The sequence below is a fragment of the Pantoea sp. YR525 genome (genome assembly GCF_900116775.1).
Classification (GTDB): Bacteria; Pseudomonadota; Gammaproteobacteria; order Enterobacterales; family Enterobacteriaceae; genus Pantoea; species Pantoea symbiotica.
The window spans coordinates 115,344-230,686 of the sequence record NZ_FPBU01000009.1; the positions used below are offsets into that span (position 1 = coordinate 115,344).

Here is a 115,343-nt window from a genome sequence, read left to right on the forward strand (position 1 = left end):
TTATCACGCAGCTGATCGAGCACGCTGTCCAGCATGGTATCCACGTACAAAATCGAGTTGTCATAGGCATTAATCAACTGCGCTTTACTGCACTTCTCATCAACGCCCATGCATTCCGGCTTATAGCGCGCGAAATCACGCGGGTAACGCTGAGAATAAAGGTAGTGCGAGCCTTTGGTGTGCAGAATCACCACATGCTTGCCTTTCGGGAAGCGTTGTAACGATGCCTGTAACTCCGGCACTAACAGCATGTCATCGACCGCTTTGCCCTGATTACGCTTCTCTGAACCAATCTGCTCGCGGAACGAAAAGTTATTGGTGTCAGCGTTATCGTAGAACCACACTTCGCTCTGCATCGCGAACAACTCAGACGTAAAGCCCAGCTCTTTCAATACAGCGAAAACGTTTTGTTCTTTCAGCGTGCGACCCGGATTATCCATGGTGCCGCCTTCGCGCACGAACATGCAACGCAGCGACAGCTTGGTGGCGGTATCACAAGATTCACCACGGAACGCGACCAGATTCTTCTCTTTCGACAGCTTCGGCGTGGTATCACGATCGTAGCCAAGCATCCCCATGTGATCCCAGCGCGTAGTTTCGCCAATCACAAACACCATATAGGTATCATCGATGCCCGCAGGCGCGACGTAGGTAAATTTCTTCGCCGGATCGAGCAACTCCTGGCCATCCCACTCTTCATCGACTTTAGTCCAGGCAAACAGGCCAAGCGCGGCGATCCAGTTGGATGGCAGATAGGAGTGCGCCACCACGCCGCCATAACTCGGTAAATCGATGTTGGTGATCTCTTCATTCACCTTTTGCAGCTTGTCGAAATAGCGAATTGGCAGCCACACCAGCGCGACGCTCAGCAGCATAACGGCTATCGGCTTCAGACGTTGCCCAGGCGTTTTGAGTTGTTCAATCAGCGTTTGGCTAAGATTATTGCGCCAGATCAGCAGCAGCGGCAGCGCGCTCACCAGCACCATCCACAACACGAAATGCAGGCCAATCACTTCTTTAGAGAGATCGATATCGGTGGTCATCACCGAGGCGATAATGCCGTAACCAATCACCACGTTGAAAAACGCCATGTAATAGGCGGCAGCAACAGAAATGATCACGGTAAGTGTGGCGAGTATGCGATAGGCCCATTTTCCGCCCAGCGACAGCAGGCGCATCAGGAAAAAGGTAAGAAGTACGGCGGCCATGACTTCTGCGGCAGCAGAGAGCCAGTTAGAGATATTGGATTTTGTTAAAAAGCCGTCAAAGCGGCGATAAAATATTGGCAAATTCAATAATATGCCCAGATATAGGGCAAGCAGCAGAGACAGCTTTTGCTGCGTTAAACTTTTAATATAATTCATGAAAATATCTATTCCCGACCTGGTGTCGTTGTATCAACCGTTATGTGACTGTTTAAAGACAGCAGAGTTCGCTAAACCGCGGAAAAAGCGTGACGCAAGATGCAGGATCGGGACGATTCCGACTGGCGAAGAGGCGATGGCGCGAAGCCGAGCAGTAGAACATTTAACCAATGGTAAGACCAGACAATTTTTCTAATTGAAGCAGTTCGAATTTAATTCAGATGTAAAAAAGGCTCCCGCAGGAGCCTTGTATCGCTAGCCACATCAATTAGTTGATGATGTTCAGCGTCACATCGATGTTGCCACGCGTTGCGTTTGAGTATGGGCAAACGATGTGTGCCGCATCCACCAGCTTCTGCGCTTCAGCAGCGTCCATCTCTGGCAGATGGATATTCAGCTTGGCTTCAATTCCGAAACCGTTCGGGATTGGGCCAATACCCACTTCGCCTTCAATCCACGCATCTTTCGGCATCGCAATCTTGTCGCGGCCAGCCACAAACTTCATCGCGCCGAGGAAACAGGCTGAATAACCCGCAGCAAACAGCTGCTCTGGGTTAGTCACTTCGCCGCCTGCGCCGCCCATCTCTTTTGGCACGCCCAGTTTTACATCCAGCACGTTGTCAGAAGAAGTCGCACGACCATCACGACCGCCGGTGGCTTTTGCTTTTGCAGTATAAACAACTTGTTCTAAAGACATAATAACCTCGTTAATTCGCTATATAATCGCGCACTACTTATTATGCGCAAACCTGAACGTCATCTTTTGGGATGTCGGGACAGCGACTTCCCTTTCTCAACATCAATTGGCGCGGTAAAGGCTATCGCGCAACTCGTCTAACTGACCTTTCAGTGATGCCATTGCCTGATCATCGCAGGCCGTTGCACACTGAATGGCTTCCGGAATACTTTCCGCTTTTTCACGCAACGCACGACCTTCATCAGTCAGCGTCACCACAACCTGACGCTCATCCTGACGTGAACGCTGGCGTCGCAGTAATCCCGCGCTCTCCAGACGTTTCAGCAGCGGCGTCAGCGTTGCTGAATCAAGAAACAGCTGCTCGCCAATCTCGGAAACCGTCACATCGTCCTGATTCCACAGCACCAGCATCACCAGATATTGTGGATAGGTAATCTCCAGCCTGGATAGCAGCTGGCGATAGACTTTGTGCATCGCGAGATTCGCCGAATACAGCGCAAAGCAGAGCTGCTGATCTAACTGAAGTGGCGCCTGCTTCACTTTTTTGTCATCTTGATTACTGTTCATGGGTTTGAATATAAATAGCGCGCTAGATAATTGCAAGCGATTTTTCTCTGGGAGAGTGAAATATGCGAGATTCACTGGAAGAGCAAGCGCGCCGTTATGCCACTGAAGCGCATGCTGCTGCGGGTCAACGCCGCAAATACACTGACGAGCCTTATATTGTGCATCCGGCTGCCGTCGCCGAGTTAGTGCGTAGCGTTACCGATGATGAACAGATGATTGCCGCCGCCTGGCTGCATGACACGGTCGAAGACACGCCCAGCACTCTGGATGATATCGAACGCCATTTCGGCCCGCGCGTGGCGGAACTGGTGGACCAACTCACCGATAGCGCGCAGCCTGCGGCGAAAAACCGCGCCGCACGTAAGCTGGCGCATTTCCGTCACACCGCCGATGCCTCACCCGAGGCGCAAACCATCAAGCTGGCCGACATCATCGACAACACTCGCGCCATCGTGCAGTACGATGCCGACTTTGCACGCGTCTATCTGGTGGAAAAGCAGATCCAGATCCAGCTACTGCGCGAGGGCGATAGCCATTTGTGGCAGCAAGCCGAACAAACTATCAAAAAGGGATTAGCGCAGTTAGCGCAGCCGCCGCACAGCGTGCCAGAGAGCTGGTTTGTTAAACAGGCGGAAAAGTACGGCGCCATAAATTAAAAAACCCGCCATTTAGGCGGGTTAGAGCATCCTAAAAAAGGATTACTCCAGCAGCTGACGCCCCAAATACGGGTTAGCCTGTAACAGCTTCATCAGTTTGCGCGCCGTAGCGGAAGGACGCGTACGTTGCGCCTCCCAGCTTTTAACTGACGAAACGCTGACACCCATCACGCGGGCAAATTCGTCAACCTGCATGCCGGTCATCTCGCGTAAACGCTGCGGCTCGGGAACTGTAGTCTGATTGATAGAAATTTCTGATACGGATGGCTTAGCGTCACGTGTCAAAACAATCTGCTCAAGGCTGCTGAGCAACTCGACCATTGGATCTTTTAATTCCATAGAGAACTCCTTAAAAACTCACTATGAAGCACGTGAAAGTAGAGAGGTAAGCGCCACCAGGCGCTGAAACCGGACGATCAGGCTGTATCCCGTAGCGGTTTCGCATAGTTATTATCAAACCGATGCGGGACACAGCCTGTTGTGCACTGCAAAAGATGTCAGGGCAATGCAACAATAGTTCGGGTTTCTAAGTATGGGACAGATCCCCGACTTTGCTGCCAGATTCCTGATTATTTTTTATTCTTTCTTATGCCACTTTTGGGTCGATCACCATAAGCAATTGACCCGCCTGCACTTGCTGCCCAGACTGCCGCGTCAGACTATGGATTTTTCCACTGACGGGAGCGACGATCGGGATTTCCATCTTCATTGATTCGAGTATGCCGACCGTGGCACCCGCACGAATTTCACTGCCTTCCTCCACCAGCCATTGCCACACGCTGCCCGCCACCTGACTCTCAACCGGATGACATCCGGCTGGCACCACAATCTCTTCACTGCTCTGCGCTTGCAGCTGGCTATCGAAGGTAAACTGCCCTTCCGCACGCCAGCGCGCCAACTCCTCATCAAATGCCTGCTGGCGCTGCCGCTGGAAGGCATCAATCTCCTGCGCTTGCTGCGTCAGCATCGCCTGATAGTCGGCGAGGCGGAATTCGCCCTGTTCCACGCGCAGCGGATAATCGCCCCACGGAAAACGCTCACGAATCTGCAGCAACTCGTCGGCCTCTACCGGATAAAAACGAATTTGATCGAAGAAGCGCAGTAACCAGGGCTGGGTAAACGCGGCTGTTGGGCGATCGCGGTTCCACATCTGCATGGTGCGTCCAACAAACTGATAGCCGCCCGGCCCTTCCATGCCGTACACGCACATATAAGCGCCGCCGATACCGACCGAATTCTCCGCCGTCCAGGTGCGCGCCGGATTGTATTTGGTGGTCACCAGCCGATGACGTGGATCGAGTGGCGTCGCCACCGGCGCACCGAGATAGACATCGCCCAATCCCATCACCAGATAAGAGGCGCTAAATACAATCTCTTTTACCGCCTCAATGCTATCCAGCCCATTGATACGGCGAATAAATTCAATATTGCTTGGGCACCAGGGCGCATTCGGTCTGACGGATTGGTCGTAGCGCACAATCGCTTCACGGCAGGCTGCATCATCCCAGCTGAGCGGCAGCCATACGGTGCGCGAAGGCACGGCTGCATCGGCCAGGCTACCCAATGCTAAATCAGCGTGCAATATTTGCGCCAATAGCTCACTTCTTGCACACAACTGCGCATCATAATGGATTTGTAGCGAGCGGATGCCAGGCGTCAATTCCAGTTGCCCCGGCAGCGGATGCGCTTCCAGCCATTGCATCAGCGCATGCACGCGAAAACGCAGCGCGATATCCAGCTGCAAATCGCCATATTCCACCAGCAGGAAACGGTCGCCCGCCGCACGAATAGAGAGTGAAGGACGTTGATCCGCTGCCGCATGTTGGTGCAGCACAGGATCAATCAAGGGCAGCGCCGCGTTCACTGTAATCGGTTGAGATTGCAGTTTGATGATCTCGTCCCGCTGCGCCTGCGCCAGTTGATCGGCGGTGACAAGATCGATCGGCTGGAACTGCACGCGATCGCCGGCTTTCAACTGCCCCAGCTTCCACAGATCCGCTTCGATCACCGTTGCCGGACAAACAAATCCTCCCAGCGATGGGCCATCCGGGCCAAGGATCACCGGCATATCGCCGGTAAAATCCACCGTGCCGAAGGCGTATGCATTGTCATGAATATTCGAGGGATGCATGCCCGCTTGGCCGCCGTCGCTGCGCGCCCAGGTCGGTTTGGGGCCGATCAGGCGAATGCCGGTGCGGCTGGAGTTGTAGTGCACTTGCCACTCAGCGGCAAAAAATGCCGCGATGTCGTCATCGGTGAAGAAGGTGGGCGCGCCATGCGGGCCGTAAATCACCCGTAACTGCCAGCAACCGTTAAGTTGCGGCAGCAGTTCGTCAGGCAATGTTGCGGCACTCAGCACCTGCGGCGCGGCGAGATGCAGTACATCACCGGCGCGCAGCGCGCGTCCGGCATGACCACCAAATTTGCCGAGGGTGAAAGTGCTGCGGCTGCCCAGATAGCGCGGCGTGTCGAGGCCACCGGCCAGCAGCAGATAGCTGCGGCTGCCGTCGCGCACCTCGCCAAGCGTCAGCGTTTGCCCGGCCTGCGCCGTTAGCCGCTGGTTCATCGGTAACCTTTGTTGATCAAGCTGAGCAGCAATCGGCGCACCGGTCAGTACAAAACTGCAGGCCTGATTGAAGCGCAGCGTCGGGCCACGCAAAGTGATCTCCAGCCCGGCGGCCTGAGCATCGTTGTCTAACAGGCGATTCCCGAGCTGGAACGCGCGGCTGTCGAACGGACCGGAAGCCGGCACGCCAACATGCCAATAGCCGATGCGGCCCGGCGCGTCCTGCACCGTGGTTAAGGTGCCGCCGCTGAGAATATCCAGCGTCGGCGGCTGCCACTGCATGGTGCCGAGCGTGGCGGTGATGATGCGTCCCTGCTGCACGTCCGGCAGCGTGCACAGCTGGCGCAGCCACAGCAAATTGGTTTCGATGCCGTACAGTTCGGTTGCGGATAGCGCCTGCGCCATGCTGTCGAGCGCGCTGGCGCGATCGGCGGCATGCACAATCACTTTCGCCAGCATCGGATCGTAAAACGGCGAAACCTCCATGCCGCTCTCAACGCTGCTGTCGATGCGCAGCGTAGCGCCCTCAATTTCAGTCGGGAACTGCACATGGCTGAGCAATCCAGCGCTGGGCTGGAATTGCTTAGCGGGATCTTCGGCGTAAAGCCGTACCTGAATGGCGTGACCTTGCGCGACCGGCTGCAAATCTGCCAGCGGCGGCAATTTTTGCTGCGCCAGTTCCACCATCCAGCGCACCAAATCAACGCCATACACCATTTCGGTGACGCCATGTTCCACCTGCAAACGCGTGTTCACTTCAAGGAACCAGAACTGCTGGCTGGCATCGTCATACACATATTCCACCGTGCCCGCGCTGCGATAGTTCACCGCCCGCGCCAGCCGCACGGCGGTGGCCTGCAACTGCGCGCGTACGGCAGCGCTCAAGCCCGGTGCAGGCGTCTCTTCCAGCACCTTTTGATTGCGGCGCTGAGCAGAGCAATCACGCTCACCAATCGCGATCACTTCACCTGCGCCGTCGCCAAAAATCTGCACTTCGATATGGCGCGCACGCGCAATAAACTTCTCTAAAAATACGCCATCGTCGGCGAAGTTATTGCCTGCCAGGCGTTTCACGCGGGTAAATGCCGCGTCGAGCTGTTCAGCATCGTCACAGCGCTGCATGCCAATCCCGCCGCCGCCTGCGGTGCTTTTCAACATCACCGGATAGCCAATCTGCGCCGCCATCTGCTGCGCTTCAGCCAGCGAAGCCAGTAAGTCGCTGCCCGGCAGCAGCGGCACATGGTTCTGTTCGGCCAGTGCACGCGCGCTGTGTTTCAGACCAAAGGCCGCCATCTGCTCGGCACTCGGCCCAAGAAAATGCACGTCCGCCGCTGCGCAGCGCGTGACGAATTCTGGATTCTCACTGAGAAAACCGTAGCCCGGATGCAGCGCCTGCGCGCCACTCTGCGCGGCTATCGCCAGCAATTTATCCTGATTGAGATAAGTGTCTCGCACCTGACCTTCGCCGAGCGACCAGGCTTCATCCGCCAGACGCACATGGCGCGCATGACGATCGGCTTCGGCATACACGGCAATCGCCCGGATATTCATGGCTTGCAGGGTTCGAATAATGCGCACGGCAATCGCGCCACGGTTGGCAATTAATACGCGATCAATCATGACTGAATACTCTCGTTGCGGCAGGTCGTCCTGCATGGCATTGACGGCAGAAAACGGGTCGTCCCGTTGCGTCAGAGAATCACCACACGCTGACTAAAATCGGCGTTGGGTTGTAACCGTTGCAGGGATTATTGAGCTGCGGGCAGTTGGAGATCAGCACCAGCACGTTGATCTGCGCCACCATCTCGACATATTTTCCCGGCGCAGAAATGCCGTCGGCAAAGGTTAATCCGCCGTCATGCGTCACCGGCACGTTCATGAAAAAATTGATGTTATGGGTGATGTCGCGGCGCGTCAGGCCAAACTCCGGCTTCTCCGCCACCGCCAGCATCCAGCTATCGCGGCACGAATGCATATGGCGCTTTTCCAGGTCATAACGCACCGTGTTGCTCTCGCACGAGCAGGCGCCGCCGAGCGTGTCGTGACGGCCGCAGGTATCGGCGGTAATGGTCAACATTGGGCGATCAAGGTTGGAGCGCAGTACGCTGCCCGCAGTCAGAAACACGTTGTTCTGCCCGCACAGCGTGTCGCTCATGCTGTAACGCTCAGCGATGTCATCAGCATTGAAAAACAGCGTATCGGCGGCCTGATTGCCTTCCAGATCGGTGATGCGTAGCGTCTGACCGGCTTCGATGCGATGTAGCCAGTAATCGCCGGCATCAATTTTTTGCTGTAAGCGCGCTTCGGCTGGATTGAGCAGACTTTCAGTGATCATCACATTTCTCCTTGCAGTTGATACAGCGCGTTATTACGCAAGCCGCGTTGATTTTCAGCACGTTGCAGACAGATTTCGGGCATCGGCGCGTGCTGCGCATCCAGTTCGATCTGCACCGGCTGGCGCGGATAATCCTGCGATGCGCTCAGCGGATGCGGGCAAGTGTGCAGCAGCACCAGCGTGTCCATCGCGAAACGTAAACGCACGCTGGCACCCGCCGCGCCCTGACGTTCCAGCTTTAAAATGCCGTTATCGTCAGCGCGCACCTGCGCAAACAGGTTGAGGCAGGACGCCATATCGCGCTGACCGAGCCCATATTTCGCCAGCTCGACGAGAAAGCTGTCATAGCCGTTTTGATGGCGCAGGTTGCGCACCTGCTGATACGTGCTGTCACCAAAACGCGCAGCGGTTTGTTCGGCATTCAGCGTGCCGCACACGCTTTCGTGCCAGCCGAAGCTGTCGTACTCGATGCCGCAGAAAATGCGCCCCATATCTGAATAGAGACAATGGCCAGCGGTGAGGCGGAAAGTGTGCTGGCACTTCAAGGTATCGGGCGCGTTGTAGCGCTCCAGCAGGTTTTCCGGGTTATAAAACAGCAGGCCGACGTTGGCGCCACCTTCCACATCGGTGAGGGTCAGCGCGCTGCCGCTGCGCATCACCAGTGACCAGTGCGCACCGCTCGGCAACGAGGTTTGATAAGGCTTCATGGTTTTCTCCTTTAAGCGACCAGCGGCTCGGATGGCTGTGTGCGATCCAGCGGCAGGTCGTAAGTGATGGTCGCGCCCCAGGCTTCAGGCGCGTGTGGATCGTGGCGCAACTTGTCGAACACCAGCAGACGCGATGCGAGGCTAAATCCCTCTTTCAGGTCATGGGTGATCATGAAAATGGTCAGGTTGTGCTGCTGCCACAAGCGGGTGATCAGTTGGTGCATCTCGCTGCGGATGCCGGGATCGAGCGCGCCGAAAGGTTCATCGAGCAGCAAAATGCGCGGCTGCTTCATCAGCGCCTGCGCCAGCGCCAGACGCTGCTGCATGCCGCCCGACAGCTGATGCGGATATTTATTCTGCGCATGTTCAAGGCCGACCTGCGCCAGCATGTCCTGCGCGCGCTGGCGGATCGCCTGACGCTTCTTGCCCCACACGCGGCCCAGCCAACGCGCGCTGCTGAACTCGTCGCCCAGCATCACGTTGCCCAGCACCGTCAGATGCGGAAACACCGAATAGCGCTGAAACACCACGCCGCGATGCGCATCCGGTTCGTCGGGGATCGGTTCACCATCCAGTAACAGCTGGCCTTTGCTGGGCGCTTCAGTGCCGAGCAGCATATTCAGGAAGGTGGTTTTGCCGCAGCCGGACGCGCCGACAATCGCCACAAACTCGCCCTCTTCGACCTCGATATTGAGGCGCTCCAGCACCACTTGCTGGCCGTAATGTTTCTCAAGGTTTTTCAGTTGCAGTAACGGCATCGCTCGCCCCTTATTTCGCGTGATACCACGGCCAGCAGCGACGGCTAATCAGCCGCAGCAACAGGTCGAGCAGGAAGGCCAGCAGCGCGATCCACGCCACGTACGGCAAAATCACATCCATTGCCAGATAACGGCGCATCAGGAAGATGCGATAACCCAAACCTTCCGTGGCGGCGATGGCTTCGGCAGCAATCAGAAACAGCCACGCCGACGCCAGCGACAGCCGTACCGCATCCAACAGGCGCGGCATCAGCTGCGGCAGGATCACGCGCCACAAAATCTGCGCGCTGTGCGCGCCGAGCGTCTGCGCTTTCACCAGCTGCTCGCGCGGGATCTTCTGCACCTGCAGCTGCAAATCCCGCGTAATCAACGGCGTGATACCAATGACAATCAGCACCACTTTTGACACTTCGCCGAGGCCAAAACAGATAAACAGAATCGGCAGAATCGCCAGCGGCGGCACCAGCGCAAACAGCGTCACCAACGGCGCCAGCACCGCCCGCACCACCGGCAGCGCGCCGGTAAACAGACCCAGCGCCAGCGCTAGTAGCGCGCTGATCGCCACGCCGCACAGCAAACGCAGCAGACTGGCGGCGGTATCGCTCCACAGCAGATATTCACCGGTGCGCGGGCTGGGCTGAAACGCCATGCGGCTGATGGCGTCGCCCATGGCGTTAAAGCCCGGCAACAGCTTGTCTGCCGCATTCAGACTGAGACGCGCATCCGACGCGAACAGATACACCAGCAGCAGCGCCAGAAGCGGCAAAATGCCCAGCAGCAAGCGCCCCAGCGGCAGCGGTTGGTAGTTGATCAACTTACGCATCGGCATCGCCTCGCTTACAGCTGCCCGGCGGCGGCCATTTTGGTGTACTCATCGGTGAAACGCAGTTTGAGGTTACTCGCATCGCCCCAATTGCCCGCAGGCGTTGCCACGCCAACAACATCCGCGCTCGGCGCGCCCTCGCCCAGCAAGCCGTGCTTGAACGAGAACTCGGCGACCATCTGCATGGTGGCTTTGAGCTGTGGGCTTTGGACGAAATCGAGGGTGGTTTTGGCATCGCTAAACAGATGCGTGGCGGCCAGCTGCTGATCAAAGCCCGCCAGATCGGTGCCGGAAGCCTGCGCCATTTGTGTGCGTGCCGCTTTGGCGCTGTCGGTTGGGCCGGACATGGTTTTCAGCGTTTCATACCATGCGCCGGTCAGCGCTTTGCCGAGCTGCGGATACTTCTGCAGCGTGGCGCTGTTGACCACCAGCAGATCGAGGATTTCGCCCGGAATTTGAGCGGAAGAGAAAATCAGATGGCTGTTCGGCTGCTTCTCCGCTTCGGCGAGCAGCGGATTCCAGGTCACGATAGCGTTGACATCGGCGGTGCCAAACGCCGCCACCAAATCGGCATCGGCGGTGTTCACCACTTTGACGTCTTTCTCGCTCATGCCGGATTTCTCCAGCGCCCGCGCCAGCAGGTAATGCGAAACCGAGAGCTCGACCAGATTGATCGGCTTGCCTTTCAGCGCCGAGAGGTTGCCCGCGCCTTTCAGCAGAATACCGTCGTTACCGTTGGAGTAATCGCCGACGATCAGCGCTGTGCTATCTACGCCGCCGGTAGCGGGAATGGTTAGCGCATCCATGTTGGTCATGGTGCAACCAGCAAAACCACCTGCGGTGTATTGGTTCACCGACTCGATGTAGTCATTAACCTGCACAAACTGGATATCGATGCCGTATTTGTCGGCCCATTTTTTGACAATGCCGCTCTGCTGCGCGTAATCCCACGGCATCCAGCCCGCGTAGATCGACCAGCAAATCTTGAAGGAGGGTTTATCAGCGGCCAGCGTATTGATGCTGAACAGCGTGATGGTGCAAAGCAACAGCAGGCGAAGGCAGGCTTTGATCATGATGGTTCCTCTGACGTTAACGGGCGAAAAAAAAGCAGGAGGCGGCGAGCAACGTTCTCGCTTTCCTCCCGGGCTTTTTTCCCGCCGTGTAACCGTCAGAGGACGGTCGGTCACTCTCGGACCAGCATCTTTCGACCGGAACCCTAGTGACCCATTGCAAATTGTCTGGCGACGTCGGTTGCCCGCTATCGCTCCTGCATCTGCGTTAACACATACAAAATAGATGCCAAGGTTCTATCCAGCTGAAAAATATCAGTTATTAACTAATCGCGCGTTGCCGCATGGCTGGCATTGCACAGATAAGCAGCGTGCGCGCACCAACGTGAAGCAGCCCAGCGGTGGAAAAGTTGATGCTTCTCGCAATTCTGAACGGGCACTGAAAAAACTTTTACTTTGCGATCATGTGGTTATTACACATTCATGACACACCAATCCGAACCAATTAAATATTGGTTCACTTCTTGCCTACGCTAAGAAAGCTGCCGAATTCGCCTTTCATCAGGAAAAGTGCTGGATACACGGCGTTTACCGATCTTTTTCTGATGCATAAACAGGCGAACCAATCATGAATGACACGCCAGAAACCAGCCGCAACTCCAGCACCGCACTTGAGCAACTGCGCCAGCTGATTCAGCAACAGGAGCACACGCCGGATCGCGCGCTGCCCACCGAACGTGAGTTAGCGGAGCGCTTTGGCGTGGGACGTCGTGAAATTCGCCGGGCATTGGACGTGCTGGAGGAAGAGGGCCGCATCTGGCGTAAACAGGGCAAAGGCACCTTTGTTGGCCCTTCCGCGCCGGTGCAGCCGCTGGTGTTACAGGACCTGCCGCATCAATCGAATCTGCTTGAAGTGATGGAAGCGCGTTTGCAGCTGGAGCCGGGGCTGGCAAGTCTTGCCGCCCTGCGAGCCACCAAAGAGCAAATCGCCTTGATGAAACGCCTGCTGGAGCGCATGCACGCCATCACGCCGCCAGAAGATGGCGATCAGCATGAACTGTGGGACAGCGCCTTCCATCGCGCCATCGCCGAAGCGGCAGGCAATCGCCTGATGCTCGGGCTGTTCGACGCCGTTGATGCGGTGCGCCGCGATCCCGGCTGGCAGCATTTGCGGGTGCAGGCGCGCACTCCGGCGCGCCTGGATAACTATGACAACCATCATCAGCGGCTGGTGATGCACATCGCCCAGCGCCAGCCTCATGAAGCGGCAGCAGCGATGCGTGAGCATCTGCTTGCGCTGCAACAAGCGCTGATGGAAACGCTCTATTCCCGCCAGGAGGAGATGCCATGACCGCCCATCCCGTTTTATCGCTGCGCAATCTGCGCGTGCAGTTTCGCGGCTCGCCCGTCACGGTGCTGGATGATATTTCGCTGGTTCTTCAGGCGGGAGAGACGCTGGCGCTGGTCGGTGAATCGGGCTGCGGCAAAAGCATCACCTCACTGACGTTGATGGGTTTGCAGCCTGACAGCGCGCACATCTTGCAGGGCGACATGCTGTTTGATGGCCGCGATCTGCGCCAGCTCAGCAGCAGTGAATACGCCAGCCTGCGCGGTAACCAGCTGGCGATGATTTTTCAGGAGCCGATGACCTCACTTAATCCGGCCTTCACGCTTGGCGATCAGCTGAGTGAAGCGGTGATGCGCCATCGCAAAGTGAATAAGCGCCAGGCAATGGACGCGGCGCTGGCAATTCTGCAAAAAGTGCAAATCCCGGCAGCGGAACTGCGGCTGAAAGCCTATCCGCATCAACTTTCCGGCGGCATGCGCCAGCGCGTGATGATTGCCATGGCGCTGATCAACCAACCAAAACTGCTGATTGCCGATGAACCCACAACCGCGCTCGACGTCACCATTCAGGCACAAATTCTGGCGCTACTGAACACCCTAAAACAGGAAACCGGCACCGCAGTATTGATGATCACCCACGACCTCGGCGTGGTGGCGGAAGTGGCGCAGCGCGTGGCGGTGATGTATGCCGGTCAGGTGGTGGAGAGCGGCAGCGTGGAGCGTATTTTCAACGATCCGCAGCATCCTTACACCATTGGCCTGATGGGCTCGATTCCCAGCCTGAGCGCGCGCGAAGGTGCGCTGGCCACCATTCCCGGTCAGGTACCGCTACCGGAAAACATGCCAGCCGGCTGCCGCTTTGCCACGCGTTGTCCCTTCGCCGAAACACGCTGCCACCAGCATCGCCCAGCGTTGCGCGCACTGGCGAACGATCATCAGGTGGCCTGTTTCCGCGCCCCGTTAGAGCAATACGTCACGCTGGGAGAAAGTGCATGAAGCCGATTTTAGAGTGCCGCGATTTAAGCAAAACCTTCTCTGCGGGCAACCGGCTGTTTTCACGCAATCGCGGCGTGACGGCGGTCGATCGCGTTTCGCTGCAGGTGATGCCGGGCGAAACGCTGGCGATTGTCGGCGAATCCGGTTCCGGTAAATCGACGCTGGGACGTTTGCTGCTGCGGTTATTGGCCGCCAGCGCCGGCGACGTGTTCTATCAGGGCGAAAGCATCACCGATGCCAGCGGCGCGCGGCTCAATCAGCTGCGCCGCGAATTGCAGATTATCTTCCAGGATCCGTTTGCCTCGCTCAATCCGCGCATGACGGTGCAGCAGATTGTTGGCGAACCTTTGTGGCTGCACGAAAAGATGAGTCGCGATCAGCGCCACGCGCGCGTCGCCGAACTGCTGCGTACCGTTGGCCTGCCTGCGGCCTGGGCCGAGCGTTACCCGCACGAGTTTTCAGGTGGTCAGCGCCAGCGCATTGGTATTGCCCGCGCGCTGGCATCCCAACCGAAATTACTGCTCGGCGATGAGCCGGTTTCAGCGCTGGATGTGTCGGTGCAGGCGCAGGTGGTGAATCTGCTGGAGAGCCTGAAACAGCAGTTTGGTCTGACGATGGTGATCGTGGCGCACGGTTTGGCGGTGATCCGTCATATGAGCGATCGCGTGGCGGTGATGTATCTCGGTCAGATTGTCGAACTGGCCAGCGTCGATGAGATTTTTGATGCGCCGCTCCATCCTTACACGCAAGCGTTGATTGCCTCTGCGCCGCAAATGCAGCCGGGCGGCAACCGCACCATTCCGATGTTGCAAGGCGATCTGCCTAATCCCGCCAATCCGCCGAGCGGCTGCCGTTTTCATACCCGTTGTCCCTATGCCACGGCGGAATGTCGCCAGTTTGAACCGATTAATCAGGTGCTGAGCGGGGGCCGTCAAATTGCCTGTCATCGCTGGCAGGAGATTAATCGCGATCGCAGCGTCATCACCCTTGCGCCACCTTCCGCCGCTTTTTTACGTCGCCGCGCCCTGTTTGAGCAGGCGGTGAATCAGCAAGCCTAACCTCTGGAGATACACCGTGAAGCAAGCTCGTCATACGTTATTAACCGCCCTCAGCGGCCTGTTACTGCTCGGCGCTAGCGCCCACAGCCAGGCTGACAGTGTGATTCGCATCGGCCTGGGCGCCGATCCCGACATGCTCGATCCGCATCTGGCCCGCACCTATTACGGCCGTTTTGTCTTTGCGGCCATGTGCGATCGCCTGGTCGATGTCGATCAAAACCTCAAAGTGGTGCCGGGTCTGGCAACCGATTGGGCGTGGAGCGATGACGGCAAAACGCTGACCATGAATCTGCGCAGCGGCGTAACCTTCCACGATGGCGAAAAGTTTGATGCGCAGGCGGTGAAATTCAATATCGAACGTGCGCAGACGCTGCCAGGTTCTCTGCGAAAAAGTGAAATCTCCTCGATTGAAAGCGTGGAAGTGAGTGGCCCGATGCAGGTGAAATTCCACCTGAAAAATCCGGATGCGGCACTGCTGAGCCAGCTGACCGACCGCGCCGGAGCCATGCTGGCACCGGAAGCGGCGAAAAAGCCCGATTTCGCCGCTCATCCGGTCTGCTCCGGCCCGTATCAGTTCGACAGCCGCGTTCAGCAGGATCGCATTGTGCTGAAGCGCTATGACAATTACTGGAATAAAGGCGCGTATCACTTCGATAAGGTCATTTTCCTGCCGATCCCGGATGCTTCAGTGCGCCTCGCGAACCTGCGTGCGGGTGATTTGGATCTCACCGAAGGCGTGGCCGCCAGCGATGTGAAAACCGTTGAAGCCGATAGCAAACTGGCGCTGGCAAAAGTCACGGGCCTTGGTTATCAGGGCATCACTTTCAATATCAACAACGGCAAAGTCGATGCCAATAGTCCGCTGAAAGATGCGCGCGTGCGTGAAGCGTTCTCATTGGCGATTGACCGTGATGCGCTGAATCAGGTGGCGTTTGAAGGCTTGTATACGCCAGCCAATCAGGCGTTTTCACCGGTCAGCGCGTATCACGTCAAAACACCGATTGCCGCGCGCGATGTGGAAAAAGCGAAAGCCTTGCTCAAGGCCGCAGGCGTCACCACGCCGCTCAATCTAACGTTGCTGGTCAGCAATAACCCGACCGCGCAGCAAGTGGGCCAGGTGATTCAGGCGATGGTCGGCGAAGCCGGTTTTAACCTCAATCTGCAAATGAGTGAGTTCGCTACGCTGCTGGATCGTCAGCAACGCGGTGATTATCAGCTCAGCCTGTCGGGTTGGTCTGGGCGTCCGGATCCGGACGGCAGCATCTATTCGTTTATTAACAGCAAAGGCACGCTCAATGACGGACGCTACAGCAATGCGCAGGTCGATGAGTGGCTGAACGCCGCGCGTCTCACCAACGACCAGGCACAGCGTCAGGCGCTGTACACCCAGGTGGTGAACCAGCTGCAAACCGATATGCCGATTGCTTACCTCTACTTTGAGCCACGCATTTTTGGCATGTCGAAGAAATTGCAGGGCTTCAAAGCCTGGCCGGACGGATTGGTGCGTTTGGCTGGCGTAAGTCTGGCGCAGTAAACCGCTAAGGAGCGAGGATGCTGGAACTGATTGTAAAACGGCTATTGCTGGCCATTCCGACGCTGCTGCTGGTGAGCATTATGGTGTTCGCACTGCAAAAGCTGCTGCCGGGCGATCCGGTGCTGGCGATGGCGGGTGAAGAGCGCGATCCGGCGGTTATCGCCCAGCTGCGGGCGGAATATCATCTGGATGATCCGATTCCCACGCAATATTTCGCCTGGATTGGCAATGCGCTAACCGGCGATTTGGGCATGTCGCTGCGCACCAAAGAGCCGGTGACGGCGCTGATCGCCAGCAAATTGCCGGTCACGCTGGAATTGTCATTGCTGGCGATGATTATCGCGCTGGTGATAGGCATCAGCATGGGCATCATCGCCGCAGTGCGCAAAGACAGTTGGGTCGATCACACCACCAACTTTGTCGCGCTCTCCGGGATTTCAGTGCCTCACTTCTGGCTCGGTATTCTGCTGATTCTGCTGTTCTCCGTGCATCTGCAATGGCTACCGGCATCCGGCTTTGTGCCAGTTAGCGAAGATGTGGCGCAGAACCTGAAAACGCTGCTGCTGCCAGCGCTAGTGCTCGGCACCGGACTGGCCGCCACGTTAATGCGCCACACCCGCGCTTCAATGATCGCCGTGCTGAAAGCGGATTACATTCGCACCGCTCGCGCCAAAGGGCTGCTGGCAAAGAAAGTGGTGCTCAAGCATGCGTTGCGTAATGCGCTGATGCCGATCGTTACCCTCACCACGCTGCTGTTTGGCGAGTTACTGGGTGGCGCGGTGCTGACTGAACAGGTCTTCACGCTGCCCGGCTTTGGCAAGATGATTGTCGATGCGGTGTTTAACCGTGATTACGCGGTGGTGCAAGGCGTGGTGCTGGTGGTGGCGATTGGCTTCCTGCTGCTCAATCTGCTGGCCGATGTGCTCTATCTGATCATCAACCCGAAAATGCGAGGCTGACCATGAGCGAGGTATTAACCGCTGGAACACTGCCTGCAGTGGCAAAGCCCAATCGTCGGGTGCTGAAAAAGTTCCTGCGTAACAAAAGTGCGCTGATTGGTGCGGTGATTGTGCTGCTGTTTGTCGCCGTGGCGCTGCTGGCACCGTGGCTGGCTCCGTTTGATCCCATCAAAGCCAATTTCCTTGCGGTGCGTAAAGCGCCTACGGTGCTGCACTGGTTTGGCACTGATGAGCTGGGCCGCGATATTTTGTCGCGCCTGGTGTGGGGCGCGCGTACTTCGCTGCTGGCGGGCTGCATTTCAGTGCTGATCGCCATTCTGATTGGCGTGCCGCTGGGGCTGATCGCCGGTTACTGGCAAGGCTGGTGCGACGGCATTATTTCGCGCTTTATCGAAGCGCTGCTGGCGTGCCCGTTTCTGATTCTGGCGATTGCGCTGGGGGCGTTTCTTGGCCCGAGCTTGTCGAATGCGATGATTGCCATTGGTCTGTCTGCGATGCCGATTTTCGCCCGCTTGACGCGTGGCCAGGTGATTGCCATTCGGCACGAAGAGTACATCGATGGCGCGCGGGCGATTGGTTTGCCCGATCGCTGGATCATCCTGCGTTACGTGCTGCCCAATGTGCTGTCGCCGATTCTGGTGCAGGCCACGCTGGCAATTGCTTCGGCGATTATCACCGAAGCCAGCCTCTCTTTCCTTGGCCTCGGCCAGCAACCGCCCTCGCCTTCATGGGGTGCGATGCTGAATACCGCCAAGGGCTTTCTCGAACAGGCGCCGTGGATGTCGATTTCCCCCGGCCTGGCTATTTTTCTCACCGTGCAGGGCTTCAACCTGCTGGGCGACGGTTTGCGCGACGCGCTCGACCCACGCGATGACTCACACTAAGGAACGATCATGAGTGAACTGGATTTTAACGTCAGCTATGCCTCACACCGCGTACCGATGATGGGACGCAACGCGGTTGCCACTTCGCAGCCGCTGGCGGCACAGGCCGGGATGCGCATGCTGCAACAGGGCGGCAATGCGGTGGATGCGGCGATTGCCAGTGCAATGGCGTTAACCGTGCTGGAGCCCAGCGGCAACGGCCTCGGCAGTGACGCCTTTGCGATTATCTGGGATGGCAAAAAACTGCACGGTTTGAATGCCTCGGGCCGCTCGCCTGCGGCATGGAACCCGGAACGCTTTGCCGGACGCGATGCTATGCCGGAAATCGGCTGGGAAGCGGTCACCGTGCCGGGCGCGGTTTCGGCGTGGGTTGAGCTGGCCGAACGCTTTGGCACGCTGCCGCTTACCACGCTGGCGCAACCGGCCATTGAATACGCGCGTGACGGTTTCCCGGTTTCACCGCTGATTGGTCATCTGTGGCAGCGCGCCTACAACAAGCTCAAAGATCAGCCTGGTTTTGTCGAGTGCTTTGCACCTGAGGGTCGCCCGCCGCGTGCTGGAGAACTGTTCCGCAATCCGGCGCAAGCCGAAACGCTGCAAAAAATCGCCGAAACGCGCGGTGAAGCCTTCTATCGTGGTGAGCTGGCTGAAAAGATAGTGGCGTTTGCTGAGCAGCATGGCGCGGCGCTCAGCCTTGATGATCTGAAAAATCATCGCGCTGATTGGGTGGAATTGTTATCGCGCCCGTTTGCGGGCGGATCGGTGCAGGAGTTGCCGCCGAACGGTCAGGGCATCGCCACCTTGATTGCACTGGGCATTCTCGAACAGTGGGATATTGGCCGCTATCAACCGGATTCGGTGCCGTGGCTGCATCTGTCGATTGAAGCGATGAAACTGGCGCTAGCCGATCTGGATCGTTACGTCAGCGATTACGATCACCTCGAGTTCCCGGCGGAACTGCTGCTAAGCGATGAATATTTGAAACAGCGCGCGCAGCTGATTAATCCCGATCGGGCCGGGGATTTTACCTTTGGTTCCCCGCAGCAGAGCGGCACGGTGTATCTCTCTACCGCCGATGCCAGCGGCATGATGGTTTCCTTTATACAGTCAAACTACATGGGCTTCGGCTCTGGCGTGGTGGTGCCGGGCACCGGCATCAGCCTGCAAAATCGTGGCTGCGGTTTCTCACTCGATCCGCAGCATCCCAATGTGGTGGCCGGCGGCAAGCGTCCGTTCCACACCATCATTCCGGCGTTTGCCCTCGATGGTGACGGTCAGCCGCTGATGTCGTTTGGCGTGATGGGCGGCCCGATGCAGGCACAAGGTCATTTGCAGATGGCGCTGCGCATCATGCAGCACAAGCAAAACCCGCAGGCAGCGATTGATGCCCCGCGCTGGCGCGTTGAGCAAGGGCGTGCGGTGGTGGTTGAGCCGGGCATCGACCGTAACGTGCTGGCAAAGCTGCGCGAGATGGGGCATCAAATTACGCTGGAAGATCCGCTGCTCGGCTATAACTTCGGCGGTGCGCAGGCGATTGTGCGCGATCCGCAAGGCTTCTACATCGCCGCCACTGAAAGCCGTAAGGATGGGCAGGCGCTGGTGTTCTGATTTGCTGTTTTAAAAAAGGTCACCATAAATGGTGACCCTACGAATTCCGCTATTTCCTTGTCGGGTGTGCATTTATGCGCACCTGGCAAACGCCGCCCGTTGTACCCGCCAGGCCATTGCACTATCCTTTAGGACCATTCCCACCGAATCGAATTTGCCATAACAGGAGTTAATCATGGCGTCAGGAATTTCCCGCATCTGGATGCGTACCGGCATGCTGATGGTCAGTGCCTTAGTCGTGCTGCAACTTACGGCCTGTGGCGACAAAGAGGGCGATCAGCGTAAAGCGTTCAGCGATTTCCTTCAGAACACAGTGATGCGCAGCGGCGAGCATCTGCCAAGCCTGAGTGAAAACCAGAAGCAGACCTTCGGTAACTACGCCAGCGATTACGCCATCCTGTATGGTTTCTCGCAGCAGACCAATCAGGCGATTGAGCAAGGTATGCGTCCGGTGGTTGATGAGTTAGCGGCGATTCGTGTACCGCAGGATTACCTGACGCGCCGCGATAGCCTGCGCCAGGCCAGCGGTAATCTGAGCGTGCTGACCCAGCAGATTCAGAGCGCCAAAATGCAGGCGGACAGCAGCAAAGCCACGCTGAAACAGCCGGATGATCTGAAGAAAGTCTACGACGCCGCGTTTACCAAAGTGGTAACGCAACCAGCCAGCACGCTGATTCCGCTGCTGCCACAGCTGCAGGCGCTGAGCCAGGCGGCGGTGCAAACCGGCGACTATCTGCAATCGCAAGGCACACGCGTAACCTTCAACGACGGCGGCGTGCAGTTCCCAACGCAGGATCAGGCAACGCAGTACAACACGCTGATGAGCAATCTCTCCAGCAATGCGCAGGCGCTGACGCAAGCGCAAAATGCGGTGCAAGGCGGGTTATAACAGCCGATATATTTTAGTGGTCGCCAATAATGGCGACCCTACAAGCCATTCGTTTCTTTTCAGAATTTCGTCACTTCCTTACAGCTCACTTTTCTGCTGAAGCATATTGTGATCTGGCGCATTTTCGACCAAAAATAGTTTGTGACATTGATCACATTTACACAACAAAGCACCCAGCGAAAAAGGTGACTTAAGTCACATTCATCATCTTGTTTTGCTTAATTTTTCGGCATCGTTGCTTTCTTACAGCGTCTTTTTGTGATCAGTATCACCTTATTGCACCCCAACCACCCCAACTTAGCGTGATCTGCATCACACTTAGGTACTGCTCTACGCAGCGTAATAAACTAGTGCTAGAGTCCGCGTGCATACAGTAATGCCACGGCCCCCGCCGTAACGTTCAAACAAAAACAAACGCGCTCTCTTATTGCAGCGCGTCTCAATAAGGGGTGGGTTTATGTCCTCATCAGTAAAGGTCAAGGTTCAGAGCTTTGGTCGCTTTCTGAGTAATATGGTGATGCCTAACATCGGTGCGTTTATCGCATGGGGTATCATCACTGCGCTGTTCATCCCAACCGGATGGATTCCAAACGAAACGCTGGCGAAACTCGTCGGCCCAATGATCACCTACCTGCTGCCGCTGCTGATTGGTTTCACCGGTGGACGTCTGGTTGGCGGCGATCGCGGTGGCGTGGTCGGTGCCATCACCACCATGGGCGTGATCGTCGGTGCCGATATGCCGATGTTCCTCGGCTCGATGATTGCCGGTCCGCTGGGCGGCTGGGCGATCAAATCCTTTGACCGCGCCGTTGATGGCAAGATCAAAAGCGGCTTCGAGATGCTGGTTAACAACTTCTCGGCCGGTATCATCGGTATGCTGCTGGCGCTGTTAGCGTTCCTGGCAATCGGTCCACTGGTTGAAGGCCTGTCACACATTCTCGCCGCTGGCGTGAATCTGATGGTGCAGAACAACCTGCTGCCACTGACGTCGATCTTTGTTGAACCGGCGAAAATCCTGTTCCTCAATAACGCCATCAACCACGGTATCTTCTCTCCGCTGGGTATCCAGCAGGCGAGCGAGGCCGGCAAATCAATCTTCTTCCTGATTGAAGCTAACCCAGGTCCGGGTATGGGCGTGCTGGTTGCCTACATGATGTTTGGTCGCGGTAGCGCTAAACAATCTGCAGGCGGTGCAGCGATCATCCACTTCCTGGGTGGTATCCACGAAATTTACTTCCCATACGTGCTGATGGCGCCGCGTCTGTTGCTGGCAGTTATCCTTGGCGGTATGACTGGCGTGTTCACCTTGACGCTGCTGAACGGCGGCCTGGTTTCTCCGGCTTCTCCAGGCTCTATCCTGGCCGTGCTGGCGATGACGCCAAAAGGCGCTTACTTCGCGAATATCGCGGCCATCATCGCTGCATTTGCCGTCTCCTTCGTGGTCTCTTCAATCCTGCTGAAAACCAGCAAAGTGAAAGAAGATGACGATATCGAAGCGGCGACACAGCGCATGCAGGATATGAAAGCGCAGTCGAAAGGTCAGGCCGTTGCCGGTTCACCGGTTGCTGGCGACGCGATGAGCGTTGACCTGAACCACGTACGCAAAATCATCGTAGCCTGTGACGCCGGTATGGGTTCAAGTGCGATGGGTGCAGGCGTGCTGCGTAAGAAAGTGCAGGACGCGGGTCTGAGCAATATCTCCGTCACCAACACGGCGATTAACTCGCTGCCGGGCGACGTCGATCTGGTGATTACCCACCGCGATCTGACCGAACGTGCGATGCGTCAGGCACCGCAAGCGCAGCATATTTCGCTGAACAACTTCCTCGATAGCGCGCTGTACAGCAATCTGACTGAACGTCTGGTTGCCGCTAACCGCAGTGAAGCGCGTCGCGAAACCGTGCAGACCACGCTGGCTGACAGCTACGACGAAGGCAACGCGCACCTGTTCAAACTGGGTGCAGACAACGTGTTCCTCGGCCTGAGCGCCACCCATAAAGAGCAGGCGATTCGCTTTGCGGGTGAGCAGCTGGTGAAAGGCGGCTACGTGCAGCCGGAATATGTTGAAGCGATGCTGGAACGTGAAAAGCTGACGCCAACTTACCTCGGTGAATCCATTGCTGTGCCACACGGTACCGTAGAAGCGAAAGACCGCGTGCTGAAAACCGGCGTGGTGTTCTGTCAGTATCCGGCAGGCGTGCAGTTTGGTGATGAGCCAGAAGACGTGGCGCGCTTGGTGATTGGTATCGCCGCTCGCAATAACGAGCACATTCAGGTGATTACCAGCCTCACCAACGCGCTGGATGATGACAGCGTGATTGAGAAGCTGGCGAATACCACCAGCGTGCAGGACGTGTTGGACCTGCTCTCAGGCAATACCGTCAAAGCGTAATACCACGTTTTACCTTCCCTGGGGCGGGTAAGCCCGTCCCACATTTCCGGGGCGGACTTGCCCGCCCTTTCGTCATTTGATATGGGTCAAATTTATGAAAGCGTTACATTTTGGAGCAGGTAACATTGGTCGCGGTTTTATCGGTAAGTTACTGGCGGATGCCGGCATCGAGCTGGTGTTTGCTGACGTCAATCAGGTGGTACTTGATGCCCTTAACGCCCGTCATGAGTATCCGGTTCATGTGGTTGGCGAGCAGGCAAAAGTCGAAATCGTAACAGGCGTGAGCGCCGTCAACAGCACCAGCGATGACATCGTTGCGCTGATTGCTGAGGTTGATATCGTGACCACGGCGGTGGGCCCGCAGATTCTGGAGCGAATCGCCGGTGGCGTTGCGAAAGGTCTGGCTAAACGCAGCGACAGCGGTAACGTCCGTCCACTCAACATCATCGCCTGTGAAAACATGGTGCGCGGCACCAGCCAGCTGAAACAGCACGTGCTGAAAGCGCTGCCAGAGCAGTATCACGCGTGGGTTGAAGCGCATGTTGGCTTCGTTGATTCCGCAGTAGATCGCATTGTGCCGCCGTCCGAAGCTGGCACCACCGATCCGCTGGAAGTCACCGTGGAAACCTTCAGCGAGTGGATTGTTGATAAAACTCAGTTCAAAGGTGAATTGCCAAACATTCCTGGCATGGAATTAACCGACAACCTGATGGCTTTCGTTGAGCGCAAGCTGTTCACCCTCAATACCGGTCACGCCATCACCGCATATCTCGGCCAGTTGGCCGGTCACGCCACCATTCGTGACGCGATTCTCGACGAGAAAGTGCGTGCGGTGGTGCAAGGTGCGATGCAGGAAAGCGGCGCAGTGCTGATCAAGCGTTATGGCTTTGAGGCCGATAAGCATGCTGCTTACATCCAGAAAATCCTCACCCGCTTCGAAAATCCTTACCTGAAAGATGACGTTGAGCGCGTAGGTCGTCAGCCGCTGCGTAAACTGAGCGCGGGCGATCGCCTGATCAAGCCAACGCTGGGCACCATTGAATACAATCTGCCGCATACCAATCTGGTGCAGGGCATTGCCGCCGCGATGCACTATCGCAGCGAAGCCGATCCGCAGGCGCAGGAACTGGTTGCCCTGCTGGCTGAAAAAGGCCCGCAAGCCACGCTGGCGGAAATTTCTGGCCTGGATGCCAACAGCGAAGTGGTCACCTCAGTGGTGAGCGCTTACAACGCTATGGCATAATGCGCGCCCTTTAGTGGTTAACTCGGGCGCGCTTGCGTGCCCGCTGGCGGTAGCTGAACGATGCAGGCAATGATGGAAGAGAAGCAGGCTTTTGAAAACCGGGTGCTTGAGCGCCTGAACGCCGGTCGTTCGGTGAGAAGCTTCCTGATCGCCGCCGTTGAGCTGCTGACCGAAGCAGTTAACCTGCTGGTGCTGCAAGTGTTTCGCAAGGACGATTACGCGGTCAAATACGCAGTAGAACCGCTGCTGCTGGGTAATGGTCCGCTGGGCGAACTCTCGGTTCGCCTCAAGCTGATTTACGGCCTGGGCGTGATCAACCGGCATGAGTACGAAGATTGCGAACTGCTGCTGGCGCTGCGTGAGGAGTTGAATCACGACATCAGCGATTATCGTTTTACCGATGATGAGATCCTCGGCCCGTTTGGTGAATTGCACTGCGTGGTCGCCTGGCCGCCGCAGCCGGACTTCAACCGCGACGACGAGCAACTGCGCTCAATGCAGCAGCAGCGCTATCTGCAGATGGTGCGTTCAACCATGGTGCTGTCGCTCACCGAGCTGATTTCACGCATTTCGCACAAGCAGGTGTTTAAAAAGCCGGCGTTGTAGGGTCGCCATTCATGGCGACCAGGCGAGCATGAATACGCGCCACGCTGCAAAACTGCGTAGATTTGTGTATCCTTTGCCTGTTTTCCTTAACGAGTTTTCCCCCAATGAAAGAACAAGAAAAAGCCGAGATTAAACTGCTGAGCGATCAGCTCGATGCGCTCAACCGCAAAGAAGCCCCGCTGTTAGCCTCTGGCGATGCCGAAAAGCTCGGTGAACTGCTGCGTGAAAAAGAGAAGCTGGAGCTGGAAATTGAGCGCCTGCGCAGTGTGCGCACCGAGAAGCTGAGTAAAGAAGCGCAACAGCTGCAGAAGCTGGGCTTTAGCCGCGAAATCACTAAGAAAGAACAGGCCAACATGGGCGCATTCAAGAAAAGCGTGCGCGGCCTGGTGGTGGTACACCCAATGACCGCGCTCGGACGTGAGATGGGACTGAAAGTGATGACCGGCTACGCGAAGCAGCCGTTCTAATCTTTACTTACGCGGCGTGTGAGACGTCGCGTAGGATGCCAGCCGCCTGATGAACTTGTTCATTCAGACTGTCCAGCAAGGCATAGCGACGGCGATACTCGGCGCGCTTCTTGCTGGCAATCTCTTCCAGATCTTTACGCTCCGCGCGTAACGGCAACGCAAACAGCTCATCAGCACGCGCCACGCCACCCAACGACAACCAAAACTCGCTGTAGCTGGCAAAGAACTTGTCGCCTTTACTGTGACGATAGCGCAGGCTACGGAACACGTGCGTGGTATCGCCAACGGCAGTGATCGCCTCAACGCCACACTGTTGCGCCAGATTAAATACCGCTTCCATCAGCAAACGTTTCGGGAATATGCCGTGTGCCGCTTTCGTGGCATCGCGAATCACGTCGTTGGAAATATGTTTACGCGGCCCCTGCAATCCACCAATTAATAAGGTGCGCTTGTTCTGTTCGCGAATAATAGAGAAAGAGAGCGAAGCAATTAATTGTGATTCATAACGCAGTTCCAGGGTAATTTCACCTTCGCGGTCAAAGCGCCCCGGACAGCAGTGAATCACAAATGCCTCGTCATTTTTGCCGCTCAACGTGGCCAGCAAATTATCGCCCGGACTCTGCAACAGCTGGCGCAGTGCCGCATTATCTAACTGCTCCATCAACGTGTAGTGATCGATGATCGCCTGCGCACGTTGCGCCACGCTGAATCCCGCACGCAGATAAGGACGATGTGGCTTTGCCGGCAGCAAACCCTGCATGGTCAACAGCTGCGGCAGCGCAGACAATTTCGCTAACTGGTGCAGATAATTAAAGGTCGTCACAGGAAAGACTAGCGACCTTAAGGCAAATTTCGCGCGAAAACTTCCGCTATTCCATAATTTATTCGGCCTGAACTTTCCGCTTATTAATGGCAAAAACAGCGGCGCTGACGAATCATTATTCGTCACAGAAGTTGTGATAGTAGACATGATTATTTAGGCTTAGCGAGACAAATTGTCGCTACTATATGCCCCAAATTATCAACGGCAGGTTAATAAGCTTTCGCAGCGCAATAATCGTACGCGTGAATATTCAGGTCGTTTAGAAAAGGTTTAAAAAGACGAAAAAAAACCGGTGAAATCATCACCGGTTTCGTGTTGCAGCTTTAGCCTGAACTTACTTAGCAGCAGCGAAAAGCGCTGCAGCTTCGTCCCAGTTCACAACGTTCCAGAATGCTTTGATGTAATCAGGACGTTTGTTCTGATACTTCAGGTAGTAAGCATGTTCCCAAACGTCCAGACCGATGATCGGAGTGCCTGAAACGCCAGCGACCGCTTCACCCATCAGTGGGCTGTCCTGGTTTGCGGTTGAAACCACAGCCAGTTTGTCGCCTTTTTTCACCAGCCACGCCCAGCCTGAACCGAAGCGAGTAGTAGCAGCTTTCTCAAACTCAGCCTGGAAAGCTTCAACGCTACCGAAATCTTTTTCGATGGCGGCTTTCAGGTCGCCCTGCAGCGAGGTACCCAGTTTCAGACCTTTCCAGAAGAAGCTGTGGTTAGCGTGGCCGCCTGCGTTATTACGCAGTGGACCTTTTTTGTCTGCTGGGAGCTGATCCAGTTTAGCGATCAGTTCTTCTACCGGCAGGTTAGCGAATTCGGTACCTTCCAGCGCAGCGTTAGCGTTGTTAACGTAGGCCTGGTGGTGTTTAGAGTGATGGATTTCCATCGTCTGCTTGTCGAAGTGCGGTTCCAGTGCGTCGTACGCATACGGCAGGGATGGCAGTGAATAACTCATGTTCTTCCTCTCCATTTTAGTGTTTTGCAGCACCACCTCATTGGGCGTGCCGCGTAAGCAGTCGGATCATTATAGTTAAAAACATGATCCGTAAAAGGGTTATCAATGCCTTAGAATTGATAAGGATTTGATGAATCTGGGAAAAGGTGCGCACGCACGGCTACACCTTGTGGCTGCTGGCGCGCAGTTTAAGCTGCACCGGCAGTTCATTGATGGCTGGCGGTTCATCGCCTTTGAGCGCCGCCAGCAGACGTTTACCTGCCGTGCGCCCCATCTCTTCATACGGCAAAACAATGCTGGTCAGCGGCGGCGAGCATACCGCCGCTAACGGGCCGCCGCCAATGCTGGCAATCGCCAACTGGCTGGGAATCGCAATCCCCGCCGCATGGCACGCCATGATGGCACCGCAGGCCACTTCATCGCTGGTGCAAATCAGCACATCCAGCTCTGGCCAGGTAAGGCGAATTTCTGCCAGCAAGCTGTGCCCGGCGGCAAAAGTAGGCATTTTCGGCGATGTCACCACGCGATGCGGCGCCTGATTCATCGCCAGCATGCCGCTGTGCCAGCCATTCAGCAGCTGGCGGAAGATGGTGTTATTACTCTGCGTGCACAACAAACCGAGATTGCGATAACCGCGATCGACCAGACTTTGCACCAGTTGGCGAATCGCTTTGGCGTAATCGACACCAATGCTGATCCCCGCCGAGTCCTGATGCACACCGCCAATATCCATCACCGGCAGCCCGGAATTGCTCAGCAGACGATGCGCTTCGGCGGCGTTATCGAAATTGAAATGCACCATCGCCGCCGGATTATAAGAGAGCAGCATTTCAATCAGTTCGCTCTCTTCCGCAGCTGAATGATTGGCTTCCGCCAGCATCATGTTGTAGCCCTGCGGCCGCAGCACTTCCTGCAGCGCTTCCGACACAATCGCACTGCCCGGCGTGGCAAACGACGGCACCACCATGGTGATCAGGCGTGATGTCGCCGAGGCGAGATTACTCGCCTGCACGTTCGGTACATAGGAGAGTTCAATCACCGCCGCATCGATTTTAGCGCGAATTTCAGGCGACACTTTTTCCGGCATGCGCAACGCACGCGATGCTGTCATGGTGCTTACACCTACCAAACGGGCAACATCGGCTAAAGTACTTTTGCCGGTACCGCGCCGCTTTTTTTCTGTCATGCGATCTCCTGCATTACTCGCTACTTTTTTGCCAGGACGCAGCTTAAAACCAAATCTGTTAACGCGCCATGTGAAAAACCACAGTTTCGGGCATCCCTCACCCCGCGATCTTTTCAGAATGCTGAGCATGTCAGGTGCTTGCAACGAAGACAAACGCGCAGCAAGGAAATGTTAGCGATAACACGTTTTTTAACAATAACGGTGTTAGCGCTAACTTTTGCGACAATCATCACAGAAAACCGCTGAGAAAATAACCTACATTGCACCCCATCGACGAATAAACAGGAATTACTGATGCTCACTCAATGGCTAACACCGCAACATATTCGTGTCGTAGAGCAGGTTAGCGACTGGCAGGAAGCGGTGCGTTTATCCGCCGAACCGCTGCTGGCAGCCGGTGCCATCAGCCCGGCTTATCTCGATGCCATCTTCACCTCGCATGCCGAGCTCGGCCCGTATTACGTGCTGGCACCGGGTCTGGCGATGCCACATGCCCGCCCGGAACAAGGCGCGCGCAAAAACGGCCTGTCGCTGCTGCATGTGAAGAATGGCGTGAGCTTTCAGGCCGATGAGAACGATCCGGTTTATGTGGTCATCATGCTGTGTGCGGTGTCTGGCGACGATCATATTCAGATGATCACCGCATTAGCCGACGTGTTCAGCGACGAATCCCGCCTGCAGCAGTTGCTGTCGGCTTCTACCCTGTCAGCGATTGAAGCTGTCATTGAAAATAAATAACCAGAGAACCCTATTATGAAAAAAGTGCTGATTGTGTGTGGAAATGGTTTAGGCAGCAGCTTCATTGTTGAAATGAACGTGAAGAAGATTGTGGCGGAATTGGGTAAAGAAGCCGAAGTGGGCCATACCGATTTAACCTCAGCGAAATCTGAACAGGCTGATTTAATTATTGCCGCGAAAGATATTGCCGATCAATTAGCCGGACACAGCGCGAAAGTCGTTGGCCTGACTAACCTGCTGGATAATGCAAAAATAAAAGAAATTATCGCTGAAAACATTTAATAACCTTGTAAGGCAAGTACACGCTACTTAATACGGAGTAGGTTATGCTGCAATTTATTATAAAGGATGTTCTTGGAACACCCGCAATACTTGTCGGCCTTTTTTCCCTGTTTGGTTTATTACTGCAAAAGAAACCGGTTTCTGATGTTATTTCCGGCACGCTTAAAACCATCATGGGTTTTGTTATTCTCATCGCCGGGGCCAATTTAATTGCGGCCACATTGACCATCTTCAGCCAGCTGTTTGAGCACTCGTTTAATATTCAGGGCGTGGTGCCAAATACCGATGCAATGGCCGCGCTGGCGCAGAAGAGTTACGGCACCGAAACCGCCATGATCATGGTGTTCGGTATGCTGGTGAACATCTTGCTGGCGCGTATTACACCGCTGAAATACATCTTCCTGACCGGTCACCACACGCTGTATATGTCGGCGATGCTGGCGGTGATTCTGTCGGTAGGCGGCATACACGGTTTCTGGCTGGTGCTGATTGGTTCGCTGATTCTCGGCACCATGATGGTGGTGTGCCCGGCGATTCTGCAGCCGTTCACCCGCAAAATCACCAACTCGGACGATCTGGCACTCGGCCACTTTGGCTCAACCGGTTATCTGCTCTCTGCGTTAGTCGGTAAAGTGGTCGGTAAAGGCAGCCCGTCGATTGAAGAGCTGAAGGTGCCGAAAACCCTCAACTTCCTGCGCGACTCATCGGTAGCGATTTCGCTGACCATGATGATTCTGTTTATCGCGTTGGTTCTGGTTGCGGGTAAAGAGTTCACCGAAAGCATCAGTGGCGGCCAGAACTACATTGTGTTCGCCATTATTCAGTCGATTACCTTTGCTGCTGGCGTCTACATCATCCTCGCCGGTGTGCGTATGGTGATTGCGGAGATCGTGCCGGCCTTTAAAGGCATCGCCGATAAGCTGGTACCCAACGCCAAACCGGCGCTGGATTGCCCAACCGTGTTCCCGTTCGCACCGAACGCGGTGATCATCGGCTTCCTGTCGAGTTTCTCCGCCGGGTTGATCAGCATGTTCCTGTGCCCGCTGTTTGGCCTAAGCGTCATCGTTCCGGGTCTGGTGCCGCACTTCTTCTGCGGTGCGACTGCTGGCGTCTACGGCAATATCACCGGCGGACGTCGTGGCGCAGTGATTGGCGCCTTTGTGCAAGGCCTGCTGATCTCCTTCCTGCCAGCGATTCTGCTGCCGCTGATGGGCGACCTCGGCTTTGCTTCTACCACCTTCGGCGATGCCGACTTCGGCATTGTCGGTATCGTGCTCGGCCACATTATTTCGTTCTTCCATTGATGTCATCAACAGCGCCTGCGGGCGCTGTTTTTGTAATGAGGAAATAAGTTATGCAAGCCAAATTTTCCCCCTCCTTAATGTGCATGGATCTCACGCGTTTTCGCGAGCAGGTCGAAGCGATGAATAGCACCGCCGCCTTTTATCATGTCGATATTATGGATGGCAGCTACGTGAAGAATATTACGCTGTCGCCATTCTTTATTGAGAACCTGCGTAAAATTACCGATGTGCCGATTGACGTGCATTTAATGGTGAATCATCCGGAAGACATTATTCCGATGTGCATTGAGGCAGGCGCAGATATTATTAGCTTCCACCCGGAAACCGCCAATAATAAAATCTTTCGCCTGCTGAAGCAGATTAAAGATGCGGGCCGTCGCTGCGGCGTGGTGTTAAACCCGGCCACACCGGCAGAAAGTATTCGTGAATATGCGCATCTGCTGGATAAAGTGACGGTGATGTCGGTGGATCCGGGTTTCGCCGGGCAGACGTTTATTCCGGAAACGCTGAATAAGATTCGCCAGCTGATCGCCATGCGCGAAGAGCACGGTTATCACTATCTGACTGAAATTGATGGTTCGTGCAACGCGCGCACCTTTAAACAAATCGCCGCTTCCGGCGTCGATGTGTTTATTGTCGGTACGTCAGGATTGTTTAATCTGGATGACGATGTGGCGCAGGCATGGCAGAAGATGGAGAGCATTTTCGCCGAGGAAACCGCAGCGTAATACCCCGTAGGGTCGCCATTCATGGCGACCTTATTCATTACCGCACCCTATCCACAGCGACCGCTTTACCGCCCCAACTCACTCAGCGACTTATCCAGCGCGCCCACCAGCCAGTCGATATCTGCTTCCTGGAACGCCAACGGCGGACGCAGTTTCAGCACGTTACCGTAAGGGCCCGCCACTGACGTCAGCACGCGGTGTTCGCGCAGTTTTTCGATCAAATCCAGCGCCAGCGCTTTATCCGGCGCTTTGCTGGCGCGGTCCTGCACCAGTTCGAAACCAATAAACAGCCCTGCACCGCGCACGTCGCCGATCGATTCATGGCGATCCATCAGTTTCTGCAACTCACCTAACAGTTTGGCGCCCACCACGCGGCTGTGCTCCTGCAAGCCCTCCTCCTTAATCACCGTCAACACCGCTTGCGCTGCGGCCATCGCCACCGGATTACCGCCAAAGGTGTTGAAGTAAGGAATCTCATCGCTGAACGCGGCCAGCACATCGCTTTTCGCCAGCAAACCTGAAACCGGAATGCCGTTGCCCATTGGTTTGCCGGTGGTGATGACATCGGGCACCACGCCGTGACGCGCAAAGCCCCAGAACGCATCGCCGGTACGACCAAAGCCCGGCTGCACTTCATCGGCGATGAAAATCCCGCCATTGGCATGCACCACATCGACCGCTTTTTGCAGGAAGCCGCGTGGGTTCGGTAATACGCCATCGGAAGAGAAGATGGAGTCAGCGAGAAAGCCGGCAAACTTAATGCCGTGCGCTTTCATATCGTCGATCTGCCTCTGGATTTCATTGGCAAACCACTCGCCGAGATCCGGCGCATTCACGCGATAAGCATCCGGCGGTGAAACCAAACGCGTGGTTGCCGCCAACGGCTGTCCGCTGCCGAGCGCGGGTGACACGCCCGACGTGAGATCGCTGGTGCCGTGATACGCCTCCTGCGACACAATAATGCCGGTGCCGCCGCTAAAAGCACGCGCCACGCGGATCGCCAAATCGTTGGCTTCCGAACCGGTACACATATACATGGCGCGATCGATGGCATCTGGCGTGGTCGCCAGCAGCTCTTCGGTGTAATCGAGAATGCGTTCGTGCAGATAGCGCGTGTGGGTGTTCAGCATCTTCATCTGCTGATTGACCGCCTCAATCACCGCCGGATGGCAGTGACCAATGCTCGCCACGTTGTTGTACACATCAAGATATTTATCACCGGCGGCATCCCACAAATACTGCCCTTCGCCGCGCACTAAGTGCACCGGCTTGCGGTAAAACAGGCGATACGACTCGCCCAACACTTTGCTGCGCTTGTCGGTGAGCTTGCGGGTTGCCGCATCCAGCCCGTCGGCGTGCTCAGCACGAAAACTGTTGGTATCCATGATGGTAGAACGTGTAGCCATGGTAACTCCCGTTGCGAAGGTGAAAGGGGTGCATGCGAAATCGCCGTTTGCCAATATCATGCCTGCTTTGGCGACAAATGCAACCAAATACACAAATACAACAAAATACACATGACGGCGTAATGACACTCAGGTAAGCTTAGGCCCAGGTTGAACACGCCACAGGGAAAAGTCATGCTGCAGGAAACCCGCTTACACCGCATTCGCGCGCTGCTGACCACGCAACATCAGCTCAGCACCGAACGTATCATCAACGAGCTTGGCATTTCGCGCGAAACCGCGCGGCGCGACATTATTGAACTGGAAGCGCAGGGATTGGCGCGGCGTGTACATGGCGGTTTGGTTGCCGTTGATAGCCAGCCGGAGCCGCCATTACAGGTGCGCCGTAACGCGCAGGCGAAAGAGAAACGCGCGATTGCGGTTGCTGCAGCGCAGCATCTTCAGCCCGGCCAAACGCTGTTCCTTGATGCCGGCACCACCACCACCATGCTGGCCGAACAGCTGCGCAGCATGTCGGGTTTAACCATCATTACCAACAGTTTGCAGGCCGCGCTGGCGCTGAGCGCAGCGGAAGAGCATGAGACGTTGAATAATCAGGTGATTTTGCTTGGCGGCATAATGATGGCAGGCGCGCAGCAAACGCGCGGTGAGATGACGATCGGCGAAATTTATCGTTATCGCGCCGATGTGGCGCTGCTTTCGCCGGTCGGCATCGATGCTAAAAACGGTGCCAGCAGCTTTCATACTCATGAAGCAGCGATTGCCCGCGCCATGGTGCAGCAGGCGAATCGCACCATTTTACTGGCAGACCACAGCAAACTCGGCGTGATCAGCCGCACCGTTTACGCACCAATTGCGGAAGTCGATCTGCTGATTTGCGACAGCGGCGCGGCCAAACCTGGCGCGCTGGCGGCGCTGCAACAGGCGTTGCCACAGGTGCAGGTGGTTTAACGCAGGCGCTGCGGATGGCTGTAAACCGTGGCGCGACCCGGTTTACTGAAACCGACCAGCGTGAGATTGCAGCGTTCAGCCACCTCAACGGCGAGCTGCGTTGCCGCCGAAACCGCAAACAGAATCTCCACGCCGCACATAGCGGATTTCTGCACCATCTCATAGCTGGCGCGGCTGGAAACCAGCACCGCGCCCTGCTGCCACGGCTGCTGGCTGCGATTCCCCAGCAATTTGTCCAGCGCCACATGGCGACCCACATCTTCATAGCCGCCCTGCAATTCGCCTTGCGGTGACATCCACGCCGCCGCGTGCGTGCAGCCGGTGAGATTGCCGATCGGCTGGTAATCGCGCAACTGCGCCAGGCCTCTATCAAGGTTAGCTAAATCAAAGGTTTGGCTGAATGGCAGCGGCTGTAGCGGCTTACCGATTTGATCGAGTTGCTCGACGCCACACACGCCGCAGCCGGTGCGTCCGGCCATCGCACGACGCTGCTCTTTCAGCGCCATAAAGCGGCGGCTGGAGAGCTCAATCTGCACTTCAACACCGTTACAGCCCGGCACCACATCAATGCCGAAGATTTCATCATGGCGCTCAATAATGCCTTCCGAGAGCGAGAAACCTAACGCAAAAGCTTCCAAATCATTGGGTGTCGCCATCATCACAACGTGCGAAATGCCGTTATACACCAGCGCCACCGGCACTTCCTCGGCCAGCCAGTCAGTTTCCGCAAGGCTGATATCACGCCGCTGATGGACCTGCGCCTGCACCGCGCCTGAGATCTTATTCACATTAATGTGACTTTCCTGCTCATTCTCTGTCACTTTTTTCGCCTCATACAACAACCTTACTAAAGTAGTGGTATTATTAGGTCGCTATTGCCGCAATATTCGTCGGGTTATTGTGACGCCCGATCCACTGCACCGCAAAAGTACAATCAATCATGTTGAAAGGATAATCCATGAACGTCAGCCGAAGAAAATTCTTCAAGGTGTGTGCTGGCGGTATGGCAGGGACAACGGCAGCGCTGCTCGGCTTTGCGCCAGAGGTAGCGCTGGCGGAAACGCGGCAGTACAAACTGCTGCGCGCGCGCGAAACCCGTAACACCTGCACTTACTGCTCAGTTGGCTGTGGCTTGTTAATGTACAGCCTCGGTGACGGCGCGAAAAACGCCAAAGAGACCATTTTCCACATCGAAGGGGATCCTGATCATCCGGTGAGCCGCGGCGCATTGTGCCCGAAAGGCGCAGGCCTGCTCGACTTCATCCACAGTGAAAGTCGCCTGCAATACCCGGAATACCGCGCGCCTGGCTCCAATAAATGGCAGCGCATTAGCTGGGACGATGCCTTTGATCGCATCGCGAAGCTGATGAAAGCCGACCGCGACGCTAACTTCGTGGCGCAGAACGCCGCTGGCGTGACGGTAAACCGTTGGCTCTCCACCGGCATGTTGTGTGCTTCGGCATCCAGCAACGAAACCGGCTACTTAACCCAGAAATTTACCCGATCGCTCGGCATGTTAGCGGTCGACAACCAGGCACGCGTTTGACACGGACCAACGGTAGCAAGTCTTGCTCCAACATTTGGTCGCGGTGCGATGACCAATCACTGGGTCGACATCCGTAATGCCAATCTGATCGTTGTGATGGGCGGTAACGCCGCTGAAGCGCATCCCGTGGGATTCCGCTGGGCGATGGAAGCCAAAATTCACAACAAAGCCAAAATTATTGTTATCGATCCGCGCTTCACACGAACCGCATCGGTAGCCGATTTCTATACGCCGATCCGCTCGGGCACCGATATCACTTTCCTGTCGGGCGTACTGCTGTGGCTGCTGCAAAACGAAAAAATCCAGCGCGAATATGTCGAGGCGTACACCAACGCCAGCCTGATTGTGCGTGAGGATTATCATTTTGAAGATGGCTTGTTCAGCGGATACGACGAAGCGAATCGCAAATACGACAAAACCAGCTGGAACTACGAGTTGGGCGATGACGGCTTCGCCAAACGCGACACCACGCTGACGCACCCGCGCTGCGTGTGGAACCTGCTTAAGCAACACGTTAGCCGCTACACGCCAGAAATCGTTGAGCGCATCTGCGGCACGCCAAAAGCTGACTTCCTGCATGTCTGCGAACTGCTGGGCGAAACCAGCGCACGCGATCGCACCACCTCGTTCCTGTATGCGCTCGGCTGGACGCAGCACTCGGTTGGCGCGCAGAACATCCGCACCATGGCGATGATTCAGCTGCTGTTGGGCAATATGGGCATGATTGGCGGCGGCATTAATGCGCTGCGCGGCCACTCGAATATTCAGGGCCTGACCGATCTCGGCCTGCTGTCGCAGAGTTTGCCGGGTTACATGACCTTGCCGTCGGAGAAACAAACCGATCTGCAGAGTTATCTCGCCGCCAACACGCCAAAAGCGCTGCTGCCGGGCCAGGTGAACTACTGGAGCAATTATCCAAAGTTCTTTGTCAGCCAAATGAAAGCCTTCTTCGGCGACAAAGCCCAGAAAGAGAACAACTGGGGTTTCGACTGGTTGCCGAAGTGGGATAAAGGCTACGACGTGCTGCAGTACTTCGAGATGATGTCGCAAGGTAAGGTCAACGGCTATCTGTGCCAGGGCTTTAACCCGGTGGCGTCGTTCCCGAACAAGCGCAAAGTGATTGATTCACTGTCGAAGCTGAAGTTCCTCGTCACCATCGACCCGCTCAACACCGAAACCGCTACCTTCTGGGAGAATCACGACGAGTTTAACGACGTTGATCCGTCAAAAATTCAGACCGAAGTGTTCCGTTTGCCCTCCACCTGCTTCGCTGAAGAGAACGGTTCGATCGTCAACTCGGGCCGCTGGCTGCAGTGGCACTGGAAAGGTCAGGATGCACCGGGCGAAGCGCTGAATGACGGTGAAATTCTTTCCGGCATCTATTCACGCCTGCGCAAAATGTACGCCAGTGAAGGCGGTGCGCTGCCTGAGCAAGTGCTGAATATGAGCTGGAACTACCTTACGCCAGAAAATCCAGCGCCGGAAGAAGTGGCGATGGAGAACAACGGTAAAGCACTGGCCGATGTGTTCGATGACAAAGGCACGCTGTTGGTGAAAAAAGGCCAACAGCTCAGCACCTTTGCCCATCTGAAAGATGACGGCAGCACCAGCAGCGGTTGCTGGATTTTCGCCGGCAGCTGGACGCCGGATGGCAATCAGATGGCCCGCCGCGATAACACCGATCCCACCGGTTTGGGCAACACGCTGAACTGGAGTTGGGCGTGGCCGCTGAACCGCCGCATCCTCTACAACCGCGCCTCGGCTGACCCGCAAGGCAATCCGTGGGATCCAAAACGCCAAATTCTGAAATGGGATGGCGCGAAATGGGGCGGCATGGATGTGCCAGATTACAGCGCCGCCGCGCCAGGCAGCGATGTTGGGCCGTTCATCATGCAGCCGGAAGGCATGGGCCGCCTGTTTGCGCTCGACAAAATGGCCGAAGGTCCGTTCCCGGAACACTACGAGCCGTTTGAAACACCTATCGGCACCAACCCGCTGCATCCGAACGTGGTATCCAACCCGGCGGCGCGCGTGTTCAAGGACGATTTGGCATCGATGGGCCAGGCGGAGCAGTTCCCGTATGTCGGCACGACTTATCGCCTCACCGAGCATTTCCATTACTGGACCAAACACGCGCGGCTCAATGCCATCGCGCAGCCGGAACAGTTTATTGAAATCGGCGAGAAGCTGGCCAACAAGCTCGGCATCGCGCAGGGCGATACGGTGAAAGTGAGCTCCAATCGCGGCTACATCAAAGCCAAAGCGGTGGTCACCAAGCGCATCCGTCCACTCAACGTCGACGGCAAAATCGTCGATACCATCGGCATTCCGATTCACTGGGGTTATCAGGGCGTGGCGAAAAAAGGCTTTATTGCCAACACCCTGACGCCGTTTGTCGGTGATGCCAACACGCAGACGCCAGAATTTAAGGCGTTCCTGGTCAACGTCGAGAAGGTGTAAGGAGAACGAATATGGCTTATCAATCTCAAGACATTATCCGCCGCTCCGCCACCAATGGACTCACGCCTGCCCCGCAGGCGCGTAACCATCAGCAGGAAGTGGCGAAACTGATCGACGTGACCACCTGCATCGGCTGCAAAGCTTGTCAGGTGGCGTGTTCGGAGTGGAACGATATCCGCGATGAAGTGGGACATAACGTTGGGGTGTACGACAATCCCGCCGATTTGACCGCCAAATCCTGGACGGTGATGCGCTTCTCAGAAGTGGAGGAGAACGGCAAGTTAGAGTGGCTGATCCGCAAGGATGGCTGCATGCACTGCGCCGATCCCGGCTGCCTGAAGGCGTGTCCGTCTGAAGGCGCGATTATTCAGTACGCCAACGGCATCGTCGATTTTCAGTCAGAACAGTGCATTGGCTGCGGCTACTGCATCGCTGGCTGTCCGTTCGATGTGCCGCGTATGAATAAAGAGGACAACCGCGTGTATAAATGCACGCTGTGCGTCGATCGTGTCAATGTTGGTCAGGAACCGGCGTGCGTGAAAACCTGTCCGACAGGCGCGATTCACTTCGGCAGCAAAAGCGATATGCAGGCGCTGGCGGGTGAACGTGTGGCCGAGCTGAATACGCGCGGCTATGCCAACGCGGGCTTGTACGATCCGGAAGGCGTCGGCGGCACGCACGTAATGTACGTGCTGCACCACGCCGACAAACCGCAGCTCTATCACGGTTTGCCGGCTAACCCGAGCATCAGCCCGGCGGTGACGTTCTGGAAAGGGATCTGGAAACCGCTGGCGGCGATTGGTTTTGCCGCCACCTTTGCTGCCTCAGTATTCCACTACGTTGGCGTAGGGCCGAACCGCGTGGAAAAGGATGAGGACGAGAATCTGCACGAAAAAGAGGAGCGCGAATAATGAAAAAACGCGATCGTCTGGTGCGCTACAGCGCACCGGAACGCATCAATCACTGGATTGTGGCGTTCTGTTTTGTGCTCGCCGCGCTAAGCGGACTGGGCTTCTTTTTCCCGTCGTTTAACTGGCTGATGCACGTGCTCGGCACACCGCAGTTGGCGCGTATCCTGCATCCTTTTATTGGCACGGTGATGTTTGCCGCCTTTATCATCATGTTCTTACGCTATTGGAAACATAATCTGATCAATCGCGAAGACCTGGTGTGGGCGAAAAACATCCACAAAATCGTGCAAAACGAAGAGGTCGGCGATACCGGCAAATACAACTTCGGGCAGAAGTGTGTGTTCTGGGCTGCTATCATCAGCTTAGTCTTGCTGCTGGTGAGCGGAATTGTTATCTGGCGCCCATACTTTGCCGGCGCCTTTACTATTCCGCTGATTCGCATCGCGCTAGTGGTGCATTCGGTCTCAGCTGTGGCGCTGATCATGGTGATTATGGTGCACATTTACGCCGCGTTGTGGGTAAAAGGCACCATTACCGCCATGGTTGAGGGCTGGGTTCCGGCCGCGTGGGCGAAGAAACATCACCCACGCTGGTATCGCGAGCAGCGCCAACGCCAAACACAACAGGAAAAACGTCCCTGATGAGTATTCGCATCATCCCGCAGGACCAGCTGGAGAAAGGTGCAAAACTGACGGCGGAGCAAGTTCCGCCGTTACTTTTCCCCCGGCTGAAAAATCTGTATAGCCGCCGTGCGGCACGTTTGCGCGACCTGGCCGCGAAGAATCCGCTCGGTGATTACCTGCGCTTTGCTGCGGTGATCGCCGAGGCGCAGGAGATCGTGCTGTATGACCATCCGCTGCAAATCGACCTGCAGCAGCGGCTGACGCAGAGCGCCGAGCAGGGCAAGCCGCCGCTCGATATCCACACCTACCCGCGCGATGCGCACTGGCAACGTCTGCTGCATTCGCTGATCGCCGAGCTGAAGCCGGAGATGAGCGGCCAGGCGCTGGCGGTGCTGGAGAATCTGGAAAAAGCCTCCACCACCGAACTGGAAAATCTGGCGCATGCGCTGCTGGAAGGCGATTTCGCGCAGGTGAGCAGCGATAAATCGCCGTTCATCTGGGCGGCGTTATCGATTTACTGGGCGCAAATGGCGGCGCTGATTCCCGGCAAAGCGCGCGCAGAATACGGTGAGCATCGCCAGTTCTGTCCGGTGTGCGCCAGCGTGCCGGTCACCAGCGTGGTGCACATGAGCGTGGGCCAGCAAGGACTGCGCTATCTGCACTGCAATCTGTGTGAAAGCGAGTGGTATGTGGTGCGCAGTAAGTGCTCCAACTGCGAACAAACCGGCGACCTGCATTACTGGTCGCTGGACAGCGAAAAAGCGGCGGTAAAAGCAGAGAGCTGTGGCGACTGCGGTACATATTTGAAGATGTTGTACCAGGAAAAAGATCCGGCGGTGGAACCGGTGGCAGATGACCTCGCTTCGCTGGTGCTGGATGCCCGCATGGAGCAAGAAGGATTCGCGCGCAGCAGTTTGAATCCGTTTATGTTCCCCGGCGATTAAGGATTCGCCCCGACGAAAATTCACAACTTTGTAGGGTCGCCATTTATGGCGACCTTCTCAATGAACGCACAAATCCACGCAGCTCAACACGGAGGCGACCGATGAAACTGATTGGCAGCTACACCAGCCCTTTTGTACGCAAAATTTCAGTCATTCTGTTGGAAAAAGGCCTGGTTTTCGAATTCGTTAATCAATCTCCGTGGACCGATGACAGCGATGTCCCGCAGTACAATCCGCTGGGCAAAGTGCCGGCGCTGATTGATGACAATCAGCTCACCTGGTTCGACTCCTCAATCATCGCGCAGGTGATTGAACTGCGCGGCGATGCGCCTGCGCTGTTGCCTGATGATGCGCTGCACGCATTGCAAATCCGTCAGCTGGAAAAACTCGCCGACGGCATCAATGACGCTGCGGTGATGATCGTGCGTGAGCAGATGCGTCCCGGCGATCAGCAATCCGAAGAGGTACTGGTGCGCAATCGCGACAAAATTCAGCGCGGCCTCGATGCGCTGGAAACCGCCGCCGCCCAAGGCGAATGGCTCAATAGCGGCACGCTGAATCTGGCTGATATCGCCACCGGCTGCATGATTGGTTACCTGAATTTCCGCCGCGTGCTGCCCAACTGGTGCGTGAATCGCCCGGCGCTGGTGAAGCTGGCCGAAAACCTGTTTGCGCGCGAAAGTTTTGCCCGCACCGTTCCGCCCACTCTCTAAGTCACCTGATGAAAACCCTTTACAGTCAATTGCCTGCGATCGACAGCCTGCTGCGCGATCCCGCGCTGCAGCCGCTGCTGGCGCATCACGGTACCGCCTTTGCCACGCGCCAGCTGCGTACTATGCAGCAGGAAGCGCGCGAGCACATTCAGCAGCATCAAACCTTGCCAGAGTGGCACCTGAACTGGCCGGATGAAGCGCTGCGCCGCAGCCAGCAACAGCAGCAAAGTGCGCTGCGTCCGGTGTTCAATCTTACCGGCACCGTGCTGCACACCAATCTCGGCCGCGCGCAGCTGAGCGATCGCGCCATCGACGCGGTGGTTAACTGCCTGCGTCAGCCGGTCACGCTGGAATACGCGCTGGATGATGCGGCACGTGGCCATCGCGACCGCGCCGTCAGCGCGCTGCTGTGCGAGTTAACCGGTGCGGAAGCGGCCTGTATCGTCAATAACAACGCCGCCGCCGTGTTACTGATGCTGGCTGCTTTAGCGCCGGGACGCGAAGTGATTGTCTCGCGTGGCGAGCTGGTGGAAATTGGCGGTGCCTTTCGCATTCCCGACGTGATGCGTCAGGCGGGCTGCAAACTGGTGGAAGTCGGCACCACCAATCGCACGCATCTGAAAGATTATCGCGCCGCGATCGCGGAAAACAGCGGCCTGCTGATGAAGGTGCACACCAGCAATTATCAGATTCAGGGCTTTACCCATGCGGTAACGGAAGCGGAATTGGTTGAGCTGGGTGACGCTTATCAACTGCCGGTGATCACCGATCTTGGCAGCGGTTCGCTGGTCGACATGACCGAATTTGATCTGCCCGCCGAACCGATGCCGCAGCAGCTGATCGCCGCTGGCGTCAGTCTGGTGAGCTTCTCCGGCGACAAACTGCTCGGCGGTCCGCAGGCCGGCATTATCGTCGGCAAGCAGGCGCTGATTGATCAACTGCAGTCGCATCCGCTGAAACGCGCGCTGCGCGTCGATAAAATGACGCTCGCGGCGCTGGAAGCCACCCTGCAACTCTATCGCCAGGCGGACACGCTGCGCGAAGCCCTGCCGACGCTGCGGCTGCTGACCCGTTCCTCGCACGATATTCTGCAGCAGGCCGAACGATTGATGCCCGCATTACAGCAGGCTTATGGTGAAGAATTTTCGCTAGCGATCGCGCCCTGTTCTTCGCAAATCGGCAGCGGATCGCTACCGGTTGAGCGTATTGCCAGTTTCGCCATCACCTTCATGCCACGCGATGGTCGCGGCAGCCAGCTTACCAATTTGTCACAGCGCTGGCGCAGCTTAGCGCGCCCGGTGATTGGCCGCATTCAGGAAGGCAAACTGTGGCTGGATTTACGCTGCCTTGATGATGAAAGCGCACTGATTCAGGCCATAGCGCCATGATTATTGCCACCGCTGGACACGTCGATCACGGCAAAACCGCGCTGCTACAGGCATTAACCGGCGTTGATGCCGATCGCCTGCCGGAAGAGAAACGGCGCGGCATGACCATCGATCTCGGCTACGCCTATTGGCCGCAGCCGGACGGGCGCGTGCTCGGCTTTATTGATGTGCCGGGCCACGAGAAATTTCTCGCCAATATGCTGGCGGGCATTGGCGGTATTCATCATGCGCTGCTGGTGGTGGCCTGCGACGATGGCGTAATGCCGCAAACCCGCGAACATCTGCAACTGCTGAGCCTGGCCGGACAGCCGCCGCTCAGCGTGGCGCTGACCAAAGCCGATCGCGTGGATGAGGCGCGCATCGCGGAAGTCCAGCTGCAGGTAGTGCAACTCACGCAGCAACTCGGCTGGCTGGCGGTACCGCAATTTGTTACCAGCAGCCACACGCAGCAAGGCATCGACGCGCTGCGCCAGCATCTCAGCACGCTGGCGGAACCGGCCTTCGACCCGCGTTACCGTTTTCGTCTCGCCATCGATCGCGCCTTCACGCTGAAAGGTACTGGATTGGTGGTCACCGGCACCGCGCTGACGGGTGAAGTGAACGTCGGTGATACCCTTTGGCTCAGCAGCCTGAATCAGCCGCTGCGCGTGCGTGCGCTGCATGCGCAGAACCAATCGGTGACCCGCGCGCAGGCCGGTGAACGTATCGCATTAAATATCGTTGGCGATGTGGAAAAAGCGCAGATCGCGCGCGGCGATTGGCTGCTGTCACAGGCAAAAGCGGAAGGCACCACGCGCTTAACCGTGGCGCTGCGCTTGCTGCAGCCGCTGAAAAGCGCATCGCAGCCGATTCATATCCACCACGCCGCCAGCCACGTCACCGGACGCATCACGCTGCTGGCGGATGATGTCGCGGAAATAGTCCTGAACGAGCCGCTGTGGCTGGCGGAGAACGATCGGCTGATTATCCGCGACAGCAATGCACAGCATACGCTGGGCGGCGCGCGCGTGCTGCTGCTCAACAGTAAAAAGCGCGGAAAACGTCAGGCGGAGTATCTTGCCTGGTTGCAGCAGTTGGCCGCCGCACAAGATGATGACGCCAGCCTGCAGGCGCATCTGGCGTATCAACCGACAGAATTACGTGATCTGGCGTGGGCGCGCCAGCTTACCGATCCCGCGCTGGATGCACTGCTTGAGAACACAGCACCGGTGCAGCTCGGTAACGCGCTGATGAGCGCTGCGCAGGCGGCACTTTGGCAGCAAAAGCTATTGGAATCGCTGGCGCATTTTCATCAGCAGCATCCGGAAGTGCCGGGCATCGGTCACGACCGTTTGCGTCGCGTGGCAATGCCGCATCAGCCTGCCGAATGGGTGCTAGCGCTGATTGATCAGCTGCTGGCGCAAGGCCAGCTGCAACAGCGTCAAGGCTGGCTGCATCTGCCCGATTTCGAACCGCGCTTTAATCCGCAGGAAGAAGTACTTTGGCAGCAGGTCGGCCCGCTGTTTGGCGACCAGCCGCTGTGGGTGCGCGATATCGCGCTGGCGCTACAGCAGGATGAACAGGCGATTCGATCGCTGCTGCTTACTGCCGCAAGGCTCGGACACATCACCGCGATCGTGCGCGATCGCTACTATCGCAGCGACCAGATCCAGATCTTCGCCGATCTGATTCGCCAACGCGCCGCGCAAGATGGCAGCACCAGCGCCGCCGACTTCCGCAACCAGCTGGGCACCGGGCGCAAAGTGGCGATACAGATTCTGGAATTCTTCGACCGCAGCGGCTTCACCCGCCGCCGTGGTAACGATCATCTGCTGCGTGACGCACGCCTGTTTCCCGCCTCATCTGCATAAAATCTCTCGCGTTGCCTCGCAGTTCGGCTTGTAACTGCGCTGCAACGCACATTCCCTGTTGTGCAAAAAAGTGCCAGAATGTAAGAAATACTCTTACATTGGATGGCAATGATGGCACGTACCATGACGATCGATTTAGGCGATGAACTGCGCGAGTTTGTTGAATCTCTGGTTGAGTCCGGCGACTACCGTACGCAAAGCGAAGTGGTGCGCGACTCGCTGCGCTTGCTGCGTGAGAAGCAGGCAGAATCAAAGCTGGAAAAGCTCAGAGAGTTGGTCAGGGAGGGCTTTGAAAGCGGCCCGGGAAAAGAGTGGGATCATGAAGAATTTCTAAGACGAGCAAAAGCCAGGGTAGGCATTTATGAAAAGGACCATCACGATAAAACCGGAAGCTGATGCAGATCTGATGAAGATCTGGATTTATGGCTACTGGAATTATGGAGAGCAGTTAGCTAATAACTACAGCGCCAGATTTGCTGAGCTCTTTGAAAAACTCGCCATGTTTGATTTAGGCCGCAAACGACCGGATTTAGGTAAACAGATTTATTCGCTGCCTTTAGGAAAGCATATTGTAATCTATCGCGCTGAAGTGGATGAAATCTTCATCGGGCGTATCTTGCACCACTCGCAAGACGTTAGCGCCGAGTTTTGAAAACAAAAAAGGGACGATTTCTCGTCCCTTTTTTGTTTCGCAGGGTCGCCATTCATGGCGACCAGGTAAACTACTGCAGCAGCGAAATATCCGCCACCTGCAGGAACAGCTGGCGTAGCTGTGCCAGCAGCGTCAGACGGTTAATACGCACCGCCTGATCGTCAGCGTTCACCATCACTTTATCGAAGAAGTTATCTACCGCTTCACGCAGCTGCGCCAGCTCAACCAGCGCATCCTGATAGCGACCTTCTGCAAAGTACGGCTGCAGCTTATCGCCCAACGCGGTCACGAAGGTCGCCAGTTGGATCTCTTCGTTCTCTTTCAGCAAGGAAGCCTGCACGCTGTCATTCAGGGTTTCAGTCGATTTCGCCAGGATGTTCGACACACGTTTGTTGGCAGCGGCCAATGTCGCGGCAGCTTCCAGCGTACGGAAGTGCGAAACCGCCTTCATGCGCGCATCGAAATCAGCCGGACGGGTTGGACGACGTGCCAGCACCGCCTGAATGGTGTCAACGCTGTGGCCCTCTTCCTGATACCAGGTACGGAAACGGCCCAGCATAAAGTCGATTACTTCATCGACCACTTTGCCGTTGCTCAGCTTGCTGCCGTAGAGGCGCACCGCTTCTTCGGTCAGCGTTTGCAGATCGAGCGGCAGGTTTTTCTCAACGATGATGCGCAGCACGCCCAGCGCGGCACGGCGCAGTGCGAACGGATCTTTGTCGCCTTTCGGATGCTGACCGATGCCAAAGATACCCGCAAGGGTGTCCATCTTGTCGGCAATCGCCACCGCACACGCCACAGGATTTGACGGCAGATCGTCACCGGCAAAGCGCGGCTGATACTGCTCGTTCAGCGCAACCGCCACATCTTCCGCTTCGCCATCGTGGCGCGCGTAGTGCATGCCCATCACGCCCTGGGTGTCAGTGAACTCGAACACCATGTTGGTCATCAGGTCACATTTCGACAGCAAACCAGCACGCGTTGCATGATTCACATCAGCGCCAATCTGCGCGGCAATCCAGCCAGCCAGCGCCTGAATACGATCGGTTTTATCACGCAGCGTACCCAGCTCTTTCTGGAACAGGACGGTTTCCAGACGCGGCAGATTATCTTCCAGACGTTTTTTACGGTCGGTGTTGAAGAAGAACTCGGCATCCGCCAGACGCGGGCGCACCACCTTCTCGTTACCGGAGATAATCTGCTGAGGATCTTTGGATTCGATGTTGGTGACGAAGATGAAATTCGGCAGCAGCTTGCCCGCCGCGTCGTACACCGGGAAGTACTTCTGGTCACCTTTCATGGTGTAAACCAGCGCTTCAGCTGGCACCGCGAGGAACTTCTCTTCGAATTTCGCCGTCAATACCACCGGCCATTCCACCAGCGAGGTCACTTCTTCCAGCAGGCTTTCGCTCAGATCGGCGATGCCGCCAATCTTCTGTGCCGCTGCTTCCGCGTCTGCTTTGATTTTGGCTTTACGCGCCGCGTAATCCGCCACCACTTTACCGCGCTCCAGCAGCAGCTGCGGATATTGATCGGCGTTGTCGATGGTGAATTCTGGCTCGCCCATAAAGCGATGGCCGCGAATCACGCGATCGGATTGAATGCCCAGAATCTTCGCGGGGATCAGCTCGTCACCCAGCAACAGCGTAACGGTGTGCACCGGACGCACAAACTGCACGTCGCTCGCCCCCCAGCGCATCAGCTTAGGAATCGGCAGCTTACTCAGCGCGGTAGCAACCATCGCTGGCAGCAGCGCCTGCGCGCTTTCGCCGGTGATGGCGGCGCGATGCACCAGCCATTCACCTTTATCCGTGCTCAGACGTTCCGCCTGAGCAACAGTGATGCCGTTACCACGCGCCCAACCTTCGGCCGCTTTGGTGGCGTTGCCATCGGCATCAAACGCGGCGGCGATTGCCGGGCCACGTTTTTCAACTTCGCGATCCGGCTGCGCAGCAGCCAGCTGGGCCACTTTCAGCGCCAGACGACGCGGAGCAGCAAACCAGCTCACTTCGCCGTGCGCCAGACCGGCGCTATCGAGTTCAGCGGTGAAGTGCGCAGCAAAGGCTTCTGCCAGGCTGCGCAGCGCTTTCGGAGGCAACTCTTCGGTGCCAATTTCCACCAGGAAAGTTTTATCGGTCATGGCTGCCTCTTACTTGTTTTTATTGCACATCGGGAAGCCAAGCGCCTCACGGGACGCATAATAGGCTTCCGCCACGGCTTTCGTCAGGGTGCGGATACGCAGGATATAGCGCTGGCGTTCGGTAACCGAAATCGCTTTGCGGGCGTCCAGCAGGTTAAAGCTGTGCGCCGCTTTCAGAATGCGCTCGTAAGCCGGCAGCGGCAGCGGTTTTTCCAGCGCCAGCAGCTGCTGCGCTTCTTTCTCATACTGCTCGAAGCAGGTGAAAAGGAAGTCAACGTCAGCGTATTCGAAGTTGTAGGTCGACTGCTCCACTTCGTTCTGATGGAACACTTCGCCGTAGGTGGTTTTGCCGAACGGACCGTCGCTCCACACCAGATCGTAAACGCTGTCTACGCCCTGAATGTACATCGCCAGGCGCTCTAAGCCGTAAGTGATCTCGCCGGTTACCGGCTTGCACTCCAGGCCGCCAACCTGCTGGAAGTAAGTGAACTGCGTCACTTCCATGCCGTTCAGCCACACTTCCCAACCGAGTCCCCACGCGCCGAGCGTTGGGTTTTCCCAGTTGTCTTCGACAAAGCGAATGTCGTGGATGGTGGGATCCATACCCAGCTCTTTCAGCGACCCAAGGTACAGCTCCTGAAGGTTGTCCGGGTTAGGCTTAATCACTACCTGGAACTGGTAATAGTGCTGTAAACGGTTCGGGTTTTCACCGTAACGTCCATCGGTCGGACGACGAGATGGCTGCACGTAAGCAGTCGCCATCGGCTCTGGGCCTAAGGCACGCAGACATGTCATCGGGTGTGAGGTGCCGGCGCCCACTTCCATGTCCAACGGTTGGACAATGGTGCAGCCTTGACGCGCCCAGTAATCCTGCAAGGTCAGGATCAGGCCCTGAAAGGTCTTGGTATCAAACTTTTGCATGTTGAATTCGCACGCGATACGGATCGGTTAAAAAAAGAGTGCGCCAGTATACCCTTTGACCGCGGATTGTGCAGCCGGAAATCCAGGCCAGCGGCCAGGTGATTGCAGCAGGGTTCAGCGGGCAAAAACAGAACAATAAGAAAATCGTATACGATTCACGCTCACCGCCATAACTCTCAACAAAAACCTCATTAAAACCTTAAATTTCATCATATTGATTGATATATCAGCAAATCCTATTACGTGATGTACATCACCTTTTTGACCCGATGGTTAAAAATCGCGCATTGACACTCGTATAATCGTATACGAAATTGCGGTGAAACAGTTTTGCTTGAGATTTCACCATGAAGATTGCGTTGAGTTATCCCGGAATGAACGCCAGCGACCGCCCAATGGGCCCTGCGCCGCTCTCCGCCGCCGTGCTGCACGAACCGATGTTGTTTATTTCCGGCCAGGTGGCGATTGATCCCTATAGCGGCGAGATTATTGGCAACGACATCGCCAGCCAGACGCGTCAGGTGCTGAAAAACGTCGGCGACCTGTTGAGCGAAGCGCAAATGACCTTCGACAACGTGGTTCGCGTCACCATTTATCTCATCGATCTCAGTACCTTCAGCGCGATGAATGCCGCTTACAGTGAATTCTTCCAGTTCCCGTATCCGGCGCGCGCCACCGTCGGCATTCAACTCAACCATCCTGACCTGCTGGTCGAGATGGAAGTGACGGCGATGCGCTGATGCATATTCATATCGAGAACGACGCCAGCGCGCCGCGCGCACTCCATCTCTCTGCTGAGCAGCTGCAACTGCAGCTCGACGCGCATCCACCGTTGCGCAGCCACTTCACGCTGAGCGAAAACAGCGATGCGGCGCAGACCGCCGACTTCCTCGCCCGCTGCGACATTCTGTGGAGCGGCCGCAAGCTGGCGCTCGATCAGTTCAGCACGCCACGCTTGAGCTGGGTGCAGGTGATGTCGGCGGGTGTTGAGCAGTGGCTGGCGCACTGGCCGCAAGGCGTGACGCTCACCAATGCTTCTGGCGTGCACGGCGATAAAGGGGCCGAGTTTATTTTGATGGCGGCACTGATGTTCAACTTCGGCATTCCCGGTTTTCTGCAGGATCAGGCGCAGCGTGTCTGGCGTCCGACCTTTGGCGGCTGCGCACGCGGCAAAACCGTGCTGCTGCTGGGCGTTGGCGGCATTGGCGCCGCAGCGGCAAAACTGCTGACGGCACAAGGCTATCGCGTGATTGGCGTGACGCGCAGCGGCCAGTGTGATGCCAACGTGGCGCGCTGCATCCGCATTGACGCGCTCGACGATGTGTTGCCGCAGGTGGATGTGGTGGTGTCGACGCTGCCGCTGACGCCACAAACCCACAACCTGTTCGATCGCCGCCGCTTCGATCTGCTGCCCGCACGCGCGGGTATCGTGATTGTTGGCCGCGCCGATGTGTTTGATTACAGCGCGATGCGCGAAAAACTCAACGCAGGCGAACTGGCTGGCGCGGTGCTGGATGTCTATCCGCAAGAGCCGTTACCTGTCGACGACCCGCTGTGGCACACGCCCGGCGTAGTAATGACGCCGCACTGCAGCCTCGACGATCACAGCGCCTACCTCGCCGGATGCCTTGAGGTGTTTATCGATAACCTGGCGCGTTTCCGCCACGGGCAACCGCTGCGTAATCAGGTTGATCCGGCTCGCGGTTATTAACCTCCGATATTTCCGTAGGGTCGCCATTCATGGCGACCATCTAAAAAAAGCACCAAAGACGTTCATAAATCACAAGGTCATCGCTTTCTCATTCACCAGCATCAGGGGAACCTTATTATGAAATTTGCACGCACTGCTTTGTTAATCTCTGGTCTCAGCGGCAGCTTACTAGCGGGCATCTCCAGCGCCCACGCAGCCAGCACCGATCCCATCACGCCTACCGCCAGCGACTTCGCGGCGATGGCGCAGTGCAAAACACTGCAAACCAAATATCCGTCGCTGAAAGGCAAAGATCTGGTGGTTGGCCTCGGCGGCTACACCAAAGGCTTTGAAGCGCCATCGGAAAAAGATCCCAGCATCATTGAAGGTCTCGATCCTTCACTGTTCGAGCGCATCAGCAGCTGCCTCGGCGCGAAACACAGCTACCAAAGCGGCTCGTTCAACGTGCTGCTCACCTCAATCTCCAGCGGACGCGCCGATATCGGCCCGATGCTGTACGTCACCGAAGAGCGCATGAAGCAGATCGCCTTCGTCGCCTCGATGCAGGTGCAAGACGGCTCGGTGCTGGCGCAAGGCAACCCAAAGAAAATCAACAGCGTCGATGATCTGTGTGGCAAAACCGTCGCCGCCGCAGCGGGTTCTTACGAAGCCAACAAACTGGTGCCGGAGCAAAGCGCCAAATGCAGCGCTGCCGGTAAGCCCGAAGTCAGCATGCTGATGGTGCAAAACACCGACAACAGCATTCAGGCGGTGAAAAGCGGTCGCGCGGACGTTTATCTGACCGAAGCCGGTTCAGCCATCGCCATCGCCAAAGCGGACAAATCGCTGCAAAGCGGCTTCACCGTGGATCTGCCGATCATGGTTGGCTTCCCGATCGCCAAAGACAACGCCACGCTGCGCGCGGCGGTACTGGACGCGATGAAGGTGATTCAGGAGAGCGGCACACAGAAAAAACTGCTGGATTACTGGGGCCAGGGCAGCGCTGCCGAACGTCCGGTGGTTGCGCGTGGTTAATGCATAAACTCAGCCGCCTCGGTGACGAAACCGAGGCGTTGAGGAGGATAACGCCTTGGATGATTTTCTTAAGTACCTGACTTTCCCCTACTTGTGGGAAGGCGCTGTTATCGCCGTGCAGCTGTTGGTTGGCGCGCTGGCGGGCGGCATTTTGATTGGCTTTTTCCTGGCGTTAGCCAGCAGCTCAAAGCACTGGTTTATTCGCGTGCCGGTGAAAATCTACATCTATACGCTGCGCGGCACGCCGGTGCTGCTGCAGCTGATTCTGCTGTACAACGTGCTGCCGGAATTTGGCCTGCGATTGAGTCCGTTCACCAGCGCGCTTGTTGCGCTGATGATCAACGAAACCGCCTTCTGCGCCGAAATCATTCGCGGCGGCATTATGGCGACCGATCGCGACCAAAGCATGGCAGCGCAGGCGTTCGGTTATTCACGCAGCAAAGAGATGATTCACGTGGTGATCCCGCAGGCGCTGCGCGCCATTCTGCCCACCATGGGCAATGAAACCGTTGGATTGCTGAAATCGACCTCGCTAGCTTCGGTGGTGGGCGTCAATGAGTTGACGATGCGCGGCCAGGCGATTGTGTCGCAAAACTTCCTGTTTATTCCGGTGCTGGTCGCCTCGGGCGGCATCTACCTGATTCTTTCCACGCTGCTGGCGGGCGGTCAGTGGTGGCTGGAGAAGTTCTACAACCTTGATGAACGCGCACGTCGGGCACGCGCGCGGCTGGCGAAACTGCCGCCAGAAGCGGAAGTGATGCCGATGCAGCTACCGAAACGGCGCTGGGATACGCAAACTGCCGCGCCGGTACTGGAAGTGGATCAGCTGTGCGTCGAGTACGCCGGTAAAGCGGTACTCAAATCGCTGTCGTTAACCGTACGTCGCGGCGAAGTGGTGGTGTTGCTCGGTCGCTCCGGTTCGGGCAAAAGTACGCTGCTGAAATCGATTCTGGCGCTGACGCCACGCAGCAGCGGCACCATTCAAACCGAAGGCCACTTTATGGGCAGCGACGAAAACGGTCGCGCACTGGCGCAGCGTCATCTGCCGATGAACCGCGCCAAATCAGGCATTGGCATCGTGTTCCAGCACTTCGCGCTGTTTGATCACCTCACCGCGCTGGAAAACGTAATGAGCATTCTGCTGCGCGTGCAGGGCGCACAGCCGGAAATCGCGCGCGGCAAAGCGATGCGCGCGTTGAAAATGGTAGGACTCGGAGATTTCGCCGCCTCGCTGCCGCATGAACTTTCTGGCGGACAGAAGCAGCGCGTCGGCATTGCGCGCGCGCTGGCGGCAGAACCGCAAATCCTGCTGTTTGATGAGCCGACTTCCGCGCTCGATCCCGAGCTGGTGCGCGAAGTGAACCAAACCATGCGCAGCCTGGCGCAAACCGGCATCACCATGATCATCAGCACCCACGACATCGCGTTTGCGGCGGGCGTTGCCGATCGCGTGGTGTTCCTGCAGAACGGCGCGCTGATTGAAGAAGGCCCGCCGACGATTCTGCAAAATCCGCAAACGCCAGCGTTTGCCACCTTCCTTGAACATGAAAATGCTGCGGAGGCGCAACATGCCAATGCGCTTTGAACTCACGGCACGCGAGCGCCTCGGCGATGCGTTGTTCCGCTATATGCAAGGCCAACCGGCCGATGCGCTGGGTAACGAACCCGATGCCAATCAGCAGGCGCTGCGCCGCTTTCGTCTGTTACCGCGCGTGCTGCAGGGCAATGAAAGCATCGACACGCAGATTTCTCTGCACCAGCAAAACTGGTCCGCGCCGATTGGCGTCGGCGCATTTGCCGGTGACCGTATTTTCCATGAAGAAGGTGTGTTGCCGATTGCGCGCGCCTGCAAACGTCTGCAGCTGCCGCTGGTGATCTCCGAAGAGACCGTCACGCCGCTAGAGCAGATTGGTGCGGAGTACGATCGCTGCTGGCTGCAACTGCGTGCGGCGGGCGATGTCGACCGCATTAAAGGATTAATCGATCAGGCTGCGCAGGCCGGATTTAAAAATATCGTGCTAACGGTGCTGGCACCGGTGCATCCGGTTGCCGGATTACAGCCCGGCGGCTTCTCGATTGGTGATGCGTTGAAACAGCGCGGCTGGCACACCATCGGCGGCACGCAGCCGGGCGTTGCGCCACTGCCGGCTTTTCCGGTGTGGCGCTGGCAGGAGATTGATGAAGTGGCGGCGCACTGCGCCAATCATCATCTCTCATTGTGGCTGAAAGGCGTTCTGCATCATGACGATGCCGCGCAGGCCGCGCAGCACGGTGTCAGCGGTTTGATTGCCTCGAACATTGGCCTGCGCCAGAGCGCGCGCTGGGCCACGCCAGTCGATCAGCTGCCTGATTTGCAGGCGGTGACGCGTCTGCCGCTGCTGCTGGATGGCGGCGTACGCTGCGGCAGCGATGCGGTGGTGGCGCGCTGCCTCGGCGCGTCGCTGTCGCTCAGCGTGCGACCGATCATTAGTGCGTTAGTCGCCGGTGGCGAAAGCGCGGTGTTCGATCTGCTGTCCGGCTGGATCAATGAAATCACAGCGATCAGCCATTGGTGCGGCGTCAGCGATATGACAAACCTTAACGGCAGTTTCATCACCGTAATGCCGCAGTAGTTGATTCGTAGGGTCGCCATTCATGGCGACCGAATAATGCATTAAAACTCTATTTAAAGAGGTACGTGGCAATGCAGACATTGATTTTCAATCAAGGCGATGCCAGCGAATCCCGCATCTATTACTGCGCGCACTATCTGGCGCAGAGCCTTGGCCTGTTTGCCGCGCAGCAGCTGCAGATGATCTTCACCACCAGCGAATCGGGCGGACACACGGTGCAAGGCGGGCAAGTGCCAGCGGTATTAAGCCGCGACGCCGATCTCACGCTCGGCGGCCCGATGGTGGTGATGAAGCATTTTCAGCAGCATGGCGCAGAGTTGCAGTGTTTCTGCGCCTCGGTGGCGGCCAATCCGTGGTTTCTTGCGGCGGCACAGGCGCAGCCGGATTTTCAGCTCAGCGATCTGCGCGGTAAACGCGTACTGGATGTCGGCAATGTCGGTACCGCGACGCTGACGTTCCGCTGGCTGCTGGCGCGTCACGGTTTGCAGCATGATGTCGAGCTGATCGCCGGCAGCGGCGACCTGGCGCAGGATTTCGCCGCCGTCGCCCTTGGCGCAGCGGATTATGCGCTGCACGCCATGCATATGCTGGCGCCCGCCATCGCCGCCGGACAACTCCACAGCATTAGCAGCCTCGCCAGTTTATGCGGTCACGTGCCGTGGAGCGCCTACATCGCCCGCGCCGATGTGCTGCAGGAGAAAGCCGCTGCCTTCGCCGCCTTCTCCCGCGCCATTGCGCAGGCGCTGGCGTGGATGGCGAGCCATGACGCCATTGAGTTAGCGCAACAGGTAAAGGCTTTTTACCCCTATTATCCGCGCGATGCGCTGGTGCGCGGCCTCGCCGCCTATCAACAGGCCGGCGTGTTTGCGCCAGATTGCGTGATTCCGCGCGCTGAGTTTGCGCATTTCAGCCAGCTGTTAACTGCAATCGGCTGGCTCGACTCTTCACAGCCGGTGCCGTATGCGGCGCTGGTGACGCAGGCAGGAGCAGAGTGATGAAACAGCTGATTATTAATGGTTTGGTGGTGACAGAAACCCGCGCTGAACTGGCCGATCTGCTGATCGAAAACGGCAAGATCAGCGGCGTATTATCGCCTGGCGCCATCACGCACGGCGTTGACGAGGTGATCGATGCGCGTGGCTTAATCATCGTGCCTGGCGCGATTGATGTGCATACCCATTTCACCGGCTCGCACGATTTCCCCGAGCAGGAACTGCGCGAAGGCACGCGCGGTGCGGCGGCGCACGGCGTCACCACCATCGTCGAAATGCCGCATTCGCTGCCACCAGCGACATCGCTGGCTAACTTCAGCGCCAAGAAAAGCTGGCTGGCAGACAACTGCTCGGTGGATTACGCAATGTGGGCTGGACTGGATGGTCGCAACGTGCATGAACTGGCGGCGCTGGATCAGGCCGGTGCGCTGGCCTTCAAAGCCTTCCTGTGCAGCGGCGCGCCCAACGGCGACGCCACCGACGAGAAAGGTTTGCCGCGTCTCGACGATGACGGTTTGCTGCGTGCCATGCGCGAGCTGGCCACTTTCGACGGGCTGATTGGTGTGCACGCGGAAAACCACGAGATTCTGATCGGGGCTGGCAGCGAACAGCGTCGTGCCGGACGCAAAGATGCACGCGCGCACGCGCTGGCGGGCCCGGAAATCGCCGAGATCGAAGCGGTGGGACGCGTGTTAGCGATTGCCGAAGAGACCGGCGCGCGCTGCCATATCGTGCACGTCAGCTCGGCGCGCGCGGCAGAAACTATCGTCGCCGCTAAAGGCCGCGTACGCGCCAGCTTCGAAACCTGTCCGCACTATTTACTGCTCGATGAAGACGATTTGGTGCGCATCGGGCCCAATGCGCGCTGCGGCCCGCCGATCCGCCCGCGTCCGGTGGTGGATGCGCTGTGGCAGGTGCTGCTGCGCGGCGATATTGACATGATCGCCTCCGACCATTGTCCGTACACGCCCGCACAAAAGCAGGCGGGTGAAGCCAGCATCTGGGATGCAGGCATGGGATTAACCGGCGTGGAAACCCTCAGCCCGATGTTCTTCAGTGCGGCCCACATAGAACGTGGCGTGGCGCTCAGCGAGTTTGCGCGCATGACCGCCAGCGGACCGGCCAAAGCCTTCCAGCTGTGGGGCAAAAAAGGGGCGATTGCGCCTGGCTTCGACGCCGATTTGGTGTTCTACGACGCTAGCCAGAGTTGGACAGTGAGCGGCACGAATTTTCAGGGACTCGGCAAGTGGAGCGCATTTGAAGGGATGCGCTGTCAGGGTAAAGTGGTGCGCACATTGATTCGTGGCGTCACGGTATTCCAGGATGACCAGATGCAGGTTGAACCCGGCTTCGGTCAGTTCGTGACCCGACAGGTTTAAACAGGACAAATAACATGGCAGGAAAACCTTCTACCGCTAGTCGTAAAAACAGCGCCCCGCTGGCGCAGGACGCGGCCACCGATAACAGCTGGAATACCGCGCGTCCGCGCACGCTGGTCGATCACGCCGTGGATGCCATTCTCAGCGCCGCCTCGCGCGGCCTGATCCTGCCCGGCGACCGCATCGCGGAACCGGAGTTGGTGGCTAAGCTCGGCATGAGCCGCGTGCCGATTCGTGAGGCGCTGCGCATTCTGGAGAGCCAGGGCATCGTCACCAGCGAGCCATACAAAGGCATTCGCCTGATGGAAATTTCGCATCAGCGGCTGGAGCAGATTATCGATGTGCGCATCCCGCTCGAGACGCTGGCCTGTCGCCGCGCGATTGAGGCCGGACGCAACAGCGCCGAGCAGCTTAATCAGCTGTATCAAGGCGTGGCGCAGATGCAGGCGATGATGCAAAACGACGACGTTTACGGTTTTGCCTCCGCCGATACCGATTTTCACCGCACGCTGTGCAGCTTTGCGCACAACCCGGTGCTGAGCAATTTGTGGGAGTCGATTGCCCGTCAGCTGACGGTGATTTTCGGTCTCTCCACCATGGGCAAATCAATGAGCGACATCATCGAGGAGCACCAACGGCTGATTAATGTCTTTGCCGATGGCGACATCGCCAAAATGACCGACGAGGTTGAGAATCACATCCGCATTCAGGCGCTGGACGTGGATTACGAAACCCTGATTACCCAACGCCGCCAGCACCGTTCCGCTCTCGGCTAATTTCGCATTGCCTTTACACCAGGGAAAACACCATGAAAATCATTAATGTTGAGGCGTTTTACCTGCGCCTGCCAGTGATTGAGCAGCGCACCGACAGCTCTCAGGATGCGCTGCTGATCAAAATCACCACCGATGCCGGCATCACCGGCTGGGGCGAAGTGGATGGCAGCCCGTATGTCACCAAAGCCATCATCGAAGCGCCCTATTCGCATACCATGGTCACCGGCCTGAAATCGCTGTTGATCGGCGAAAACCCGCTGGAAACCGGCCGTTTATGGAAGAAGATGCACAAAGCCACTATCTACTACGGTCGCAGCGGCGCGGTTTTGCAGGCGATGGCCGGCATCGATATCGCGTTATGGGATATCAAAGGCAAAGCGCTCGGCAAGCCGATTGTTGAACTGCTGGGCGGCGCGATGCGCGACAAGATGCGCGTTTACTCCTCCAATATGTTTCAGTTCAGCGTCGAAGAGACAGTCGCGCGCGCGCAACATGCGATTGATACCGGTCATAGCGGCGTGAAGTTTGGCTGGGAGCCGTTTGGCAACGACGAAGCGCTGGATCTGCGTTATCTCGAGGCGCTACGTAAAGCGATGGGCGATAACGTGGATCTGATGCTGGATGTCGGCCACGTGTGGGATGCCAAAACCACCATCCGCCGCAGCCAGCGCTATGAACATCTCAATCTGTTCTGGATTGAAGAGCCGCTGCATCCGGATAACTACGCCGGTTACGGCCAGGTTTCCGCCGCGTGCCAGCAACATATCGCCGCCGGTGAGCAAGAGTGTTCCGTGGTCGGCTTCCAGCGTCTGATTGACGAAGGCAGCATCGATATCGTGCAGATAGATTTGACGCGCACCGGCTTCACCCAGGCAATGGAGATCGCCAGCTACGCGCATAGCCGCGGACGCAAAGTGTGCAACCACAACTTCACCACTGACATTAATACCGCTGCTTCGCTGCATTTCCTCTGCGCGATTGAGAATGCGCTGGTGATGGAGTATTGCGTCGAGCCGGGCGAGATTAGCCGCTCGCTGGCGAAGAATCCGGTGCGCATCGCCGACGGTTACGCGTGGCTGCCAGGCGAGCCGGGCCTCGGCGTTGAGCCCGACGAAGCGGTGATCGAGAAGTTTTTGGTGCGCGGTTAGCAAGGTCGCCATGAATGGCGACCCTACGTCGGATCGGCATTGTTTTTGTAGGGTCGCCATTTATGGCGACCTGGTAACAGAGTGATCTGAATTACAGCGCAAAAGGTTGTTGCCGCGCGGCTCACTGGCTACCCTTCTTCGCAGCAAATGCAAGAGGACGCCATGCAGCAAAAAATTTACTGGATCGATAACTTACGTGCGGTTGCCTGCCTGATGGTGATCGTTATTCACACCACAACCTGGTACATCACCGGACCTATGGCGGTGACAGACATGAGCTGGGATATGGCGAACCTGCTTAACTCGGCATCACGCGTCTGTGTGCCGCTGTTCTTTATGATCTCAGGCTATCTGTTTTTCGGTGAACGCAGCGCGCAAGGGCGGCATCTGCTGCGCATCGTGCTGTGCCTGCTGTTCTACAGCGCGGTAGCACTGGTCTATATCACCTGGCTAACGCCAATCAATGAAGGGCGATCGCTGCTCAAGCTGCTACAAAAACCGGTGTTCTATCACCTGTGGTTCTTCTTCGCCATTATCGGCATCTATCTGTTATCCCCGCTGATTCAGGTGAAAAGCGTGGCGCCGCGCTATGTCGCCATGCTGGTGATCGTACTGGCGGTGCTGGCGAATCCGAATACCGTGAGCCAATCGCTGGGGCCGTTTCACTGGCTGCCGGTGAATCTGTATGTCAGCGGCGACAGCATCTATTACCTGCTGTATGCGCTGCTCGGACGTGCGATTGGCTGCATGGAGACCGACAAGCGCAGCATCAGCTGGCTGGCGGGATTGGGCTTTGTTGCCTGCGTGATTGGCATTGCGCTCGGCACCAAACAGATGCTGAAAATCAACGGCGCGTTCAACGATACCTGGTATCTCTACTGCGGGCCACTGGTATTTATTGCCGCCATCAGCTTGTTGATTCTGTTCAAAAATACGCTGAATCAGCGCGCGCTGCCGGGACTTGCCACCATCTCGCGCTATTCACTGCCGATATACGGCTTTCACGCGCTGTTTATCCACTTTCTGCGCACCAATCACTACGACGATATGTCGCGTCCGTGGCTCGATTTGCCGTGGGTGATGGGCGTGACGCTGATCGGCAGCCTGCTGCTGGCGATGGGCTTACAGCGCGTGGATAAGCGTCATCTGGTGAGCTGATCGTCCCAGCGCTGGTGCGCGCGGCGCAGCTGGCGGGCCGAGGAGAATCCGGCGGCCAGCGCCGCTTTCTCCGCCGCTTCGCCCTGCTGCTGACGTTGCCGCGCAATCACTAAGCGCAGCTGTTCGTGGTACTCGCGCACGCTGATGCCAAGATGCTGGCGAAACAGGCGCGTAAGATGACGCTCGCTGACGTGCGCCCGCTCGGCCAGGGCAGTAAGCGACCAGTCGTGTTCGGGATGGGCAATCATCACATCCTGCGCGCGATGAATTGCCGGATGCATATGATTGCGATAGCGCAGCCACGGCGAAAGCTGCGGATCGTCGCCGGAACGGCGGAACCACACCACCATTTCGCGCGCCACTTTCAGTGCCTGCGGCGCACCGCATAATCTATTGATTAGGTGCAGCGCCAGATCGATACCCGCAGTAATCCCCGCGCTGGTCCAGATGCCGCCATCTTCGACGAAAACCCGATTATCTTTCACTAACGCCGCCGGTGCTGCCGCTTTCAGGCGCGGTAATACATCGTGATGCGTGGTGCACTGAATTCCATCCAGCAATCCTGCCTGCGCCGAGAGCAATGCGCCGGAACAGATGCACACTAGCGTGATGCGCTGATCGGTAATCGCCGTTTGCTGCTGGCGTAGCCAGTCACGCGCTATGGCTGCCGGTTCGGTATCGAAACAGACGCGCGAATTGTATACGCCAGGCACCACCAGCAGGCTGTTTTCCGGCAGTTGCGCGGGCAACGGCGCGATATCAGCGATAGTCATGCCGGTGGAGCACAGCACACTCGGCTGCGGGCCAATGTAATGCAGCGCAAAGTGGCCGTCGGCCAGCTGCAGGGTTTCAGCAGGGCCAGTGAGATCCAGCGCCATCACGCCGGGAAGCACGAGGAAGAAGACGGACTGCGGCATGGTGGGCTCCATCAGTTGGGTACGGTATTCGGCCAGGTTGGCATAAATGCCAACCCTACATGTAGGGTCGCCATTCATGGCGACCAAATCAGGCCACTCGATTCAACAGAATCACCCAATAATACCTGATAAAACCCCCAACACTCTGCCAAATCCAGCCATCACCCTCCCACATCAAGACATCAACGGCTGCAGCTGCTGATACAAACGCGCAAACACTTCGCGCTGCGGCTGATACGCCTGATGGCGTGCCGCATCCGGTTGATGCCGCTGCGCCAGTTCAAGCGACGGCCATTCGCTCGCCGGATCTATCGCCAGCTGCGCCAGTCGCGCTGCACCCAGCGCCGGGCCAACTTCGCCGCCATGACAATAATCCAACGTCTGCCCGCTAATATCCGCCAGCATCTGACGCCAGTACGCACTGCGCGCGCCGCCGCCAATCAGCATCACGGTTTTCGGCTGCACGCCGCACTCATGCACCGCATCCATGCCTTCGGCAAGCGCGAAGCCCACGCCTTCCAGCACCGCGCGCGCCAGTTCTGGTCGGCCATGCTGATGCGTTAAACCAAAGAACGCGCCCTGCGCCTGCGGATTATTATGCGGCGTGCGTTCACCAGAGAGATAAGGCAGGAACCACACTGGCGGCACATCGCTGCGCGCATTTTCCGCCTCACTCAGCAGTTGCGGTACATCGGCGCAGCCGGTCAGCGCCGCTGCCCAATCGAGACAGGAAGCCGCGCTCAAAATCACCGACATCAAATGCCAGCGCTGCGGCAGCGCGTGGCAGAAGCTGTGCACCGCACGCTGTGGATTGCTGAGATAGCCGTCGCTCACCAGGAAATAGACGCCCGACGTGCCGAGCGACAGCATGCCTTGTCCCGGCTCGACCATGCCGACACCCACCGCGCCCGCCGCATTATCGCCGCCACCCGCCACCAGCGGCACTTTTTGCATGCCCCAACGCGCGGCGACCTCTGCCAACAACGTGCCGGTGATCTGATTGCCTTCAAACAGTTGCGGCATCTGGCTGCGCTGCAACTCGCAGGCGCTGAGCATCTCATCGCTCCAGTCGCGCTGCGCCACATCCAGCCACATCGTTCCCGCCGCGTCCGACATATCGCTGGCGAAGTCGCCGCTCATGCGGAAGCGCAGATAATCTTTTGGCAGCAGCACTTTAGCCACCTGATCAAACACCTGCGGCTCATGCTGTTTCACCCACAGCAGCTTTGGCGCGGTAAAGCCGGGCATCATCAGATTGCCGGTGATGCGTCGCGAATCCGGCACGCGCTTCTCCAGTTCCTGACACTGCTCGCCGCTGCGACCGTCATTCCACAAAATCGCCGGACGCAGCACCCGATTCTCGCTATCCAGCAAGGTGGCACCGTGCATCTGCCCACTCAGGCCAATCGCCTTCACGCCGCTGAGATCGTGCTGCTGCGCCAGCGCCTGCATGGCACGATCCGTCGCCTGCCACCAGCTTTCGGCATCTTGCTCGCTCCATAACGGCTGCGGCCGCGACACCTCCAGCGGCGCACTCTCCACTGCAATCACTTTGCCGTGCGCATCCAGCAACGCCACTTTCACGCCGGAGGTGCCTAAATCGATGCCGATAACCATGCTGCGCTCCTGAAAAGTTAAAAATCAAACAAGTAGTGATTCACCAGATTCTCCAGCTGTTCCTGGCGTCCACTACGATGTTGTGGATTGAATTGCTGTTGCTGCGCCTGTTCTGCCAGTGCGGCGAGGGAAAATTCACCCTTCAGAATCTGCTGTCCGAACTCACCGTTCCAGCCGCTGTAGCGTTGTGCCACGCGCTTATCCAGCTCGCCATCCGCCACCATGCGGGCCGCGACTTTTAACGCCAGCGCCATGGTATCCATTGCGCCGATATGGCCGTAAAACAGATCATATTTGTCGGTGCTCTGGCGGCGGACTTTGGCATCAAAGTTTAAGCCGCCGGTGGTGAATCCGCCCGCTTTGATAATTTCGTACAGCACCAGCGCATTCTCTTCCACGCTGACCGGGAATTGGTCGGTATCCCAGCCACACTGCATGTCGCCACGGTTAGCATCCACCGAGCCAAAAATGCCCAGCGCGATGGCCGTTGCGATCTCATGGTGGAATGAGTGCCCCGCCAGCGTTGCGTGGTTGGCTTCCACATTCACTTTGATCTCTTTCTCCAGCCCGAACTGCTTCAGGAAGCCATAAACCGTCGCGACATCATAGTCATACTGATGTTTTGTCGGCTCCTGCGGCTTGGGTTCGATCAGCAACATGCCATGGAAACCGATCTTATGTTTGTGCTCCACCACCATCTGCATAAATCGGCCAATCTGCTCGCGCTCCTGGCGCAGGTCGGTGTTGAGTAAGGTTTCATACCCTTCGCGCCCGCCCCACAGCACATAGTTCTCACCGCCCAGAGTTTGCGTGGCCTGCATGGCGCTGCACACCTGGCTGGCGGCCCAGGAAAAAATTTCCGGATCTGGATTGGTTGCCGCACCCGCACCGTAACGCGGATGGGTAAAGCAGTTGGCGGTTCCCCACAACAGTTTCACGCCGGTTTCCTGCTGCTTTTCAAGCAACTTATCCGTCATCACGGCAAAGTTTTCGCGATAGCTTTTCAGCGAATAGCCTTCCGGTGAGACATCCACATCATGGAAGCAGTAATAAGGCACATTCAGTTTATGAAAGAACTCAAAGGCGACATCGGCCTTTTGTTTCGCCAGCTCCAGCGCATCTCCCGGCTTCTGCCACGGACGATCAAATGCCCCAACGCCAAACATATCCGCGCCGTTCCAGCAGAAGGTATGCCAGTAACAGGCCGCAAAGCGCAGATGCTCCGCCATGGTTTTACCGAGAATCACTTCGTCCGGGTTGTAATGACGAAACGCCAGAGGATTGCGGGTATTACTCCCTTCATAACGAACGCGATCAAGCTGGTCGAAATAGGCGTGCATAGTTAGCTCCTTAGCATGAGGACCCGAATGGTCAGCTTTGAGCGGTTATTGTGATGATGTAATTTACTGCTGCTCAATTACGATATTTAACACTCAACGTAAGATAATTATTATTTGTGCGCCAGCTCGCAAAATAATGTCGTTATTTTCATTCAGTCTTCTCGACTTCGTTTTTTCTGAAAGCGTTGAAATATCGATCGCGCTCATAAAATCGCAAATAAACCAAAAAACGTAATAGCCGGATAAAAATCAGTAATTGATGTCACCTGAAACTCAGGGCAACAATTCATCGGCCTGGTTATAAGCCTTACAACGACAACAGCCTCAACCTACAGGATTAATACCATGAACATGAAACAATCACTGTTGGCCGCCTGCGCGGCTCTGGCCCTGTTTAGTCACGCGGGTAGCGCTAAAGAAGTCAAAATCGGTATGGCTATTGATGATTTACGTCTGGAACGCTGGCAAAAAGATCGCGATATCTTTGTTAAACAAGCCGAATCGCTGGGCGCCAAAGTGTTTGTGCAATCGGCCAACGGCAACGAAGAAACGCAGATGTCGCAAATTGAAAATATGATCAATCGCGGCGTCGATGTATTGGTCATCATTCCTTATAACGGCCAGGTTTTAAGTAACGTTGTGGCGGAAGCGAAACGTGAAGGCATTAAAGTGTTGGCGTATGACCGCATGATAAATAACGCCGACATTGATTTTTATATCTCATTCGATAATGAAAAAGTGGGCGAATTACAGGCCGAAAGTATTGTAAAGCAAGTACCTAAAGGTAATTACTTCCTGATGGGCGGATCGCCGGTGGATAATAATGCGCGCCTGTTCCGTGCCGGCCAGATGAAAGTTTTAAAACCTTATATTGATAATGGCAGTATTAAAGTGGTCGGCGATCAGTGGGTTGATGCCTGGCTGCCAGAAAATGCGCTGAAAATAATGGAAAACGCCTTAACCGCGAACAGTAATCACATTGATGCGGTTGTGGCGTCGAATGATGCCACCGCAGGCGGTGCGATTCAGGCATTAAGCGCGCAGGGGCTTTCCGGCAAAGTCGCGATCTCCGGTCAGGATGCCGATCTCGCCGCCATCAAACGCATTATGAACGGCACGCAAACCATGACGGTCTACAAACCCATTACCGAACTGGCGACCGAAGCGGCCAAAATCGCGGTGGAACTCGGTGACGACAAGCAACCCGCCAGCAACAGCAAGCTGAACAACGGCCTGAAAGATGTGCCATCGCGCCTGCTGAATCCTATTCCGGTCAACAAAGACAACATTGAAAGCACGGTAGTCAAAGACGGCTTCCACAAACAGAGCGAACTCTGAGGCGCGAGCCCGCAAAGGAGATAGGTCGATGTTGCTGGAAATGAACCATATCACCAAACGTTTCGGCGCGGTGAAAGCACTGGATGACGTGAGCCTGCAGCTGGAAGCCGGTGAAGTGATGTCGCTGTGCGGCGAAAACGGCTCGGGAAAATCGACGCTGATGAAGATCCTGTGCGGGCTCTATCCGCACGGTGACTTCGAAGGCACTATTCATTTTGCGGGCGACGAGATTCAGGCGCAGACCATTCGCGATACCGAACGCAAAGGGATCGTGATCATCCATCAAGAGCTGGCGCTGGTGCGGCAGCTGACGGTGATGGAGAACATTTTCCTCGGCGCAGAGCTAGGGCGTTTCGGCATGGTGGATGACGAAACCATGACGCTGCGCTGCCAGCAACTGCTGGAGCGGGTCAAGCTGCATGTCTCGCCGGATACACGCGTCGGAGAGCTGGGATTAGGCCAGCAACAGCTGGTGGAGATTGCACGCGCCCTGAATAAACAGGTGCGCCTGCTAATCCTCGACGAGCCGACCTCTTCGCTTACCGAACAGGAAACCGAGGTGCTGCTGAGCATCATCAAAAACCTGCGCGAGCACGGCATCGCCTGCATCTACATCTCGCACAAACTCAATGAAGTTAAAGCGATTTCGGACACTATCTGCGTGATCCGTGACGGTCAGCATATCGCGACCCGCGCGGCCGCCGGGCTGAGTGAGGATGACATCATCACCATGATGGTCGGGCGCGAGCTAACGGCGCTCTATCCGCATAGCCCACACGAGATTGGCGAAACCCTGTTGCAGGTGGAGAACCTCACGGCGTGGCATCCCATTAACCGCCATATTCGCCGGGTGGATAACGTCTCTTTCAGCCTGAAGCGCGGCGAAATTCTTGGCATTGCGGGGCTGGTCGGTGCCGGGCGAACCGAAACCGTGCAGTGTCTGTTTGGCGTTTGGCCGGGGCGCTGGCAGGGCGATATTCGCATCAACGGCAAGAAAGTCCGTATCAATGACTGCCGCGCCGCCATCGCTCACGGCATCGCAATGGTGCCGGAAGATCGCAAAAAGGATGGCATCGTGCCGCTAATGGGCGTGGGCAAAAACATTACGCTTGCCGCGCTGGATCAATTCTCTCCCCACCTTTCGCTGCTGGATGAAGCGCAGGAACAGCAGGCAATTAACCAAGCCATTGCGCGCCTGCGGGTGAAAACCTCGTCGGCGGAACTGCCGATTGGTCGCCTGAGCGGTGGGAATCAACAGAAAGCGATCCTGGCTAAATGCCTGCTGCTCAATCCAAAAATCTTAATTCTTGATGAGCCGACGCGCGGCATTGATGTGGGCGCGCGCCAGGAAATTTATCTGCTGATCAACTCGCTAGTGCAGCAAGGGATTGCCGTGATTGTCATTTCGTCTGAGCTGCCCGAAGTACTGGGCCTGAGCGATCGGGTTTTGGTGATGCATGAAGGCAAAATCAAAGCCGATCTGATTAACGATAACCTGACTCAGGAGCAGGTGATGGAAGCCGCCCTGCGGAGTGAACACTATGTTTAAGACCGAAAGTACGCAACGCGGCCTCACCACGCCGGGTAAAGGTGCGCCGGGAAAATTCTCGCTGCCGGATTTGCAGGTGCTGGTAATGCTGGGTGCGATTGTGCTGATCGCCCTGTTCTTCACCTGGACCACCGACGGTGCGTGGCTCAGCGCCCGTAATGTTTCCAACCTGCTGCGCCAAACCGCCATCACCGGCATTCTTGCGGTCGGCATGGTGTTCGTCATTATCTCAGCGGAGATCGATCTCTCAGTCGGTTCAATGATGGGCTTGCTCGGCGGTGCTGCGGCCATCTTTGACGTCTGGCTCGGTTGGCCGCTGCCGCTCACCATCGTCGTAACTTTGGTGATGGGCCTGCTGCTCGGCACCTGGAACGGCTGGTGGGTGGCCTATCGCAAAGTCCCGTCGTTTATTGTCACGTTGGCGGGAATGCTGGCGTTTCGCGGCATTCTGGTCGGCATCACCGACGGTACAACCGTAGCGCCCACCAGCCCGGCGATGTCGCAGATTGGGCAAAGCTATCTACCTGGCGGGATCGGTTTTGGTTTCGGCTTTGCGGGTTTGGCGCTGTTCATCCTCTGGCAATGGCGTTTACGTCTGCGTCGCCAACAGCTTGGTCTGACGCAAACCTCCGTCAGCGGTGCGCTGGTGCGACAGGTCATCACCGCTGTTCTGGTATTAGGCGCGATCTGGCTGCTCAACGATTATCGCGGCGTACCAACGCCGGTGTTGCTGCTGGCACTGCTGCTGCTCGGCGGCATGTTTATGGCGACGCGCACGGCTTTTGGCCGCCGGATTTATGCCATCGGTGGCAACCTGGATGCCGCGCGCCTCTCCGGCATTAATGTGGCCCGCACCAAGCTGGCGGTCTTCGCCATCAATGGCGTGATGGTGGCGATTGCGGGCCTGATTCTCAGCTCACGCCTTGGCGCGGGTTCGCCTTCGGCAGGCAACATCGCCGAGCTGGATGCCATCGCTGCCTGTGTGATTGGCGGCACCAGCCTGGCAGGCGGCGTTGGTTCGGTGGCGGGCGCGGTGATCGGCGCATTTATCATGGCTTCGCTGGATAACGGCATGAGCATGATGGATGTCCCGACCTTCTGGCAGTACATCGTCAAGGGCGCCATCCTGCTGCTGGCGGTATGGATGGATACCGCAACGCGCCGCCGGGTGTAATCGCGTGGGGGATCACAATGTGGCGCAAATTCTTTCTGCTGTCCGTCGTGCCATGCTATGCAAGGTGCTGTCGATTTAGGAGAGTGCGCCACGATGCATGAAAAACGCTTTCGCATTACGTTGCTGTTCAACGCCAATAAGGTCTATGACCGCCAGGTGGTTGAGGGCGTCGGTGAATATTTACAGGCATCTCAAACGGATTGGGACATTTTCATTGAAGAGGATTTTCGTTGCCGCATCGACAACATCCGGGAATGGCTGGGCGATGGGGTTATCGCCGATTACGACGATCCTTCGATTGAGAAACTGCTGGCGAACGTGTCGGTGCCGATTGTCGGCGTCGGCGGATCCTACCATCAGCCGCAGGACTATCCGCCCGTGCATTACATCGCCACCGACAACGCCGCGCTGGTCGAGAGCGCCTTTTTGCATTTGAAAGAGAAAGGCGTAAACCGCTTTGCTTTCTATGGTTTACCCGCAGCCAGCGGCAAACGCTGGGCGCAAGAGCGTGAACATGCGTTTCGCCAGCTGGTGGCGCGTGAACGTTATCAGGGTGTGGTCTATCAGGGCATGGAAACAGCACCGAAAAACTGGCAGCACGCCCAAAACCGCCTGGCTGACTGGCTGCAAACGTTGCCGCAGCAAACCGGCATCATCGCCGTCACCGATGCCCGTGCTCGCCATCTGCTGCAGGCCTGCGAATACCTCAAAATTCCGGTGCCGGAAAAGCTCACGGTGATCGGTATCGATAACGAGGAGTTAACGCGTTATCTGTCGCGCGTGGCGCTCTCATCCGTGGCGCAGGGTTCGCGTCAGATGGGTTATCAGGCAGCAAAACTGCTGCATCGCCTGCTGGATAATCAGCCTCTGCAACTGCAACGAATTCTGGTGCCACCAGTAAAAGTGATTGCGCGCCGCTCCACCGACTTCCGCTCCTTGCACGACCCGGCGGTGATTCAGGCGATGCACTACATCCGCTTTAACGCCTGCAAAGGCATTAAAGTTGAACAAGTGCTGGATGCCATCGGCATCTCGCGATCGAATCTGGAAAAACGCTTCCGCGATGAAACCGGCGACACCATTCACGCCATGATTCACCGCGAAAAGCTGGAGAAAGCGCGCGAGCTGCTGGCGTGTTCGTCACTGAGCATCAATGAGATCTCACAAATGTGTGGCTACCCATCGCTGCAATATTTCTATTCGGTGTTTAAGAAGAGTTATGCCAATACGCCAAAGGAGTATCGGCAGCTTCACGGTGAAAACGTGCTGTGACGCACGGCTAAGATCAAGAATTCCGCCGCGATTGTCGCTATACTCCTGCGGCATCTTCAAAGGAAGATCGTCGTCTCCGGTGAGGCGGCCGGATTTCAAATCCGGTTGGGGCCGCCAGCGGTCCTGGGCAGGTTCGACTCCTGTGATCTTCCGCCACTTTAGCTCTCTCAAACTCCCTCACATTCAACTAAACCCCCTATTTCACTGGAATAACCTCTTTCTATCCTCTCTGGGAGTCAACTGGATTCTACCCCTATCAATAAACATTTGGGGGTGCTAAAGGGGGTGTAAAATTGTATGCTCTTTTTTGACACCCCCAAATCTGTTTTGCCACTCATTCAGCCCTGAACTGGCATGCCATCTCGCATGCCGCTACTCGTATTTTTAATGGTGATGGATATGCCTCTTACGGACATAAAAGTAAAAACAGCCAAGCCGATGGATAAAGCTTACAAGCTGACGGACGGCGGTGGCATGTATCTGCTGATCAATGCCAATGGTTCAAAATACTGGCGCTTGAAATATCGTTATGCCGGTAAAGAAAAGATGCTTTCGATTGGTGTCTATCCTGATATCTCTCTGGCTGATGCACGTCAGAAAAGAGATGCAGCCCGTAAGCTATTAGCTGCTGGGAGCGATCCTGGGGAAGTTAAGAAAGCAGAGAAGTTGGCGCAGAAGCTTTCTTTTGATAACACTTTTGATGCCATTGCCCGTGAATGGCATAAGCAGAAAGCCGATCGCTGGTCACCGCGCTATCGTGACGAAATTATCGATACGTTCGAGAAAGATATTTTTCCTTACATCGGTCAGCGCCCCATTGCTGAAATCAAACCGATGGAGCTACTGGAAGCCCTGCGCCGCATGGAAAAGCGTGGCGCACTGGAGAAGATGCGTAAGGTGCGCCAGCGCTGTGGCGAAGTCTTTCGCTATGCCATCGTTACCGGGCGTGCAGAGTACAATCCGGCTCCTGACCTTGCCACTGCGCTGGCTACTCCAAAGAAAACCCACTTTCCGTTCCTTACGGCAGAAGAGCTGCCTCACTTCCTGAAAGATCTGGCGGGTTATACCGGCAGCATCATTACTAAAACGGCGACACAGATCATCATGCGGACCGGAGTGCGTACTCAGGAATTGCGTTTTGCCCGTTGGGAGGATATCGATTTTGAAAAGCGGCTTTGGGAAATCCCTGCTGAAGTAATGAAGATGAAGCGACCCCATATCGTTCCGTTATCTGAGCAGGTTGTGGGGCTGTTTCAGTCGCTGAAGCCGATTACCGGCATGTATCCGTTAGTATTTATTGGCAGGAATGACCGGACAAAACCAATCTCGAAGGAGAGTGTAAATCAGGTGATTGAGCTGTTGGGGTACAAGGGGAGGCTGACGGGGCATGGTTTTCGTCACACCATGAGCACAATCCTGCACGAAGAGGGTTTCAATTCAGCATGGATTGAGACGCAGCTGGCCCATGTGGATAAGAATGCCATTCGTGGCACCTATAACCATGCGCAGTATCTGGAAGGTAGGCGGGAGATGATGCAGTGGTATGGGGATTACATTGATGGATTGACGATCAATGGATCAGTTATAACCGATAAATTTTACGTAAAAACAGAGCCTTAGAAAACTCAAATAATATATTCGCTTCAATACTTAAGCCGTCCTAAAAAGACAGATTGCGCAAATTATAACCAAATTTATCGCCAATGATTCGATGCCAGACTTCATAGATGCTGTCTATAGAGTTTGTACTGCACATATTTTAGTTGTTGACGGCTAATTTTTTTTGCTTCATCATAAACAAATCGACCATGCTTTTATTGCAGTACTAGTTCTATAGATACTAGTGTGGTCGTGCGACAGGCTGCAACCTGTCGCGATGATATAAATCCCAATGTCGAAAATCAGGAGATCACATCTATGTCAGTATATCAAATCAACTACGATCTGCGTAAGCAGAAAGACTATTCCTCACTAATTGAGCGCATCAAGTCCTATGGAACTTGGTGCCATCCTCTCGAATCTGTCTGGATTATCGTTACCAATCAAACGGCGCCTCAGGTACGTGATTACCTCACCACGGTAATGGACAGGGATGATGGGATTTTGGTAACTCGTTTGCAAGGAGAAGCCGCGTGGTATGGGCTTTCCAATGAAGTATCTCAATGGATTCAAAGTAATTTGTAGTTGTGAGTTTGTGCGCCAAGGACGGCGCGATAATTAGAGGACTATATGCCTACACCCCTAAAGAAATTAGGTGAGATTGCAGATATCCGTTCAGGCTACACCTTAAGGGAAGCAATAACGCCTGTGCCTGGAGGGGATGTCCGCATCTTGCAGATTAAAGATATTGAACTGGATTGGCAGTGGGACCCTGATGTTTTACCAGCGATTGCCTGGGAACAACATGCTTTACCACCGCTGCTGGAACAGGGGCAGATTGTGGTTGCCGCTCGAGGTAATCGCAATACCGCTGCCGTTTACCGTGGGGATATTCCTGTCGTTGCGACTAACCAGTTTCTGGTTGTCACGCTGAAAAGGAAAGAGAGTGAATTTGTCCCAGAGTATTTGGGCTGGGTCCTCAATCAACCCATGATTCAGCTGGAGTTTCAGCGTAGCGGTTCAAACATCCAGTTGATTACTAAAGCAGCATTAATGCAAGTCACGATACCTGTGCCCGCGATAGAAACGCAGCATCAGATTGGCCAGCTTCAACGCATATGGCACCACGAAGACGAGCTAATAAAGAAGCTACAAAATAACCGTCGCCAGCTTGAAGTTGGTATTTTGCAGAAATTACTTAAGGATTAAGACGTTATGAGCAACATGATCGATCAAGAACGTATCAACCGCGTGCTGTGGGGGGTATGTGACACCTTCCGTGGCACCATCAGCCCTGATACTTATAAAGACTTCATTCTTACCATGCTGTTTTTGAAGTACATCTCAGATGTCTGGCAGGATCACTATGATGATTACCAGGCTCAGTATGGCGATGAGCCAGAACTGATTGAAGAGATGATGAAGAATGAACGCTTTGTTCTGCCCAAAAATGCCAGTTTTTATGCTCTATTTAAGCAGCGCAGTGAGGCCGGTAACGGTGAACGCATTGATGTAGCTCTGCACGCGATTGAAGAAGCTAACGGCACTAAGCTGAAGGATGGCAGTAAAAGCGTATTCCAGGAAATATCTTTTAATACCAATAAGCTTGGCGACGAAAAACAAAAGAATCTGATCTTAAAGCAACTGCTTGAAGATTTTACTCATCCAGAACTGAATTTGAAACCAAGCCGCGTCGGTGGTCTTGATGTCATTGGTAATGCTTACGAATATTTGATTGGTAAGTTTGCTGCGAACAGCGGCCAGAAAGCGGGTGAGTACTACACGCCACCTGAAGTGTCCGATCTGCTGGCAGCGTTACTTGACCCACAGCCTGGCGAGTCTATCTGTGACCCAACCTGTGGTTCCGCTTCTCTTTTGATGAAATGTGGTAAGTGGGTGGCTCAACAGCACCATAGCAAGAACTATGAGCTTTACGGGCAGGAAGCGATTGGCTCAACCTGGTCGCTGGCAAAAATGAATATGTTTCTGCACGGTGAAGATAACCATAAAATCGAGTGGGGTGACACCATTCGTAACCCCAAGCTACTCGATAAAAATGCTAACCTGATGCTGTTTGACGTAGTAACCGCCAACCCGCCTTTCTCACTGGAGAAGTGGGGAGTTGATGATGTTTCTGACGACCAGTTCAGTCGTTTTCGTCGTGGTCTGCCGCCTAAAACAAAAGGCGACTATGCGTTTATCCTGCATATGATCGAAACCATGAAACCGAAAACTGGACGTATGGGTGTGGTGGTTCCCCATGGCGTGCTGTTCCGGGGTTCTAGCGAAGGAAAAATTCGGCAGAAGTTGATTGAAGAAAATTTGCTTGATGCGGTGATTGGGTTACCCGAAAAACTGTTTTTTGGTACAGGTATCCCCGCAGCGATTCTGATCTTCAAGAAACAAAAGATCGACGATAAGGTGCTATTTATTGATGCTAGTCGTGAGTTTCAATCCGGTAAGAACCAAAATCAGCTCACCGATGTTAATATTCGTGACATTGTAAAAACCTATAGAAATGGCGATAACATCGATAAATATGCGCATATCGCCAGCCTGCAAGAGATCCGCGACAACGATTACAATCTTAATATTTCACGTTATGTAGATACTTTTGAAGAAGAAGATACAATCGATCTGATAAAGGTACGTGCTGAGCGTGAAGAATTAAAATCACAACTTGTAAAGTTAGAAATTGAAATGGCGAAATACCTTAAGGAGTTGGGTTATGATTCCTGAAGGGTGGTTAATTTCGACGCTTGAGAATCTTATTGATATTAAGCATGGGTTTGCTTTCAAGAGTGACTACTTCCGTAGTGAGGGTGAGTATATTCTTACTACACCTGGTCACTTTTTTGAAGTCGGAGGATTTCGCGACCAAGGCAATAAAACTAAGTACTATGTTGGAGAAGTCCCTAAGGGATATATCCTAAATAAGGGCGATGTTTTACTTGCTATGACTGAGCAAGCTGCCGGTTTACTTGGTAGCGCAATGTATGTGCCTCATTCAAACAAATACCTTCACAATCAAAGGCTTGGGTTGGTTATTGTGCTTGATCATGAAAGGGTTTGTAAAGAGTATATATATCTTATATATAACTCCTCTACAACACGAAAAATTATTGCTGAACAAGCATCTGGTACAAAAGTTAAACACACATCTCCCAGTAAATTACTCGGAGTGAATGTATTAATTCCGCCTCTTTCAGAGCAAAAAAAAATCGCCAAAATCCTTTCCACTTGGGATAAGGCGATCACTACCACAGAACAACTGCTTAACAATAGCCAGCAGCAGAAAAAAGCACTGATGCAGCAATTGCTCACAGGTAAAAAACGTCTTACAGAATTTAGTGGGGCGTGGGAATCTGCTCATTTATGCAATATGGCGAAAATTGTCAAAGGGAAGGCATTAAGTAATAGGAATTTGATTGATGGTGAGATTCCTGTTATTGCGGGAGGGAAAAGTAGCCCTTATAAGCACCGTGATTTCACACATGAAGATGTAATAACAGTAAGCGCTAGTGGTGCTTATGCGGGATATGTTTCCTATCACCCCTATAAAATATGGGCATCTGATTGTTCTGTTGTTGTGGCAAGGGAAGGTTCCGATACTGGATACATATATCAATTACTTACTTTTAGACAAAATGAAATCTATTCATTACAAAGTGGAGGAGCACAACCGCATATTTACCCCAAAGATCTTGAAAGTCTAAAGGTTATTGTTCCCTCCCTGAGGGAACAAAAAGCTATCTCTTCTTTATTGGCAGTTTGTGATAAGGAAATAAAAAATTTACTAAAAAAGCTGCATTTCCTAAAACAAGAAAAAAAAGCCCTTATGCAGCAACTGCTCACTGGTAAACGTCGAGTGAAGACGGAGGCCGCATGACTGATAAACATTTACCTCAACCACCAGCAGGGGAATTTCTGCTGTTCCAAAGTGAGGATGGCCGCGCACGCGTTGAGTGTCGCTTTCAGTCAGATACGCTTTGGCTCACTCAGGCATCTATGGCTGAGCTATATGATAAGGATGTTCGTACCATCAACGAGCACCTGATCAACATCTTTTCCGAAGGTGAACTTGGTCAAAATTCAACTATCCGGAAATTCCGGATAGTTCGCCAGGAAGGAAAACGTCAGGTTTCCAGAGAGATAGAGCACTACAGCCTCGAAGCCATACTCGCCGTAGGCTATCGTGTTCGCTCAGTTCGGGGAACTCAGTTCCGTCAGTGGGCCACGCAAACCCTACAGGAATATCTGATTAAAGGGTTTGTGATGGATGACGAGCGGTTGAAGAATCCGCCCGTCGGCTCTTCTGTGGTTCCCGACTACTTTGACGAGATGCTGGAACGCATCCGCGATATTCGTGCCAGCGAGCGCCGCGTCTATCTGCGTGTGCGGGAGATTTTCGCGCTGGCCGCTGACTACCAGCCGTCCCTGAAAGAAACCACCCTCTTCTTTCAGACAATCCAGAATAAGCTTCATTTTGCCTGCACAGGACATACCGCTGCTGAGCTGATCCACCAGCGGGCAGACGCCAGTCAGCCCCATATGGGCCTCACCAGCTATAAAGGCAATGACGTGCGAAAAGGTGATGTCACTGTCGCTAAAAATTACCTGATCCAGAAGGAGGTCAGTGAGCTGAACCGGGTGGTGAATATGTGGCTGGACTATGCCGAAGATCAGGCGCTGCGCCGCCAGCAGGTCTTTCTACAAGACTGGCAGGAGAAGCTGGATCAGTTTCTGCAGTTCAACGATCGCAATGTGCTCCAGGGCGCAGGCACGGTCAGCAAGAAAATGGCAGATGAAAAAGCTCAGGGTGAATATGCACGATTTGCAGAGCAGCGGCGTTTGTTAAAAGAGGCCGAGGGTGAAAAGGATATTACCGAGCTACTGCACTGGAAAGCCGATAAAGATAAGGGAACATCATGAGCATGCAAATCGCGCCAAAATTCCAGGAAGAGTATAGCGCCAAGCTTCCGGCGCTGGCCCTCCTGAACAATTTAGGCTGGACCTATATTTCACCTCAGCAAGCCTTGTCTGCGCGAGCAGGCAAGGTAGATCAGGTGGTCTTGAACCAGCTTTTGCGTGAACAGTTAGCCAAGAGAACATTTATCTTTGCCGGTGAAGAGCATGCCATTTCTGACAAAGCGATTGATAGCCTGATTGCCGAAATTAACAGTCCGGCATTAAATCAGGGATTAATTACCGCCAATGAGCACTTGTACAACCATCTGTTGTACGGCATCTCCGTGACGGAATTTATCGATGGCAAACGGGCGAACCCGACTATCTCGCTGATCGACTGGAACAACCCGCAGAACAACAGCTTTGTTTTCACTGAAGAGTTCAGCGTGACACGCGCTAACGGCATTGAGGCGCGCAGGCCCGATATTGTCTGCTTTGTGAATGGTATTCCGCTGGTCGTTATCGAGGCTAAGCGCCCGGACGGCAATGCAAAAAAAGGACCGACTATTGATGAAGGGATCTCCCAAAGCCTGCGTAACCAGCGTCATGATGAAATTCCGCGACTGTTTGCCTACAGTCAGATCTTACTGTCGATAAACGGCCATGATGGGCGTTACGGGACTTGCGGAACACCGACCAAATTTTGGGCGACATGGCGGGAAGAAGATATCTCTGACCTGGAGATGCTTGCTATTAAAAACCGCAAGCTTAGCGCGCAGCAGATGGAGTCAATCTTCAGCCATCGGCCGGTTGCCTGCCTAGAATGGTATCAGAACCTGATCGCAGGGGGCGGGCTGGCGTTAACGGGCCAGGACCAGCTGCTTATTAGCCTGCTGTTACCCGAGCGCCTGCTGGATATGGTTCGCTTCTTCACGCTGTTTGATAAGAGAGCCGGTAAGGTCATTGCCCGATATCAGCAGGTCTTCAGTATCAAACGGCTGCTACAGCGTATTGAAACGAAGAATCCTGATGGTAGTCGCAACGGTGGGGTTGTCTGGCATACCACGGGTTCGGGTAAGTCACTGACGATGGTTTTCCTGAGCAAGGCGCTGATTCTGAGTGAAACTCTCAAGCAGTGCCGCATCGTCGTGGTGACCGATCGCGTTGATTTGGAAAACCAGCTCAGTCGTACCTTTATCTCAACCGGGGAACTGGCCGGAAAAAGAGATAAAGCCGATGCCATTGCCACCTCTGGCAAACGCCTGGCCGAACAGATTGGTAAGGGGACTGAGCGCATTCTCTTCTCGTTGATTCAGAAATTCAACACGGCCACCCGGCTGCCTGAGTGCGTGAATACCAGTCCCGATATTATTGTGCTGATTGATGAAGGCCACCGCAGTCACGGCGGCGAGAGTCATCAACGCATGAAGCTTGCTCTACCCAACGCAGCCTTTGTTGCTTTCACCGGTACACCGTTGCTGAAAGATGATAAGACCACGAATAAGTTTGGTCCCATTGTTCATGCTTACACCATGCAGCGTGCGGTAGAGGACAAGACCGTCACTCCGCTCCTTTACGAGGAGCGCCAGCCCGAGCTGAACGTTAATGAACGAGCGATAGACAGTTGGTTTGACCGTATCACTGAAGGATTAACGGAAAAACAAAAAGCCGATTTGAAGCGTAAGTTTGCTAATAAAGGCCAAGTTTATAATGCTGACGATCGTATCCACCTTATTGCGCTGGATATCGCCAACCATTTTGTCAAAAACATCGACGATGGCCTGAAGGGACAACTAGCCTGTGACAGCAAAGCAGCGGCGATCAAATACAAAAAGTATCTTGATGAAGCCGGGCTGTTTGAGTCTGCCGTGGTGATAAGTTCACCTGACACGCGTGAAGGGAATACCGAGGTTGATGAATCTGGTATTCCTGATGTGACCCAATGGTGGAAGGATAATGTCGGCTCTCAGGATGAACAGGTTTACACGCGCAATATCATCGACCGTTTTGATAAAGATGATTCTCTGAAGCTACTGATTGTGGTGGATAAGTTACTCACCGGATTTGATGAACCCAAGAATGCCGTGCTTTACATCGATAAGCCGCTTAAAGGGCATAACCTAATTCAGGCAATCGCCCGCGTTAACCGACTTCATCCTAAGAAGAAATTTGGTCTGTTAATTGATTACCGGGGCATTCTCAAAGAGCTGGACACCACCATTGAGGATTACCAAAAGCTGGCATCCCGCACGCAGGGTGGGTTTGATATTGACGATCTGGTGGGGCTCTACGGCCAGATGAGTACGGAGTACAAGCGCCTTCCCCAGCTGTATAAAAATCTGTGGGCGATTTTCGCCAGTGTAAAAAATAAAAACGATATTGAGCAGCTCCGTCAGGTGCTGGTGCCGCGCACGGAAGAAAAGTACGGCGAAATGGTTGATGTGCATCTCAAAGTCCGTGAAGACTTTTATGAAGCTCTCACACATTTTGCCAGCTGCCTTAAAGTGGCGTTGCAGTCGGCTACCTTCTTCGAAGATAAGAGTTTCAGCGAAGAAGATCGCCAGCACTATAAAGAGACGCTGAGGCAATTTACCAGCTTGCGCCAGCTGGTGAAGCAGGATGCCGGTGAGACGGTAGATTATGATCAGTACACCGAACAGGTTAAAAAGCTGCTGGATAAACACGTTGTTGGCGTAGAAGTCCGCGAGCCCGATGGGGTGTATGAAGTCAGCAAAATGGGGCAGCGACCAGAGGAGTGGAGCGAGGATAAAACCCGTAACGAAACGGATATCATTACAACCCGCGTAACCCGCATGATTGAACAAGAGTTACGTGATGATCCTTATGCCCAGGAAGCCTTCTCGAAATTACTTCGCCAGGCTATTGAGGAGGCGGCAAAACTCTTTGATCATCCTCTCAAACAGTACATGCTGTTTCGTGAGTTTGAGGAGCAGGTACAGGAACGGCGGCTGAACGACATACCCGACGTTTTTTCGGGTAATCATCATGCGCAGGCTTACTTCGGAGTGTACAAAAAAGTATTGCCGGAGGTTTTTGCCGTCACTGATTCTCAGGTCATCGATAAATGGGTGAAGCTTGCCTTTGAAGTAGACCAGGCTGTTGATATCTCAGTGGCCGAGAACTCTATCAATCCGCAAAATATCGAGGCAGATATCCGCAAGAAGCTTCTACCAATGATGTTTAAAGAGTGTAAGGCGATCGGTGGCGGAATGGATCAGGCGAAAAAGATTGTCGAAATGATCGTCCAGATTACCCGTGTAGGGCTGAGCGGAGTTTAAAGCGTGGGCGCAAGAGCAATGAGCTTCATTTACGGTGATGAGCGCATTACCTTCGAGCGTAAACCGCGACCGTTGGTGAATGGGCGCATTCTAATAAAAGTTCATCCTGACTGCCGGGTTGTTGTATCCGCGCCGGACGATACCGATGACCAACAGGTTCTGAATGCTGTTGAAAAACGCGGACGTTGGATCTATCAGCAGCTGCGGGATTTCCGCAAGCAATTGGAATATGTCACGCCACGGCAGTATATCAGTGGTGAAAGCCATTACTACCTAGGCAAGCAGTACATGCTTAAGGTGATAGTGGCTCCCTCTGACGTTCAGGGCGTTAAAATGTTGCGCGGCAAACTTGAAGTCACTGTACGTCATAAGAGCGCTGAAAAGGTTCTGCAGCTGCTGACTGACTGGTACAAAGCCCGCGCCCGGGAAGTCTTCGCCAGAAGGCTGAGCGCCATGCTGGAGCAAGCGCTATGGGTAAGCGATTCACCACCATTGCGTATTCTTACCATGCAGACTCAGTGGGGAAGCTGTTCACCCAATGGAAAGGTGACACTTAACCCTAATCTGGTGAAGGCTCCGCGTGAATGCATCGATTACGTTATCCTGCATGAACTCTGTCATCTGGCCGAGCACAACCACAGTGAACGGTTCTACCGGCTCATGGGGCAGGTAATGCCGAACTGGGAGAAGACCAAGAAGCGTTTGGATGGGATGGTCGGGATGATAATGACAAGCTAAGCATAATGATGCGATGCTTCTGTTCTGGAGGATTCATCATTAAAGGGAGGAGATATGGATAAAATCATCTGTGCTCTGTGCAATACAGCTGTCGAAGTGGCGGTGCTATCCAGTCATTTGCTAACTAATCATGGCTGGAGGATGGCACCTAATCTTGCTAAGCCCGTAGCCGAGGCAAAGCTAATTGCCCCTCAAACCTGCAAATGTCCTGTATGTAACATCTCTCTCAAGGACGCGAAAAGATTAGAAAAGCATTTAAATAAAGCCCATTCAGAAAAACGAAAGGCTTCTCCCATCAGCAGTAGTCCTTCAAAGAAAAGCAGCATAACGACGATTTCCTATCAATGGGCGATAACTCAGCAGTTAGATAATAAATACTCCGCCATAGTTGAGAAATTTGTTGCTGAAAAGTCGTTATCTGAAATTGAAAAAGAAATAGTGACCATCGTAAATGGCTATGATGCGGCGGATACTTCTAGGCAGAGTTTGATGTCAGGGCGGCTTATTTTGCTCTCGCATGCCAAGAAAAGAATCGCTGCAAAAAATAAAACCAAAAAAAATAAGAAAGTAACTGAGAAGGGTAAAAAACCGAGCAGTGCTCGCTCAGCAGACATTATGGATCAGTATATTGGTGGGCGCAGGATTGTTGTTTCTGGTGGTTTACCTTCCCTTGGGAAAAGATGATTTTGTTTACTGATAAATTTGATTATTACACTTACATCTAATTTAACTAATAACATGCAGCCGGAAAATTAGGCATGCAAGGAGGCACATGACCACGAACAATGAACTTCTCCTTAGGCCGATTAGCGACCTGATGAAACAGCGTTTTTTCATACCCTCATACCAGCGGGGCTACCGCTGGACGCAAAGGCAGGTTACAGACCTTCTGAATGACATCGCTGAATTTCAGAAAAACAGCGAGTCAAGTTCCCGCAAAGCCTTCTACTGCCTACAGCCTGTTGTAGTTAAGCAGTGTGGCGAAGAATGGGAATTGGTTGATGGCCAGCAACGCCTGACAACCATCTGCATTATCCTGCTTTATCTAAAGGACATTGCCGCAATTCTTGGTCATTCGGGATACTCTCTACGCTATGAAACTCGCCCTGAGAGTGCAACTTTTCTCAGCAATATCGACAGCGAGCATGCAGATGATAATATTGATTTTTATCATATGAATCAGGCTCGGGAAGCAATAGACGCATGGTTCATTTCACGGCCACCTGTCTATAAACTCAGCTTTTTGCAGACTCTGCTGAATGATGATGAGGCCGGTAAAAATGTAAAAGTGATCTGGTATCAGTTAAGCGAACAGGCAAATGTGACTGAGGTGTTTTCCCGGCTTAATCGTGGAAAAATCCCGCTAACCAACGCAGAGCTGGTTAAAGCACTGCTGCTCAATGCCGGAAATTTCAGTCAGGTGACCGAACTCAGCGTTCGCTTTAATCAGCTTAGAATTGCGCAAGAGTGGGATGAAACGGAGCGTCGCCTTCAGCAGGAGGACTTCTGGTATTTCATCAGTAATCACACCCGTGAGAGCAATCGCATAGAGTTGATACTTGGGCTAGTCGCAGATTCACTAAAGTCAGGTATTTCTCGTCAAGATCCACACTACATCTTCCTGTCTTTCGCCCATTACCTGGAGGAAATGCATCAGGATCCGGAGCGCATAGAAAAAGTGTGGCTGCTTATCAAACAGCGCTTTATGTTGCTAGATGAGTGGTACCGTGGCCGCGTGACTTATCATCTTGTCGGCTATCTTATTAGTAATAGTGAGAGCGTCATTCCACAACTCATCAGCGAATCTGAAAGCTGTGAGAAAAAGTCGGTATTCATTGGCAGATTAAAACAAAGGATTCTGCGTATTGCTCTGCCGGGACTCGCCGGCTCGTTGAGCAGGGAGCGAACCGATCGCAGCACTCAGATCGACGCCACGATATCCGCGCTGACCTATCCTGAGCGGTCGCTGCGTCCCTTACTTCTACTTTTCAATATTGCCATTTTGCTGACCAACAAAACATCCTCTACCCGTTTCCCGTTCAGGCATTACAAACTCGACGCCTGGGACATTGAGCACATTACGTCAGTCAGCTCGCAAATGCCTGAAAACATCAGCGGACAGAAGGCCTGGACGGAGGTAATGCGAGAGCATTTCCGGCCTCACAATATCACAGAAAAAGGGCTAGACCCGGCCCGGTCGGCACAGCATCTGCTCTTTAAACGTGCGGAAGAGTTGCTTCTGGAGGAACCCTTTGACAGTGAAAAATTTGAAGCCTATTTCAGCGACGTTTTGAATGAGTACAGTCGTACGCCGCAACAGGATAGAGATGACAACATTGGAAACCTTACGCTTTTAGATCAGTCAACTAACAGAAGCTACCGCAATGCCATCTTTCCTGTGAAGCGTAATCGTATTATTGAAGCGGACAAGACATCAACGTTTGTCCCACCTGGTACACGAAACGTATTTCTCAAATATTACAGCAGTAACGTCCACGATATGACTTTTTGGAATACTCAGGATCAAGATAGCTACCGACACGCAATTACAGATGTGCTGACCGTATTTTTTGATGGAGCAACGTATGCAACAAGGTAAAACCATTACATTCGCCAGTTTATTCAGCGAGGTTAGCAACGTTGAGATCCCCATCATACAGCGTGATTATGCTCAGGGCCGCGATGAAGCATGGGAAATTCGCGATCAGTTTCTCCATTCGATTAGTCAAGCTCTTACAGCCCCTGTTGACGCACTGCCGCTCGATCTCGATTTTATTTATGGGAACCTCAGCACTGAGGAGCGCCCTACCCTTTCGGTCCTCGATGGTCAGCAGCGCCTTACAACTCTCTTCCTGCTTCACTGGTATCTGGCGAACAAAGAGTCGAAATATGCTGATTTCAGTGAACGATTCACTCATTTGGGTAAATCCCGCTTCACCTATCAGACCCGCACCGCCGCAACTGAGTTTTTTCATGCACTGGTGGGGGCCGCCGATAGTGGCCTATATTTTGTCGAAAATGCCCCCGCACTTCGGGATCAGATAACGGACAGTAACTGGTTCTATCACTCCTGGCTTCAGGATCCTACGGTATCCGCAAGTCTGACAATGCTGAATGCAATCCAGTCATGCTTCGAACACGCACCTGGTGAACTTTATGCAAGACTGTGCAGTTCTGACGACCAGTCAGTGGTATTCCAGTATCTGAATCTGTCGTCATTTGGACTTTCTGACGATCTCTATATCAAAATGAATTCGCGTGGAAAATCACTTACCGATTTCGAAAATTTTAAAGCCTGGCTCTCAGGCCAAATGAGTCAGCAGTCTGGTGCCGTGGCATTTGGTGAGAAAATCGATCAAGCCTGGACCGATATGTTCTGGACCCTTAGCAAAAAAAGCAGCGAAAGCTTTGATACCCTCTTTCTGCGCTTTTTTAAGCGGATGGCATTTCTTCTTGAGTGCAGTCAGTCAACTGAACCTGCATATCTGCTTGCAAACCAAAGTGCGGCTTGGTTCAACACCCTGAGAAGCACCCGTGAAGGTTTTAGTAACTCAGAATTCGAAGTAAGAAATACTTTCAATTCCAAGAACATCCAGGTCCTCTCATCCGTACTTGATTTCCTTTGCTCCCCGCATGCAACGCGCGAACATCGTAACTTGCTAATGGAGTTTCTGACGGGCTTTGACTTACTGGGAGCATGCCGTTTTTACGCACTCTGCGCATTTATTACTTCCATGAAATCGTCCAACGACACCTACTTTGCGGAACACCACTCTCAATGGACTCGCGTCACTGATAACTTCCTTTACACCGTACGTATAGACAGTAACCCGGTCGCAGTGAGTGTTATCCGTTCTTTAGATGAACTGGCCCCTTATGCTGATGACATTTACAGCCACATGAGTTCGGTTGATGTTCGAGTGGGTTTTAATGAGCAGTGGGATGAGGAAGCACTTAAAGCAAAGCTGATTATTTTGGATATTGCATGGGAGCCTGCCTTAATTCGGGCTGAATCTCATCCTCATCTAAAAGGTCGCGTAAGGGGACTGCTCCAGGGAGCCAAAACTGCTGATCATGATGAATACGATCTTACCCGATTTAAATTATTAACAGAGAAAACCTATTGGATTCTTAACGAAAGGGTTCTGCAGAACAGCGAGCACCTTCTAGAACGTGCTCTGCTGTCCTTAGGTGATTATCTGATATGGCAGAAAGGGCGACGGTATACCTTTTGCCTGCCTTCGCATCAGTCCTGGCGTGAGCGTAATGAGAACTGGCTAAGGGTGACAGAAAAAAAAGTGTTCATTGAGCTGCTGGATAAGCTGACAAAAAAAGAAGATATGTCAGATAAGCTCCGAGAAATTATTCAACAGTCAAGCCCAGGCGGCTGGCGTGAACTGGTCATAAGAGATCCTGAGGCAATCCGCTACTGTTCGGAAAGGATTATCGACAAATTAGATAATCAAGTATATCTGTTAAGTAAGACAAACCTTCGCGGCTATTTCAAGGAGTTGCACAGCTGGGTACTCTCGAAAAAGTTGTCGGCCCTTCTTCGCCAAAAGGACGGCAATACGCCTTTTACAGCTGTGACCTATCATCCGGTCTATGGAGATGAGTGGCCGTGTATCGAGCTAACGGTGAATGAAGGTGAAACTTTCTTTATCGCACATGAACACGGAATATGGTTTGACTGTCAAAATATGGATGATGAAGGTGAGCCGCTTCCGCTGCCCGCTTTTTTCCAGCCATTAGCAGATACATTGATGCAGGAAGCAGTTAGCTTTTAAATGATAGGTATGATAGCCCTGAATCGTCATGAATAGCCTTTGGGGCTGCTGTGCTATGTGTTGGGGGGGGGGCAAACTACTGCAAAGCAAGTGCACTGCTTAGTTCTCTCAAGCCCAAAGGAAATGACGGAACCAGGAGCATGCTCCTGGTTTAATTTTATCGACGTTATTTTTGCTCGGCTTTCAGATGCGCAGTCTCTTTACCCAGCGCCTCTAAATGATTCACTACCCAGTCAAACACAACCCGTGCACCAATCGGGCCATCCTGCGACAAACGTGGATCAGGGTCAAACGCCGTTTCAATCACATAAGGGTTTTGCAGACGCGTTTTGGCGACCTGAACCATCTTCTCTTTATCATTTGGACGAAGCATATCTACCTTGTTCAGACAGACCAACACTGGCTTGCCCTCCACCTTTAACTTATTCAGTGTCTCCACGTCATGACCCGATACACCACGGTTGACGTCGACCACCAGCAGAAACAGATCGGTATGCTTGATGTTGTCATTCACTAGATCGTTAACTTCGGAACGGACATCGTGAAAACCAGGGAAATTAATCAGTTTAATGGTGCCGGTGTGACCAAGGTCATACACCTTAGTATCTGATGTTGAGCCTGCAATAGGATTAATATTGCCGGTATCAACACCGAATACGCTTTTAAAAAGCGCATCTTTGCCGACGGAACCATCTCCCACGACACTGATAGTCAGTCGTTTCAACACGTTCTGGCGCAGCATCGCGATGTGCACAATCGCCGGAACCGTCTTGCGAAACGCCGGGCCTGCAATTTCTACCGCCAGCCATGCGCCAGAAGCGATCCAACCAATTGGCCCTAGGAATGCACCTACACCACGGACTAGCGCCGCATTTGCCGCAAAGTTTAATCCATTACCCATCAGCGAGCGGGCAAGCATGTTGGCTAGGATAACGGACATCCGATACACCGCAAAGCCGCCAAACTGGTTAAGCATCACCTGTGATGCCATCAATGTACCAGCCAGAATTGCCCCCTGATCTTTCTCGGAAAGATTCATCGAACGCATCAACGCACTGCGTTCTTCATCACTCATTTTTTTCAGCGCATCGGAAAAAAGATGCTGAATAATAAACTCTTCATTTATCTCTACCGGTTTGTCTTTGCTGACTCCTTTAACCTTCAGTTTTTCACCAACGTCACAGACAATTTCTTCATATTCCACACCATCGCCACTACGAAACAGGCTGGCAATGTCATTGCTGCCCATTTTGCGCAGGTAATGGGCAATTTTTTGCGCATCGGAACGGGTGCTGCTGCGCTCCAGTTGCAAATTCAGTTCGTCCTTGGTTGTACTAAGGTAGCCAAGCAGTGGTGTAATATCTTCTTTGTTCTGTGCCAGCGAACGTTGTAATACATCAACTAGTGAAAGAGTTTTGCTCATTATTTTTTCCTTTTGAGTAGGTACTGCGCCATGCTGCTGCACCTGAGTTCACTGTAATAAGTTAGGCTAAAGCCAGGACAAGATTATCGCTACCCGCTTCCGGATAGATGGTAATACGCATTTGCGCTAAGGCTGCCCCTGCTGCACTCCCGATCAGCGCACCAGTCAACGCTCCAAGCACGCCACCGCACATAGCCCCCATTACAGTGCCGGTTGCCGCCCCTGCGGCACAAAAAACAATGACACGCTCAGTAGACGCATCTATAAACTGAACTGTAATGCGGCGCGTTTTGCAGAAATCACGCAGTTCGCTCTCAACATTTTGCAGCAAGCTGGCAGGGATTTCGAAACGCGTCCCTTTGGCTTTAACGGCAATAAAGGCTAACAGTTTACTAATCTGGTCTGGACTCGCAATTTGGATATTCATCGTTGTCTCTTTTCGGTTGTGTGTAGTGATATAACTATTGCGAATAGCGTGCCAACTTTCTAAATTAAAAAATTATTATAATTTTCAATGCATTAAACAATTGACGCCTTTTATTGACTTCAAGTCTTAGTGATGAAATCATCACCGAATGTTTCAGCAAGTGATGAATTCGAAGTCATGGATATACGAATCCTTAATTTTAGCGAAGAAAAATGCCCAGCCGATTTGGCACCAAATTGGCATCAGGTCAGCTCGAAATCCTCCAACCAACAAACTTTTTTGCTTAACACGGATATTACCAACATGATTTCGCAAGCCGTGATGAGCGAATGGAAAAAGGCGCTGGCATTGCTCGTGGAACACGAAAATATCAAAGCGCTGACAAAAACGTACTCAGACTTTATGCCCTGGGTCAAAGGTATTGCAGATAAAGGACCAGAGGCTGTTTTGCAAAATGAACATAATCTCTTCTCTGGCTTAGCGATATCGGATCCCTACGACAGGGCTTATGACCGCCTTTTTGTTAGTCAAGCGCGAGCTATCGTTACACGCAAAACCGTTTTTCTGCTTCCTGACAGCTCACCACCAAACTCAGTGCTACATAACGCGGATGATCGTAACGAATTCATTCACTCGCTTTCGGCATTGCTTAGCGCAGGTAATACCTCCATCGCGCTGGCAAAATCCGAATATAATAAAAGTAGGGATGAATCAATTTTCAACACCGTACTAGCATCACTTTTTGCCAGAAATTCACAGCTACGGTTGGATGAAGATACGGGTATTCACATTAAGCCTGGCCCCCTGCTTATTGAGGGAGATACCGGTACTGGGAAAAGCGCAGCGGCTAAACATCTTGCCTCGAAAATGGGTAAGGCAATGGTTGAAATCAATCTTGCGGCAGTCAGTGAAACATTGTTGGAAACACGTATGCGAGGTTCAACAAAAGGTGCATTTACAAGCGCCACCAACAAAAATGGATTTTTTGAAGAAGCACACAACGGCGTGCTCTTCCTTGATGAACTGCAAAGTGCAAGCCTGGCCTCACAAACACAGCTCCTAGATTTGCTTTCTGCCATTAGTAATGACGTCTGGATCAGTAAAGTAGGGGATGACGCGGCGAAGAAAAAATACGATGTCAAAGTGGTTCTGGCCGTTAATGAACCCGTCTCACGCCTGCTGACGGAAGGCCGTTTACGCCGCGACCTGTTTCATCGCATACGCGACGTTGTGAAATTCAAAACTCTCAACGAGTTATTTACACATAACAACGCCTTAGAATTGTTAACACATATTCTGACGCTCTATCGATGGAAATCTTTTTATCTGCCCACCTTTACAGATAATGGAAAAGCGAGACAGGCACTGTCACAGCTATTCACGGTTTATGAAGAGGGTGTTTTACAAAAAATATTGCGGGCCCCTTGGCCGGGAAACTTCCGACAGTTGGAGCGTTTTGCCTGTGATCTCTTCTTTGTACTTGGCGAGAGTACAGAAGTGACGAACGACCTTATCGACCGTCTGCTCAAAGAGGAGGCGAACCGTATCCCGGCCTCATTTATTGAAGCGGAGCTAACACACAGCGAGCAAACTGTACCCACAATATTCAGTGAAGTGGAAACCATAATCAAAAAGCATCATTTCAACCTGAAAGCATCACTGCCTGAACTTGGCGTGTACCGACTACGGACCTACAACGCATTGAAAGGTTTTATCCGGGAAAACAAAGCCCAATTCAGCGAAAGTTTTCTGGCTGACTCCAAAATCACAAAGATCATCACCTCCACGATTGCAGAACGCAAGGGACGTGAAAAAGAATAAAATCTGTGCATATTCTGACCCAATTCGATCACTGATAGCGGAACCAATGACTGGATTATCGGAATCGGCGATCCTGGTATTGGAATTCCGCGCTTTTCAAATTCAAAACAATGGATAGCACTCCCCCCTGAACACTTATCTCACGGAAAGGTGTCATCATGACATGACTGAGAACGTGGATGAGTAAAATCAATGAAGTGCTTCACCTTAAATTTAACGATCATTTATTCAACAAGATCGTTACTACCTGCCTGAAATTGGGATGCCGCACTAACTCTGATATTGTCACTCGCTTCAAAACGAGTCAGCTGCCAAGACATCCGCCAGAGTATCGAGCGGCTCACTGGCAGTGTGAAGTTTTAGTCTCAATGCGAGGCCAAGCGTTCCACTACCTAATGATGCGTCTGCAGATTCCACAGCGACTCAACGTGACAATTAAACAAGCCTGCCGGATTGACCACCGGGACGGCTATGCCTCGCTACTGCTATCAAAGAAGCAGCTAAAGGTAAGCATAAATTTATGGAACGACCATCGTGCGATAAGCGAAAATGACATACTCATCCATCGCGTTGGTAAGTGCGACATTTTCTGCCTGCCGGTCGCACACCCATTGAGTTATCTCCGCATCTGATTTGAATTTTAGGTTCTCAATCCAGTCGGCTAGATCATTGCCTAACATCAAATCGTACCAACATAGCCAAACAAATTTGAGGCGTATTTCGGTGCCACTAAATTGTTGGAACAGGCTAATTAACTTGTTGGCTAATGAACGTTGTTTCAAGCGAACACACTCAGAGAGTAAGACGCCTTCAAGCATAGGATGATGGACCAACAGATGTTCCTGCGTGCTCAAGCTAACATTTTGATCATCTAGTGGAGGTTGAGATTTTTCCATCTGAGGGCCAAAAATTATCTTGTGCAAACACTGAGGAACAACCGCATGAGCAGGTTCTTTGTTGGGAAAGTTTAAGTAACCTATCATCAGGTGATGAGAGTAATAAATGTTCTGGTGACACATCCCTTGTCGAACAGCGAGCTTTGAAAATTCCATCAGCCAGGTTTGGTAATATTTAAGAATCTCTTCGTAACGCGTTTTATATTCTTTCATGTTTTTTCTCATTAATATCTAGATGACAAATGCTTTCGATGTCACCTAAATACATTTCCAACGGGTAAGTCGATGGGCTGGGTACGTTACTGCCGGGAATGACTGATGCGCTCATTTAACCAGCCTTCCACTTCGCTTTTTAACCATCGAGAGCTTCGACCAAATTTGATTGGCTTAGGGAAGTGATTTTCTTGGATCAGCTTGTAGAACCATTTGTCTGTCAGGCCAGTTAAATGGGTAATGAATTCCATAGTGACGAATTGATCGTCAAGTACGTTTGGATTTGTGGTCATTGTTAGTGGCTCCAGTTGATAGGGGGCCGGAAAGCGATTCATGCATACTCTCCGACATATCACTGGGTCCTCATGTAAAAATCTGGAGATCACCTAATCGTCAGCCTTGACTGGTTCCAAAATTTCTAAATCCATCCTCGTTATGTTTACTGCGCACTTTTGCGAGATAAAGCGATCTGTGGCGTAGTTTTTGATAGGAGCTGTTTAAATCAGGTTTATTAACGTCTAGCCACACAAACGGTTCTACTGGAAAATGAGCTAAATAGTGATCTTGCATTAAGTTGGCTTCTTCCAGCCATAAGGCCCTGCACCATGCATCTTTAATCATGAATGCTAAATTATGGATGTCAGGATCATATTTACCTGGGGCACAGTAAGTGTCTTTATTTAGAAGGAGTAGGATATGGTAGTGAGGCTTGATTCCGCGCTGTTCAAATTCTCGTACCCACACATAGCGAACACTTGTTTGATGGCTACGCTTGTTATTTTTTTTCTTTCTTAATACATCTGCTTTAATCTGCTCCCTCAAAGATTGAAAGAATCGAGTGATGACTTTACTGTCCGTTCCGCCAAAACTTTCATTATCTATCTCGGGTAGTCTTAAATCGAATCTTAACGCTAATGTTCTGGAGTGCGATTCCAAAGCTTTACCGATCGTTTCTTCGATTCTATTAACATAGTGCTCCCACAATTCACCATAAACTGGGTCATTGATAATTCTGTTATTCATTTTCAACCACTCATGTTGTTTACACATAATGGTCGGGTGTCATGTGATTTTGTAGACAACGGTGGTTATAAAAAGACCTCGTACTATCAATCGTTATCAAGGTAAACATTAATATTACCAATCCGACACTCTTCAAGTTTCCAATAAACTTGCCAAGGAGGGGCGAACCCAATGGCAGTGGTGGTTTTCCTACACCAGAAAGCTTACAGAAGCAGTTTTTGGTACTCTGAAGTTAGGAATGATTGAATCCCCTTTGAAATTGCCCTCTAAAGGCCATTTTCAACTGATGTTTTGTGGTATTCTACTACGTAGAGAACTGCGTTTATTACTACGTCATTGACTATGTATCAAGATACGTAAAACAATTGGATGTATTATCTAGGTATAGGAGGCAAGGATGGTCAAAGAGAGAGTTTCAAATAATGATTCGAGAATAAATTTTCAATTGCTGATTAAGCTTACTGAAAAAGGATATTTTGAAAAGAAACAATTAGAACATCTTCTACCAATAACAAGTTTCGTTTTTTTTGAAAAGTCAGTCTCTGAACAATTCATGTATTCTTTTGATGGTTTACTTTTAACTGGATTAGATCTTTTTCAAAAAGAAAAAGAGCAACTTCACATAGACCTTGTTAATATTGAATGTATTGATTGGTTGAAAACTGAAAGAGCTAGAAACTTTATACTCATTAGTCTCTGTAAAAAGTACGGTTCCATATCTCAATTAAATGATACCTTCTACAACTTGGCATTTATGAAAATCATTGAAAATAGATGTTGGGGGAATGTTGATACTAACCTAATTGTGAATTACATAGATTATTGTGCGTTAATGCATGGTCGAGAAAGTGTAACTGATTTTATAAACTTGAAAAGGTCACAATGGCATCAGAGAGTTTGTCGAGTATTGCGTTCTCTATGGTTAGATAGTGATCAAGTTATCAAACCTAAAAATGGTGAGTATGATTGGATTTTAAAAAGACTACATGATGAGAGATTTTTTTCAGTTATGCCGTTTTTTGAAACTAATGAGTTAAAAAGTGCATTTATATTTTGTCATTTGGATTTATGGATATCAAATCGTGGAAATGCTGAGGTCGATTTATTTTTTATAAAGCTAAAGAAATCGTGGTCACAGAAGAAATTTAGAGATGGAGTTAAAGACAAGAAGGTATTGAATACTTACATAAGTGGTGAATCCAAATCGAAACTTGAGGAAATGGCGAAACTTAAGGGGATGAGGTTAAATGAAGTTTTAGAGGAAATTATTGATTCTTCATACGGCATTTGGAATTCGTCACCAAGGTGATTGAAATAAATAATAAATATATATTATCTCTTTGCAATGACCTGTTATTAATAAGTTAATCATGGTTGACCAGAGAGATAAATGAAAAAATACAACGGATATGAAGCCATAGAAAATAGATTGCAATATTTACCACTATCAACCACCTATACTATTTTGGATAAAATTAGTGAAATAGTAAACGTAGAACCTGTCATTGGCATTATGGGTAAGTCTGGGGCAGGAAAAAGTAGTTTGTGCAACGCTCTGTTCCAAGGAAATATATCTCCAGTAAATGATGTTAGTTCATGTACTCGTGAGGCTTTACGATTTAAATTGAATGTTAGTAATCGTCTTCTAACGTTAATTGATCTTCCCGGTGTGGGCGAAAGTCAGGAACGCGACTGGGAATATACATTGCTTTATCGACGCCTTCTGTCAGAAGTTGATTTGATCCTTTGGGTAATCAAAGCCGATGACCGGGCGTTAGCGGTAGATGAACATTTTTACAGACATGTACTAGGCGATGCGTTTCAAAGCAAAGTGCTATTTGTCATTAATCAAGCTGACAAAATCGAACCGTGTCATGAATGGAACTCCAGCAGTAACCAACCTTCACCAGTTCAAATCGCTAATCTCGATCTTAAAGTTCATGACATTACACGGTTACTACAGCCAATCAATCCAATCTGCGCCATTTCGGTCAAAGCCAACTGGAATCTGACCGAGATGGTCGAAGTCATGGTTGAATGCCTGCCGGAAAAATCCAGTAGCCCCCTCTCAGCGCAACTACATAATCATCTTAGAACTGAGCGCGTTAAAGAAACGGCAAGGAACGATTTTGGCAGCGCCGTCGGTGGAGTACTGGATGCTGTCGCTTCGCTTCCAGTGGTTCCCAGGCCAGTGAAATCGCTGATTTACCAAATTCGTGATGCAGTGGTTTCGATCGCCCGTTCTGTATGGGATATTTTCTTCTAAACAGTAATCACCAGTAATTCACACGAAAGGCCCCGACGCTATGCGTCGGGGCCTTTCGTTTATTATGCAAACAGGAGTTAATTATGGTCCGTCTCGCTTCACGTTTTGGTGCTGCCAACGTCATTCGCAAAGATCGCCCACTCACGCACGATGAGTTGTTCCGCACTGTGCCCAGTATTTTCAGTGAAACTAAACACGATTCCCGTAGCGATCGTTATACCTATATTCCCACGATCACTTTGCTGGAAAATTTAAGACGGGAAGGTTTCCATCCTTTCTTTGCCTGCCGGACGCGAGTTAGGGATCTTAGTAAGCGCGATCATACTAAGCACATGCTGCGACTACGCCGGGAAGGGCAGATAACGGGTAATCAGGTTCCTGAGATCATTTTGCTTAACTCGCACGATCGATCCAGCTCTTACCAGATGCTGCCGGGCCTGTTCCGCGCAGTGTGCCAGAACGGACTTATTTGCGGTGAAACCTTTGGCGAGGTTCGCGTGCCCCACAAAGGTGATGTAGTCGAGCGGGTGATTGAAGGCGCGTATGAAGTGCTGGGCATCTTTGACCGTGTGGACGAAAAGCGGGAAGAGATGCAGAGACTAATGCTTCCACCACCTGCTCAGCAGGCGCTGGCAAAAGCGGCGCTAACCTATCGGTTTGGAGATGAATATCAGCCTGTATCTTAGTCGCAAATATTATCGCCTCGACGTTGGCAGGACGAGAGCCCTGATATTTGGACGACATACCAGCGCATCCAGGAAAACCTGATTAAAGGCGGATTCAGAGGCAGAAACGCGCAGGGCAGAAACCAACAGACTCGTGCAATCCGGGGCATTGATAGTGATGTAAAGCTCAATCGCGCACTTTGGGTGATGGCCGAAACCATGCTTGAACATGCTAAGGGATGCACGCCTGTTTAAGTTAGCAGAATAATTCACAAATTACGGACACACCCTGTCCGAATTGTACATGCCCTGATTTGGCCAACGTCGGCAAGATTCGCTTTATCCCGCCTGCAACCTCGCTTTAGCCAATCTCGAAATATTTTCTCAAACGGTCATAACCTGTCCGACCTCGTCTTTAAAATAACCTCAATATTTCAGCATGTTAATTACGGAGGTGACCTATGCGTCAGGCCGAACGTCGCTATGACAAACTTGCCGTAAGGTTGTCGTTAATCATCAGTCGCCTGGTGGCTGGAGAGACGCTGAACCTGAGCAAACTGGCGGTTGAGTTCGGTGTTTCAGTGCGTACGCTGCGACGCGATTTCCGGGAACGGCTGATATATATGGATCTTGAATATCATAACGGGAACTGTCGGTTGCTTACCGGAGACAATGTGGTCCGGCGTGAGCATATTGCGCTGGCTTTTGCCCGACAAAGTGGTGTGGCTGGATTATTTCCGGGACTCGATCACCGTCTGGCAAATACCCTGCTTGAAAGTGGTATCGAAGCGCCGTGCATTGTATGGCAACCCGCGCCAGTAATGGGTGAGGCGCTTCAGGGGATTTTTCAGCGCATCACTTCCGCCATCGCCGGGCGTCGTCGCATAACACTGCTGACTGAGGGGCATCGTTGCGAGCAACTCGCGCCATATCGCCTTATCTCTCTTGAAGGCCACTGGTATCTCACCGGCGAACTCAAGGGCGACGTATCGGTTTTTACTCTGACTGATATTCAGACCATCGCCGTCAGTAATGAAAATTTCACCATGAATGAACCTTTGCTGACGCTAATTTCAGACTCCGAATTTATAAGGGCGCTTCCCCATTTTCGTTTCTTCAAGTCTTTACTCACCGGTGCCAATAACCGGCTAATACCTCACAAGGATAATTAACTATGAAACATTTCACGATCAAGGCAGCGATCGCCTCACTAATTCTCTCCGCCTCATTTCAGAGTAGTGCGGCAATAACCGGAACGGTTAAGGCATGGCCTTATATGGAATCCGCTGGCTGGAAATCAGCAGATGGATATGATTTCAATAAAATGCACAATGCACTTTACCAAGCTGAGGTCATTGATAACTATCCATGGACTAAACAATTTCTAATACGTGTTCGCGGTGGAGGCTCTTTCTATCTGGCTGATAAACAGTCGAAAACCGTGCGCCATCTTAAAATTGAGCCAGCAAGCGGTTTCAATTCTGATCTGAATTCTGTTTATCAGGGAGAAGATAATGGTAAAGGATGCTTTATGGCGGTGGTTGATGGTAAGGCACTCGCGCTGAGTAAAGCAGAAGACGACATCCTCCACAGCTTCCCACGCGTTCCAAATGCAGACCAGGAACTGGTAAAAGCCCGAGAACAATTTAAACCAGAAGTTGTTGCCGTTTTTCCGGATAACTGCGTTAACAAGCGGCAGGAAGCCGCTTTGAATGCCAAACGTTCTTCTGATGAACGCGCATTGCAGCAGTGGGCTGCTAAAGAGAGCCTTAAAGAATTATGCCGCAGGACTGGCAATTGCTAATCAGGGAGAAAGCCAATGGTTCATTTTCCAAAACTGCTGGTTGCAGTTGCCTTAACGGCTTCAGCGCTGCTGACGGGGTGCGACAACAGTGATGATGGTGGTATTAACACGATTTCTAAATATCACGATCTGACACCGCCACCTTTCAGCGATATCGTGTCGTCGAAAAGAGATATCGCCTACCAGTGGATCAAAAAAGATGCATTTGGTCAGGAACAGTATCGGGTGATTAAAACGGTTAAATCACCAGATGGCTGTAAATCAGGTAATTATTACTACATCGCCGATATGCGGGAAAAGACAGTCCAGCCACTCATGTCTGCGCTGTGCCTGTCCGATAATATTACGCTGAGCTTCAGAGAAGAAACCGATAACTATACCGGTGAAAAATCCGTCGTTTATTCCCATGATGGAAAAGAGATGGGGAAAATCTACATGCCTAAAAATCAGGAGGATCATGAGTGATAAAGGGAAATTTTGCCATCTTGGCGACTATGTTGTTGTCGCTCGCCAGCATTGCAGCCGCATCTGCAGAAGATCAACGTTACATCAGCATCCGCAATACCGATAATGTCTGGGTGCCCGGTGGCATATGCGCACTGCAGTTCCGCCTGGACAATGGCGGCGGCGCTCAGGGGTTCAACAAGCTGGCGGTGACTATGCGGGTCAAAGATAAACAGGGAAACATCCTTGAAGAGGGTGTCATGGATGTCGAGCCGTTCGGCGACAGCGATGCAACGCGTTCTCAACATGCTTTTCTTGAAACCAGCTGCAATGATGAAGCCAGCTCAATTGAGATTGTGAAAGCCACAGAAGAAACCGACGGCAATGAGATTAACCTGCCATTATCCACGTTTGATCCACAGTATTACCAGCCACTTGCGGTAAGCATTACTAAGTAACCCTCGCCACAACTCACGCACTAATTAACCAGCCCCCGCTGCACATGCAGCGGGGGCTTTCTTTTATTTGTCGCAAAAACAATTCACCGCTCAGGCGGTAGCTATTTCGAAAGGAGCTTTTCATGATGAACGATGCCCCGGTTGTGATCACGGCTGTAGCCGACGAGGATCGATTGCAGTTCTGGCCGAAATATTTCGGCTCCGTAGCACGCTGGACCAGCCTTGAGCCACAGGTTTTCGGCTGGATGGATCACCTGTGTGAAGACTACAACGGTGGAATCTGGAACTTTTTTACGCTGAGCAACGGCGGTGCCTTTATTGCGCCATACTGCGACTCAGCATGGTCACTGTATAACGACATGAACGGCAACAGTGCGGAGATGAGCAGCGAGGCCGCTGGCATCGCCGTGTGTCTGCTAAACTGGAGCCATCACGCCTGCAGAACAGAAAGCGAAGCGATGACGGATCACTACTACCGTCTGCGGGAATATGCGCTTAGCCACGCTGAAAGCCGCGCCATTATGCGCATCATCGACTGAAGCCGGAGTGCACGATGGAAAGTAACGTAATACACAACTCCACACTGCCTCTGGCATCCCAGCTCACCGTTAAACGCGCAATCGCACTGATTGAAAATCACCTGCGTGAACCGGGCGTGGCGTTCACCTCTGCAACCGCTGCACGCGACTGGTTGCGATTAAACCTGACTGGCCTGGAGCGTGAAGTGTTTATGGTTCTGCTGCTGGATAACCAGAATCGATTGTTGGCGCACGAAACGCTGTTCAGCGGTTCAATCAGCAGCACAGAAGTGCATCCTCGCGAGGTCGTCAAAGCGGCGCTGCGGCACAACGCAGCGGCAGTCATTCTTGCTCACAATCATCCATCCGGACATGCAGAGCCCAGTGATGCAGACAGGCGGATTACAGAGAGGTTGAAAAAAGCGCTGGCACTGGTGGATGTTCGCCTGCCGGATCACTTTGTGATTGGCAGTAAAGAAATTGTGTCGTTTGCCGAACGTGGCTGGCTGTAATCAGGAGGATGTATGAATGAAAACGAATGGGGGCTGAAACGTAGTATCACCCCGCGGTTCAGTGTTCGACTGGTGCAGGAAGGCAACCGGCTGCACTATCTGGCTGACAGGGCTGGAATAGTCGGTGAATTTAGCGAAGAACAAATTGACCGTATCAACCAGTCGTTCCCGCAAATGATCGGCATGCTCGAACATCTGCTGGCCACCGGTGAACTCAATCCCCGCCAGCAGCACTGCATAACGATTTATCACAACAACCTTACCTGTGAAGCCGACACGCTCGGCTCGCACGGCTACGTCTATATCGCGGTTTACCCGACAACTCAGTAGCTCCCTCAAAGGAAAATCAATATGCCAACCTCATCAATACACCCGGGGCGGGCGGCATCGTGCTGCCTGTCACCCGTCGCACACTGGCGAACATTACTTGTCTACCTGTTGGAAAAGCACTTCGGACTGGAGTTAAACGATACGCCATTTTGCAGTGAGTCAGTCATCCTGCAACACATTGAGGCGGGTGTTACCCTGGCTGATGCCATCAATTTTCTGGTGGAAAAATATGACCTGGTGCGTATCGATATCCTTGGTGATACCTATACAGAGCCAGAAATCTTCCTGACCGCCGCCGACATACTGAAGGCAAGTCACGCTACCGGATTAACACAGCGCAATCTCGATTAAATCCTGTATAGCGCATTCCAGATTTACCTTTCTGCTGCTTTTCTCCTCTATCTAACAACGCATAATGCCTCTGCCATAACCGGCAGAGGCATTTGCTTATATGGAATTTTTTGCGATGCAAACAAAACCTGAAGTGATTACCGAACATACTGAGCTGATTAACTCGACCAATATTGAGCGCATCGTCACTGGACGTGATGCGGCGCTGGCGAAGATTGAACAGGTGATTCAGCAGCTCATCGCCATTTCTCAGCTCACTGCCGATATTGGTGGCGGCAACGCTGCCGACTGGGCGATGAAACAAGGGCATCGCTATGACTGCTGGTTGATGGAAAAGCCGGAGAAAGCGATGCCAGCAATCACCCGCAACATTGACCGCAGTCTCTGGAGAGAGCTAATGCTGAAGTCCGGTATGCTCTCGCTGATGGATGCTCAGGCGCGTGACCAGTGGCATCAGAACCTCGAAGATGGCGACCTACCGGCCATCAGTGAAGCCAACATTCTCAGCACGTTTGAGCAGTTGCATCAGAGTAAAACGGAAGTGTTTGAGCGCGGCATCATCAATGTGTTTAAAGGACTATCATGGGATTACAAAACTAACAGCCCATGCTTTTTCGGTAAGAAGATCATAATCAATAATCTGGTAACGCATAACCGCTGGGGTTTCAGCCTGACGTGGGGGTATAAGCGGGACCAACTGGCAGATCTTGAACGAATGCTGTATTTGCTCGACGGCAAAGCTATACCGGATAATCGTGGTGACATCTCCATCAACCTCATGAATCATATCCGCGAGAATCCCGGCAAGGATGTTTACGAAGATATGTACTTCTCCATCCGCTACTTTCAGAGAGGCACAGCACACCTGAAATTCAAGCGCCCTGAGTTGGTGGAAAAGATGAATGACATCATCGCAAGGCATTATCCGGGGATGCTCGCTCGCGAAGAGTGTGCGCCCTACTCATTTCGACTTCATGATTGAGACCGTTTAAAAACCTTCACGATGAAGTAAAATAACAAGATTAAACCCTAATCCAAGTACTGATTTTTCACACAAATATCAGTAAGGAAAAGCGTTTGGGGGTGCATATGGGGGTCTCTTTTTTATCCAACGAAACAATTATACTTATTATCAATAAATTACCAACTAAATGCGACTCCTGTGATCTCCGCCACTTCCATGTTTCCCCCACTAACTCAACAATCCCGCCCCTACATTCACTGACAACCCCAAAATCGCCAGATTGAAAACAAACGAAATCACCGACTGCAACAGAGCGATTTGCCGCATATCCGTGGTGCCTGTTGCTACATCGGCGGTTTGCGAAGCTACCGCGATAGTGAAAGAGAAGTAGAGAAAATCCCAGTATCCTGGCTGCTCGGGCTTTTCGGGAAAGATCATCGGCGTGACATCTTTGCTGCGCCGCAGATAGTGATGATGCGCGTAATGCATGGCGAATGACGTCGGAAGTAGCGCCCATGAGACCACCAAGGTTGCCGCTGTTAGCAGCAGATGCAGTACGCGCGGCGTTCCTGTCAGACTCTTCAGCGTGGTGAGCTCCATCAAGATCGCCAGAATGCTAACCATGCAGGTGAGCGTCACCATGCTCAGTACCAACGTCGCACTTTCATCTTCGATTTTCGCAATGTGCGGAATGTCTTTGGCCTCGGTGCCTAACATGCGCAGCCACAGAAAAGCGAGATAGAGCCATGCCAGCACGTTCCAGCCAATCAGCAGACGCTGCAACATGCCCAGATGCGCAGGCAGAAAAAAATAGCAGGCCACGCCAGTCACAATCGAAACCAGTAAACGCAGGCGTGCGCGAAGGTAATGCATCAGGGAAAGGCTCATGGTGTCAGAGGCTTAGTGAAGGAAGGTGGATAGGTTAACTGTAGACGCTGTTAATGAGGTTGTAATTGTGGAGCACCTTAACCATTTATCGGTTCGGCTCCGTTTCAGTTGGTAAAATAATCGCCAATCGACTAATGAGCTTCATTGCGTCTCTCTGGCATACTGTGAACCAGATCCTATTAGAGCGGAGGCGACATGTCAGAAGAGCAATCCACACCATCACCAGCAGGCGAATTTGTCATGTTTGCGAGCGGCGATGGGAAAGTGCGGGTTGAATGTCGCTTTGAGCAGGAATCGCTTTGGCTTTCACAAGCATCCATCGCCACCCTTTACCAAATTACGCCACAAGCCATTACGCAGCACATTAAAGCGATCTATGAAGAAGGCGAACTTGAACAAAACGCAACCTGTAAGTCTTACTTACAAGTTCAACAGGAAGGAACTCGTCAAGTCAGCCGGAATACCCTTCATTACAATCTGCCGATCATCCTCGCCATCGGTTATCGCGTCCGCTCAGCACGCGGTACTCAGTTCCGCCAATGGGCAACGCAAACCCTGCAAGAATATTTGATCAAAGGTTTTGTGATGGACGACGAGCGGCTGAAAAATCCGCCGGTGGGTTCATCCGCTGTACCTGACTATTTCGATGAAATGCTGGAGCGTATTCGCGATATTCGCGCCAGTGAACGGCGAATGTATTTACGCGTTCGCGAGATTTTTGCCTTAGCGGCTGACTATCAACCTTCCCTCAAAGAGACCACGCAGTTTTTTCAAACCATCCAGAACAAATTGCACTTTGCCTGTACCGGTTATACCGCTGCCGAGCTCATTCATTTGCGTGCTGACGCCAGCCAATCTCACATGGGTTTGACGAGTTTTAAAGGTGAAGAGGTGCGGAGAAGCGATGTCACCGTGGCTAAAAATTATCTGGTTCAGGACGAAGTGAGCGAGCTCAATCGCGTGGTAACGATGTGGCTGGATTTTGCCGAAGACCAAGCGCGCCGTCGCCAGCAGGTATTTCTTCGCGATTGGCAGAGCAAACTCGATCAATTTCTGCAATTTAACGATCGCGATGTGCTGCAAGGCGCGGGTTCAATCAGTAAGAAAATGGCCGATGAAAAAGCACAGGCTGAATACGGTGAATTCGCCGAGCAACAGCGTCGTCTGAAAGAGTCAGAAGGTGAAAAGAACATTGCCGGTTTGCTGCAGTGGCAACCAAGCCCTAAGAAATCGAAATGATCGCCGCTGAGCCGCATCCCGCCCTTTCGCGCCTCAACTTATACGCGCCCACGCTTTACTTCCCCACCAATCTCCGCCACTTTGCTCCTTCATCGCATTGTGGAGCCTGGCATGTTAATCCATCCAACCGATACTCTGACTTTCTCGGGCAATCCGCGCCAGGCTGAGCTGCGTCAGCGCCTGCTAGAGCCGGATGCGCCGAAAGTGATTGCCGCTGCGTTAGCGAAACAGCTGGACCGTGAAACCTTCACTCATCGCCACGCCGCCGGGCAGCTCTTCTGTTTGAAACAGGGATTGATGACGGTGAAAACGCCGTCTGGTATTTTCGCCAATCCGCCGCGACTGGTGGGCTGGATTCCGCCCTACTTTGAACATGCGATCATTGGGCCGGGCCCGGTGCTTGGCTGGACGGTATTGGTTGACGACGCGCTGGCAGCGCCGTTGCCAGATCATCCGGTCCTGCTTTCCTGCCCCTCGGTGCTGGAGCCGCTGGCAGAAAGGCTGGCAACCTTGTCGCCCGATCACTGGGGCAGCGCGCGCTACAATCGCCTGAGCGAGGTGTTTCTGGATGAATTGTATGAATCGACTGAACATCCGCTGACGTTACCGCTGCCGACGGAACCGCGCTTGCTGCAGATTGCACGCCTGTTGATGGACGATCCCTCCGATACGCGCACCGGGCCAGAACTGGCGCGCTGGGCCGGACTCAGCCCGCGCAGTTTAAGCCGCCATTGGGCAAGCGCGATCGGCATGAGTTTGACGCGCTATCGCCAGGTTTCACGTTTACTCAAATCACTGGAAGGTTTGGCGGCGGGCAAAAGTGTGCAGCAAGTAGCGTGGCAGGTCGGATTCGATAGCGTTAGCAGCTATATCAGCGCTTTTCGCAGCGCGTTTGGTTCAACGCCCGGCAAATACTTTACGCCGCCAGCCGACTCTGCGGATGCAAAAACAGCAAACTAGCAGGCCCGTCAATGTCCGGCAAAGTGTGCTGATATTTACGCCGGAACGCGCCGGGCGGCAAATCGAACATGCGGCGGAAGGTGCGGCAATAAGTTTGCTGCGAGTCGAAGCCATATTTAATGGCGATATCCATCAGCGGCGTATTGCTGTTCAACAGCGCGATCACCGAAGCCGTTAACTTGCGCTCGCGAATATAGGTACCGAGCGCTACGCCGGTGTAACTGCGAAACAGCCGCTGCAGATGCCACTGCGAATACCCGGCGCGTCGCGCCACGGTTTCCAGAATGAGTTTCTGCTCAATATTATCCTCAATCCAGAGCATCAGTTGCTGCATAAAGGCGGCGTGCATATCCATCTTTCCTCCTGATGTCGAAATGAAAACCGGACGGAAATCCGGCAAGTGGCAAGCATTATAGAAAGTCGCTCACTGGCTATGTGATGGTCAAAAGCCAATAAATAACGATAACTCGCCAATTTATGGCTGCGCCACATTCAGTTCGATGGTTGTCAAAACGAGAGGGATTTGTCATCACGGGACGCTCGCCGCTAGATGGACAGGGAAATCCTTTTCCGCTGCTTCATCTGCGCTATGCGCAGTGAATTAAATAGTCGCACCCATTGAGAGGCGATAATGCAGGTCGACCTGCTCGATGGTGGGCTGCTGGTTGATCTTTTTCAGGATGATCTCCGTCGCCACTTTTCCCATCTCAAAGCGCGGCGTGATGACGCTGGCTAAGCGTGGCGTGGTTGCCTGGCCGATTTCCAGTCCGTGAAAACCGGCAATCGCCATCGCTTGCGGCACGGCAATGCGCGCCGCCTGACACTCCTGCAGTACGCCGACCGCCAGATCATCATTGGTGCAGAGAATCGCATCCATCTCCGGATAGAGCTGGCGCGCCAGCGTCATCATGCCGGTGCCAATCGATACCGATGAAACCTTGTTTGGCACAATCCGCCCTGCGGGCAAACCGGCCGCTTCAACCGCATCGCGATAACCGGCGTAACGCTGCTCATCACGACGATCGGACATCGAACCAAAGTAGATAACGCGCTGTTTGCCGCTGGCCAGCAGCATCGCCGTCATATCGTAGCCGGCGCGATAGTTGTCGAAGCCAACATTGATGCGCCCGCGCGCCTCGGTCAATCCCATCACTTCTGCCACCGGAATGTTGGCAGCATTAAGATATTTTTCCGCGCGCACGGTGTGCACTGATTCGGTCAGGATCAGCCCTTTGATGTTAAAGGCTAAAACCGTGGCGATCTGCTCCTCTTCACGCTGGGCGTTGTAGTCGTAATTGACCACCAGCGTTTGATAACCCTGCGCGCTGGTCACCGATTCAATCCCCGCCAGCAGATCGGCAAAGATTTGATTATTAAAGGAAGGAATCAACACGCCGATGCGCGGTGGGTTTTGTTTGGTCGCCGCGACATTATCGGTATCCGCGACGTAGCCAATTTCGGCAATCACGCTGGCGATCTTCTCCGCCGTTTCCGTTTTGACCTTTTCCGGCGTGCGCAGATAGCGACTTACCGTCATTTTGGTGACGCCCGCCAGGGTAGCAATATCGTCCAGAGTGATGCGCTGCGTTTTCATTACGGCGTCCGCAAAGAGGGGCTGAGAATCAACGTATTATGCCCGTTGCCTGTTAAAAAATGAAACGCGCCCGTGCGCTCTGAGCGGTGAAATAAAATCGGCAAATCAGCTCGCATAACAGAATGAAAATTCCAATAAAAAGCAAAATTTGCAATGTCCTTACAAAGTGAATTGATGAAAAACCTATCATTTCATTAGGCTATAAATATGCCCCTGACGACTTATTCAGCAATTTTCGCAACCCTCTTCACACTTTTCGGAAAAAATGATCCAAAAACCATCATTTAGAACATATATTCCAACACGAAGACCTCGCGTGAATAAAAGTTGAACATCTAAACCTACACCACCCTCTTTCTGAACAAGCAACGTTCAGGCCGTAGAGACAAGGGGCTATAACAATGGATACCAGGCAAAAACGCTACAACATGAAGTATGTCATTCTCTGCTGTACTGTCGCGGCATTCGGCGGTCTGCTAATGGGATATGACTCTTCGATTATCTCCGGTGCAATCGAACCCTTAAGTGAATATTTCCAGTTATCGCCCGCTGAAACCGGCTGGGCCGTTTCCAATATCCTGCTCGGCAGTTTGATCGGCTGCTTTATGGCGCCGCGCCTCAGCGACAAACTGGGACGCAAAAAATCCCTCGCCATCACCGCCCTGCTGTTTACCGTTTCGGTTATCGGGACCGCGCTGGCGCATAACTTCACCGTATTCGTCATCTTCCGCATGATTGGCGGATTGGCAATTGGCCTGGCCTCGGTGATTTCCCCTATCTATCTGGCCGAGCTGTCGCCTTCCAAGTTTCGTGGCCGTACCACCGCGCTGTATGCGGTGTGCTGCGTTGGCGGACAATCGGTGGTGTTGCTGACCAACTACTTCATCACCAAATCCACCTTACCTGACGTGATGATCAATATGGGCTGGCGCTACATCCTCGCCACGGCGCTGGTGCCGTGCGCGCTGTTTATCCTGTTCATCGCCTTTATCCCGGAATCGCCGCGCTGGAACGTGCTGAAAGGCAAGTACGATGAAGCGCTGGATACGCTGACCAAAATCTCAAACCGCGAGCATGCCGAGAGCGTGTTCAACGAAATCAAACATTCGTTTTCTGATAAAACCGCGCAGCAACACAAATCGCGTCTGCGTCTGGATAAAACCACCATTCCACTGCTGATTGTCGGTATCGGTTTGGCGGTGGGTAACCAGATCAGCGGCATCAACGTGATTCAGTACTTTGGGCCAACTTTGCTGAAAAACGTCGCGGGCAGTACGGACTCAGCGCTGCTGCAAACCTTCTGGCTGTCGATTTGTCAGTTTATTGGCGTGCTGGCGGGGATGATGCTGATCGATAAAGTCGGTCGTCGTAAGCTGCTGCTGCTGGGTGCCATCACTTCCTGCGTGTGCCTGACCTACTCGTTCATCGCCTTCTATTACCACTTGCCGGGCATGCTGGCGGTGATTGGCCTGTTCGCGTATATGATTTTCTTCGGTATGACGTGGGGTCAGATCGTCTGGACGGTGCTGGGCGAAGTGTTCCCAACCGAGATTCGTTCGATTTGCGTGGGGATTTCCATCTGCGCGATGTCGATGGCCAACTTTGTTATCAGCAGTACCTTCCCGATCATGAACAGCAGCCCGATGCTGCTTGATATGTTCCACGGTGGCTTCCCGCTGTTGCTGTTCGCGATCTTCTCGCTGGGGATGTACTTCTTCACCTTCCGTTATCTGCCAGAAACTGCCGGCGTGTCGCTTGAGAAGATTCATGCGCTGGTGCTGCGTAAATTTAACGTCGAAGCAGATCTGCCGGAGACGACGTCCACGGCGAAAGCGAGTGAGTCGTTTGATATTCCAAGGCATTAATCGATGAGGGTGCGCATTTATGCGCACCTGGTCGCCATAAATGGCGACCCTACGAAATCATGATGGCGCGCATTTTTTAACTCAGGCGTTCGTACTGCTCAATCACCGCCAGCGCTAAGCCGTTGGCCGGATCGATGCGCAGCGGCAGGAAATGCAGCGCGGTGTGGGCAAAGGTAAAGGCCAGCGTACCGGCCTGCGCCGCCTGTTGCACCGCCTGCACAAATGCCGGCTGCGCATTCCACGGCCCATCAATAATGATGCTGGCCGGATTCACCAGCTGCATCACCTGACTCAACGCGTTGCCCAAATGGGTGCCCGCCTGCGTCATCACCTCTTGCAGGATTTCCGGCTCACTATCACCATTCTGCCAACGCAGGCCCGGTTTGCGTTTTGCCAGCTGCTGCTGAATGGCCGGTTTGCTCACCAGCGTTTCCAGACAACCTAAGCGCCCGCAGCTACAACGTTCGCCGTTGGGTTGCACCGTAAGATGGCCGATCTCGCCCGCCGTCCAACTGCTGCCGGTAAACACTTCGCCCTGTTCCACCAGCGCGCCGCCCAAGCCTTCAGAGATACGCAGATAGAAATGGCTTTGCGACTTATTCAGTTCGAGTTGCTGCACCGAAAGCAGCGCGGCGGCTTTGACATTATTCATGATGCGCAACTGCAGCGGCATCTCGTGGCTGAGAATGGTCATTACATCCACATTCTGCCAGCCAAGATGGGCGGAAAAATGCACCCAGCCACGATGGGGATCGATGATGCCAGGGAAGCCAATTGCTACGCCGAGCAGTTCAGGATGCGCCGCGTGCAAGGTCTGGCACACTTCCACCAGCTCATGCAGCAACTGCTCGGGATCGCTGGTTTCCGTACGCCAGGTTTGCTCAGCAATCACCTGCGAGTAGTAGTCGCACACGCGCCAGTGAATCGCCTGACGCTCCACCATGATGCCCGCACTTTTCAGCTTTTCCGCGCGCAGCGAGATTTCAATTTTAGGGCGGCCCGCAGAAGCCACGCTGACCGGGCCGAGCTCATTGATCAGCCCGGCTTCCAGCAAATCATCGACAATCAGTGAAACGGTGTTTTTGCTCAGCTCGAGCGCTAATGCCAGATCCTGGCGGGAGGTGATGCGGGTGGTGCGCAATTGCGTCATCACCCGCTTCAGGTTGTTCAGACGAAGTAGTGCTGGACCTTTACCGGCTGCTTTCATAGCACTCCTCAATACTCATCACCGCGCACACGGCTGCGATAACTTTCCCAGTCAAAGCGCACCCACAAGCTGTTGCCGAGGCGCATACGATCCATCACGCGTTCACCCAGCAGCGAATTCATGCCCGCCGGATCGAGGTTGGATAACATGCCGGTTGGGCGTTTCGACGATGAGCGGCGATCGACAATCTGATTGATGATCACTTTTTCATAGCGCGATTCGCTCTGCATGCCGATCTCATCGATCACCAGCAGATCCACATGGCTGAGATCGTGCAGCAGGCGCTCTTCGGTTAAATCGCTGCCGCCGCTGAAAGTGCCCTTCATGCTCGACATCAAATCGGCCACGGTGACAATCAGCACGCTTTTACCGCGAATAATCAGATCGTTACCAATCGCCGCCGCAAGGTGGTTTTTACCGGTGCCGGGACGACCGGAAAAAACAAAGCTAGAGATGCTATTTTCAAATCCAGCGGCGTATTCGCGTGCCATGGCCAGCGCTTTACGCTGCCCATCATTTTCCACGCGATAGTTGTCGAACGAGCAGTTCATGTGCAGCTCGCGGATGCCCGAGCGCCCCATGATGCGCTGCATTTTCATCGCGCGGTTTTCCCGCACAATCGCTTCCGAGCGCAAACGGCCCTGCTCCTGATTCCAGGCCAGCAGCTCCGCGCCGTTTTTGAATTTCGGCTGCACTTCGGACGGCATCATCTTTTTCAGGCGGCTAAAAAGATCGTTCGGCGTTTTCATTACTCACCTCGGAATCCATCGGGAATATCGTAATCAGTATTGCTGATTTGCGTGAGATCGCGCTTTGGCTGCCCGCCATTGGCGGCGCGATTCATCTGCACGCTGCGCGCTAACTTTTGCTGCCACTGCACATGATGGAACAAACGGCCTTCTGCCTGCCAGTACGCCACAAACGTGGCCAACTCGGCGGCGGTAACGGCTTCACTCAATGCCACGCCCCAGATTGCGGCCTGACGCTGAAAATCACTGTCCGGCTGCCAGCCTTCATACATCGCGAACTTGCCAACCGGCGTAGCGATGGGCGCGCTATCGGTCTGAAACAGACTCTCATCCAGCGTGACATCATTGGGCTGCTGCGCGGCGGCTTCCAGCGCCAGCAGCTGCGCCAGACGCTGCGGCGTAAGCGCATAAAACGCCGGCGTATTGTTATGCAGCACCGCCAGCGTGCCGTTATCGGCCTGCTGCAGCACGGCGAGCGGGTCATGGCAGAAGCCATCCAGCCCCACCAACGTTGAAGATAAGATTTTGACTGACATGAAGAAACCTGACGTTAACCAGCATGGTGCGCCGGGCGGTAAATTCAGCCCGACGTAATACGCTCAGTGTAACTGTTTTAGCGCGGCGGATCGCGCGCGATTTAGAAGCTGGCGCTGACGCCAAGACTGTAGATGAACTGCTCGCCGCTGCTCACCGCACCGGTTTGTGCGAAGGAAGCAAAGGCGGCCATATTTTGCCCGAGCGGCATATTGGCGCCGACGCTGACATCCACCCAATTGTTTTCCCGGCCATTCATGTCATCAGCGTGTTCACGGGTGGGTGAAGGCAGCTCTTCATTCACCAGATGGCTGTAGCTCACCTGCGCCCACGGCGATATCCAGCCAAAGCTGGAATCCACGCGCCAGCCGAGCGAGGCAATGTGCTCGGCATTATTGCTATCCACGCGTTCGCACTTCGGGCAGCTCAACGTTGAATCATCCACCGCAAACTGCGCCACCGGCCCGGTGCTCACCGCTTCACTCATCGGCATCGACCAACCGGCCGAATAGCGATTCACAAAGGGCGCGGCACCGACGCTGGCGGTTTCACTGTGCATCACCATCGCGTAGTCGTTCGGCGAGTTCAGCGCAGCGTCAAACAGGTTGGCATCGGGATTTTCTGTCAACATCAGATGATTACTGGAAATTTTTTCAGCAAGTATTGCGTTGTAATCGGGCGCGCTATTCTGGCTCGACTGATCAAAGGCATAGGCATTCCCGGCCAGAAAAAATAGCCACCAACCGCTAAAAGCCAGCGCAATTTTGTGCTGGCCTGTCCGCTGACTTTTCTGCAACATGAAGGACTCCTGACGAGCCGGGAAGAGATGGGCGTTTGGGTTTTATAAGATCTATATCGGCGCCCGTTGTATAACTATTAATCGAATTTGCCATACGTCAAGGGAACTATCGCTATTTCATATGCTAAGGGAGTGATGCAATGCAACGTTGTGGCTGGGTAACTGAGGATCCACTGTATCTGGCGTACCACGATAAAGAGTGGGGCGTGCCGCAAACCGATAAGCGAGTCTTATTTGAAATGGTCTGTCTTGAAGGACAGCAGGCGGGGCTTTCATGGATTACCGTGCTGAAAAAACGCGAAAATTACCGCCGCGCATTCCATGAATTCGATCCTGATGCCGTGGCGTTGATGGATGAAAGCGACATGGAACGTCTGATGCAAAATGCGGGACTGATTCGCCATCGCGGCAAGCTGGAAGCGATTATCAACAATGCGCGAGCATTGCTGGCACTAGAGGCCACCGGAGAGGACTTTTCGCGCTTTATCTGGTCTTTTGTCGACCATACGCCGATTTTGCACCGTTACGCGAATTACAAAGACGCGCCAACCACTTCCGAGCCCGCCATTGCGCTCTCTAAAGTGCTTAAGAAGCGTGGTTTTAAATTCGTCGGCCCAACAACCTGCCACTCATTTCTACAGGCCTGCGGCTTAATTAACGACCATCAAACCAGCTGTTTCTGCCATCCTGATAATCTTTAAAGCAAAAGTTTACAAATTAAGACTGACCCTCACGCATTTCCCCATAATTGAACGGCATAATAGTGCCGTTTTGGGACTTTTCCCCGTTTAAATCTGTGAGGGATTTTTCATGAATAAGCGTATTTTGGCGCTGACCTTGTTATTGAGCGGCAGCCTCGCGCTGTCGGGTTGTACCACCAATCCGTATACCGGCGAATCGCAGGCGGGCAAATCGGGCATCGGTGCCGGCTTAGGCGCGGTGCTGGGCGCGGGCGTGGGCGTGCTGTCGTCGTCGAAGAAAGATCGCGGTAAAGGCGCGCTGATTGGCGCGGCATCCGGTGCTGCTCTGGGCGGCGGCGCGGGTTATTACATGGATGTACAGGAAGCGAAACTGCGCGACAAAATGCGTGGCACCGGCGTCAGCGTGACGCGTCAGGGCGACAACATCGTGCTCAACATGCCAAATAACGTCACCTTTGATTCTAACAGCAGCAACCTGAAACCGGCGGGCGCCAACACCTTGACCGGCGTCGCGATGGTGCTGAAAGAGTATCCAAAAACCGCCGTGAATGTGGTGGGCTATACCGACAGCACCGGCACGCGCGCGCTGAATATGCGTCTGTCACAGCAGCGTGCTGACAGCGTCGCCAGCGGTCTGATTCTGCAGGGCGTGGCGCAAAATCGTCTGCGCACGCAGGGTTTAGGCCCGGATAATCCGGTCGCCAGCAATAGCACTGAAGACGGTAAAGCACAGAACCGTCGCGTTGAGATCACCCTCAGCCCGCTGAGCTAAAAGTAGAGCCGACTGCGTGAGCAGGTCGGCTTTTATCACTCTTTTTCGCCACTTTTGACGCCATCTTTGTCAGAAAAAGCTAAAAAATTCGTAACTGATAGAGCCGCCTTTTCCTTTATGCTAGCGTGATCAAAAATTGATCAATGGGACGCTATCATGTCACTGAAAGCCATCGCCGCTACCCTTGGCCTCTCTGTTACTACCGTGAGCCGGGCGCTAAATGGCTATGACGATGTAGCGGCCGTCACGCGCAAACGCATTGAAGATGAAGCGCAAGCGCGCGGTTATCGCCCCAACGATGCGGCCCGCCGCCTGAAAACCGGTCGCGCCAATGCGGTTGGTCTGCTCTTTCCCATCAGCCACGCCTCACTCAATGACAGCTATTACAGCCAAATGCTGCTGACGCTCGATCAACGTCTGGCGCAGCACGATATTGATCTGCTGTTGCTACCCGATAAACCGCAGGAGCTGCAACGCAAGCTGATTCGCATGCTGCGCAGCGGCGCCATCGATGCCCTGATTTTAACCCACACCATGCCGCAGGATGCGCGTTTGCAACGCTTGCAGCAGAAAGGTTTCCGCTTCCTGACGCTCGGCCGCAGCGAGTTGCCGCTGCCGTACGCGTGGATAGATTACGATAATCACGCCGGTACTTTTCTCGCGGCAGAACACTGCCTGCAACAAGGATGGCTGCGTCTGGCTTATCTCGGCAGTAACGAATCGGCGACGTACATCCTCGATCGCCGCCAGGGATTTATTGATGCATTGATTCAGCATCAAGCGCCCGTCGATCAATCTCTGATGGCTGCGTTGCCCGCCACGCGCCGATCCGGCTATCAACAAACCAATGCCTGGCTGGCCCAAGGCGATGCGCCGCAGGCGATCATCACCGATTGCAGCACGCTGGGTGAAGGAGCCGCGATTGCGCTGCAGCAGGCCGCCCGCCTGAAGGGCGCGCAGGCAATTCCGCTGTATGTTTATGATGGATTGCCGCCCGATTCGATTGTCGATCAGCCGGTAAATGCCATTCTGCAATCATCCCAACAGCAGATTGGCGAGCGCATCGCCGAAATGGTGCTGCAACTGCTTGATGATGCACCGCTGAGCGAGCTGCAAACGCTGTGGCAACCGGTGCTGCGACTCACTTCTGACGCGCAATGATTGCGCCTGGCCCGAGCTGTGTTAGTCTTCGCCTGTTTCTTTTCAGCAGGTGTAAGCAATGAAAACCAGGCCGCCACGAGCCACAATCAGTGACGTTGCCCGTACGGCAAAAACCGGTAAAACCAGCGTTTCCCGCTATCTTAATGGCGAAGTGAATCTGCTCTCGCCCGATCTCAAAGCCCGTATCGAACAGGCCATCGCCGAACTCAACTATCGTCCCAGCCAGATGGCGCGTGGACTGAAACGCGGCCGCACGCGATTGATCGGCCTGATCATTGCCGACATTACCAATCCTTACTCGGTAGACGTGCTGAGCGGCATCGAAGCGGCGTGTCGTGCACAGGGTTTTACCCTGCTGATGTGTAACACCAACAACGAAGTCGATCTCGAACAGCATTACCTACAATTGCTGAGCAGCTATCAGGTAGAAGGCATTGTGGTGAATGCCGTGGGCATGCATGAAGAAGTGCTCAATCGGCTGCAACAGTCGATGCTGCCGATGGTGTTGATTGACCGAAAAATCCCCGATTTCGCCTGCGATATGGTGGGGCTCAACAACGTTGAAGCCTCCACAATTGCCACCCAACACTTACTGGATAACGGCTATCAAGCCCTGCTCTTCCTCAGCGAGCCGCTCGGCAGCGTCAACACGCGCCGCGAACGTCTGCGCGCTTTCTACGACACGGTGAAAAGTGCGCCACAGATTGCGGCAGAGAATGCCGAAGTGGCGCTGCATCAGCCCGACGCGCTGGAAAAACAGCTGCGCGAGTTCCAGCAGCGCCATGCAGATAAACGCTGTGCGGTGATTGCCGCCAATGGCGCGCTGACCTTGCAAGTGGCGCGCGCGCTGCAGCGTCTTGAGCTGCGCTGGGGCGAAGCGATTGGCCTGCTGGGCTTTGACGAACTGGAATGGGCGGCGCTGGCGGGCGTCGGCATCACCACGTTAAAACAGCCCACCTGGCAGATTGGCTACGCCGCGCTGGAACAAGTCATTGCACGCATCGAAGGCAGCGAGCAATCGATCAGCGAACAGCTCTTCTCCGGCGAGCTGATCGTGCGCGGCTCCAGCCAGCCGCTGCGCTAACCTCCACTTTTATGGCTCACTTCGTGAGCATGATCATAATTTCACGGTCTGCCCCTTCTCTTTGGAACCGGTTCCATTTAGGTTTTTTATAACGAATGGGATGTGGTCATGCCCGGAGAAACGTGATGAAACCAGAAATTATTGTTGTAACTGCCGCATACGGCGCGCAGAAAGTAGCGGAATTGGGTGGCCAGGCCGCGCTGTTACCGCTGATCAAACAGGCGGGCGCGGATGGCGTTGAAATCCGTCGCGAGCTGTTCAACGAAAACGAACTTTGCTTGCTGCACGCACTCGGCAATGCGATTTCCCAGCATCAGCTGAGCGCCAGCTATTCCGTGCCGGAAGCACTGTGGCTGGATGATGGCGCGCTGAATCCGCGTCTGGCGCAGTTCCTGCAGGAAGCTGAACAAATCGGCGCTAAGCGCCTGAAAGTGGCGCTCGGTCATTTTGTGGAACTCGATGCCAGCGCGCTGCGCGCTGTGTTGCAAGCCTCAACGGTGACGCTGGTGGTGGAAAACGATCAAACCCCGGACAGCAAACTGGCGCCGATGCTGCGCTTCTTCCATCAAGCCTGCGATGCCGCGTTACCGCTGGATATGACCTTCGATATGGGCAACTGGCAGTGGACCGGCGAAGACGGTTTACAGGCCGCAGCTCAGCTCAGCCGCTACGTTAGCTATATTCACGTTAAAACGGCGGTGCCGCACGGCGAGACTTTCCGCGCTATCGCGCTGGATCAGGCCGACGATAGCTGGCGCTCGCTGCTGAACGCGCTGCCAACCGACGCGCCGCGCGGCATCGAATTCCCGCTGGAAGGTGCGGATTTGCTGGCGGTAACTCGCCATTACGTTGACCTGCTGCGTGCAGCGTAAGGAGCCGATGATGACGCAAAAAACGCTGGATGTGGTGACGATTGGCGAAGCGATGGCGATGTTTATCGCCCAGCAAACCGGCGATCTCGCCGCAGCGGAAGGCTTCGTCAAACGCATTGCCGGAGCCGAACTCAACGTGGCGATTGGCCTGGCGCGCCTTGGTTTGCAGGTCGGTTGGGTGAGCCGCGTCGGCGACGACAGTTTTGGTCGTTTCACGCTGCAACAGCTGGAAAAAGAGGGCGTCGATCACCGCTGCGTCACCACCGACGCACGCTATCGCACTGGTTTCCAACTTAAATCCCGCGTCGATGACGGCTCCGATCCGGAAGTGGAATATTTTCGCAAAGGCTCCGCCGCCAGCCATCTGTCGCCCGACGATTTCAACGATGACTACTTTGGCAGCGCGCGCCATCTGCACTTAAGCGGCGTGGCGGCGGCGATCTCCGACAGCTCACTTGCACTGGCGCAACACGCGGCCAAAGAGATGCGAGCGCGGGGTAAAACCATCTCCTTCGATCCCAACCTGCGCCCGGTGTTATGGCGCAGCGAAGAGGAGATGCGTAAACAGCTCAATCATCTGGCGGAATACGCCGATTGGGTGCTGCCGGGCGAGAAAGAGGGTTTGATTCTTACCGGCTATCGCCAGCCGGAAGCCATCGCCGATTTTTACCTCGATAAAGGGGTGAAAGCGGTGGTGATCAAAACCGGTGGAGACGGCGCCTGGTACAAAACCGCCGACGGCCAGCAAGGCCAGGTCGCACCGATTCGCGTCGAGAACGTGGTTGATACCGTGGGTGCGGGCGACGGCTTTGCTGTTGGGCTGATCAGCGCGTTGCTCGAAGGAAAATCTCTGCCGCAGGCGATTCTGCGCGGTAATAAAATCGGTTCGCTGGCGATTCAGGTCGCTGGCGACAGCGAAGGCCTGCCGACACGTGCGGCGTTGGGCGATTATTAAATATTTACGATAGTCGATGCGTTTTGTAGGGTCGCCATTTATGGCGACCGCCAAACAAAGATTTAAAAAATATCTGTACCTACTACAACTATATTGCGAGGCGCATCCACTGAATGCGTCCACCTCAACCAGAGGAGTCACCCATGAAATCGCAGACAATCGCGCCAAAACGCTGGTGGTTTATCATGCCCATCGTGTTTATCACCTACAGTCTGGCGTATCTGGACCGGGCGAACTTCAGCTTCGCCTCTGCCGCAGGGATAAATGACGATCTCGGCATCACCAAAGGCATGTCATCGCTGCTGGGCGCCCTGTTCTTCCTTGGCTACTTCTTCTTCCAGATCCCCGGCGCGCTGTATGCCGAACGTCGCAGCGTGAAGAAGCTGATTTTCTGGTGCCTGATTTTATGGGGCGGCTGCGCCTCGCTGACCGGCGTGGTGAGCAACATCCCGATGCTTGCAGCAATCCGCTTTGTGCTCGGCGTGGTTGAAGCGGCGGTGATGCCGGCGATGCTGATCTATATCAGCAACTGGTTTACCAAATCCGAGCGTTCGCGCGCCAATACCTTCCTGATCCTCGGTAATCCGGTGACAGTGCTGTGGATGTCGGTGGTCTCCGGCTATCTGATTGAATCCTTTGGCTGGCGCGAGATGTTTATCTTCGAAGGCATCCCGGCAGTGATCTGGGCGGTTGCCTGGTGGTTCCTGGTGCAGGACAAACCGGCCCAGGCCAAATGGATGAGTGAAAGCGAGAAAGCCGCGCTGCAGGCGCAGCTGCAAAAAGAGCAGGAAGGCATTAAAGCGGTACGTAACTACGGCGAAGCGTTCCGTAATCGCAACGTGATCCTGCTGTGCCTGCAATATTTTGCCTGGAGCATCGGCGTGTACGGTTTCGTGCTGTGGCTGCCGTCTATTCTGCGTAACGGTTCGCAGATGGGCATGGTAGAGGCCGGTTGGCTGTCTGCAGTGCCTTATCTGGTGGCGACCATTGCGATGATTGTGGTTTCGTGGGCCTCCGATAAGACCCAGAACCGTAAACTGTTTGTCTGGCCGCTGCTGCTGATTGGCGCGCTGGCGTTCCTCGGTTCGTATCTGGTCGGTTCCAGCAACTTCTGGCTGTCGTATACGCTGCTGGTGATCGCCGGTGGTGCGATGTATGCGCCGTACGGTCCGTTCTTCGCCATCATTCCGGAGATGTTGCCGCGCAACGTTGCCGGTGGTGCGATGGCACTGATCAACAGCATGGGCGCTCTCGGTTCCTTCGTCGGATCGTGGATTGTAGGCTATCTTAATGGCGCGACCGGTTCGCCTGCCGCCTCCTACATTTTCATGGGTGCTGCGCTGTTGGCCTCGGTCTGGCTGACATTGATCGTCAAACCGGCGCAGAATAAAACATCGCCGCCGATGCATGGCGCAAAGCACGCGTAATCAATTCGGGAGGCCTCAAGGCCTCCTCACCATTTTATAGGGAGCAAAAGATGAAACCTGCTGTGATTCTTTATAAGAGCCTGTCAGATGACCTGCGCACCAAGCTGGATGCCCATTTCACCGTCACTGAAGTGCATGACATTTCGCCGGAAACCATCCAGAAACACGCGGCGCAGTTCGAACAGGCGCAAGGTTTGCTCGGCTCTGGCGGCAAAGTGGATGGCGAGCTGCTGGCAAAAATGCCCGCGCTGCGCGCCTGCTCCACCGTGTCGGTGGGTTACGATAACTTCAACGTCGACGCGCTGAATCAACGCAAGGTGTTGCTGATGCATACGCCAACCGTGCTGACCGAAACCGTCGCCGACACCATGATGGCGCTGGTGCTAAGCACCGCGCGTCGCGTGACCGAGCTGGATAAGTGGGTGAAAGCTGGCGAGTGGAAAAAGAGCATCGGCCCGGATCATTTCGGCATCGATGTGCACCACAAAACCCTCGGCATTCTCGGCATGGGCCGCATCGGCCTGGCGCTGGCGCAGCGTGCGCACTTTGGCTTTGGCATGAACATTCTTTATAACGCGCGCCGTCAGCATGAAGAGGCGGAAACGCGCTTTGGTGCGCGTGCCTGCGATCTGGAAACCTTGCTGAAAGAGAGTGATTTTGTCTGCATCAGCCTGCCGCTGACCGAACAGACGCACCATATGATTGGCGCGGCGCAGCTCAAGTTGATGAAGCCAAGCGCAATTCTGATCAACGCCGGTCGCGGTCCGGTGGTGGATGAGCAAGCGCTGACTGCGGCGCTAAAAGACGGCACCATCCACGCCGCCGGTCTGGATGTGTTCGAAGTTGAACCGGTGCCTGCCGATGCCGAGATTTTGACGCTGCCGAACGTAGTGGCGCTGCCGCACATTGGTTCCGCCACGCATGAAACCCGTTACGGCATGGCGCGCGACGCGGTAGATAACCTGATCGCCGCCCTGAGTGGCAAAGTCGAGAAAAACTGCGTTAACCCGCAGATCCAAGGCTAAGCTTGCTGTTTTACCCATTGCGCCTGCCAGCGGCGGGCGCTATGGTGGTTCCCCATTCGATTTCACAACGTTTTAACTTCCTAT

The 115,343-nt window shown here is 53.9% G+C and carries 108 protein-coding genes, 1 tRNA gene, 1 pseudogene and 1 riboswitch (2 of these 111 cut by a window edge); of the genes and pseudogenes, 78 read left to right on the top strand and 32 right to left on the bottom strand.

All coding sequences use genetic code 11. The features are described from left to right. The 3 genes from eptB to BM323_RS18675 form a co-directional block, all read right to left on the bottom strand. Positions 1 to 1,364, bottom strand: partial view of a kdo(2)-lipid A phosphoethanolamine 7''-transferase gene (eptB, locus tag BM323_RS18665; protein ID WP_008104619.1) — the 5' portion only. It extends 328 nt beyond the left edge of the window; 1,364 of the gene's 1,692 nt are visible here — the first part of the coding sequence; it begins with the start codon at positions 1,362 to 1,364; the stop codon falls past the left edge of the window. A gap of 268 nt (positions 1,365 to 1,632) precedes the next feature. After that, positions 1,633 to 2,061, bottom strand: coding sequence for an organic hydroperoxide resistance protein (locus tag BM323_RS18670; RefSeq protein ID WP_008104621.1), 429 nt, complete (start codon positions 2,059 to 2,061; stop codon positions 1,633 to 1,635). 102 nt (positions 2,062 to 2,163) lie between these two features. Continuing rightward, positions 2,164 to 2,628, bottom strand: coding sequence for a MarR family winged helix-turn-helix transcriptional regulator (locus BM323_RS18675; protein ID WP_008104624.1), 465 nt, complete (start codon positions 2,626 to 2,628; stop codon positions 2,164 to 2,166). A gap of 62 nt (positions 2,629 to 2,690) precedes the next feature. On the opposite strand from BM323_RS18675, the gene BM323_RS18680 reads away from it, so the two are divergent. After that, positions 2,691 to 3,284: an HD domain-containing protein gene (locus tag BM323_RS18680; RefSeq protein WP_008104626.1), complete on the top strand. Its 594-nt coding sequence runs from the start codon at positions 2,691 to 2,693 to the stop codon at positions 3,282 to 3,284. A gap of 42 nt (positions 3,285 to 3,326) precedes the next feature. Here BM323_RS18680 and BM323_RS18685 read toward each other — a convergent pair whose 3' ends face one another. The 7 genes from BM323_RS18685 to BM323_RS18715 all read right to left on the bottom strand — a co-directional run bounded on the left by BM323_RS18685 (position 3,327) and on the right by BM323_RS18715 (position 11,546). Further along, on the bottom strand, positions 3,327 to 3,623 hold the full coding sequence (locus BM323_RS18685) for an HTH-type transcriptional regulator (RefSeq protein WP_008104629.1): 297 nt from the start codon (positions 3,621 to 3,623) through the stop codon (positions 3,327 to 3,329). Positions 3,624 to 3,870: 247 nt separating this feature from the next. Continuing rightward, the gene (gene uca, locus BM323_RS18690) at positions 3,871 to 7,470 is read right to left on the bottom strand and encodes an urea carboxylase (protein ID WP_008104631.1); all 3,600 of its coding nucleotides are present in this window, start codon (positions 7,468 to 7,470) and stop codon (positions 3,871 to 3,873) included. A gap of 79 nt (positions 7,471 to 7,549) precedes the next feature. Beyond that, positions 7,550 to 8,185: an urea amidolyase associated protein UAAP2 gene (locus BM323_RS18695; RefSeq protein WP_008104633.1), complete on the bottom strand. Its 636-nt coding sequence runs from the start codon at positions 8,183 to 8,185 to the stop codon at positions 7,550 to 7,552. After that, positions 8,185 to 8,892, bottom strand: a complete 708-nt coding sequence (locus tag BM323_RS18700) for an urea amidolyase associated protein UAAP1 (protein WP_008104635.1) — start codon at positions 8,890 to 8,892, stop codon at positions 8,185 to 8,187. Before BM323_RS18700 ends, BM323_RS18695 begins: the two co-directional genes overlap by 1 nt. Before the next feature lie 11 nt (positions 8,893 to 8,903). Next, positions 8,904 to 9,650, bottom strand: coding sequence for an ABC transporter ATP-binding protein (locus BM323_RS18705; RefSeq protein ID WP_008104637.1), 747 nt, complete (start codon positions 9,648 to 9,650; stop codon positions 8,904 to 8,906). A gap of 10 nt (positions 9,651 to 9,660) precedes the next feature. Next, entirely contained in the window at positions 9,661 to 10,473 is an 813-nt protein-coding gene (locus BM323_RS18710; RefSeq protein WP_008104638.1) for an ABC transporter permease, read from the bottom strand. 14 nt (positions 10,474 to 10,487) lie between these two features. After that, the gene (locus tag BM323_RS18715) at positions 10,488 to 11,546 is read right to left on the bottom strand and encodes a putative urea ABC transporter substrate-binding protein (protein WP_008104639.1); all 1,059 of its coding nucleotides are present in this window, start codon (positions 11,544 to 11,546) and stop codon (positions 10,488 to 10,490) included. Positions 11,547 to 11,609: 63 nt separating this feature from the next. Continuing rightward, positions 11,610 to 11,704: riboswitch (guanidine-I (ykkC/yxkD leader) on the bottom strand. A 407-nt stretch (positions 11,705 to 12,111) separates the two neighbouring features. Between BM323_RS18715 and BM323_RS18720 the strand changes: the two genes are divergently transcribed. From BM323_RS18720 to BM323_RS18775, 12 genes are all read left to right on the top strand, one after another. After that, positions 12,112 to 12,834 carry a FadR/GntR family transcriptional regulator gene (locus BM323_RS18720; protein ID WP_008104641.1) on the top strand — a complete coding sequence of 241 codons (723 nt, stop codon included), beginning with the start codon at positions 12,112 to 12,114 and terminating at the stop codon, positions 12,832 to 12,834. After that, positions 12,831 to 13,826, top strand: coding sequence for an ABC transporter ATP-binding protein (locus BM323_RS18725; RefSeq protein WP_008104643.1), 996 nt, complete (start codon positions 12,831 to 12,833; stop codon positions 13,824 to 13,826). Before BM323_RS18720 ends, BM323_RS18725 begins: the two co-directional genes overlap by 4 nt. Continuing rightward, positions 13,823 to 14,884 carry an ABC transporter ATP-binding protein gene (locus BM323_RS18730; protein ID WP_008104645.1) on the top strand — a complete coding sequence of 354 codons (1,062 nt, stop codon included), beginning with the start codon at positions 13,823 to 13,825 and terminating at the stop codon, positions 14,882 to 14,884. The genes BM323_RS18725 and BM323_RS18730 overlap by 4 nt, the downstream gene beginning before the upstream one ends. 16 nt (positions 14,885 to 14,900) lie before the next feature. Next, positions 14,901 to 16,418: an ABC transporter substrate-binding protein gene (locus BM323_RS18735; RefSeq protein ID WP_008104647.1), complete on the top strand. Its 1,518-nt coding sequence runs from the start codon at positions 14,901 to 14,903 to the stop codon at positions 16,416 to 16,418. A 17-nt stretch (positions 16,419 to 16,435) separates the two neighbouring features. Next, entirely contained in the window at positions 16,436 to 17,377 is a 942-nt protein-coding gene (locus BM323_RS18740) for an ABC transporter permease (RefSeq protein ID WP_008104649.1), read from the top strand. A 2-nt stretch (positions 17,378 to 17,379) separates the two neighbouring features. Next, complete coding sequence (locus tag BM323_RS18745; protein ID WP_008104650.1) at positions 17,380 to 18,261, top strand: ABC transporter permease; 882 nt, start codon at positions 17,380 to 17,382, stop codon at positions 18,259 to 18,261. Between the two features lie 9 nt (positions 18,262 to 18,270). Next, entirely contained in the window at positions 18,271 to 19,869 is a 1,599-nt protein-coding gene (locus BM323_RS18750) for a gamma-glutamyltransferase family protein (RefSeq protein ID WP_008104652.1), read from the top strand. A 175-nt stretch (positions 19,870 to 20,044) separates the two neighbouring features. Beyond that, on the top strand, positions 20,045 to 20,758 hold the full coding sequence (locus tag BM323_RS18755) for a DUF3053 domain-containing protein (RefSeq protein WP_008104654.1): 714 nt from the start codon (positions 20,045 to 20,047) through the stop codon (positions 20,756 to 20,758). Positions 20,759 to 21,215: 457 nt separating this feature from the next. Beyond that, complete coding sequence (locus tag BM323_RS18760; RefSeq protein WP_008104656.1) at positions 21,216 to 23,150, top strand: PTS mannitol transporter subunit IICBA; 1,935 nt, start codon at positions 21,216 to 21,218, stop codon at positions 23,148 to 23,150. A 94-nt stretch (positions 23,151 to 23,244) separates the two neighbouring features. Then, complete coding sequence (gene mtlD, locus BM323_RS18765; protein WP_008104658.1) at positions 23,245 to 24,393, top strand: mannitol-1-phosphate 5-dehydrogenase; 1,149 nt, start codon at positions 23,245 to 23,247, stop codon at positions 24,391 to 24,393. 60 nt (positions 24,394 to 24,453) lie between these two features. Next, complete coding sequence (gene mtlR, locus BM323_RS18770; RefSeq protein WP_175501725.1) at positions 24,454 to 24,999, top strand: mannitol operon repressor MtlR; 546 nt, start codon at positions 24,454 to 24,456, stop codon at positions 24,997 to 24,999. A 104-nt stretch (positions 25,000 to 25,103) separates the two neighbouring features. Next, complete coding sequence (locus BM323_RS18775; RefSeq protein ID WP_008104662.1) at positions 25,104 to 25,466, top strand: YibL family ribosome-associated protein; 363 nt, start codon at positions 25,104 to 25,106, stop codon at positions 25,464 to 25,466. A gap of 7 nt (positions 25,467 to 25,473) precedes the next feature. Here the strand turns inward: BM323_RS18775 and BM323_RS18780 are convergent, their stop codons facing one another. From BM323_RS18780 to BM323_RS18790, 3 genes are all read right to left on the bottom strand, one after another. After that, on the bottom strand, positions 25,474 to 26,436 hold the full coding sequence (locus BM323_RS18780) for a VirK/YbjX family protein (RefSeq protein WP_008104663.1): 963 nt from the start codon (positions 26,434 to 26,436) through the stop codon (positions 25,474 to 25,476). 187 nt (positions 26,437 to 26,623) lie between these two features. Further along, the gene (sodA, locus tag BM323_RS18785) at positions 26,624 to 27,241 is read right to left on the bottom strand and encodes a superoxide dismutase [Mn] (protein WP_008104664.1); all 618 of its coding nucleotides are present in this window, start codon (positions 27,239 to 27,241) and stop codon (positions 26,624 to 26,626) included. 160 nt (positions 27,242 to 27,401) lie between these two features. After that, on the bottom strand, positions 27,402 to 28,427 hold the full coding sequence (locus BM323_RS18790) for a LacI family DNA-binding transcriptional regulator (RefSeq protein ID WP_008104666.1): 1,026 nt from the start codon (positions 28,425 to 28,427) through the stop codon (positions 27,402 to 27,404). Between the two features lie 294 nt (positions 28,428 to 28,721). Here BM323_RS18790 and BM323_RS18795 point away from each other — a divergent pair, with 294 nt between their 5' ends. The 4 genes from BM323_RS18795 to alsE are packed head-to-tail and all read left to right on the top strand — an operon-like array spanning position 28,722 to position 31,479. Further along, entirely contained in the window at positions 28,722 to 29,165 is a 444-nt protein-coding gene (locus BM323_RS18795; protein ID WP_008104669.1) for a PTS sugar transporter subunit IIA, read from the top strand. 15 nt (positions 29,166 to 29,180) lie between these two features. Then, positions 29,181 to 29,447, top strand: coding sequence for a PTS sugar transporter subunit IIB (locus BM323_RS18800; protein WP_008104674.1), 267 nt, complete (start codon positions 29,181 to 29,183; stop codon positions 29,445 to 29,447). Positions 29,448 to 29,491: 44 nt separating this feature from the next. Then, positions 29,492 to 30,751, top strand: a complete 1,260-nt coding sequence (locus BM323_RS18805) for a PTS ascorbate transporter subunit IIC (protein WP_008104676.1) — start codon at positions 29,492 to 29,494, stop codon at positions 30,749 to 30,751. Between the two features lie 50 nt (positions 30,752 to 30,801). Next, positions 30,802 to 31,479, top strand: a complete 678-nt coding sequence (alsE, locus tag BM323_RS18810) for a D-allulose 6-phosphate 3-epimerase (protein WP_008104678.1) — start codon at positions 30,802 to 30,804, stop codon at positions 31,477 to 31,479. A 65-nt stretch (positions 31,480 to 31,544) separates the two neighbouring features. Here the strand turns inward: alsE and BM323_RS18815 are convergent, their stop codons facing one another. Next, complete coding sequence (locus tag BM323_RS18815; protein WP_008104682.1) at positions 31,545 to 32,885, bottom strand: aspartate aminotransferase family protein; 1,341 nt, start codon at positions 32,883 to 32,885, stop codon at positions 31,545 to 31,547. 174 nt (positions 32,886 to 33,059) lie between these two features. Between BM323_RS18815 and BM323_RS18820 the strand changes: the two genes are divergently transcribed. After that, positions 33,060 to 33,836: a DeoR/GlpR family DNA-binding transcription regulator gene (locus BM323_RS18820; RefSeq protein WP_008104683.1), complete on the top strand. Its 777-nt coding sequence runs from the start codon at positions 33,060 to 33,062 to the stop codon at positions 33,834 to 33,836. On the opposite strand, the gene fdhD is transcribed toward BM323_RS18820, so the two are convergent. Continuing rightward, positions 33,833 to 34,615, bottom strand: coding sequence for a formate dehydrogenase accessory sulfurtransferase FdhD (gene fdhD, locus BM323_RS18825; RefSeq protein ID WP_371515175.1), 783 nt, complete (start codon positions 34,613 to 34,615; stop codon positions 33,833 to 33,835). The genes BM323_RS18820 and fdhD overlap by 4 nt on opposite strands. 179 nt (positions 34,616 to 34,794) lie before the next feature. Between fdhD and fdnG the strand changes: the two genes are divergently transcribed. From fdnG to BM323_RS18875, 9 genes are all read left to right on the top strand, one after another. Next, positions 34,795 to 37,842, top strand: coding sequence for a formate dehydrogenase-N subunit alpha (gene fdnG / locus BM323_RS18835; protein WP_082208780.1), 3,048 nt, complete (start codon positions 34,795 to 34,797; stop codon positions 37,840 to 37,842). A gap of 11 nt (positions 37,843 to 37,853) precedes the next feature. Beyond that, positions 37,854 to 38,753 (top strand): formate dehydrogenase subunit beta, encoded by a 900-nt coding sequence (gene fdxH / locus BM323_RS18840; protein WP_008104687.1) that lies wholly within the window; start codon positions 37,854 to 37,856, stop codon positions 38,751 to 38,753. Then, positions 38,753 to 39,394, top strand: a complete 642-nt coding sequence (gene fdoI, locus BM323_RS18845; RefSeq protein ID WP_008104688.1) for a formate dehydrogenase cytochrome b556 subunit — start codon at positions 38,753 to 38,755, stop codon at positions 39,392 to 39,394. The genes fdxH and fdoI overlap by 1 nt, the downstream gene beginning before the upstream one ends. Beyond that, positions 39,394 to 40,320, top strand: coding sequence for a formate dehydrogenase accessory protein FdhE (gene fdhE / locus BM323_RS18850; RefSeq protein ID WP_008104689.1), 927 nt, complete (start codon positions 39,394 to 39,396; stop codon positions 40,318 to 40,320). The genes fdoI and fdhE overlap by 1 nt, the downstream gene beginning before the upstream one ends. Before the next feature lie 101 nt (positions 40,321 to 40,421). Next, positions 40,422 to 41,033, top strand: a complete 612-nt coding sequence (locus BM323_RS18855) for a glutathione S-transferase (protein ID WP_008104691.1) — start codon at positions 40,422 to 40,424, stop codon at positions 41,031 to 41,033. Between the two features lie 8 nt (positions 41,034 to 41,041). After that, positions 41,042 to 42,421 (top strand): L-seryl-tRNA(Sec) selenium transferase, encoded by a 1,380-nt coding sequence (gene selA / locus BM323_RS18860; protein ID WP_091004161.1) that lies wholly within the window; start codon positions 41,042 to 41,044, stop codon positions 42,419 to 42,421. Further along, positions 42,418 to 44,271, top strand: a complete 1,854-nt coding sequence (gene selB / locus BM323_RS18865; protein ID WP_091004164.1) for a selenocysteine-specific translation elongation factor — start codon at positions 42,418 to 42,420, stop codon at positions 44,269 to 44,271. The genes selA and selB overlap by 4 nt, the downstream gene beginning before the upstream one ends. Positions 44,272 to 44,382: 111 nt before the next feature. Next, entirely contained in the window at positions 44,383 to 44,667 is a 285-nt protein-coding gene (locus tag BM323_RS18870) for a type II toxin-antitoxin system ParD family antitoxin (RefSeq protein WP_036648557.1), read from the top strand. After that, entirely contained in the window at positions 44,633 to 44,923 is a 291-nt protein-coding gene (locus BM323_RS18875; RefSeq protein WP_008105240.1) for a type II toxin-antitoxin system RelE/ParE family toxin, read from the top strand. The genes BM323_RS18870 and BM323_RS18875 overlap by 35 nt, the downstream gene beginning before the upstream one ends. A 70-nt stretch (positions 44,924 to 44,993) precedes the next feature. On the opposite strand, the gene glyS is transcribed toward BM323_RS18875, so the two are convergent. Next, positions 44,994 to 47,063, bottom strand: a complete 2,070-nt coding sequence (glyS, locus tag BM323_RS18880) for a glycine--tRNA ligase subunit beta (protein WP_091004167.1) — start codon at positions 47,061 to 47,063, stop codon at positions 44,994 to 44,996. 9 nt (positions 47,064 to 47,072) lie between these two features. Further along, positions 47,073 to 47,984, bottom strand: a complete 912-nt coding sequence (gene glyQ, locus BM323_RS18885; RefSeq protein ID WP_008105242.1) for a glycine--tRNA ligase subunit alpha — start codon at positions 47,982 to 47,984, stop codon at positions 47,073 to 47,075. 347 nt (positions 47,985 to 48,331) lie between these two features. Here glyQ and BM323_RS18890 point away from each other — a divergent pair, with 347 nt between their 5' ends. The 10 genes from BM323_RS18890 to BM323_RS18935 all read left to right on the top strand — a co-directional run bounded on the left by BM323_RS18890 (position 48,332) and on the right by BM323_RS18935 (position 58,774). Beyond that, positions 48,332 to 48,724 carry a RidA family protein gene (locus tag BM323_RS18890; RefSeq protein ID WP_008105243.1) on the top strand — a complete coding sequence of 131 codons (393 nt, stop codon included), beginning with the start codon at positions 48,332 to 48,334 and terminating at the stop codon, positions 48,722 to 48,724. Next, positions 48,724 to 49,695: a D-2-hydroxyacid dehydrogenase gene (locus BM323_RS18895; RefSeq protein ID WP_008105244.1), complete on the top strand. Its 972-nt coding sequence runs from the start codon at positions 48,724 to 48,726 to the stop codon at positions 49,693 to 49,695. Before BM323_RS18890 ends, BM323_RS18895 begins: the two co-directional genes overlap by 1 nt. A gap of 117 nt (positions 49,696 to 49,812) precedes the next feature. Next, complete coding sequence (locus BM323_RS18900; RefSeq protein WP_008105245.1) at positions 49,813 to 50,709, top strand: transporter substrate-binding domain-containing protein; 897 nt, start codon at positions 49,813 to 49,815, stop codon at positions 50,707 to 50,709. 55 nt (positions 50,710 to 50,764) lie between these two features. After that, positions 50,765 to 52,294: an amino acid ABC transporter permease/ATP-binding protein gene (locus BM323_RS18905; RefSeq protein ID WP_008105246.1), complete on the top strand. Its 1,530-nt coding sequence runs from the start codon at positions 50,765 to 50,767 to the stop codon at positions 52,292 to 52,294. Next, on the top strand, positions 52,278 to 53,321 hold the full coding sequence (locus BM323_RS18910) for an alpha-hydroxy acid oxidase (RefSeq protein ID WP_008105247.1): 1,044 nt from the start codon (positions 52,278 to 52,280) through the stop codon (positions 53,319 to 53,321). Before BM323_RS18905 ends, BM323_RS18910 begins: the two co-directional genes overlap by 17 nt. Positions 53,322 to 53,392: 71 nt before the next feature. Continuing rightward, positions 53,393 to 54,316, top strand: coding sequence for an ABC transporter substrate-binding protein (locus BM323_RS18915; RefSeq protein WP_008105248.1), 924 nt, complete (start codon positions 53,393 to 53,395; stop codon positions 54,314 to 54,316). After that, positions 54,316 to 55,692 carry a dihydroorotase gene (locus BM323_RS18920; protein WP_008105249.1) on the top strand — a complete coding sequence of 459 codons (1,377 nt, stop codon included), beginning with the start codon at positions 54,316 to 54,318 and terminating at the stop codon, positions 55,690 to 55,692. Before BM323_RS18915 ends, BM323_RS18920 begins: the two co-directional genes overlap by 1 nt. Before the next feature lie 14 nt (positions 55,693 to 55,706). Next, a complete protein-coding gene (locus BM323_RS18925; RefSeq protein WP_008105250.1) occupies positions 55,707 to 56,468 on the top strand; it encodes a GntR family transcriptional regulator in 762 nt (253 codons plus the stop codon). Between the two features lie 32 nt (positions 56,469 to 56,500). After that, a complete protein-coding gene (locus BM323_RS18930; RefSeq protein WP_008105251.1) occupies positions 56,501 to 57,616 on the top strand; it encodes a mandelate racemase/muconate lactonizing enzyme family protein in 1,116 nt (371 codons plus the stop codon). Positions 57,617 to 57,778: 162 nt separating this feature from the next. Beyond that, positions 57,779 to 58,774: an acyltransferase gene (locus BM323_RS18935; protein WP_008105252.1), complete on the top strand. Its 996-nt coding sequence runs from the start codon at positions 57,779 to 57,781 to the stop codon at positions 58,772 to 58,774. On the opposite strand, the gene BM323_RS18940 is transcribed toward BM323_RS18935, so the two are convergent. The 3 genes from BM323_RS18940 to xylA form a co-directional block, all read right to left on the bottom strand. Next, entirely contained in the window at positions 58,759 to 59,691 is a 933-nt protein-coding gene (locus BM323_RS18940) for a GlxA family transcriptional regulator (RefSeq protein WP_008105253.1), read from the bottom strand. The two genes, BM323_RS18935 and BM323_RS18940, sit on opposite strands and share 16 nt — an antisense overlap. A 174-nt stretch (positions 59,692 to 59,865) precedes the next feature. Next, positions 59,866 to 61,308 carry a xylulokinase gene (gene xylB, locus BM323_RS18945; protein WP_008105254.1) on the bottom strand — a complete coding sequence of 481 codons (1,443 nt, stop codon included), beginning with the start codon at positions 61,306 to 61,308 and terminating at the stop codon, positions 59,866 to 59,868. A gap of 17 nt (positions 61,309 to 61,325) precedes the next feature. Continuing rightward, the gene (xylA, locus tag BM323_RS18950) at positions 61,326 to 62,648 is read right to left on the bottom strand and encodes a xylose isomerase (protein WP_008105255.1); all 1,323 of its coding nucleotides are present in this window, start codon (positions 62,646 to 62,648) and stop codon (positions 61,326 to 61,328) included. 345 nt (positions 62,649 to 62,993) lie between these two features. On the opposite strand from xylA, the gene xylF reads away from it, so the two are divergent. The 16 genes from xylF to BM323_RS19035 all read left to right on the top strand — a co-directional run bounded on the left by xylF (position 62,994) and on the right by BM323_RS19035 (position 83,312). After that, entirely contained in the window at positions 62,994 to 63,986 is a 993-nt protein-coding gene (xylF, locus tag BM323_RS18960) for a D-xylose ABC transporter substrate-binding protein (protein ID WP_008105256.1), read from the top strand. A 28-nt stretch (positions 63,987 to 64,014) separates the two neighbouring features. Beyond that, complete coding sequence (locus BM323_RS18965; RefSeq protein ID WP_008105257.1) at positions 64,015 to 65,535, top strand: xylose ABC transporter ATP-binding protein; 1,521 nt, start codon at positions 64,015 to 64,017, stop codon at positions 65,533 to 65,535. After that, on the top strand, positions 65,528 to 66,709 hold the full coding sequence (xylH, locus tag BM323_RS18970) for a xylose ABC transporter permease XylH (RefSeq protein WP_008105258.1): 1,182 nt from the start codon (positions 65,528 to 65,530) through the stop codon (positions 66,707 to 66,709). Before BM323_RS18965 ends, xylH begins: the two co-directional genes overlap by 8 nt. A 93-nt stretch (positions 66,710 to 66,802) precedes the next feature. Continuing rightward, positions 66,803 to 67,981 (top strand): D-xylose utilization transcriptional activator XylR, encoded by a 1,179-nt coding sequence (gene xylR / locus BM323_RS18975; RefSeq protein ID WP_008105259.1) that lies wholly within the window; start codon positions 66,803 to 66,805, stop codon positions 67,979 to 67,981. 61 nt (positions 67,982 to 68,042) lie between these two features. Further along, positions 68,043 to 68,137: transfer RNA gene (locus BM323_RS18980), tRNA-Sec, on the top strand. 243 nt (positions 68,138 to 68,380) lie between these two features. Further along, positions 68,381 to 69,601 (top strand): tyrosine-type recombinase/integrase, encoded by a 1,221-nt coding sequence (locus BM323_RS18985; RefSeq protein ID WP_091004247.1) that lies wholly within the window; start codon positions 68,381 to 68,383, stop codon positions 69,599 to 69,601. Between the two features lie 297 nt (positions 69,602 to 69,898). Continuing rightward, positions 69,899 to 70,165, top strand: a complete 267-nt coding sequence (locus BM323_RS18990) for a hypothetical protein (protein ID WP_091004170.1) — start codon at positions 69,899 to 69,901, stop codon at positions 70,163 to 70,165. 45 nt (positions 70,166 to 70,210) lie between these two features. Next, positions 70,211 to 70,789, top strand: a complete 579-nt coding sequence (locus BM323_RS18995; RefSeq protein WP_091004172.1) for a restriction endonuclease subunit S — start codon at positions 70,211 to 70,213, stop codon at positions 70,787 to 70,789. A gap of 6 nt (positions 70,790 to 70,795) precedes the next feature. Continuing rightward, complete coding sequence (locus tag BM323_RS19000; protein ID WP_091004174.1) at positions 70,796 to 72,319, top strand: type I restriction-modification system subunit M; 1,524 nt, start codon at positions 70,796 to 70,798, stop codon at positions 72,317 to 72,319. Then, positions 72,309 to 73,469: a restriction endonuclease subunit S gene (locus tag BM323_RS19005; RefSeq protein ID WP_091004176.1), complete on the top strand. Its 1,161-nt coding sequence runs from the start codon at positions 72,309 to 72,311 to the stop codon at positions 73,467 to 73,469. Before BM323_RS19000 ends, BM323_RS19005 begins: the two co-directional genes overlap by 11 nt. Then, a complete protein-coding gene (locus BM323_RS19010) occupies positions 73,466 to 74,512 on the top strand; it encodes a virulence RhuM family protein (protein ID WP_091004179.1) in 1,047 nt (348 codons plus the stop codon). The genes BM323_RS19005 and BM323_RS19010 overlap by 4 nt, the downstream gene beginning before the upstream one ends. Then, positions 74,509 to 77,787: a type I restriction endonuclease subunit R gene (locus BM323_RS19015; protein ID WP_091004182.1), complete on the top strand. Its 3,279-nt coding sequence runs from the start codon at positions 74,509 to 74,511 to the stop codon at positions 77,785 to 77,787. The genes BM323_RS19010 and BM323_RS19015 overlap by 4 nt, the downstream gene beginning before the upstream one ends. Positions 77,788 to 77,805: 18 nt before the next feature. Then, a complete protein-coding gene (locus tag BM323_RS19020) occupies positions 77,806 to 78,525 on the top strand; it encodes a M48 family metallopeptidase (RefSeq protein WP_091004185.1) in 720 nt (239 codons plus the stop codon). A gap of 54 nt (positions 78,526 to 78,579) precedes the next feature. Next, positions 78,580 to 79,209 (top strand): hypothetical protein, encoded by a 630-nt coding sequence (locus BM323_RS19025; RefSeq protein ID WP_091004188.1) that lies wholly within the window; start codon positions 78,580 to 78,582, stop codon positions 79,207 to 79,209. Between the two features lie 88 nt (positions 79,210 to 79,297). Further along, positions 79,298 to 81,124, top strand: a complete 1,827-nt coding sequence (locus BM323_RS19030) for a DUF262 domain-containing protein (RefSeq protein ID WP_091004191.1) — start codon at positions 79,298 to 79,300, stop codon at positions 81,122 to 81,124. After that, entirely contained in the window at positions 81,111 to 83,312 is a 2,202-nt protein-coding gene (locus BM323_RS19035) for a DUF262 domain-containing protein (RefSeq protein WP_175501726.1), read from the top strand. Before BM323_RS19030 ends, BM323_RS19035 begins: the two co-directional genes overlap by 14 nt. Positions 83,313 to 83,478: 166 nt before the next feature. Here the strand turns inward: BM323_RS19035 and BM323_RS19040 are convergent, their stop codons facing one another. Then, positions 83,479 to 84,735, bottom strand: coding sequence for a GTPase (locus BM323_RS19040; protein WP_091004196.1), 1,257 nt, complete (start codon positions 84,733 to 84,735; stop codon positions 83,479 to 83,481). A gap of 61 nt (positions 84,736 to 84,796) precedes the next feature. Beyond that, positions 84,797 to 85,162 carry a hypothetical protein gene (locus BM323_RS19045; RefSeq protein ID WP_091004198.1) on the bottom strand — a complete coding sequence of 122 codons (366 nt, stop codon included), beginning with the start codon at positions 85,160 to 85,162 and terminating at the stop codon, positions 84,797 to 84,799. A 132-nt stretch (positions 85,163 to 85,294) separates the two neighbouring features. Here BM323_RS19045 and BM323_RS19050 point away from each other — a divergent pair, with 132 nt between their 5' ends. Beyond that, positions 85,295 to 86,983 (top strand): sigma 54-interacting transcriptional regulator, encoded by a 1,689-nt coding sequence (locus tag BM323_RS19050; RefSeq protein WP_091004201.1) that lies wholly within the window; start codon positions 85,295 to 85,297, stop codon positions 86,981 to 86,983. Positions 86,984 to 87,501: 518 nt separating this feature from the next. Here the strand turns inward: BM323_RS19050 and BM323_RS19055 are convergent. The 3 genes from BM323_RS19055 to BM323_RS19065 form a co-directional block, all read right to left on the bottom strand. Then, positions 87,502 to 88,092, bottom strand: a complete 591-nt coding sequence (locus BM323_RS19055) for a hypothetical protein (RefSeq protein WP_091004204.1) — start codon at positions 88,090 to 88,092, stop codon at positions 87,502 to 87,504. Positions 88,093 to 88,178: 86 nt separating this feature from the next. Beyond that, positions 88,179 to 88,385, bottom strand: coding sequence for a helix-turn-helix transcriptional regulator (locus BM323_RS19060; RefSeq protein WP_091004207.1), 207 nt, complete (start codon positions 88,383 to 88,385; stop codon positions 88,179 to 88,181). Positions 88,386 to 88,485: 100 nt separating this feature from the next. Continuing rightward, positions 88,486 to 89,115, bottom strand: coding sequence for an inovirus Gp2 family protein (locus tag BM323_RS19065; RefSeq protein ID WP_091004211.1), 630 nt, complete (start codon positions 89,113 to 89,115; stop codon positions 88,486 to 88,488). 397 nt (positions 89,116 to 89,512) lie between these two features. On the opposite strand from BM323_RS19065, the gene BM323_RS19070 reads away from it, so the two are divergent. From BM323_RS19070 to BM323_RS19125, 12 genes and pseudogenes are all read left to right on the top strand, one after another. Beyond that, positions 89,513 to 90,424: a hypothetical protein gene (locus BM323_RS19070; RefSeq protein WP_091004214.1), complete on the top strand. Its 912-nt coding sequence runs from the start codon at positions 89,513 to 89,515 to the stop codon at positions 90,422 to 90,424. 81 nt (positions 90,425 to 90,505) lie between these two features. Continuing rightward, positions 90,506 to 91,381, top strand: a complete 876-nt coding sequence (locus BM323_RS19075; RefSeq protein ID WP_091004217.1) for a GTPase family protein — start codon at positions 90,506 to 90,508, stop codon at positions 91,379 to 91,381. An 83-nt stretch (positions 91,382 to 91,464) separates the two neighbouring features. Continuing rightward, positions 91,465 to 92,301, top strand: a pseudogene (locus BM323_RS19080) (DUF932 domain-containing protein). A 206-nt stretch (positions 92,302 to 92,507) separates the two neighbouring features. Then, positions 92,508 to 93,218 carry a helix-turn-helix transcriptional regulator gene (locus BM323_RS19085; protein WP_091004220.1) on the top strand — a complete coding sequence of 237 codons (711 nt, stop codon included), beginning with the start codon at positions 92,508 to 92,510 and terminating at the stop codon, positions 93,216 to 93,218. Positions 93,219 to 93,220: 2 nt separating this feature from the next. Further along, on the top strand, positions 93,221 to 93,850 hold the full coding sequence (locus BM323_RS19090; protein WP_091004223.1) for a hypothetical protein: 630 nt from the start codon (positions 93,221 to 93,223) through the stop codon (positions 93,848 to 93,850). A gap of 15 nt (positions 93,851 to 93,865) precedes the next feature. Then, positions 93,866 to 94,315, top strand: coding sequence for a YfjS/YafY family lipoprotein (locus BM323_RS19095; RefSeq protein WP_091004226.1), 450 nt, complete (start codon positions 93,866 to 93,868; stop codon positions 94,313 to 94,315). Beyond that, positions 94,315 to 94,752 (top strand): IrmA family protein, encoded by a 438-nt coding sequence (locus tag BM323_RS19100; protein WP_371515176.1) that lies wholly within the window; start codon positions 94,315 to 94,317, stop codon positions 94,750 to 94,752. The genes BM323_RS19095 and BM323_RS19100 overlap by 1 nt, the downstream gene beginning before the upstream one ends. Positions 94,753 to 94,877: 125 nt before the next feature. Then, the gene (locus tag BM323_RS19105; RefSeq protein ID WP_091004250.1) at positions 94,878 to 95,291 is read left to right on the top strand and encodes an antirestriction protein; all 414 of its coding nucleotides are present in this window, start codon (positions 94,878 to 94,880) and stop codon (positions 95,289 to 95,291) included. A gap of 14 nt (positions 95,292 to 95,305) precedes the next feature. Next, positions 95,306 to 95,782, top strand: a complete 477-nt coding sequence (gene radC, locus BM323_RS19110) for a RadC family protein (protein ID WP_091004232.1) — start codon at positions 95,306 to 95,308, stop codon at positions 95,780 to 95,782. A 12-nt stretch (positions 95,783 to 95,794) separates the two neighbouring features. Next, positions 95,795 to 96,112 carry a type IV toxin-antitoxin system YeeU family antitoxin gene (locus BM323_RS19115; protein ID WP_091004235.1) on the top strand — a complete coding sequence of 106 codons (318 nt, stop codon included), beginning with the start codon at positions 95,795 to 95,797 and terminating at the stop codon, positions 96,110 to 96,112. Positions 96,113 to 96,133: 21 nt separating this feature from the next. Further along, complete coding sequence (locus BM323_RS19120; RefSeq protein WP_091004237.1) at positions 96,134 to 96,463, top strand: TA system toxin CbtA family protein; 330 nt, start codon at positions 96,134 to 96,136, stop codon at positions 96,461 to 96,463. 115 nt (positions 96,464 to 96,578) lie between these two features. Next, positions 96,579 to 97,445 (top strand): DUF4942 domain-containing protein, encoded by an 867-nt coding sequence (locus BM323_RS19125; protein ID WP_091004253.1) that lies wholly within the window; start codon positions 96,579 to 96,581, stop codon positions 97,443 to 97,445. 210 nt (positions 97,446 to 97,655) lie between these two features. Here BM323_RS19125 and BM323_RS19130 read toward each other — a convergent pair whose 3' ends face one another. Further along, on the bottom strand, positions 97,656 to 98,315 hold the full coding sequence (locus BM323_RS19130; RefSeq protein ID WP_036648550.1) for a DUF1345 domain-containing protein: 660 nt from the start codon (positions 98,313 to 98,315) through the stop codon (positions 97,656 to 97,658). Between the two features lie 195 nt (positions 98,316 to 98,510). Here BM323_RS19130 and BM323_RS19135 point away from each other — a divergent pair, with 195 nt between their 5' ends. Next, a complete protein-coding gene (locus BM323_RS19135; RefSeq protein WP_008105261.1) occupies positions 98,511 to 99,554 on the top strand; it encodes a virulence RhuM family protein in 1,044 nt (347 codons plus the stop codon). Positions 99,555 to 99,665: 111 nt separating this feature from the next. Beyond that, positions 99,666 to 100,514 (top strand): AraC family transcriptional regulator, encoded by an 849-nt coding sequence (locus BM323_RS19140; protein WP_008105262.1) that lies wholly within the window; start codon positions 99,666 to 99,668, stop codon positions 100,512 to 100,514. Here BM323_RS19140 and BM323_RS19145 read toward each other — a convergent pair. Both BM323_RS19145 and BM323_RS19150 read right to left on the bottom strand, forming a co-directional pair. Beyond that, a complete protein-coding gene (locus BM323_RS19145; RefSeq protein WP_008105263.1) occupies positions 100,471 to 100,869 on the bottom strand; it encodes a helix-turn-helix domain-containing protein in 399 nt (132 codons plus the stop codon). The two genes, BM323_RS19140 and BM323_RS19145, sit on opposite strands and share 44 nt — an antisense overlap. 246 nt (positions 100,870 to 101,115) lie before the next feature. Next, positions 101,116 to 102,108 carry a LacI family DNA-binding transcriptional regulator gene (locus BM323_RS19150; protein ID WP_008105264.1) on the bottom strand — a complete coding sequence of 331 codons (993 nt, stop codon included), beginning with the start codon at positions 102,106 to 102,108 and terminating at the stop codon, positions 101,116 to 101,118. A 401-nt stretch (positions 102,109 to 102,509) separates the two neighbouring features. On the opposite strand from BM323_RS19150, the gene BM323_RS19155 reads away from it, so the two are divergent. Next, positions 102,510 to 103,973, top strand: a complete 1,464-nt coding sequence (locus BM323_RS19155) for a sugar porter family MFS transporter (RefSeq protein ID WP_008105265.1) — start codon at positions 102,510 to 102,512, stop codon at positions 103,971 to 103,973. A 76-nt stretch (positions 103,974 to 104,049) separates the two neighbouring features. On the opposite strand, the gene BM323_RS19160 is transcribed toward BM323_RS19155, so the two are convergent. From BM323_RS19160 to BM323_RS19175, 4 genes are all read right to left on the bottom strand, one after another. After that, a complete protein-coding gene (locus tag BM323_RS19160; RefSeq protein WP_008105266.1) occupies positions 104,050 to 105,180 on the bottom strand; it encodes an ROK family protein in 1,131 nt (376 codons plus the stop codon). Between the two features lie 8 nt (positions 105,181 to 105,188). Further along, positions 105,189 to 105,929 carry a DNA replication protein DnaC gene (gene dnaC, locus BM323_RS19165; RefSeq protein ID WP_007893471.1) on the bottom strand — a complete coding sequence of 247 codons (741 nt, stop codon included), beginning with the start codon at positions 105,927 to 105,929 and terminating at the stop codon, positions 105,189 to 105,191. Continuing rightward, on the bottom strand, positions 105,929 to 106,465 hold the full coding sequence (gene dnaT, locus BM323_RS19170; RefSeq protein ID WP_008105267.1) for a primosomal protein DnaT: 537 nt from the start codon (positions 106,463 to 106,465) through the stop codon (positions 105,929 to 105,931). Before dnaT ends, dnaC begins: the two co-directional genes overlap by 1 nt. Before the next feature lie 101 nt (positions 106,466 to 106,566). After that, positions 106,567 to 107,262: a hypothetical protein gene (locus BM323_RS19175; RefSeq protein WP_008105268.1), complete on the bottom strand. Its 696-nt coding sequence runs from the start codon at positions 107,260 to 107,262 to the stop codon at positions 106,567 to 106,569. A 140-nt stretch (positions 107,263 to 107,402) separates the two neighbouring features. Here BM323_RS19175 and BM323_RS19180 point away from each other — a divergent pair, with 140 nt between their 5' ends. From BM323_RS19180 to BM323_RS19220, 9 genes are all read left to right on the top strand, one after another. Further along, a complete protein-coding gene (locus BM323_RS19180) occupies positions 107,403 to 107,963 on the top strand; it encodes a DNA-3-methyladenine glycosylase I (RefSeq protein ID WP_008105269.1) in 561 nt (186 codons plus the stop codon). A gap of 109 nt (positions 107,964 to 108,072) precedes the next feature. Further along, a complete protein-coding gene (locus tag BM323_RS19185) occupies positions 108,073 to 108,735 on the top strand; it encodes an OmpA family lipoprotein (protein WP_008105270.1) in 663 nt (220 codons plus the stop codon). A 156-nt stretch (positions 108,736 to 108,891) separates the two neighbouring features. Continuing rightward, on the top strand, positions 108,892 to 109,896 hold the full coding sequence (locus BM323_RS19190) for a LacI family DNA-binding transcriptional regulator (RefSeq protein WP_008105271.1): 1,005 nt from the start codon (positions 108,892 to 108,894) through the stop codon (positions 109,894 to 109,896). A gap of 58 nt (positions 109,897 to 109,954) precedes the next feature. Next, a complete protein-coding gene (locus BM323_RS19195) occupies positions 109,955 to 110,980 on the top strand; it encodes a LacI family DNA-binding transcriptional regulator (protein WP_008105272.1) in 1,026 nt (341 codons plus the stop codon). A 125-nt stretch (positions 110,981 to 111,105) separates the two neighbouring features. Then, the gene (locus BM323_RS19200) at positions 111,106 to 111,852 is read left to right on the top strand and encodes a sugar phosphate isomerase/epimerase family protein (RefSeq protein ID WP_008105273.1); all 747 of its coding nucleotides are present in this window, start codon (positions 111,106 to 111,108) and stop codon (positions 111,850 to 111,852) included. Between the two features lie 10 nt (positions 111,853 to 111,862). Then, the gene (locus BM323_RS19205) at positions 111,863 to 112,807 is read left to right on the top strand and encodes a sugar kinase (RefSeq protein WP_008105274.1); all 945 of its coding nucleotides are present in this window, start codon (positions 111,863 to 111,865) and stop codon (positions 112,805 to 112,807) included. A 143-nt stretch (positions 112,808 to 112,950) separates the two neighbouring features. Next, on the top strand, positions 112,951 to 114,234 hold the full coding sequence (locus BM323_RS19210; RefSeq protein WP_008105275.1) for an MFS transporter: 1,284 nt from the start codon (positions 112,951 to 112,953) through the stop codon (positions 114,232 to 114,234). A 50-nt stretch (positions 114,235 to 114,284) separates the two neighbouring features. After that, positions 114,285 to 115,259 (top strand): glyoxylate/hydroxypyruvate reductase GhrB, encoded by a 975-nt coding sequence (gene ghrB / locus BM323_RS19215; protein WP_008105276.1) that lies wholly within the window; start codon positions 114,285 to 114,287, stop codon positions 115,257 to 115,259. Between the two features lie 82 nt (positions 115,260 to 115,341). After that, positions 115,342 to 115,343, top strand: a 2-nt sliver of a protein-coding gene (locus BM323_RS19220) for a valine--pyruvate transaminase (protein WP_008105277.1). 1,246 nt of this gene lie beyond the right edge of the window; just 2 of its 1,248 coding nucleotides fall inside the window; only part of the start codon is in view: it crosses the right edge, with 2 bases visible at positions 115,342 to 115,343; its stop codon lies off the right edge, out of view.

Coding starts and splice junctions, on each gene's coding strand:
- BM323_RS18730 (WP_008104645.1), top strand. CDS start 13,823: ATGAAGCCGATTTTAGAGTGCCGCGATTTAAGCAAAACCTTCTCTGCG.
- BM323_RS18695 (WP_008104633.1), bottom strand. CDS start 8,185: ATGATCACTGAAAGTCTGCTCAATCCAGCCGAAGCGCGCTTACAGCAA.
- BM323_RS18725 (WP_008104643.1), top strand. CDS start 12,831: ATGACCGCCCATCCCGTTTTATCGCTGCGCAATCTGCGCGTGCAGTTT.
- BM323_RS19155 (WP_008105265.1), top strand. CDS start 102,510: ATGGATACCAGGCAAAAACGCTACAACATGAAGTATGTCATTCTCTGC.
- BM323_RS18935 (WP_008105252.1), top strand. CDS start 57,779: ATGCAGCAAAAAATTTACTGGATCGATAACTTACGTGCGGTTGCCTGC.
- BM323_RS19140 (WP_008105262.1), top strand. CDS start 99,666: ATGTTAATCCATCCAACCGATACTCTGACTTTCTCGGGCAATCCGCGC.
- BM323_RS18890 (WP_008105243.1), top strand. CDS start 48,332: ATGAAGATTGCGTTGAGTTATCCCGGAATGAACGCCAGCGACCGCCCA.
- BM323_RS19050 (WP_091004201.1), top strand. CDS start 85,295: ATGAAATCATCACCGAATGTTTCAGCAAGTGATGAATTCGAAGTCATG.
- fdxH (WP_008104687.1), top strand. CDS start 37,854: ATGGCTTATCAATCTCAAGACATTATCCGCCGCTCCGCCACCAATGGA.
- uca (WP_008104631.1), bottom strand. CDS start 7,470: ATGATTGATCGCGTATTAATTGCCAACCGTGGCGCGATTGCCGTGCGC.
- fdhE (WP_008104689.1), top strand. CDS start 39,394: ATGAGTATTCGCATCATCCCGCAGGACCAGCTGGAGAAAGGTGCAAAA.
- xylB (WP_008105254.1), bottom strand. CDS start 61,308: ATGGTTATCGGCATCGATTTAGGCACCTCCGGCGTGAAAGTGGCGTTG.
- BM323_RS19060 (WP_091004207.1), bottom strand. CDS start 88,385: ATGACCACAAATCCAAACGTACTTGACGATCAATTCGTCACTATGGAA.
- BM323_RS18675 (WP_008104624.1), bottom strand. CDS start 2,628: ATGAACAGTAATCAAGATGACAAAAAAGTGAAGCAGGCGCCACTTCAG.
- BM323_RS18815 (WP_008104682.1), bottom strand. CDS start 32,885: ATGGCTACACGTTCTACCATCATGGATACCAACAGTTTTCGTGCTGAG.
- dnaT (WP_008105267.1), bottom strand. CDS start 106,465: ATGTCAGTCAAAATCTTATCTTCAACGTTGGTGGGGCTGGATGGCTTC.
- BM323_RS19065 (WP_091004211.1), bottom strand. CDS start 89,115: ATGAATAACAGAATTATCAATGACCCAGTTTATGGTGAATTGTGGGAG.
- BM323_RS18990 (WP_091004170.1), top strand. CDS start 69,899: ATGTCAGTATATCAAATCAACTACGATCTGCGTAAGCAGAAAGACTAT.
- BM323_RS19010 (WP_091004179.1), top strand. CDS start 73,466: ATGACTGATAAACATTTACCTCAACCACCAGCAGGGGAATTTCTGCTG.
- BM323_RS19040 (WP_091004196.1), bottom strand. CDS start 84,735: ATGAGCAAAACTCTTTCACTAGTTGATGTATTACAACGTTCGCTGGCA.
- BM323_RS19035 (WP_175501726.1), top strand. CDS start 81,111: ATGCAACAAGGTAAAACCATTACATTCGCCAGTTTATTCAGCGAGGTT.
- selA (WP_091004161.1), top strand. CDS start 41,042: ATGAAAACCCTTTACAGTCAATTGCCTGCGATCGACAGCCTGCTGCGC.
- BM323_RS18710 (WP_008104638.1), bottom strand. CDS start 10,473: ATGCGTAAGTTGATCAACTACCAACCGCTGCCGCTGGGGCGCTTGCTG.
- BM323_RS18680 (WP_008104626.1), top strand. CDS start 2,691: ATGCGAGATTCACTGGAAGAGCAAGCGCGCCGTTATGCCACTGAAGCG.
- BM323_RS19005 (WP_091004176.1), top strand. CDS start 72,309: ATGATTCCTGAAGGGTGGTTAATTTCGACGCTTGAGAATCTTATTGAT.
- BM323_RS18795 (WP_008104669.1), top strand. CDS start 28,722: ATGCTCACTCAATGGCTAACACCGCAACATATTCGTGTCGTAGAGCAG.
- xylR (WP_008105259.1), top strand. CDS start 66,803: ATGCATGAAAAACGCTTTCGCATTACGTTGCTGTTCAACGCCAATAAG.
- BM323_RS18900 (WP_008105245.1), top strand. CDS start 49,813: ATGAAATTTGCACGCACTGCTTTGTTAATCTCTGGTCTCAGCGGCAGC.
- BM323_RS19075 (WP_091004217.1), top strand. CDS start 90,506: ATGAAAAAATACAACGGATATGAAGCCATAGAAAATAGATTGCAATAT.
- BM323_RS18910 (WP_008105247.1), top strand. CDS start 52,278: ATGCCAATGCGCTTTGAACTCACGGCACGCGAGCGCCTCGGCGATGCG.
- BM323_RS19070 (WP_091004214.1), top strand. CDS start 89,513: ATGGTCAAAGAGAGAGTTTCAAATAATGATTCGAGAATAAATTTTCAA.
- mtlD (WP_008104658.1), top strand. CDS start 23,245: ATGAAAGCGTTACATTTTGGAGCAGGTAACATTGGTCGCGGTTTTATC.
- ghrB (WP_008105276.1), top strand. CDS start 114,285: ATGAAACCTGCTGTGATTCTTTATAAGAGCCTGTCAGATGACCTGCGC.
- BM323_RS18870 (WP_036648557.1), top strand. CDS start 44,383: ATGGCACGTACCATGACGATCGATTTAGGCGATGAACTGCGCGAGTTT.
- BM323_RS18915 (WP_008105248.1), top strand. CDS start 53,393: ATGCAGACATTGATTTTCAATCAAGGCGATGCCAGCGAATCCCGCATC.
- BM323_RS18930 (WP_008105251.1), top strand. CDS start 56,501: ATGAAAATCATTAATGTTGAGGCGTTTTACCTGCGCCTGCCAGTGATT.
- BM323_RS19025 (WP_091004188.1), top strand. CDS start 78,580: ATGGATAAAATCATCTGTGCTCTGTGCAATACAGCTGTCGAAGTGGCG.
- BM323_RS18995 (WP_091004172.1), top strand. CDS start 70,211: ATGCCTACACCCCTAAAGAAATTAGGTGAGATTGCAGATATCCGTTCA.
- BM323_RS18790 (WP_008104666.1), bottom strand. CDS start 28,427: ATGACAGAAAAAAAGCGGCGCGGTACCGGCAAAAGTACTTTAGCCGAT.
- BM323_RS18740 (WP_008104649.1), top strand. CDS start 16,436: ATGCTGGAACTGATTGTAAAACGGCTATTGCTGGCCATTCCGACGCTG.
- BM323_RS18965 (WP_008105257.1), top strand. CDS start 64,015: ATGTTGCTGGAAATGAACCATATCACCAAACGTTTCGGCGCGGTGAAA.
- BM323_RS19105 (WP_091004250.1), top strand. CDS start 94,878: ATGAACGATGCCCCGGTTGTGATCACGGCTGTAGCCGACGAGGATCGA.
- BM323_RS18925 (WP_008105250.1), top strand. CDS start 55,707: ATGGCAGGAAAACCTTCTACCGCTAGTCGTAAAAACAGCGCCCCGCTG.
- BM323_RS18715 (WP_008104639.1), bottom strand. CDS start 11,546: ATGATCAAAGCCTGCCTTCGCCTGCTGTTGCTTTGCACCATCACGCTG.
- BM323_RS19095 (WP_091004226.1), top strand. CDS start 93,866: ATGGTTCATTTTCCAAAACTGCTGGTTGCAGTTGCCTTAACGGCTTCA.
- BM323_RS18855 (WP_008104691.1), top strand. CDS start 40,422: ATGAAACTGATTGGCAGCTACACCAGCCCTTTTGTACGCAAAATTTCA.
- BM323_RS19000 (WP_091004174.1), top strand. CDS start 70,796: ATGAGCAACATGATCGATCAAGAACGTATCAACCGCGTGCTGTGGGGG.
- BM323_RS19175 (WP_008105268.1), bottom strand. CDS start 107,262: ATGTTGCAGAAAAGTCAGCGGACAGGCCAGCACAAAATTGCGCTGGCT.
- glyQ (WP_008105242.1), bottom strand. CDS start 47,984: ATGCAAAAGTTTGATACCAAGACCTTTCAGGGCCTGATCCTGACCTTG.
- selB (WP_091004164.1), top strand. CDS start 42,418: ATGATTATTGCCACCGCTGGACACGTCGATCACGGCAAAACCGCGCTG.
- BM323_RS18760 (WP_008104656.1), top strand. CDS start 21,216: ATGTCCTCATCAGTAAAGGTCAAGGTTCAGAGCTTTGGTCGCTTTCTG.
- BM323_RS19085 (WP_091004220.1), top strand. CDS start 92,508: ATGCGTCAGGCCGAACGTCGCTATGACAAACTTGCCGTAAGGTTGTCG.
- BM323_RS18805 (WP_008104676.1), top strand. CDS start 29,492: ATGCTGCAATTTATTATAAAGGATGTTCTTGGAACACCCGCAATACTT.
- BM323_RS18705 (WP_008104637.1), bottom strand. CDS start 9,650: ATGCCGTTACTGCAACTGAAAAACCTTGAGAAACATTACGGCCAGCAA.
- BM323_RS18920 (WP_008105249.1), top strand. CDS start 54,316: ATGAAACAGCTGATTATTAATGGTTTGGTGGTGACAGAAACCCGCGCT.
- BM323_RS18940 (WP_008105253.1), bottom strand. CDS start 59,691: ATGCCGCAGTCCGTCTTCTTCCTCGTGCTTCCCGGCGTGATGGCGCTG.
- BM323_RS19190 (WP_008105271.1), top strand. CDS start 108,892: ATGTCACTGAAAGCCATCGCCGCTACCCTTGGCCTCTCTGTTACTACC.
- BM323_RS19020 (WP_091004185.1), top strand. CDS start 77,806: ATGAGCTTCATTTACGGTGATGAGCGCATTACCTTCGAGCGTAAACCG.
- BM323_RS19205 (WP_008105274.1), top strand. CDS start 111,863: ATGACGCAAAAAACGCTGGATGTGGTGACGATTGGCGAAGCGATGGCG.
- BM323_RS18745 (WP_008104650.1), top strand. CDS start 17,380: ATGAGCGAGGTATTAACCGCTGGAACACTGCCTGCAGTGGCAAAGCCC.
- BM323_RS18780 (WP_008104663.1), bottom strand. CDS start 26,436: ATGTCTACTATCACAACTTCTGTGACGAATAATGATTCGTCAGCGCCG.
- sodA (WP_008104664.1), bottom strand. CDS start 27,241: ATGAGTTATTCACTGCCATCCCTGCCGTATGCGTACGACGCACTGGAA.
- BM323_RS18895 (WP_008105244.1), top strand. CDS start 48,724: ATGCATATTCATATCGAGAACGACGCCAGCGCGCCGCGCGCACTCCAT.
- xylF (WP_008105256.1), top strand. CDS start 62,994: ATGAACATGAAACAATCACTGTTGGCCGCCTGCGCGGCTCTGGCCCTG.
- BM323_RS18820 (WP_008104683.1), top strand. CDS start 33,060: ATGCTGCAGGAAACCCGCTTACACCGCATTCGCGCGCTGCTGACCACG.
- radC (WP_091004232.1), top strand. CDS start 95,306: ATGGAAAGTAACGTAATACACAACTCCACACTGCCTCTGGCATCCCAG.
- BM323_RS18985 (WP_091004247.1), top strand. CDS start 68,381: ATGCCTCTTACGGACATAAAAGTAAAAACAGCCAAGCCGATGGATAAA.
- BM323_RS18670 (WP_008104621.1), bottom strand. CDS start 2,061: ATGTCTTTAGAACAAGTTGTTTATACTGCAAAAGCAAAAGCCACCGGC.
- BM323_RS19200 (WP_008105273.1), top strand. CDS start 111,106: ATGAAACCAGAAATTATTGTTGTAACTGCCGCATACGGCGCGCAGAAA.
- BM323_RS19160 (WP_008105266.1), bottom strand. CDS start 105,180: ATGAAAGCAGCCGGTAAAGGTCCAGCACTACTTCGTCTGAACAACCTG.
- dnaC (WP_007893471.1), bottom strand. CDS start 105,929: ATGAAAACGCCGAACGATCTTTTTAGCCGCCTGAAAAAGATGATGCCG.
- BM323_RS18875 (WP_008105240.1), top strand. CDS start 44,633: ATGAAAAGGACCATCACGATAAAACCGGAAGCTGATGCAGATCTGATG.
- xylH (WP_008105258.1), top strand. CDS start 65,528: ATGTTTAAGACCGAAAGTACGCAACGCGGCCTCACCACGCCGGGTAAA.
- glyS (WP_091004167.1), bottom strand. CDS start 47,063: ATGACCGATAAAACTTTCCTGGTGGAAATTGGCACCGAAGAGTTGCCT.
- BM323_RS19030 (WP_091004191.1), top strand. CDS start 79,298: ATGACCACGAACAATGAACTTCTCCTTAGGCCGATTAGCGACCTGATG.
- BM323_RS19055 (WP_091004204.1), bottom strand. CDS start 88,092: ATGAAAGAATATAAAACGCGTTACGAAGAGATTCTTAAATATTACCAA.
- alsE (WP_008104678.1), top strand. CDS start 30,802: ATGCAAGCCAAATTTTCCCCCTCCTTAATGTGCATGGATCTCACGCGT.
- BM323_RS18720 (WP_008104641.1), top strand. CDS start 12,112: ATGAATGACACGCCAGAAACCAGCCGCAACTCCAGCACCGCACTTGAG.
- BM323_RS19210 (WP_008105275.1), top strand. CDS start 112,951: ATGAAATCGCAGACAATCGCGCCAAAACGCTGGTGGTTTATCATGCCC.
- BM323_RS18775 (WP_008104662.1), top strand. CDS start 25,104: ATGAAAGAACAAGAAAAAGCCGAGATTAAACTGCTGAGCGATCAGCTC.
- BM323_RS18755 (WP_008104654.1), top strand. CDS start 20,045: ATGGCGTCAGGAATTTCCCGCATCTGGATGCGTACCGGCATGCTGATG.
- BM323_RS19135 (WP_008105261.1), top strand. CDS start 98,511: ATGTCAGAAGAGCAATCCACACCATCACCAGCAGGCGAATTTGTCATG.
- BM323_RS19090 (WP_091004223.1), top strand. CDS start 93,221: ATGAAACATTTCACGATCAAGGCAGCGATCGCCTCACTAATTCTCTCC.
- mtlR (WP_175501725.1), top strand. CDS start 24,454: ATGCAGGCAATGATGGAAGAGAAGCAGGCTTTTGAAAACCGGGTGCTT.
- BM323_RS19120 (WP_091004237.1), top strand. CDS start 96,134: ATGCCAACCTCATCAATACACCCGGGGCGGGCGGCATCGTGCTGCCTG.
- BM323_RS19145 (WP_008105263.1), bottom strand. CDS start 100,869: ATGGATATGCACGCCGCCTTTATGCAGCAACTGATGCTCTGGATTGAG.
- BM323_RS18750 (WP_008104652.1), top strand. CDS start 18,271: ATGAGTGAACTGGATTTTAACGTCAGCTATGCCTCACACCGCGTACCG.
- xylA (WP_008105255.1), bottom strand. CDS start 62,648: ATGCACGCCTATTTCGACCAGCTTGATCGCGTTCGTTATGAAGGGAGT.
- BM323_RS19180 (WP_008105269.1), top strand. CDS start 107,403: ATGCAACGTTGTGGCTGGGTAACTGAGGATCCACTGTATCTGGCGTAC.
- BM323_RS19185 (WP_008105270.1), top strand. CDS start 108,073: ATGAATAAGCGTATTTTGGCGCTGACCTTGTTATTGAGCGGCAGCCTC.
- BM323_RS19115 (WP_091004235.1), top strand. CDS start 95,795: ATGAATGAAAACGAATGGGGGCTGAAACGTAGTATCACCCCGCGGTTC.
- BM323_RS19150 (WP_008105264.1), bottom strand. CDS start 102,108: ATGAAAACGCAGCGCATCACTCTGGACGATATTGCTACCCTGGCGGGC.
- BM323_RS18685 (WP_008104629.1), bottom strand. CDS start 3,623: ATGGAATTAAAAGATCCAATGGTCGAGTTGCTCAGCAGCCTTGAGCAG.
- BM323_RS19195 (WP_008105272.1), top strand. CDS start 109,955: ATGAAAACCAGGCCGCCACGAGCCACAATCAGTGACGTTGCCCGTACG.
- BM323_RS19125 (WP_091004253.1), top strand. CDS start 96,579: ATGCAAACAAAACCTGAAGTGATTACCGAACATACTGAGCTGATTAAC.
- BM323_RS19045 (WP_091004198.1), bottom strand. CDS start 85,162: ATGAATATCCAAATTGCGAGTCCAGACCAGATTAGTAAACTGTTAGCC.
- fdoI (WP_008104688.1), top strand. CDS start 38,753: ATGAAAAAACGCGATCGTCTGGTGCGCTACAGCGCACCGGAACGCATC.
- BM323_RS18800 (WP_008104674.1), top strand. CDS start 29,181: ATGAAAAAAGTGCTGATTGTGTGTGGAAATGGTTTAGGCAGCAGCTTC.
- BM323_RS18700 (WP_008104635.1), bottom strand. CDS start 8,892: ATGAAGCCTTATCAAACCTCGTTGCCGAGCGGTGCGCACTGGTCACTG.
- BM323_RS19130 (WP_036648550.1), bottom strand. CDS start 98,315: ATGAGCCTTTCCCTGATGCATTACCTTCGCGCACGCCTGCGTTTACTG.
- BM323_RS19015 (WP_091004182.1), top strand. CDS start 74,509: ATGAGCATGCAAATCGCGCCAAAATTCCAGGAAGAGTATAGCGCCAAG.